Here is a 115,343-nt window from a genome sequence, read left to right on the forward strand (position 1 = left end):
GCCGTTGGCTGCGGCGGCACCGGCATGTTGAACTTTTCCCACGCGGTCCACAGCGTCGCCAGGCCCGGCACCAGCAGGATAAGCGCCAGCGCCATGCCGACCCGCGAGCGGGCACGCAGCGACCATCCCATGGCGAGCAGTATGAGGAGATTGACCGAGGCATCTTCCAGAAAATCGACGCTGTCGGCGAACAGCGACACCGAGCCGATCGCCAGCGCGACGGCGAATTCAATGCCGAAATAACCCAGGTTCAGCAGTGCGACGACAAGCACCACCCGGCGAAGGCCGTCCGACGTGATGGCTTGCTGCATGGTCTGCCCTAACACGATGCTTCTTACTGGCTGCCCTGCCCTCGACGGTTTCGATGTCGCGTTGTCGGGGCTTGCAAAAGCGGCGCTTTGAGGCCAGCCTAGGCCGAACATGGCGCGCCTGTCACCAAAACACCTCCTGGTCATGCTTCTCGCGGTCGTCGTGACCGCCGGGTTCAGCCTGTCCGCCGCTCAAGCTGCCGTCATGTCGGCCAGGATGGCAGTCGACGGCCGCATGACCATGGCCGCAGATACCGGCACCACCGACGCCGACATGGCCAAGATGGCCGATGCCAGGGACGGTGACTGCAACGCTTGCCTCAAGGGCTCGGCCGGCAATGACAAACCGATGCAATGTGCGCCGACCTGTGTCGCACCGGTTCTGGCGGTACTGCCGGAAGCTTTCCCCGTGACGGGACTGCCGCAGCCCGAGCTGCCGTCGGCGCTTCCCGCCCCGTTCCTGCACGGGCGAAGTCTGCTGCCCGAGCCATTCCCTCCAAGACCCAGCGCTCTCGTCTGACGCCGTTTCTGCCGTTCCACGGCTGATTAGCGGCGTTTGATCGCCCGGTTGCGCGCACTGCGCAGCGGGCGCGGTAGCAATTCAATCGACGTCGCGACGTTCGCCGTCGGTTGCCGCAGGGGTCACAAGAGTGAATTCCGTTTCAAATCCGTTCATAACGCGCCGCAAATTCCTGCTTGCGGCAGCGAGCATTGCCGCCGCAGTGCCGATCCGCCCTGCGCTGGCGATGGCCACCGGCGAATACCGGATCAGGGTGGCGCCGGGCCAGGCCCGGTTCGCCGGCCCCGATGGTCCGCGCACTCCGGTATGGGCCTATGATGGCACGGTCCCCGGCCCGACACTGCGCTTACGCCAGGGGCAGCCCGCTCGGATCATCGTCGAGAACGGACTGGACGAAGACACCACGGTTCACTGGCATGGCATCCGGCTGCCGAACGCCATGGATGGCGTGCCCGGCCTGACGCAGAAGCCGATCAGGCCAGGTGAAAATTTCATCTATGAATTCACCCCGCCCGATGCCGGCACCTTCTGGTATCACCCGCACGCCAACAGCCTGGTCCAGCTCGGCCGTGGCCTTGCCGGCGCACTGGTCGTCGAGGAGGTCGAGCCGGTCGCCGTCGACCGTGACATTCTGTGGCTGCTGCAGGACTGGCGGCTTGCGGCCGATGGGCAGATCGCCGGCGGCTTCGGCAGTGCCATGGATGCATCGATGTCGGGCCGCGTCGGCAATGTCGTCACCGTCAACGGCACGGGGCCAGGCGATCGGAGCGTGAAGGCCGGCGAGCGCGTCAGGCTGCGGCTCGCCAATGCCTCGCTTGCCCGCATGATGGCGCTGCGCTTCGAAGGCCACCGTCCGGTCGTCGTCGCCATCGACGGCCAGCCCTGCGATCCGCATGAACCGGAGGGCGGTCGCCTGGTGCTGGCGCCCGCCATGCGCATCGACATCGTGCTCGACATGCAGGGTCACCCCGGCAGCCGCCACGCGGTGATCGACGATTTCTACGACGGCCTCGCCTATACGCTGACCACGCTGGCCTATGACGCAGCGCCGTCGCTGAGAACCCATCCGCTCGACACGCCTGTCGGCGTGCCGCGCAACCCCTTGCCCCAGCCCGACCTCGCTGGCGCCGAGCGCCAGGAGATCGTCCTGCAGGGCGGCATGATGGGCGGCGGCAAGCTCAAGGGCGTCGGCGGCATGATGGGCATGGGGATGACGGGCATGAACGGCGGTGCGGCCTGGGCGATCAACGGCATGTCGATGACCGGCGACGGCCATGCCGGCATGGCGCCGCAGTTCACGCTGAAACGCGGTGTGACCTGCCATCTCACCATGCGCAACGAAACCGCCTGGTGGCACCCGATGCATGTCCACGGCTTCAGCCTGTCGGTCATCTCGCGCAACGGCTCGCCGGTGCCGCACCGGCAATGGCAGGACACGGTGCTGCTCGCCCCCAAGGATACGATCGAATGCGCCTTCGTCGCCGACAATCCGGGCGACTGGATGCTGCACTGCCATGTCGCCGATCACCAGATGGCCGGCCTGATGACGGCGTTCCGCGTGACCTGAACTTTTATCCAACCAAGGAGAACTGCAATGAAACTGACCTACCGCCTCGCCGCCCTGTCCCTGCTGATCGCAACGCCGCTGCCCGCCTTCGCCGCAACGATCAACGCCGTCATGTACAAGAACCCGCAATGCAGCTGCTGCGAGTCCTACGCCAACTATCTCGAGCACAACGGCTTCAAGGTCGACATCAAGCCGGTCAACAATCTCTCCCAGATCAGCAGCGATGCCGGCGTGCCGGCCGACCTCGAAGGCTGCCACACGCTGATGGTCGACGGCTATATCGTCGACGGCCTGGTGCCGGTCGAGATCGTCAAGAAGCTTTTGACCGAGCGCCCTGCCATCACCGGCATAACGCTCGCCGGCATGCCGGCCGGCGCCCCAGGCATGGGTGGCGAGAAGCAAGGCCCCTTCGTCGTCTACGCCTTCACCAAGGACGGCAAGGCGCCCACCGTCTACGCGACCGAGTGAGGACATTGTGAGCAAACTAGCCATGGTCCTGGTTGGCATGCTGCTGGCGTTTTCGTGGCCGGTATCAGCCGCTGAGCCGCCGCAGAACTTTGCCGTTCACGAGGCGCCCGTCCCCGTGCCGGAAATCAGCTTCGAGGATGGCAATGGCAAGCCGAAAATGCTTGCGGATTTCCACGGCAAGGTCGTGCTGCTTAACGTCTGGGCGACATGGTGCGCGCCCTGCCGCAAGGAGATGCCGACGCTCGATCGCCTACAGGCCAAACTCGGCGGTCCGGATTTCGAGGTCGTCGCGCTGTCCATGGACCGCGCCGGTCCTGAGATTGTGAAGAAGTTCTTCGCCGACATCGGCATCAAGCACCTCGCCCTCAACATCGACGTCTCGGGCAGGGCCATGTTCGCCATCGGAACCGTCGGCCTTCCGGCAACCCTGCTGGTCGACCGCGACGGCAAGGAAATCGGCCGGCTGATTGGGCCGGCCGAATGGGACGCCCCCGACATGGTCGACTTCATCCGCAGCCGCATCGCCGCCAAGTGAGAAAGGGACAGATATGTTCGGGCTAAAGGCTCGCTGCGTTGCATCGGCTTTGAACGAATGGAGGTGCTTGCTGCTAAGCGTAATTGCCATTGCGGCGCTGACCGCGGGCTTTTCGTATCAGGCGCAAGCCCACTCGCTCGACGAAATCGACGCCACGCTTGAGGCCGACGAGAAATATTTCCAGCCGATCGACAAGCCGGCGCCTGATTTCACGCTGCGCACCGCCGACGGGCGTGTCGTGCGGACGGCCGATCTGCGCGGCAAGGTGGTCGTCCTCCACTTCATCTACACGTCGTGCCCGGATGTGTGCCCCCTTCATGCCGAGAAGATCGCCGAGATCCAGAAAATGGTGAGCGGCACGCCGATGAAGGACCGGGTCAGCTTTGTGACCATCACCACCGACCCGACCAGGGACACGCCGGACGTGCTCAGCAAATACGGGCCGGCGCACGGGCTCGATCCCGTCAATTGGCTGTTCCTGACCACGATGGAGGATCAGCCGGAGGATGCGACCCGCAGACTGGCGGAGGCCTTCGGCCACAAGTTCACGCTGACGGATGATGGTTATCAGATGCACGGCACCATCACCCATGTGATCGACAAGGAGGGCCGCTGGCGGGCGAATTTCCATGGCCTGGATTTCGCGTCGGTCAATCTCGTCACATTCGTCAATGCGCTTACCAACAATGTCGAGCGCCCGCACCATGAGCAGGAAACGGGATGGTGGGCGAAAATCAAGGGCATGTTCTGAGGCATCATTTGCACGTGCCGGCGGTCCGGCGAAACAGAGGGAAGGAGAACCCTGTGACCCACAAGTCCAATCCATTGAGCGGAGCCGTCGGCAAAATGGCCCGTGCCGTCATGCTGGCCGGCGCGACGATCTGGCTCGCGCTCGGTCTCCACAATCAGGCGATCGCCGCGGGCGAGATGTCCCAGGACCAGTTCGACCAGCGCATTCACGACTACATTCTTGCGCATCCCGAGGTGCTCGTGCAGTCGCTGCAGAGCCTCGACGCCCGCCAGCGCGAGGCTGCCGCAAAAGAGGCGAAAGCCGCTTTGACGGACAAGGCGGACGAGATTTTCCGGGACCCGGCGAGCCCGGTCGGCGGCAACGCCGAAGGCGACGTCACCGTGGTCGAGTTCTTCGACTACAACTGCCCCTATTGCCGGCAGGTTGCGCCGATCATGGCGCAAGCAATGGCCGACGATCCGCAGCTCAAGATCGTCTACAAGGAATTCCCGATCCTCAGCACGGATTCCGTATTTGCTTCCAAGGCGGCTCTCGCCGCAGTGCGCCAGGGCAAATACATGGCATTCCACAAGGCCTTGTATGCGGTGCAGACGCGGGTGACCGAAGCGGTCGTGCTGAAGGTGGCTGCCGACGTCGGTCTCGATGTGGCTAAACTGAAGACCGACATGCAGCAGCCCGATATCCAGGCGTCGATCGACCGGAATACGCAACTGGCCCAGGCGCTGAAGATCAGCGGAACGCCAAGCTTCGTCGTTGGCGAGCAGATTTTCCCCGGCGCGACCGACCTCGCAACGATGAAGAAACTGATCGAGCAGGCGAGGACCAGCAAATGAGCCGAATATTTTGCCCAAACCGACGGACGGTTGTTCTGGGGAGCGCCTTTGGCGCCGCTGCGGTCGTGAGCCTGCTCAAGGGGCCGGATTTGGCGATCGCCGCTGAGGATCCCGATCTGGTACGCCGTTTCAGATATCTCAGCCAGAACGGCAACAGCACGTGTTCGACCAAGTTCACGGAATCGATCGCGACCATGCCGGCAACGTCGCGGATCACGGGCTCGTGCTGCAGCCCGATGGAGACGAAGCGCTATGCCGAGCAGGTGAGCGGCCTGGCCAGGTACCGCGAGATTGCGATGATCCCAAGCGATCCGTACGATATTCCGGCCGGCATCGCACAGAAGATGATGCCCTACTACGATGTGAAACTCTCCGGCGAAGAGCAGCAGGCCTACGACTATGCGATGGCCAATTCCAGCGAGAAAGGTCCATGCTGCTGCCAATGCTGGCGCTGGAAAGTGTATGGCGGGCTGGCGAAGTTCCTGATCCGCGAGCACGGTTTCACCGGCAAGCAGGTCGTCGACGTCTGGGATCTCTCAGACGGCTGCGGCGGAGGAGAGTAGAGCCGGGCGACAACTCGGCTGCGGTTCAACAAGCGCTCTCAACCTGTTCTACCTTCTTGAAAGGAGCGCTTGACCTTCCGGTGGCTGGAACCGTCAGGCTCATTGCTAACTTCCGGAGGTCGTTCTCCGGAGGTCGTCCAATGGCGGACCGAACCATGAATGTCGAAAGGCAGCTACTGGCCCTGTTAGAGAGGCATATCGGCAAGGCAGATCAGATGTCGCGGAACACTTGCTGCGGGCGCTGGAGGCGCTGGATTAAAGCCCTGCCCTTTCGGAGTTACCGCGCGGCCAGCATGTTCTGGCCGAAGCCTATTATGAACTCGTTCGTCGATAGCATTGAACGTGCCTTGATTGACCGGCAAGCCACCGCCTTCGTGGGCTGATCGAGTTCGCCTTGACGGGCGTACATGGCGAACTAGTTCCCCTCGCAATCGCCGGTGGCAGCGGCGGCGGGAGGGATGATTGTGATGATGATGGACGGTTCAATGTGGATGATGGGCGGCATGGCGCTCATTTGGGTCCTGGTGCTTGTCACCCTCGTGCTCGCGATCGCGGCGCTGGTCAAATATTTGCGAACCTGACGGCATAGGCAGTCGGGGTCAAAAGAGCAAAAAGGGCGGAAAGTTGTAGTCGTCATCGGAAGCAGCAGCGTCATCGGGTCGGCGTCGGAACTGGTCCGGCCCCTCGGCTCTTAACGTCTGTCGCCTTCGGCCCTCTCAGGAGTGGCAAATCGCCGGCTATGAGGTCTGGATGGCGAAGCGCAAAGACACGGTTATTGTTACCGGCAGCACCGGCTTCATCGGCTCGGCTCTGGTCAACAGCTTCGCCGACCGGTTTGCTCTCGTCGGCCTCGACCGGGCGGCGACGCGTCAGCCGCCGCCGGCCGCGGAGTGCGTCTGCATCGACCTGACATCGGAGGACGCCGTGGCAGCCGGCTTGGCGCGCGTGCGGACGGCCTATGGCGCCCGCCTCGCCTCGGTGATCCATCTTGCGGCCTATTTCGATCTCACAGGCGAACGGAACCCGCTCTACGAAAAGATTACGGTTGGCGGCACCGAGAAGCTCCTGCGCGCTCTGAAACAATTTGAGGTCGAGCAGTTTGTCTTCATGAGTTCGATGCTGGCGCACAAGGGTGGCCGACCGGGCGACATCATCGATGAGGATTGGCCGCTCGAATCGAACCTACCCTACCGCACCTCGAAGATCGAGACCGAGCGCCTGATCCATGAGCAGCACGGGCCTATCCCTGTCGTCTATGCCAGGCCGGCCGGCGTCTATGATGATCTCGGCCGTAACGCATTCCTCGCCAATCAGATTGCGCGTATCTACGAAGAGGATCCGACCGGGCATGTATATCCGGGTGACCTGCGCACCGGGCAGTCGTTCCTGCATCTGGAAGACCTCACCGAGGCGGTGGCGCGCCTTATAGATCGGCGCAAGAAACTTCCCACGGAGCTGGCGCTGCTTCTCGGCGAGCCTGAGGTCATGGGCTACGGCGAACTTCAAGCCGAGATTGGTCGGTTGATCCGCGGCGAGAACTGGGAGACACGGGAGGTGCCGAAGGCGCTCGCCAAGGCGGGTGCCTGGGTCCAACAGGACGTGCTGGGCGAAGAATCATTCGTTCGTCCCTGGATGGTCGATATCGCCGACGACCACTACGCGATCGATATCAGCCGTGCCCGCAATGTCCTCGGCTGGCAGCCCCGGCATTCCCTGCGCGAGACGTTGCCGCGGATCGTCGACGCGCTCAAGGCAGATCCCGCCGGCTGGTATCGGGCCAACAAGCTCAACGCGGCCAAGGTGGCCGGCAGCGGAACAAAAGCGCGAGAGAAAGACAAGGCGTTCGAGGCCAAACACGACAAGATGAAACCCGGACACATGGCCGAGATGGCGGGGATGGGCCAGCAGATGCTGTGGGCTCATTTCCTGGTCATCACGCTTGGCGTGTGGCTCCTCACCAGCCCGCTTCAGTTCGCGCTGTTCGATCCGGCGGCGGCCGGCACTGTGCGTGACGTCACGCAAGAGCGTGGACTGTGGGAACCGGTGCTGCGCAACGCGCTCACCGGCTGGAGCGACATTGTCTCGGGCTTGCTGCTGATGCTGTTTGGCGGGCTCGCACTGTCGCCGCGTTTTTCCTGGGCGCAATGGGGCACGACGATCGCCGGCCTGTGGCTGCTGTTCGCGCCGCTGTTCTTCTGGACGCCGAGCGCCGCCGCCACCATGAACGACACGATCGTCGGCGCGCTGGCCATCGCTTTCTCGGTGCTCGTCCCGATGATGCCGGGCATGAGCCACGAAGGGATGATGGACGAGAGCACCGTTCCGCCTGGCTGGACCTACTCGCCGTCATCCTGGCTGCAGCGCCTGCCGATCATCGCGCTCGGTTTCTTCGGTTTCCTCATCGCCCGCTATCTCACTGCCTACCAGCTCGGCCATGTGGGTGCTGTCTGGGAGCCATTCTTCCTCGGCGGAGACGGCAGGAACGGCACGGAATTCATCATCACATCCGACGTTTCTCGAGCCTGGCCAGTCGCTGATGCCGGGCTTGGCGCCGTGGCCTATATGATCGAAACCCTGATGGGCGCGATGGGCACGGCGACCCGCTGGCGCACCATGCCCTGGATGGTGACCTTCTTCTTCATCCTGGTGGTGCCGCTCGGCGGCGTCTCGATCTTCTTCATCATCATCCAGCCGATCATGACCGGCACCTATTGCACACTGTGCTTCATCGCGGCGGCGGCCATGCTGGTCATGATCCCGCTGACGCTGGACGAGGTGGTCGCCATGGGCCAGTACATGCTGCGCAGCGTGCGGACAGACCGTCCGTTCTGGCGCACCTTTTTCCAAGGCGGGCCGGAGCCGAACGGCGAGGCGGACAAGAACGATCCCGGCTTTTCCGCCGCGCTTGCCGCACAGTCCGCCGCAGCCATTCGCGGTGTCACGTTTCCATGGACGCTGGTCGCATGCTGTTTCGTCGGCGGTTGGCTGATGGTCTCGCGGCTGGTCTTCGGCACGGCCGGCGCCATTGCAAACAGCGATCACCTCTCGGGCGCCATGATCATCACGATCGCGGTCTGCGCCATGGCCGAGGTGGCACGGCCATTGCGTTTCCTCAACCTGCCGTTCGGGTTATGGCTGATCGCAGCGCCCTGGCTGCTCGACGGCGCGACCAGAGGTTCGACATTGAACAATGCCGTCGCAGGGCTAGTTGTGATCGGCCTCAGCCTGCCTCGGGGGCGCCGAAGCAAGGAGCACTACGGCTCATGGGACCGCTATGTCGCCTAGACGAAGCCTGGAACCGGCTTGGTCTTGCCGCTCAGTTGCGCGCCCAGCGTCAGGGCCTGCGGGAAATTCTGGACGATCGCCGCCATCAAGGTGGCGCTGCCGGGGCGAAGGGCAATTCCGGCAACGGCCGCGGCGGCGTAGACCCGTGTCGAAAACAGTCTTTTCCAGGCCGCCTCGTAGCGTCTGGCGGCAGCCTCGCGCCCTGGTCGGCCACTTGGCGCGTATGCGAGTTCGCAAGCCAGCAGCCAGCCGGACTGAAGCGCCATCGAGATGCCCTCGGCGATGACAGGATGAGACTCTCCGGCTGCATTGCCGACGCGAAAGATGTCCCCTTCGTAGCACGAGCGAATTCCCGGCCGGATCGGACCTGCGGCAAGCCACGGACCGTCGAGGAGAGCCGGTTCCAGGGCGTCCCGCACGCCCCGGCATGAATTCAGGAGATGCCGGGAGACCGCATCGGCGGCCGACACGTGGCTCCGTTGTTTGGGGCCATATTGTTTACGCAGCCGCGCGAGCATATCGCGCCGGATGCAGCACGAGATCGACAACCGGCCATGATCCGCCGAAACCATGCCGCCGTAGCCGCCGGGAAAGGCCAGCAGAGGCATCAAATCCGGCGCCAGCGACGACCCGGTGAAATGCGCCTTGAAGCCGAGCAGGTCCGACGGCCGATTGGCCTTTGCGAGCTGGCTGGGCAATGGTCCCGGTTCCCACGAGCCGTGTGCGGCGACAATCACCGGCGCTCGCAATATCGCCGCTTCATCCCCGGCCTGAATTCGCACCCTTTGCATCTCACCGTCCGGCTCGATGGCGACGGCGCGGCAGGGTTGAAAGATTTCGACACCCGCCGATCGCGCCGCTTGCAAAAGCAGAGAGTCGAGAATGTCCCGGCCGAGCGCCCGGCCGAAGCTGTCTTTCCCACGAGGCCCAGCTCCTGCACGTGGCATTGCCGCCTCGACGCAGGTCTCGCCGGAAAACAGGCCGACGCGGCGGATATCGGGGCCCGCCTTGGCACGCCAGGCATCGCCGATCTCCAGCCGGTCGAGAAGCGCAAGATTGCTTGCCGAGATGTATTCGCCGCAGACCTTGCGGCGCGGAAATGCGGTCTTTTCCACAATTGCCACGGCCCATCCGCGCCGGGCCAGCGTGAGCGCGACGGAGGTGCCCGCCGGGCCGGCACCAATGACGATCGCGTCATGGGTCGACAATCGCGTCATGGCTCGACTCTGGCACTGGCGCCGACGAAGATGTGGGAGAACAGGCCGGCGCGCCGCTCCTCGACCGGTTTGCCGTTGGCCGCAAGCCAGAGACGGGAAAGCTCGCTGCCGCGAAAGCCGGCACGCACGCTTTGCGCCGCGTCGTTTCGTGTGACGTCGTTGGCGCCGATTGCCGGCAGAAGACGGGTCGCGGCCAGCGGCAGTTTCGCCCGCAGCGGCTCTGTCGCGATGAGCAACGGGGCTTTCGGCCTGATCAGCGAAAACAGACGCACGAGCTGCGCATCGTCGAGGTGATGCAGGAACAGATTGACGGTGACGGCGTCGAACGGCGCACCCTCGATCTTTCCTGCCCAGTCGAAGACATCGGCGGTGACGCCTTCGGCCTTCCATCCCAGCCTGTCAAAATCACCGCGCAATTGCGCGGTGACGAGGTCGACGCGGTCGAGCATTACCAGTTCGACCCCGGGCCAATGCCTGGCCATGCGCCGCGCCACCGCCAGCATGAAGGAGCCATCGCCGGCGCCGATCTCCAGAATGCGGCGTGGCGGTTTTGGCACAAACCTCCTGAGCAACGACGTCATGATCGGCACCTGAAACATCAGCATATTGATGCGCCGAAGGTCGCGGCGCGCGGCCAGCGCTCGCGAATCGTCGGCCGCAAGTCCGTCGAGGATTTCCGGCGCAAGCTGCCGGTGCTCCAGGCCGCTCATGACACCGTTCGAAAGAGCATTGTTTCGGCCGTCAGCCCGGGTCCGAACGACATGCCGCAACCGAGCAGGCCGGGTCGCGCCTTCAGCATCTCCTTCATCACGAACATGACGGTCGCCGACGACATGTTGCCGTACTGGCGCAACACCGCGCGCGATGGTTCCAGCGCGGTGGGCTCCAGTTCCAGGGCCCTTTCGACGGCGTCGAGCACCGAACGCCCACCCGGATGCACGGCCCAAAGGTCGATGTCCTTCGCCGATCGGCCGCCGAGGATGGCGGCCTGGCTGTTCCGCAACGCCTCATGAATCGCTGCCGGCACCTGGCCGGAAAGAACCATTTCGAAGCCGTGGTCGCGAATATTCCAGCGCATCAGATCCCGCCGCTCCCTCGCCACCAGACAGTGAAAGCTATCGAGCTCGATGCCGGCCGGCTCGGCGGTGACGAGCGTGGCCGCGCAGCCGTCGCCCCAGAGGCAGAACGACAGCAGTTTTTCCAGTTCGGTGGTTTCGCGCAGATGCATCGTGCAGAGCTCGATATTGACCAGCAGGACCTTGGCCTGCTGGTCGGAGCGGACGATGTGGCGGGCCAGCTTGAGGCCGTTGATCGCCGCGTAGCACCCCATGAACCCGATCATCGTGCGTTCGACACTATCGGGCAGCCCGCAACGCGCGATCAGCTCCAGATCGATGCCCGGCGCCGAAAAGCCGGTGCAGGTGGTGACGATCAAATGGGTGATGCGGGAAGCGTCATCGCCAAGCTGCAATCCGTCGATGCCCTTTTGTGCCAGAACAGGTGCAGCATCGTCGAACATCGCCATTCTCATGGCCGTTCCGGGAAACGCGCCCCGGATGAAGGTCCCGGCCAGGTCGGCAGTTGGTCCTTCTGGGTCGGACGCCGGCGCAAAGCAGGAATAGCGGTGCTCGATGCCGGCAAGATCGGCCATGCGTTCGAAAATCCTCCGGCGATCGGCCGCGAGCATGGAGGCCGCGAAACGCAGGTAGAATTGATGAACCTCGTACTCCGGCACCGCTGTCGCGATCCGGTTGATATAGGCCTTGACGGGCATATTCTGTCTCCTCGGCGTCTGCACGGTGTTGCGTCGAGCCAGCGCCGGAGGGTCTTTGCTCATCGGCACCCGGTGTCGAACACCGGGTTTTGAGCACTGTTCGGTAAAAACGTTTCCGAGGACCGATTTCTTCCCGAAGGTTCAGTGTGTGCTGGCAGGCAAACGGTTGGAGCGGGCGGGCGGTTGCGTCCAAAATCGCCACATCATGTTGACCTTCCATCTACTGGAAGGTCTATTTCCTCCAATAAAGGAGATTTCCGCCATGAACATCGGCGTCGCATCCGAAAAATCCGGCCTGCCGGCCAAGACGATCCGTTACTACGAGGATATCGGGCTCTTGCACCCGGCCCGGACGGACAATGGCTATCGCGATTACTCGACGGCCGATATTCACCGGCTGCGCTTCCTGCAGCGCTCGCGAAGCCTGGGGTTTTCGGTCGACGAATGCCGCCAGCTGCTGTCGTTGTACCAGGACAGGGAACGTGACAGCGCCGACGTGAAGGCGATCGCGAAAGCCAAGCTGGTCGAGATCGACAGGAAGATCGCCGAACTGGTCGGATTGCGCGGCTTGCTTCACCAATTGGTCAGTCACTGCCACGGCGACGAGCGGCCGGATTGCCCGATCATCGACGAGCTGGCAGGACAAGGCGTCGCCCAGTGAGGTGGATTGAAAATCGGAGCGGCTGACGTGCAAACTTCGCTGTCATGCCGGCTTGTGCTGCCGCACGACCTTCCATTCATGCCAGATCAGCACCATGACGACAGCATCGAATACGGTCAGGACAAGCAGGCCGAACGAATGGGTGTAGGAGTAGCGGTAGACTTGGTAGATCATAAATGCGCCCAGCGCCGCAAGCGATGCCGGATACGACCACAGCTTGCCTCTCAAAAGCCCGACAACGAGCAGCAGTTTTATCAGGCCGTGGCTAAGCAGGTAGAAGGCATAAAACTCCTTGCTGGCGACGGAAAAGTGGCTTGCCATCTGCGACAGATAGCCAGCTATGAAATCGTTCGGATCTTCGATCAATTCCTCTTGGGTGAATGTATTGACCCAGGAGGCAATGGCGTCGGTGGTGACGACATAAAGCAGTATCCCGCCGACGCATTCGATCAGAGCATGCAAACCCTTGAGCCAGACGCTGAGTTCGAAAATCTGATGGATGCGGCGTTCATCGATGGGCTTCAAAATCCACCTCACGTTCAATCACGGAAACCGAAGACAAATGGATGCAGCTTTAACCCACTGGATCAACACCGCGGCCGGCATTAATCCCTCTCTTGATAGAGTAATGATCGCCCTATCACAAATCGGCGTTCCGCTGATGGTGCTGGCTGTCGCTCTGCAATGGTGGGCCAAAGTCGACCGTTTTCATGTGCGTCATGCGGCCTTGTCCGCGGGCCTGGCTTTCCTGCTTGGCCTTGCGATCAATCAGTTCATTTTGCTGTTCGTCCACCGGCTGCGGCCCTACGATGCCGGCGTGACGCATCTGCTGATTGCGCCCAGCGCCGACTGGTCGTTTCCCTCCGACCACGCGACAGCGAGCTTTGCGGTTGTTGCGGCTTTTGCAATGCAAGGTCTGCCGCGCCGGACGCTGGCCCTCTCCATCATGGCATTGCTGATCTGCTGGTCGAGAATTTATATCGGCACCCACTATCTCACCGACGTGATAGGGGGTGCCATCACTGGCGTCTTAGGTGCCGTTGTGGTCCGATTGGCCTATCGCGAGAACTCCCGACTGGACAGTCTGGTCACAAGAATTCTCTAGCTCCTCATGTGCCAACGATGAGACGAGCAGCTATCATAGCGGTCCTGTCGCTTGCCTGCGCCTCTGTCGTGCTCGCCGCCGCCCATTCGGGTCGTGATGCGGTCATCCAGGCTCGCCAGGCCTCGATGAAGGAAATGGCCGCGGCGGCAAAGGCGATCGCCGGGATGTTCGACGGCAAGCAGGCGTACGACGCCGCAGCCTTCAAGGCGGCGGCCGAGACCATCCGCGCCCGCACCGGCCCTGCCCTGATTGCCGAATTCCCCAGCGCGACATTGGGCGCGCCTTCAGGCGCCAGGCCGGATATCGACCCCGCCCGCGCGGAGTTCGATGAGCTGGCTCGCCACATCGGGACGCTGGCCAGCGCCTTGGCCTCCGACGCCGAGCGGGCGCCGCCGCGCATCACCGACGACATGAGAATGGGTTCCGGCCTGGCGATGGGCGGTGGCAGCCTGCTTGGCAAGCGACCATCCCTCGCGGAAGCCGATCCCACTAAATTGCCGGCGGAGCACCTCCTGCATCTCATCTTGCAGGATTGCTCGAGCTGCCATTCGAAGTTCAGGCAAAAGGTCGAGTGATAGCGTCAGCTTCGCTGCAGCTGACCCGCCACGAAATTGCGCCAGCCGCCGAAATGCGAAATCTCCTTTGCATCGGTGAGGCCGGCACTTTCGACGAGGAAGCCTTTCGGCGAAGTTCCGTCATCGAGCAGAAGCGTGCCGATGCCGAGCGGCGGCGGGATCGCGGCAACAAAACGGCCGAAGGCTTGTGGCGAGAGCCGCCAGACTTCAACCTCGATCGCTGCGCCCTTGCCGTTGCAGATCCGTTCGAGCCCCGGTCGCGGCACCGACTGGCCGGCGAGCGCATAAAGCCGATAGAGCGGCGCCGTTCTTGCAGCCCGGGCGAACATTGCGCCGAGCTGCTGCAGCTGGCCGTTCAGCGCCATCCCCGACAGATGCGCGCCGACCACCGCCAGCTCGATCGTGCCCTCGTCCACGTCGACGCGAACATCGCCACGCGGCAGCGGCCAGCCTGTAGCGCCCAGCGCAAGGCCGCTTGCCGCATGGACATCGCGCGCAAGCGACGCCGGCAGATGGTCCTTGCCCGCCGCGGCAAGCAAGGTGACGCTCATCGGCAGACCGTCGCTGCGGGTTCCGCTCGGCACGGCAATGCCGCACATGTCGAGCAGATTGACGAAGTTGGTGTAGGTGCCGAGCCGGCTGTTGGTGACGATCGGATCGGCCAGCACCGCTTCGACTGTGTAGTGCGTCGGCGCGGTCGGCACGCAGAATAGGTCGACCGAGGCGATGACCGGCGCAAGCCTGGCCTTATAGCCTTGCAGGGCATAGAGCCCGTTGAAAGCGTCCGCGGCGGAAAGTTTTCGCGCACCGCCGATGATCTGCCGCGTCACCGGATGCATGGCGGCCTCGTTGGCATCCATGAAGTCCCTGATCGCGGCGTAACGCTCGGCTACCCAGGCGCCTTCGTAAAGCAGGTTGGCGGTGGCGTAGAAATCGGCGAACGGGATTTCCACCAGCTGGCAGCCCAGCGTCTCCAGCGAGGCAAGGGCGGCCTCGAAACCCGCCTGCATCGCCTCGTCGCCGAAGAAGGTCCAGTCGGTCCTGGCCGGCACGCCGACAGTCAGCACCGGCGGGCGCGCGGCAAGGCCCTGGACGCCGGGGTCACGCGAATAGGGGTTGGCGTCGTCCTTTGCCGCCGCCGCCTCGAACACGCGGTAGGCGTCATCGACGGTGAGCGCGAAGACCGAGATGCAGTCGAGCGTGCGGCAGGCCGGCACGACGCCGGCGGCTGATAGCGCGCCGACGCTCGGCTTCAGCCCGACGATGTTGTTGAGGCCAGCGGGTATGCGCCCCGAACCGGCGGTGTCGGTGCCGAGCGCGAAGGAGACGATGCCGCGCGCCGTCGCCACGGCCGAGCCGCACGAGGAACCGCCCGGCACCAGTTTCGGGTCGATCGCATTCCTCGGGATTGGATAGGGCGTGCGAACGCCGACCAGGCCGGTGGCGAACTGGTCGAGATTGGTCTTGCCGACAACCAGCGCGCCGGCGGCCTTGAGCCGCGCGACGACGGTGGCGTCTTTCGCCGGCAAGTAGGCATATTCCGCACAAGCCGCCGTGGTCGGCATGCCGGCGACGTCGATGTTGTCCTTGACCGCGAATGGCACGCCCCACAGCGGCTTTGCCGCGGGATCGAACGGGCCGAGCTTTTCCGCCTCGGCAAGCAACGCCGCCCTGCTCGCCAGATGGATGAAGATGCCGGGGTCATCGGCCGCCGCGAGCCGCGCATGGACCATATCGATCACCTCGCCAATGCCGACGCCGGCCTGATAGGCGGCGTGCAAGCTCGCTATATCGAAGCGGATGTCGCTCATTTGGCCTCGTCCAGAATGACTACCGGCAGGTTCCACTGGATGAGCACCACGCAGCCATCCTTCGTCCACACCGAATGCTCGGTTCCAACCGGGTTCAGGATCACGCTGCCCGCGGCATGATCGCCGTTCTCGTCGCTCTGCGTGCCTTCCAGCACGATGATCGTCTCCAGCCCGGCATGGCGATGACGCGGCACGCTGGCGCCAGCCCGGTAATTCAGGATGGCGACCGACGGTTCCGTCGGTCCGCCCTTGAGCAGCCAATGCGCCGTAATGCCATCGCGGAAAGGCTCGAACGGCAGATCGCGCCAGCCACCATTGAGGAGGCCGGCAAAGGCAAGGTTAGGCATTGGCAATCCCCTCGAGCACCTGGTCTGTCGTCGCCGTCCAGCCGACGATCGCGCCCTGTGCCCTGATCATCGCCAGGGCGGCCGCCTTGAACTCGGCAAAATAGCTCTCGGTAGCATCCTCGGCCAGCAGGCATTCATAGCCGCGGTCGTTGGCCTCGCGCATCGTCGTCTGCACGCAGACCTCCGTCGTCACTCCGGCAAAGACCAGTTGCTGTGCGCCGAGCCGCTTCAGGTCATCGCCGAAGCTGGTGGCATAGAACGCGCCCTTGCCCGGCTTTTCGATGACGATCTCGCCAGGCAGTGGCGCAAGTTCATCGAGGATCGCCGTTCCCGGCTCGCCGACGATCAGCACGCGACCCATCGGCCCGACATCGCCGATCCGGATCGACGGATTGCCGCGATTGCGCTTGGCCGGCGGCAGATCCGAAAGGTCTGCCTTGTGGCACTCCATCGTGTGGATCACCGGCAGGCCGGCGGTGCGAAACCCCTCGATCAGCCTCTTCACCGTCGGCACGATCGCCGTGACTCGGCTGACGTCATTGCCGAGGCTGGCGCCGAAGCCGCCGGGTTCGGCGAAGTCGCGCTGCATGTCGATGACGACCAGCGCCATCGCCTCAGGCTTGAAGGCGAACGGAAACGGCAGCGCCTCGATCTCCGCCATCAGTGATGTCCCGCCATGTGCTCGCCGATCGTCTGCACGCTCGCCTGCGCGATCGGCGTCTCGTAGACCAGCGCGCCGTCCGACATGACGAAGATGCGGTCCGAGAGCTCGAGCAGCTCATCAAGGTCCTCCGACATAAGGAGCACCGCGGCGCCGGCATTGCGCGCCTTCATGATGCGGGCGCGTATTTCGGCGACGGCGGAGAAGTCGAGACCGAAGCAGGGGTTCGACACGATGAGCAAATCGACCTCGCCGGTCAGTTCCCGCGCCAGCACCGCGCGCTGCACATTGCCGCCCGAGAGCGACGAAATCGGCGAAGCGAGCGAGGCCGTCTTGACCTTGAACTGTTCGACCAGACGGGCCGCGTAGTCCCTGATCGCGCTCATCCTGATCCAGCTGACCGGCTTGCCGGCCTCGTTGAGGTCGAAGGTCCGGAAGGCCATGTTTTCCGCCACCGTCATCTTCGGCGCGCAGGCATTGCGCAACGGCTCCTCCGGAATGAAGCGGACATTGAGCGTGCGCGCCTCGCTGCGGCTGGCACCATAGGGCGAGCCTTTCACCAGAATGTCGCCGCAATTGCGCGCCCGCTGTCCGGCAAGGACTTCGAGAAACTCCTTCTGGCCGTTGCCGGAGATGCCGGCAACGCCGACGATCTCGCCGGACTTCACATCGAACTCGCCGATGTCGATGGTTTTCAAGCCGGTGCGGTCGGGCGCCTTTAGCGACTTTACCGTCAGCACCTGTCTGGCGCCGGCCGGCACCGGGGCGCGGCTGTCGAGTGCGGCGATCGGTTGGTCGCCGATCATCATCGCCGCCATCTGCTTGTGGGAAAGTTCGGAGACCTTTCCGGTTCCGGTCAGCCTGCCCTTGCGCAGCACGGTGATATCGTCGGCAAAGGCCGTCACCTCGTGGAATTTATGCGAGATCATCAGCACGGTGAGGTCGCCGGTCCTGGTCATGTCGCGCACCAGGCCAAGCACTTCGTGTGCCTCGCCGGGAGTGAGCACCGAAGTCGGCTCGTCGAGCACCAGGAAACTGCGGCCGAGATAGAGCTGCTTGATGATTTCGAGCTTCTGCTTCTCGCCGGCCGCAAGTTCCGCCACCTTGACGTCGAGCGGCAGCTTGAACGGCATACGCTGCATGAATTGCGCAAGTGCGGCGCGCTCCTTGCGCCAGTCGATGACGCCGGGCACCTTCTCGCGCGAAATGACCAGGTTCTCCGCGCCGGTCAGCGACGGGACGAGCGTGAAATGCTGGTAGACCATGCCGAGCCCCAATGCCGAGGCATCCTTCGGACTGGCGATCGCGACCTCGCGGCTATCAACCAGCATGTCGCCGGCGGTCGGATGGTAAAAACCCATCATGCATTTGACCAGCGTCGATTTGCCGGCGCCGTTTTCGCCGAGCAGCGCATGGAACGATCCCGCCGGCACCTTGATCGAGACGTCGTCCAGCGCGGTGAAGGCGCCGAAGCGCATGGTCATGCCGATGGTCTCGACGCCGACGGCTTTCTTACCGATGCTTCCGCTCAAGATCGTGTCCTCACGGCAGCTGCGCGACGAAGGATGCCGAGTTCGACACCACGCCGAACACCCCGCCCTGCATCTTGATCATCTTGATCGCCGCGAGATGGTTGCCGTAGTCGGTTGCGCCGCAGCAATCCTCCAGCATCACGCATTCGAAGCCGCGATCGTTGGCCTCGCGCATCGTCGTGTGGACGCAGACATCGGTGGTGATGCCGGTCAGCACGATGTTTTCGATGCCGCGCTGGCGCAGGATCAGCTCGAGGTCGGTGGCGCAGAACGAGCCCTTGCCCGGCTTGTCGATGATCGGCTCGCCAGCCGCCGGATAGAGGTCGGGGATGATGTCCCAGCCGGGTTCGCCGCGCACCAGGATGCGCCCGCAAGGCCCGGGGTCGCCGATGCCGGCATTGATGCGGCGCGAGCGCCAGCGCTTGTTGGCCGGCAGGTCGGCGAGATCGGGCCGATGGCCCTCGCGCGTGTGGATGATGGTGTAACCCTTGGCCCGCATGGCTGAGAGCACCGACTTGATCGGCTCGATCGGCGCCCGCACCAGCGAAAGATCGTAGCCCATATGATCGACATAGCCGCCCGGCCCGCAGAAATCGGTCTGCATGTCGATGATGATCAATGCCGTATTGTCCGGCCGCAGCTCGCCATTATAGGGCCATGGATAGGGGTCGGCATCGATGTAGCGCTGGGTGATCTCGGCTCTGGCGTTCATCGAAAAAACTCCAGTCATTTGGTGATCGACAACTCGCCCGGCGCGCCGGCAAGCGAGCGGTTCGGCGACGAGGTGGCGATCATGATGATGAGCGTGAGGATGTAAGGTGCGGCGTAGAAGAGATAGTAGCCCTGCGTCACCCCGACCGACTGCAACGCCGGGCCCAGCGCGCCGGCGCCGCCGAACAATAGTGCCGCGGCAAAGCAGCCGAGCGGATTCCAGCGCGCGAAGATAACCAGCGCCACCGCCATCAGGCCCTGCCCCGACGAGATGCGTTCGGTCCAGCTGCCGGGGTAATAAAGCGACAGATAGGCGCCGCCGATGCCGGCGAGCGCACCGCCGACACCTGTCGCAAGCAGGCGCACGGTGTTGGGATTGAGGCCCATGGCCCGCGCCGCATCGGAGCTGTCGCCGACGACGCGCACGATCAGGCCGGCGCGCGTATTGCGGAAGGCCCACCACAGGAACAGCGCAAGTGCGGCCCCGATCAGGAACAGCACATTGACGTTGAGCGCCGCCTGCACCTGCGGGATATCCGACCAGCCACCGAAGGCGATGGCCGGCAGGTCTGGTGCCGAGGGCTGGATGAACGGCTTGCCGAAGAAGAAGGCGAGACCGGAGCCGAACAGCATCAGCGCGATGCCGATGGCGATGTCGTTAACCCCACGGAATTTGCAGATCCAGCCATGGAACAGGCCGAAGCAAAGACCGGCACCTGCGGCAGCCAGCAGGCCGAGCCATGGCGAGCCGGTCATCACTGCGACCGCATAGGCGGTCATTGCGCCGAAGACCAGCGTGCCTTCGAGGCCGAGATTGATGCGGCCTGAGCGCTCCGTAATGGCTTCGCCGAGCGAGACGAAGATGAACGGCGTCGAAACGCGGATGGCGCCGCCGAGGATGGCGAGCGGCACGCCCCACAGGCCGATCTCGGTCGCGTCCATCAGGAGCCCCTCTTCCACAGATCGGGATTGAAGACCTTGAAGCGGCCGTAAAAGGTTTCGCTGAACAGGATGACGACGAAGAGCATGCCTTGCAGCACCAGCACGGTGGCGTCGGGCAGGTCCATGCGGCGCTGGATCAGCCCGCCGGAAGCGCCAATACCGCCGAGCAGGAAAGCGACCGGGATGATGGCGAGCGGATTGTGGCGGGCGAGGAAGGCAACGAGGATGCCGGTATAGCCGTAGCCGGCGGCGAGCGAGGCGTTGGCGCTGCCTTGCACGGCGCCGACCTCCAGCATGCCGGCTAGCCCGGCAAAGCCGCCGGCGAGCCCGGTGAAGCCGACGATCAGCGGTCCGACGGCAAGTCCTTGTACCTGGGCTGCCCTGACATTGCCGCCGGCGATGCGAGCGGCAAACCCCCAGCGCGTCTTTTCGATCAGCAGCCAGGACAGGACGCAGGCGAGAATGCCGACGACCAGGCCCCAGTGCACGTCCATGCCTGGAATGTTGCCGATGCGGTAGGCATCCGCCAGCGGCTCGGTCGAGGGTTTGTTGAGCGAGGCCGGATCGCGCAGCGGCCCTTCGACCAGATGGTTCATCAGCGCGATGGCGATATAGGCCAACAGCAGGCTGGAGATGGTTTCGTTGACGGCGCGGTAGTGGCGGAGTGCGCCGACGGCACCTATCCAGGTGCCGCCGGCGACCGCGCCCGCCACTCCCATCAGCAGGATGACCACAAAAGACGGCGCGCCATTCGCCGCGACGCCGATGGCGGCGGCGGCGACGCCGCCCAGCACGATCGCGCCTTCGCCGCCGATGACGACAAGGCCGAGCCGGGCCGGCAGCGCCACGCAGAGCGCTGCCAATAAAAGCGGTGCTGCGCGCGACAGCGAGTTCTGGATCGAGAACCACGAACCGAAGCCGCCGCGCCACATCGTCTCGTAGAGTTGCACCGGCGATTTGCCGACCAGCGCGATGAACAGGCTGAACAGCGCCATGCCGACGATCAGCGCCGCGAGCGGTATGACGAAGGCTTCCGCCCGCCGCGCCGCCCATTCGAGCGCCGCCGGATAATTCCTGGCGCCAAACAGCGCCGGTGCGCCCGCAGTGCCGACCGTGTCTGCCATGGCCCGTCTCCGCTCCGGTTCAGGCGGTCGAACCGACGACGCCCTCGACCAGGTAATCCATGCTTTCGAGCTCGAGCGCGGTCTCGGCGAAGGCCTGGCCTTCGGTCGCCACGACAACGCCCTTGTTGCTCTTCAGCGGACCCTTGATGACGGAAAACCCGCCTTTCATCATTTCGGCCAGCGTGCCGTCGAACTGCTTGCGGGCGGCATCGCCGACGGCGGGGCCGAGCGGGCTCATCTTGACGAAGCCGTCGGCCAGGCCGCCGCGCGTGAAATTGGGCAGTGGTGTGCCGGCCACCAGATCGTCGACGAACATCTTGTAGACCTTGGCCCAGTTCCATTCCGCGCCGGTCAGGTATTTTTCCGGCGCCAGCGGGCTCTGGTTGGCATGATAGCCGCAGACGAAGGCGCCACGCCCGGCCGCCGTCTCGACCACCACCTTGGGGCTGTCGACATGGCAGGTGATGACGTCGGCACCCTGGTCGACCAGCGCATTGGTGGCCTCGGCCTCCTTGACCGCTAGCGACCACTCGCCGGTGAAAATCACCTGGCAGGTGATGGTCGGGTCGACCGAGCGCGCGCCGAGCAGGAAGGAATTGATGTTGAGCAGCACCTGCGGGATCGGCTTTGCCGCGACGAAGCCGAGCTTCTTGGTTTTGCTGGTGTGACCGGCGACGACGCCGTTCAGATACTGGCCCATGCCGATATAGCCGAAATAGGAACCGGCATTCATTGGATGCTTGTCCTTGTTCCACATGCCGCCGCAATGGCGGAACTGCACGTCGGGGAATTTCGCGCACATGGCGAGCATGTGCGGATCGAAATAGCCGAACGAGGTCGGGAAGATCAGCGACGCGCCGTCGAGGTTGATCATCGATTCCATCGTCTTCTGCACGTCGACCGTCTCCGGCACGTTCTCCTCCTCGACGACGGAAATGCCTTCGATCCCCTTCAGCGTGGCGGCGCCTTCGGCATGCGCCTGGTTGTAGCCGTAATCGTCCTTTGGCCCGACATAGATGAAGCCGACGGTGGCCGTCGCGGCGAAGGCCCTGCTGATCGGAAACGATGCGGACGCAAGGCCGAGCGCCGCTCCGGCGGCGGAGGTCTTGAGCAGGTCGCGGCGGCTAAGCATGAATCTCTCGAACATTGAATGCTCCCTCTGTGGGGCCTTTGGGGCCGGTTAACACCTCAATGAAAGAAGTGTATGCAATCAGCATGCCAGTTTCAGAAATGAGATTTATTCAGCAATATCAATGAGGGTGCCGATGTGGCCTGCACAAAGCCGGAGCAATTGCATACACTTTTTGCCTCCAAAATCGCCAATTTGACATGACGGCTAAAACATAGGCATACAGAGATGCGGAGGAATCGAAGCCGGTGAGTGGCTTACGGCTCTAGCGAAAAGACTGGACGGAGGAGACGTGTCGGGAAAGCGCAATTTGATCAGGTCGGGCACGACCGTCGATCAGATGGTGAGGGCGATCAGCGACCGGATCGTCACCGGTTTCCTGCGCCCGGGCGAAAAGCTCGACGAAGCCTCGCTCGCCGCCCGCTTCGACGTCTCACGCACGCCGATCAGGGAAGCGCTCAGCCGGCTCAGCGCCATGGGGCTGGTCGAAAGGCGGCCGAACCGCGGCGCCACCGTCGCCGTGGTGACGCAGGAGCACCTCGCCTCGATGTTCGAAAGCATGGCCGAGCTTGAAGCGATCTGCGCGCGGTTCTCGGCCGAGCGCATGACCGCTGGCGAGCGCCGCACGCTGGAGGCCGAGCATCAGGCCTCGGCGCGCTTGGTGCAGCTCGGTGCTGAAGAAGAGTATGAGCTTTTCAACACCGAATTCCACACCCGGCTCTATCGCGGCGCCCACAGCAAGCACATTTATGAACTGACCGTCATGACCCGCGGCCGCCTGGCGCCGTTCCGGCGCGCGCAATTCATGCTGCCCGGCCGGCTGGCCCAGTCATGGCAGGAGCATGACGCCATCGTCACCGCAATCATGCGCGGCGACAGTGCGGCGGCCGGAACAGCCGCCAAGGATCATGTCTCGATCGTCAGCGAGGCGAGCGCCGTCTTTGCCATCGGCGATCGCCCCAAAGGCAGGACCGAGCCGTTCCCGACATCGGCTTCCTAACCGTCAATCGACCAGCACGGCGACCACGGCAGCGCAGTCGCCGGCCTTGACCAGCCCCGGAAAATGCCGCGCCGCCAACAGACCGGACATTTTGGCCCGGATCTCCTGCGGAGCGCCGCCGGTGCGGCCTATGGAATGGATACGTGCCAGCACCTGGTTCTCTGCCACCGGCTCGCCGAGATCGATCATGGTTTCGATCATCCCGTCGTCCTCGGCGAACGAGAAGCAATCGCCGGACGGCATGTCGAGCCAGCGGGTTGGCTGCATCTCGACCGCGCCGGCGACGATGCCGGCATGGCGCAGCACATTGAGCACGCCGCGACGTGCGATCCGCACCGTTTCCGCGCGCGAAGTCCCGCCGCCGCCAAGCTCTGTGGTGATGAACAGCTTGCCCATCTCTTCGGCGGCAGTGTCGAACATGCCGACCGCGTCGATCTCCAGCATTTTCATCGACCATGGTGCGGAGAAGGCTTCAACCGCAGCGAAACCCTTCGCTTCCAGCACCTTGTCGGGCCGGATGTGGGCGGCGCAGAACGGCACGAAGTCGAGCGTCTTGCCGCCGGAGTGGAAGTCGAGCGCGATGTCTGTACGGGGCAGAAGCTCGCGCTGGAAATAATCAGCGATCTTCTCGGTCACCGTGCCGTCGGGCCGGCCGGGAAAGCTGCGGTTGAGATTGCCCTTGTCGATCGGCGAGGTGCGCGTGCCGGCGCGGAACGCCGGATAGTTCATCGCCGGCACGATGATGATCGTGCCGCTGACTTGCTTCGGGTCGAGCGTACGGGCGAGGTCATAGAGCGCCAGCGGCCCCTCGTACTCGTCGCCATGATTGCCGCCGGTGAGCAATGCGCTCGGCCCCTTGCCGTTGCGGATGACGCAGATCGGGATCATCACCGACCCCCAGGCGGAATCGTCGCGGCTGTAAGGCAGGCGCAGGAAACCGTGCTGCACGCCGTCGCGCTCGAAATCGACGGTCGGCGTGATCGGTGACGGGCGAAGGCTGGACATCGGACTCAATTCTTCACCACCAGTTTGCGCGGCACATTCGCCAGGCACTCGACGCCCGTCTCGGTGATCAGGATGGATTCGGTGATTTCCAGCCCCATCGTCTCAAGCCACAAGCCGGTCATGAAATGGAAGGTCATACCGGGCTTCAACTCGGTGCGGTCGCCTGGACGCAGGCTCATCGTGCGCTCGCCCCAGTCAGGCGGATAGGAAAGCCCGATCGGGTACCCGGTGCGGTTGTCCTTGACGATGCCGTACCGCTTCAGCACCGCGAAGAAGGCGTTGGCGATGTCCTCGCATGTGTTGCCGGGCTTGGCGGCGGCAAGTCCCGCCTCCATGCCTTCCAGCGTCGCCTTTTCTGCATCGAGGAATTCCGGCGTCGGTTTACCAAGGAACACGGTCCGCGACAGCGGGCAGTGATAGCGGTTGTAGCAGCCGGCGATCTCGAAGAAGGTGCCCTCGCCGGATTTCATCGGCCGGTCGTCCCAGGTCAGATGCGGCGCCGATGCGTCGGCGCCTGACGGCAGCAGCGGCACGATCGCCGGATAGTCGCCGCCGATGCCGTCGACGCCGCGCGTGCCGGCATCGTAGATCTCGGCGACCAGGTCGCATTTGCGCATGCCGACCTCGATCTTATCGACGATGCGCTGGTGCATCGCTTCGACGATGCGGGCGGCCTTGCGCATGTAGTCGATTTCGGTCGGGCTCTTCACCGCGCGCTGCCAGTTGACGAGTGCCGTGGCGTCGACGAAGCGGGCATTGGGTAAGTGCTTCTGCAGCGCTGCGAAGGCAGCGGCCGAGAACCAGTAATTGTCCATCTCGACGCCGATGCTGAGCTTGCCCCAGCCGCGATCGGAGAGCACGCTGGACAGAAAATCCATCGGATGGCGCTCGGTCGACTGCACATAGTGGTCGGCATAGCCGATGATGTTGTCGTGCGCGAGATAGGCGGTGCGCTTGGCGCCGTTGGCGTCCTGGCCGCGCCCGTACCACACCGGCTCGCCCGACGGCGGCACGATGACAGCCTGGTGCACGTAGAACGACCAGCCGTCGTAGCCGGTCAGCCAGGCCATGTTGGACGGATCGCTGACGATCAATAGATCGACGCCCTTGGCCTCCATGACCTTCCGCGTTTTGGCGAGGCGCTCCGCATATTCGCCGCGCGAGAATTTCAAATTGGGCTGCATTGTTCTTGGTCCTCGTTTGTTGGGCCTTGCGGCCAGCATCAGCTTTCGAAAATCGTACCGGTCTTGGCTGCACGCGCACGGTCGCGGGCGAGCGTGGCGATCGCCGTGTCCTGCACGCCGGTGCCGGTCAGGTCGGCAATGGTGATGTCGCTGTCCGAGCGCCGGCCATGCCTTTCGCCGGCGATGATGTGGCCAAGCTCGGTGATTTCGGCATCGGACGCCATCACGCCCGCCGCGATAGCATGGTGCAGTTCGCCCAGCCGGCGCGTCTGTTTGGCGCTATCGGCGACGTAGAGATCGGCCATGCGCAGGATCGCCGGCGCGATCTCGTTCTTGTGCTCGGCATCCGAGCCCATGGCAGTGATATGCTGGCCGGCGGAGACGAAGCCGGCCTTGATCAGCGGCTCGGTCGACGGCGTCGTGGTGACGATGATGTCGGCATCGGCCGCAGCCTTTGCCGCGTCGGGCTCGGCGTGAACGGCGATGCCCAGTCTTTCGGACAATGCGTCGGCCGCGGCCTCGGCCTTGGCGGCATCCCTTGCCCAGATGCGAGCCTCGGTGATTGGCCGCACCAGCATCAGCGCCTCGAGCTGCAGTCCGGCCTGAACACCGGCGCCGAAGATCGCGGCAACGGAGGAGTCCGGCCGCGACAGATGTTTGGCGGCGACCGCACCGGCGGCGGCCGTGCGGATGTCGGTGAGATAGCCATTGTCGAGCAGCAGCGCTTCGACCAATCCGGTTTTCGCCGACAGCAGCACCATCATGCCGTTGACGCTGGGCAAGCCGAGCTTGGGATTATCGAAAAAGCCGGGGCTGATCTTGATCGCAAAACCGTCGATACCCGGTACATAGGCGGTCTTGACGTCGACCTCGCCGCGATGCTCTGGAATGTCCAGCCGCAGGATCGGCGGCATCGCCACCGGCAAGGTAGCGAGCGCCCGGAACGCGTTCTCGACGCAGGCGATGGCATCAAGATCGAGCTTCACGATCTCGCGCAATTCAGCTTCGGTGAGGATCGTCATCCGGCTCATGCTGCGCTCTCCGCAATTGCTTCGCCGCAGATGATCTTGCGGTGCAGTGTCATATCGATGTTGCGGCCGGACAGCACGAGCACCGTCGGGCCGCTCGCCCTGACCTTGCCGGCAAGCACGGCTGCGATGCCGACCGCGCCGGCGCCTTCGACGATCTCGCGCTCCTGTTCATAGGCATGGCGGATGCCGGTGGCGATCTCGCCCTCGCTGAGCAGGATCACATCGTCGAGCAGGTCGCGGCACATGGAAAAGGTCAGCCGGTTGTCGAGGCCTATGCCGCCGCCGAGGGAATCGGCCAGTGTCGGCAGTTCCTCGACCAAAACCGGATGTCCGGCGTCGAGGCTCGCCTTCATCGCCGCACCGCGCGCCATTGAAACGCCCATCACCTTCGTCGCCGGGCTGACGCCCTTCACGGCAGCAGCTACGCCAGCCGCCAGCCCACCGCCGGAAAGCGGCACCAGCACCAAGGCGGCGTCCGGAACCTGTTCGATGATCTCCAGCCCGAGCGTGCCTTGCCCGGCGACAATGGCAGGATGGTCGAAGGGCGGCAGCATGATCAGCCCCTCTTCCGCGACCAGCCGTTCGACCTCCCGCTGCGCATCGTCCTGGCTGTTGCCGACGATGCGGATCTCGGCGCCGAGCCGACGGATCTCGTCCAGCTTGTTCTGCGGCACCAGCCGCGACATGCAGATCGTCGCGTCGATACCTTGCAGTCGAGCGGCATAAGCCAGCGCCCGGCCGTGGTTGCCGGTCGAGGCAGCGACGACGCCGCGCGCCTTCTCCTCTTCTGTCAGCGAAGCGATAGCGTTCGAGGCACCGCGCAGCTTGAAGGCGCCGGTGGTCTGCCGGTGTTCGAGCTTGAGATAAACAGGAGCGTCCAAGTGCTGGGAAAGACTCCGGGAAGTGACGGTCGGCGTACGCTCGACCTTGTCTGCGATGCGCTCGCGCGCGGCGTGGATATCGGAGAGGCTTATCCTGGACGTGGTCATGGCTTATCAATCAGTTCAGCGGCAGCGTCATCAGACGGCCGAATTCAGGGCGCGGCTCGTCGTCGTCGCAAAGCCGCAGGCAATTCCAGGCTGTCGCCTGGTTGCTGGTGACGACAGGACGGCCGATGGCTTCTTCCATGCCGACAACTGCCGCCGCGGACCGCAGTGCCGTGCAGGAGACAAACAGCGCGTCCGAGTGTTCGGCCGTCGCCTCGCGAGCCAGATCGACCAAGGATTTCGGCGCAATCCGCGCCATCTCGCGATCATCCTCGAAGCCGAGGCAAGTGAAGCTGACGATTTCGAAACCATGCTCGGTGAAATAGGCCGCCATCGGCCGGCTGGTCTCGACCGTATAGGGAGTGAGGATGCTGATCGTCCTGGCGCCCAGCGCCTTCAGGCCGCGCACCCCGGCCATCGGCGGCGTGACCACCGGCACGCCGGGCTTGGCGGCCTGCACCGCCGCCTCGATTTCGGCATCGCCGATCACGACGGAAGCCGAGGTGCAGGAATAGCAGATCGCATCGAGCGGCTCGTCGGGCAGGATCAGGGCCGCGCCCGCCGTCAGTGACTGCTGCATCTTGCGCAAATTGTCCGGCGTCGTCGGGTTGGCGTAGGGGATGCGCGCGACATAGACCCCGATGCGGTCGCTTGCCACCATGCGGTGAAAATCCGGTTCGCTCGTATGGTCGGTGGCAAGGATGATCAGGCCGACCCGCTTTTCCAGCGGACGCGCATCGAGCGCCGGCCGGGCCGGGCGCAGGCGGATTTCGGGTGCAGCGCTCATCGTTCGATCCGCCCATAACGGTGTTCCAGCCAGCGCAGCAGCACCACCGAGAACAGGCTGATGGCGAGGAAGAAGGCGCCGACCAAGGTGATCGGTTCGATATACCGATAATAGGTATTGGCGACGCTCTTGGCCTGGTTCATCAGTTCGAGCACGGTGATCGCCGACAGCAGCGGCGTCTCTTTGAACATGGCGATGAAATAATTGGCAAGCGCCGGGATCATCGGCGGGATCGCCTGCGGAATGATGATGTGCGTCCAGGTCTGGGTGGCGTTCAGATTGCAGGCCTTGGCCGCTTCCCACTGGCCGCGCGGAACATTATCGATGCCGGCGCGGTAGACCTCGGCCGTGTAAGTGCCGTAATGCAGCCCGAGACCGATGACGCCCGCGACAAGCGGCGGCAACAGGATGCCAAAATCCGGCAGCACGTAGAAGATGAAATAGAGCTGCACCAACAGCGGCGTGCCACGGATGAACTCGGCAAGGAAACCGACGGTGCGCGACAGAGCCCTGTTCGGCGACCGGCGCGCCAATGCGATGCCCAACCCAACGATGGCCGCCAGCACCGAGCCAAGCAGCGTCGCCAGGATGGTGATCTTCACCCCCTCGATCAGCGTCGGCAGGATCTGCCGGACAAAATCCCAATCCCATTCCATTATCAGGCCCGGTCCATCATACGCGCACCCCGTCGAGGCCACGAGCCATGCGGCGTTCCAGCGACCGCACGCCCCATGAGATGAGCAGCGCCAGGACGAAATAGATGACGAGGATGGTGCTGAACGGCACCAGAGTATTGCCGGTCTGCGAGCGCACCACCTGCGCCTGGAAGGTCAGGTCGGCGAGCGAGATTAGCGAAACGACGGCGGTGGCCTTGAGCAATTCAATGGCGTTGTTGCCGAAGGTTGGCAGCATCACCAGAAGCGCCTGCGGCAAGATGATATGGTGCATGGCTTGCCAGCGGCCGAGATTGAGGGCGGTGCAGGCCTCATATTGTTCGCGGCCGATAGACTTGATGGCGCCACGCACCACTTCCGCCGCATAGGCGCCGACATTGAGGCCCAGCGCCAGCACCCCGGCCTGCAGCGGCGTCAACGAAATGCCGGCAAAAGGCAGCACGAAATAAGCCCAGAACAGCTGCACGAAAATCGAGGTGCCGCGGAAGAACTCGATATAGGCGGTGGCCAGCGCGCGTAGCACGAAAAACCGCGACAGCCGCCCCAGCCCGGCAAGAAAGGCCATGACCAAGGCCAGCACCGACCCCATCAGCGTCAGCTCGATGGTGACAAGCGCTCCTTGCAATATCAGGCCGAAATAGCCGGACCATTGGGTCATTGGGTCGAAAGTTTCCGCGTTGAATGTCTAGCGACACGTTGGTTCCAGCGTCCTTCTCCCCGTTCACGGGGAGAAGATGCCGGCAGGCAGATGAGGGACAGCGCGAACCAACCGGAGTATGGCGCCGCCCCTCATCCGGCCCTTCGGGCCACCTTCTCCCCGTGAACGGGGAGAAGGAAGAACGCACCTACTTCGCCGAGCAGAGCTTGTCGCGGCTCGTCGACATTGCCGCCGCCGCCGAGAAGCCGTAAGGCTCGATGATCTTGGCGAACTCGCCGGACTTCTTCAGTTTCGCCAGCTCGACATCATAGGCGTCGCGCAGCGCTTCGTCGCCCTTCTTGAAGGCCGCGCCGTCGCAATAGACCGGCGCACCGACCACCGGCGCGATGACTTCGAGGTTCGGATCATTGGCTTTCTTGACCAGGTCGTTGATCGACAGCACGGGCAGCGAATAAGCATCGATGCGGCCGTCCTGCAGCATCTTCAGGCCGCTCTGGCCGTCCGGCACGACGATGACGCGCTCGCGCGGCACACCTGCGGTGAGCGCAAGCTTCTCTTCGGTGCCGCCACCCGGCGCGCCGATCGTGGCGCTCGCGTCCTTCGCGACGTCCTCGTAGCTCTTGAAGCCCTTCGGGTTGCCCTTCTTCACCAGCATCGCCTCGGCGTCGCACAGCACCGGTTCCGAATAGGCGACCGCAGCACAACGTTCCGGCTTCATGAACAGGCCGGCAGTGACGACGTCGAAACGGCCGGCCTGCAGGCCGGGAATCATGGCGCCATATTCCGAGATCGAGGCGACGATATCGTTGACGCCAAGGCGCTTGAAGATTTCACGGGCAACGTCAGGCGCCGCACCCGAAACCTTGCCGTCGGCAGCGACCGCCGTATAGGGCGGCTCGTTGGCGATGGCGACGCGGGCAAAGCCTTGCGCCTTGAGCTCTTCGAGCTTGCTGTCGTCGGCCGAGCCGGCCGTCGAGGCGGCCAGCACCGCAGTCAGCGCAATACCGGCGACGCCGGCCAAAATGGCAAATTTCTTCATTGTTCCCAACTCCTTGTTTGTCTGTCTTCTTGGCTTGCTTGAGGCGTCGCCGCCTCGCATGGCAGTCAGACCCGATGTCCGGCCGCAATGATCTTCTTCAGGAAACCTTGCGTACGCTCCTGTTTGGGATGGCGGAAAATCTCGTCGGGCTTGCCCTCCTCGACTATTCTGCCGCGATCGAAGAACAGCACCCGGTCGGCGAAGTCATGGGCGAAACCCATCTCGTGGGTGACCAGCAGCATGGTCATGTCGGTCTCGGCGGCGAGCTTGCGCATGACGTTGAGCACCTCGTCGACGAGCTCAGGGTCGAGCGCCGAGGTGACCTCGTCGAACAGCATGATTTTCGGCGACAGCGCCAGCGCCCGCGCAATCGCGACGCGCTGCTTCTGGCCGCCTGAAAGCTGCGCCGGCATCGCTTTGGCCTTGTCGACCATGCCGACCATGTCGAGCAGTTCCATCGCCCGCTTTTCGGCGGCGGCCCGCGGCACGCCTTTGGTCAGCATCGGTGCCAGCGTCACATTGTCGATGACGCATTTGTGCGGAAACAGATTGAACAGTTGGAAGACCATGCCGATCTTCTGGCGCATTTTTGCCAAATGCCGTTCATCGGCCGTCAGCAGCCGGCCGTTACGCTCCATGTGGTACAACTGTTCGCCGTCGACTTGGATGTGGCCGCTGTCGATACGCTCTAGCGTCATCAGGATGCGCAGGATCGTCGTCTTGCCCGAACCCGATGGACCGATCAGTGCCAGCTTCTCGCCGGGCATGACTTGCATCGAGAGGCCGTCCAGCACCTTGAAGGTGCCGAAGCTTTTTGAAATGCCGTCGATCTTGATGATGGGAGCCGACAATGAATTTCCCGTGCTGGAGAAGCTTGCCTTTAACGATGCGGATCGCGGCAAATCATGTCAATCAAGAAAATAATATCATGACAATATTTCGGATTCCGCACAATTTCGCGCCATTCGCCGTCTAGATCGCAAGCAGGAGATGCTCGGGATCGCCGAGCAGAAGCTTGGTGACAACGCCGAGACCGGCACGCAGTTCCCCCTCCGTGGTCGAGCCCAGCGAAATCCGTACGGCTGGATGCCAAGGCATCTGCGAAATGCGAAACGACGTGCCGGGCGCGATCGCCACGCCCTGCAGGCGGGCCTGGGAAACAAAGCTTTCCTCACCGCGGTCATCGGGCAGTTGCAGCCAGACATGCAGCCCGTCGCGATGAGCCCGATAGTCCACTCCGGCAAGCACCTCGGCGGCTATGTCCAGACGCCGCCGCAAAGCCAGGCGCTGCCATCGCACGAGTTCCATCGCGGTGCCGTCGGTCACCCATTTGGTGGCGATCTCGGCCACCAACGGCGTCGCCATCCAGTTCGAGACGAGATGGCGATTGGCGACCGCGGCGACATAACGATCGGGCGCCGCGAGATAGCCGATGCGCAGGCCCGGCACCACGATCTTGGTGAAGGAGGTGACGTAGAGCGTGCGCTCGGGGGCAAACGCCGCGACGGGCGGCGGCCGGTCCTCGACCAGCGGGCCGAGCACGTCGTTCTCGATGATGGCGATGTCGTGCCTGCGCGCCACCGTCGCGATCTGCTCGCGCCGGGCGGCATCCATTAGCGTTGCCGTCGGGTTAATCACCGAGGGCTGCACGAACACGGCGCGGATGTCGGACAGCCGGCAGGCCTCGTCGAGCGCTTCCGGGATCAGCCCATTGTCGTCGATGGGCAGACCCTCGAGATTGAAGCCGAGATAGCGCGCCAGCGGGATCAGCGTGTGATGGCCGATCGCCTCGGTGGCGACGGTCGAACCGGGCGGCGCCACGCTCATCAGCGCTACCGTCATACCGGCGGTGGCGCCGTTGGTCAGGCTGATGTTCTGCGGCGACGCGTCGAGGCCGCAGAGGCGTAGCCACTCGACACCTACCGCGCGGTGGCGCGGGAACACCATGTTCGGCCTGAACGACAGCGCCGAGCTCGACGGCAGGTTTTCGGCGAGCCAGCCCAGCGCCTGCCTCAGCCGCTCCAGATGCATCGGTTCGCAGACCGGCTTCAGGATGGAGAGATCGATGACCTCGCCCAGCCGCTCCGGCAGATAGGGCGGCTCCGGCTCGCGGCGCTGTGTCTGCACGAAGCTGCCGCGGCCGACCTCGCCGGAAACCAGCCCGCGGCGGATCAATTCCTCGTAGGCGCGGCTGACCGTCTGCACGGAAAGTTTCAGATCGTCGGCCAGTTGCCGGTGCGTCGGCAAGCGCGCGCCATTGGCCAGGCGCCCGTCATGGATGGCGCGCGCGAACTGGTCGGCGAGCGATTGATAGGCCGGCCGCCGGATAAGAGCGGGATCTGGTCGCCAAAATGTCATGACTTATTAGAGATCGAAATCAGTGCAATTGACAATCGAAATAATGCGCCGTCATGGTGTCCGGCACTAGAAGTGGACGATCATGGCTGCAGCGAAACTCGATCCGATCGATCTCAAAATCCTCGACGCCATTCAGCGCGACGGGCGCATCACCAAGCTGGCGCTGGCCGAGAAAGTCGGCCTGTCGCCGACGCCGTGCTGGATGCGGCTGCGCAAGCTGGAAAAGGCCGGCATCGTCTCGGGCTACCATGCCAGGATCGCCATGCGCGCCATCGCGCCGGTCGCCACCGTGCTGATGGAGGTGACGCTTGCCAACCACCGCCAGGCCGATTTCGACCGTTTCGAGCGTGTCATCCGCAACATTCCCGAGATCATCGCCTGCTGGTCTGTCGGCGGCGGCGTCGATTACCTGCTGAAAGTCATGGCGCGCGACATCGACGCCTATCAGCGGCTGGTCGACAATCTGCTCGAGCGCGAGATCGGCATCGACCGCTATTTCACCTATATCGTCACCAAGACGGTGAAGGAGGAGAGTGTGCTGCCGGTGGCGGACCTGTTGCCGGCATCTTCCTGATACCGGAGAGATCGTCTGGCTGGGCAGGGCAATAGAGACAATCTCTCTACGTGCAGGCACGCAAACAGCCTCTCTGTTTGCGCGGCAGAGATAGTCTTGCGGCATCACCCGAACCGGGAGCCCGATGATGTCCGCACATTTTGCCCGCTCGCACCGCCATGAAGCGCTTGATCGCCTTGCCGACCGGCGGCTGCTGCGCGAACTCGCCTATGTCGCTGGCCACTGGACGGCGAGCGAGACCGCGGAGAGTTTCGAGGTGACCGATCCGGCTACCGGATCCACCGTCGCTTTCGTTGCCGCGCTCGATGCCCGGCAGACCACATTGGCGATCGATGCGGCATCGCGCGCCTTTCCTGCCTGGCGCGCATTGCTGCCGCAGGAACGGTCGAAAATCTTGCGAAAATGGTTCGATCTGATCGTCGCCGCCAAAAATGACCTGGCCCTGCTGATGACGCTAGAACAAGGCAAGCCGCTGAAGGAATCGCGCGGCGAGATCGACTACGCCGCCTCTTTTGTCGAGTGGTATGCCGAGGAGGCCAAACGTCTCAACGCCGAAAGCGTCACCAGCCATCTGCCAAATGCCGAGATGGTGGTGCGACGCGAACCGCTTGGTGTCGTCGGCGTCGTCACCCCGTGGAATTTTCCCGCGGCCATGCTGACCCGCAAGGCGGCGGCCGCCCTCGCCGCCGGCTGCACCATCGTCGCGCATCCTTCCTCGGAAACGCCGCTGTCGGCACTGGCGCTAGCCGAACTTGGCGAACGTGCCGGCCTGCCGGCTGGCGTCTTCAACGTTCTCACCGGTAAGGCTTCGACCATCGTTGGGCGGATGTGCGAAGATCCGCGCGTGCGGGCAATGAGCTTCACCGGCTCGACTGAGATCGGCAGGTTGATCGCCGCGCAAAGTGCGCCGACGATGAAGCGTCTGGTGATGGAGCTTGGCGGTCATGCGCCTCTGATCGTCTTCGCCGACGCCGATCTCGACAAGGCTGTGACCATCGCCGTCGACGCTAAATTCGCCACCTCCGGCCAAGACTGCCTCGCCGCCAACCGCATCTATGTCCAGCGTCCGATATACGATCGGTTCTGCGCTGCTTTCGCTAAACGCGTCGAGGCATTGCGGGCCGGCAATGGCCTCGCTGACGACACCGAAATCGGACCCTTGATGCACGAACGCGCCGTCAAGAAGGTCGAGGAGCAGGTGGCCGATGCGCTCGCCAAAGGCGCGCGTTGCCTGACCGGCGGCAAGCGCCATCCTGCCGGGCCGCTGTTCTACCAGCCGACCCTGCTCGCCGACGTTGGAGACGACGCTTTGATCATGCGCGAGGAGACCTTCGGTCCGGTTGCGGCCGTGACGCCCTTCGACAGCGAAGAGGAAGTCGTCGCCCGCGCCAATGCCACCGAATACGGCCTCGTCGCCTATGTCGTCACCGAAAACGGCGGTAGGCAATTGCGCATGGGCCGCGCGCTCGACTATGGCATGGTCGCCATCAACCGCGTCAAGATCACCGGCGCGCCGGTCCCCTTCGGCGGCGTCAAACAGTCCGGCATTGGCCGCGAGGGCTCGCGCCACGGGCTCGAAGCCTTTACCGATCTTAAATACCTCTGTCTGGACGTGGCGTAAGCCGCGCCCGACCCTTTTCCTCAGGAGTAAAAAGATGCTCGACCAGTCCAACGAACTCGCCGCCTGGGATCGCGATCATTTCTTCCATCCCTCGACCCATATGGGCACGCACGCACGCGGTGAATCTCCGACGCGGGTGATCGCCGGTGGCGAAGGCGTCACCATCTGGGACAATAACGGTCGCAAGAGCATCGATGCCTTCGCCGGGCTCTACTGCGTCAATGTCGGCTATGGCCGCCAGAAGATAGCCGACGCCATCGCCGCGCAGGCCAAGAACCTCGCCTATTACCACGCCTATGTCGGGCACGGCACCGAGGCATCGATCACCCTTTCCAAGATGATCATCGACCGCGCGCCGCAAGGCATGTCGAGGGTCTATTTCGGCCTCTCCGGTTCCGATGCCAACGAAACCAACATTAAGCTGATCTGGTACTACAACAACGTGCTCGGCCGGCCGGAGAAGAAGAAGATCATCTCGCGCTGGCGCGGCTATCACGGCTCCGGCATCATGACCGGATCGCTGACCGGCCTCGACCTGTTCCACAACGCCTTCGACCTGCCGCGTGCGCCGGTCCTGCACACAGAGGCGCCCTATTACTTCCGCCGCGCCGACCGCTCGCTGAGCGAGGAGCAGTTCTCGCAACATTGCGCCGACAAGCTCGAAGAGATGATCCTCGCCGAAGGCCCGGAAACGGTTGCCGCCTTTATCGGCGAGCCGATCCTCGGCACCGGCGGCATCGTGCCGCCGCCGGCGGGCTACTGGGTAAAGATCCAGGCGGTGCTGAAGAAGTACGACGTGCTGCTGGTTGCTGACGAGGTCGTCACCGGCTTTGGCCGGCTGGGCACCATGTTCGGCTCCGACCATTACGGCATCAAGCCCGACCTGATCACGATCGCCAAGGGCCTGACCTCGGCCTATGCGCCGCTGTCGGGCGTCATCGTCTCAGACAAGGTCTGGCAGGTGCTGGTGCAGGGTTCAGACAAGCTCGGCTCGCTCGGTCATGGCTGGACCTATTCGGCGCATCCGATCTGCGTGGCCGCCGGCGTCGCCAACCTGGAACTGATCGACGAGATGGACCTGGTGCGGAACGCCGGCGAGACCGGCGCCTATCTCCGCGCCGAGCTGACGAAAGCCGTCGGTGGCCACAAAAATGTCGGCGAGGTACGCGGCGACGGCATGCTGGCGGCAATCGAGTTCGTCGCCGACCGGGACGACCGCGTGTTCTTCGACGCCTCGCAAAAAATCGGGCCGCAGGTCGCGACCACCCTTGCGGAAAGCGGCGTCATCGGCCGCGCCATGCCGCAGGGCGACATTCTCGGTTTCGCGCCGCCGCTCTGCCTCACCCGCGAAGAGGCCGACATCATCGTGTCGAAGACGGCCGATGCGGTGAAAAGCGTGTTTGCCAACATCTGAAGAACCGACATGAATGCCATGACCAAGACCCTCCCCGCCACCATGGCCGCCGTGCAGCTGATCGGTCACGGCGGACCGGAAAAGCTCGTCTACCGCACCGATGTGAAAGTGCCCTCGCCCGCCCGGGGCGAGGTGCTGGTCAAGGTCACCGCTTGCGGCATGAACAACACCGACGTCTGGGTGCGCCAGGGCGCCTATGGAACGGAGGAGGATGCCGCCGCTGTGTCGACCTGGCGTCGTCAGGGCAATACGCTGAGCTTCCCGCGCATCCAGGGCACCGACACGGTCGGCAACATCGTTGCCGTCGGCGACGGCGTGTCGCCGGCCCGCATCGGCGAGCGGGTGATGGTCGATTTCTCCATCTACAATCGCGACGACGATTCACTCGCCGACATCGACTATATGGGCCACGGTCGAGACGGCGGCTATGCCGAATACCAGGCGGTGCCTGCAGAGAATGCCCATGTCGTCGATACCGATCTGAGCGACGTCGAGCTTGCCACTTTCTGCTGCGCCTATCTCACCGGCGAGCAGATGCTGGAACGCGCCGCATTGAAGGCCGGCGAGCGTGTGCTGGTCACCGGCGCCTCGGGCGGCGTCGGCTCGGGCATCGTGCAGCTGGCGCGGGCGCGCGGCGCCATTCCCTATGCGGTTGCCGGCAAGGGCAAGGAACAGGCCGTGCGTGACATCGGCGCCGAGGCGGTGATCACCCGTGGCGTTGCCGATCTGCCGGCCGCCGTCAGCGCGGCGACCGGGGGCCAGCCGATCGACGTGGTGGCCGATCTGGTCGGCGGCGCGATCTTCAACGACCTCCTGCGCATCTTGAGGCCGGAAGGCCGCTATACCACGGCTGGTGCAATTGCCGGCCCGGTCGTGCAGCTGGATCTGCGCACCATGTATCTGAAACAGCTGCAACTGCATGGCTCGAGCCAGGGCACACGGGCGGATTTCCGCCGCATCGTGCGCTACATCGAGGAGAAGAAGATCCGGCCGCTGGTCGGCGGCGTCTACAAGCTGTCCGATTTCCATCGCGCCCAGGCGGATTTCATCGCCAAGGATTTCGTTGGCAAGCTGGTCGTCGTGCCGGATGCGATCGCCAAAATAGCGCGTCGACCAAAAACGCCTATGACAGGCTCGGGCCGTTCGCGGACGCGGTGAGGTCGAGCGCCACATCCAAGCAGCGTTTTCGTGATGGCTTTGTTTATCTGAATGAGCAAAACCCATTCTGATTTGGCTGCACGCCGGCAACAAGGATTCCTGACCCTCTCCTGCGGCGTTATAAGGTTTTCGCGATTTTCTTATAACTCCCGCTTGCGTCCCTTGAGGTCATGCCGCTATAAGAGAACCGCATTTTTCTTATAACCGGAGCCGCCTGACATGAAGACGGTCGACCTCGTTTACCGCACGATGTATGCGGAACTCGTCCAGCGATCCTTGGACGCAGCCTTCGAAACGGATTTCCCTACGACGGGCAATCTCGTCAAGGTGCCCGTCAAGGGCAAGGTATACTGGTATTTCGAGGAAACGCAGCCGACGAAGACGCGACGGTATGTCGGGCCTGACAGCGATCCCGAGATTGCAAAACGCGTCGAATCCTTCCGTCAGATCAAGGACGACCTCCGCGCCCGCAGGAAGCTGGTATCCACGCTCGTGCGCGAGGCAGGGCTGACAGAACCCGAAAGGTTCACCGGGGATGTCGTCGAGGCGCTGGGGAAGGCTGGCATCTTCCGCTTGCGCGGCGTCCTGGTCGGCACAGTCGCCTTTCAGTCCTACGCGGGCTATCTGGGCGTGAAGCTGCCCGGTGCAGCGTTGCAGACGGGCGATGCAGACTTCGCCCTATTCCATTCCGTGTCGGCCGCGGTCGAGGACAGCCTGCCGCCCATCCTCGAAATCTTGAGGGAGATCGACCCAACCTTCAGGGAAATCCCTTACAGATCAGATCCCGGACACGCGACGCAATTCGAGAACGCAGTCCGATACAAGGTCGAGTTCCTTACACCGAACACGGGCAGCGATGACTACGCCGATCATGCAACCTCGATGCCGTCTTTGGGCGGTGCATCCGCGCAGCCTCTTCGGTTTCTCGATTTCCTGATCCACGAACCAATCAGAACTGTGCTGCTGCATCGATCGGGAGTGCCTGTCGTGGTACCGTCGCCCGGACGATATGCGGTTCACAAGCTGATCGTTGCCTCGCGCCGACAGAACAACGCAAACGGCGTGGGCAAGCGGGAAAAGGATGTCCACCAGGCAGCACTTCTGGTCGAGGCACTGGAAGCTACCCGTCGCCAGGACGATCTCGCCATCGCGTTTTCGGAAGCGTGGGACAGGGGAAAACATTGGCGTGAAGCGATACAAAAAGGACTTGGCTTGATTCCCCAGAAACAGCGTGGCGACGTCGAGGCGACGATCGTCAACGCACTTTCAGGAATCGGCGAGGAACTGGAAGGATTCAGCGGCTCATCTGCGAAAACAAAGCACGGAGACTAAACGGCAGCAACGGGTGTGGAGGGTAACCTTCTGCCAGCCGTCGCCGAGGCGTTTTTGTTTTCAGGTTTCAAAATCGACTTTGCCTATTCAGCTCTGCGATCGGACCTGCTTGACGGCAGCCTCGAGCGACCGTTCAAACGCGTCGATCACCTGGTCGACCTGCGGCTCGGTGATGATCAGCGGCGGGCAGAAGGCCAGCGCGTCGCCCATATTGCGCGAGATGACGCCGTTCTGCTGCATGAAGCCGTTGACGAGCCCGCCCAGTTCACCGGTCTTCCCCCACGGCGTCTTGTTTGCCTTGTCGCCGACCAGCTCGACCGCCGCGACCAGGCCGATGCCGCGCACCTCGCCGACAAGCGGGTGCGAAGCGAGCGTGCGCAGCCGCTTCTGCAAATGCGCGCCGACCGCACGCGCATTGCCGACAAGGTCGCGCTCCTCGATCAGCTTCAGGTTCTCGAGCGCGACCGCTGCCGCAACAGGATGGCCGCCGCCGGTGAAACCGTGGCCGAAGGTGCCGATACGGTTGCTCTCGTCGGCGATCGGCTCGAATACCTTGTCATTGATCAGCAGGGCTGAGATCGGCAGGTAGGACGAAGAGATCTGTTTCGACAACACCATGATGTCGGGCCTGATGCCGAAGGTCTGCGAGCCGAACATCTCACCTGTTCGGCCAAAGCCGCAGATCACCTCGTCGGCGATGAGCAGGATGTCGTATCTCGATAGCACCGCCTGTATCTTCTCCCAGTAGCCGGCCGGCGGAACGATGACGCCGCCGGCGCCCATGATCGGTTCGCCGAAAAAGGCGGCGATGGTTTCCGGTCCTTCGGCGAGGATCAGCTTTTCCAGCTCGTCGGCGAGCCGCGTCGAAAACAGCTCTTCGCTTTCACCCGGCAGCGCCTCGCGCCAATGGTGCGGCGTCGAGGTGTGCAGCACATTGGCGATCGGCAGATCGAACGAAGTGTGGTTGTTGGGCAGTCCGGTCAGGCTTGCCGAGGCGATGGTGACGCCGTGATAGCCCTTCTTGCGGCTGATGATCTTCTTGCGCGCCGGCTGGCCGAGCGCATTCGACCGGTACCAGATCATCTTCATGGCCGTATCGTTGGCCTCGGAGCCGGAATTGGTGAAATACGCCTTGCTCATCGGCACCGGCGCCATCTGCACCAGTCTCTCGGCGAGATCGATCAGCGGCGAATGCGATTTGGAGCCGAAATCGTGATAGTAAGGCAGCTTCGACATTTGCCGTACTGCCGCATCGACCAGCCGCTTCTCCGAAAAACCGACCGCGACGCTCCAGAGCCCCGCCATCGCCTCGATATAGCGGTTGCCGGCAAGGTCCTCGACATAGATGCCGTCGCCCTTCTCGATGACGAGCGGCCCCGACTCCTGATGCTTGCGCGCATTCGTATAGCCATGCATGTGAAAGCTTATGTCGCGGGCTTCGGGTGAATTCGGTCTTGCGTCCATGACGGCTCCTGTGCTGCACGCGGAACAGTCCTGCCGCCGGTCCGGCTCAGCAGGTCCCCGTGCGTTATGCCGTTTGATGCATCTTTCTCGAACGGTATAGTGTCAAGCGCTTTCGACAGGGCCAGCGGATGGATGGACGCATGCAGAACTTCGGCTTGACCTGACCGTGGACCATGTCGACTGCATTGTCGCCGGCGCCGGCGTTGTTGGCCTGGCGATCGCGCGAGAGATGGCGCAGCGCGGCATCGATACGCTGGTCCTGGAAGCCGAGAGCGCTATCGGCACCGGAACAAGTTCGCGCAATTCCGAGGTCATCCATGCCGGCCTCCACTATCCGGTTGGATCGCTGAAAGCCCGGTTCTGCGTGGCCGGCCGGGAAAGACTCTATCGCTATTGCGAGGAGCGGGCGATCCCGCACGCGCGCTGCGGGAAGCTCATCGTTGCCACAAATGCCGAACAGGAGCCGGTGCTCGCCTCAATCCGGGCCAATGCACGCGCTTGCGGCGCCGGCGACCTGGTGCCGTTGCGCGAAGCCGAGGCGCATGCGCTGGAGCCCAGCCTTAAGTGCACGGCGGCGCTGCTGTCGCCCGCCACCGGCATCATCGACAGCCATGCCCTGATGCTCGCCCTGTTGGGCGACGCCGAGGAGCACGGGGCGGCACTTAGTCTCAACACGCGCATCGCCTCCGGCCGCATCGAAGCAGGCCGCGTCGTGCTCGAGACGGTGGACGCTGCCGGCGGCGAGCGCTTCGAGATCGCCACTCCGCGTTTCGTCAATGCCGCCGGGCTTGGCGCCGCAGCACTTGCCGGTTCGCTTGAAGGGCTCAATCAGCAATTCGTGCCAAAGCTCCATTATGCCAAGGGCAATTATTTTTCGGTGGCCGGCCGGGCGCCGTTCTCGCGATTGGTCTATCCGGTGCCCGAACCCGGCGGGCTCGGTGTTCATCTGACGCTCGACCTCAATGGCGTCGCCCGCTTCGGGCCGGACGTCGAATGGACCGATCAACTCGACTACCGCGTCGACCCGGCTCGTGGCGAGCGCTTCTACAGCGAGATCCGCAAATACTGGCCGGACCTGGCCGATGGCAGCCTGCAACCCGCTTACAGCGGCATCCGGCCAAAACTGTCCGGTCCCGGTGAGGCCAATGCCGACTTCGTCGTCCAGGACGTGGCGGTGCACGGCGTGGATAGCCTGGTCAACCTGTTCGGCATCGAAAGCCCCGGCCTGACCTCCTGCCTGACGATTGCCGACCATGTCGCGCAGTGCCTCGCGCCGAAGTTGTAGCGTGCGGCGCCCCGCGCCGCGATCTGCACTGTATCAAGGCGCATTGCGTGAACTTTCAGACGCAAGTCCCCTATGAGGCACATCGCGCACTTGCAGCCCGCTCCGCGCTCTGATTCCCTGCATTCTGGGGCTGTCCTGATTCGCACTGCCCGGTTCAGAGTTTTCGCAGTGCGCCCGGGACAAGCTTCCAGCGACCACTCGGCGTATCCAGGGAGAACGGCAATGAACACCGCGACGAGGCCGGTAATCTCGGAGATGAGGCCCAAGATCACCGTCGTCGGGGTCGGCGGCGGCGGCGGCAACGCCGTCAACAACATGATCGCCGAAGGCCTGCAGGGCGCGGAATTCATCGTCGCCAACACCGATGCCCAGGCCCTTGCCATGTCGAAGGCAACGAGGCTGATCCAGTTGGGCGCTCATATCACCGAAGGTCTCGGCGCCGGGTCCCTGCCCGAGGTCGGCCGTGCTGCGGCCGTGGAATCCATCGACGAGATCATGGATCACCTTGCTGGAACGCACATGTGCTTCGTGACCGCCGGCATGGGAGGCGGAACCGGCACTGGTGCCGCGCCTGTGATAGCGCAGGCAGCGCGGGCAGCCGGAATACTGACCGTTGCCGTCGTCACCAAGCCATTCGTCTTCGAAGGCAGGCGCCGCATGTACGCTGCCGATGAGGGCATCGAGCGCCTGCGCGAAAGCGCCGATACCGTCATCGTCATTCCCAACCAGAACCTGTTCAGGATCGCCGACGCCAGAACCACGTTCGCCGACGCCTTCGCCATGGCCGACCGGGTCCTCTATGCGGGTGTCGGCTGCATCACCGATCTGATCGTCAAGGAAGGCCTGATCAATCTCGACTTCGCCGATGTGAAGTCGGTGATGCGCGACATGGGCCGCGCCATGATGGGAACCGGCGAAGCCGCCGGAGAAGGCCGCGCCAAGAAGGCAGCGGAAGCGGCAATCGCCAACCCGCTGCTCGACGAAGCTTCGATGATGGGCGCCAAGGGCGTCCTTGTCTCGATATCGGGCGGCTTGGACATGACGCTGTTCGAGGTCGACGAAGCCGCTACCCGCATCCGCGAGGAGGTCGACAACGATGCCGACATCATCGTCGGCGCCATCTTCGACAAGGCACTCGCCGGAAAATTCAGGGTGTCGGTCGTGGCGACCGGCTTGCGGCGTGGCTTGGAGATTCCACTGCTTGCCGAACCGGAAGTTCGCATGAACTGAACGCGTATCGCTGCAACTCGCTCAGCCGACTGCCAGCCTCGCGTCACCAGGGCCGCGCGCCGTCGATGACTTCCATGGCGCGTGCAGCAAAACGGCCGGCCAGCGGTGCCACATCCGCCGCATCGGCCGCAACCGCGCTGCCGGCCAGCACGCGGTCGGCGATGCCGACGAAGATCACGGCAAAGCGGAACATGGCAAACACCAGATGGAACCGCTGCAGCGGCGCCGTCGGCACGGCGTGGGCGAAGTAATGATCGAGGAATTCGCGCTGTGTCGGAATCCCGAGGGCTGCCTGATCAAGGCCGAGGATGCCGCCATATTCGTCCGATGAGGAATGCCAGGGCATCGAGCAGAAGCCGACATCGGCAGGCGGATGACCAAGCGTCGACAATTCCCAGTCGAGAATGCCGATCACCTCGGGCCGCTCGGGATGGAAGATGAGATTGCCGAGACGGAAATCGCCATGCGCGATCGAGACGCGGCCGTCATCTGGCGGAAGATGTCGCGGCAGCCATTCGGCGACGGCTTCGAGCGCGGCAATGCGCTCGCTCGGCGATTCCCGCAACTGTCTGGTCCAGCGCGCGATCTGTCGCTCAAAATAGTTCCCGGGACGGCCATAGTCGCCGAGCCCGACCTCTTCCGGCCGGACTGCGTGCAGCTTTGCCAGCGCCTCGGCCATGCCGAAATAGATGCCGCGCCGCTCGTCCGGCGCCAGTCCCGGCAACGCGCCATCGTGGAACACCCGGCCGTCGAGCCGCTGCATCAGATAGAACGGCGTGCCGAGCGGCTCGTCGCCGTCGTGATAGAGCACCGGCCGCGGCACCGGCACCTTTGTCGATGCTAGCGCCTTGATCACCCGGTACTCGCGATCGACTGCATGAGCGCTGCGCAGGATCGGTCCCGGGGGTTTCTTGCGCAGAACCATGCGGCGGCCGCCATAGTCGACGAAATAGGTCGGGTTGGATTGGCCGCCGACGATCCGCTCAAGCGACATTTGGCCATCGCCAAATGCGCTCTCAGAAAATCCTCCAGGCGTACCGGATCGAAATCCATCCTCATTGCCGGCTCAGCGGTTCCCGCCGCGACCTGTTTCGTCTTGTCTGCCGGCTTCGACATGCCAGCGCCAGAAGCCCGCACCTTCCTTGTTGAGAAAGCGGTTGAGCACCATCTTGTGGACCTCGTCGGCGCCGTCGACCAGGCGAGCCTGGCGGGCGTAGCGGTAGATCCATTCGAGTACAGTGTCTTTCGAATAGCCGCGGGCGCCGTTGATCTGGATCGCCACGTCGGCGGCGTCATGCAGCACGTTGGCGACCTGGATCTTGGCCATGGAGACCTCCTTGCGGGCAAAGCCGCCGCGATCGAGCTCCCAGGCCGCCTTCATCACCAGCAGCCGCCCGATCTCGATGCGCATGGCAAGGTCGCCGAGCATCAGCTGGATACTCTCGCGGTCGGCCAAAAGCTGCCCGAAACCGCTACGCTCGGCGGCATAGGCGCGCGCGATCTCGATGCAGCGCTTGGCAAGCCCGAGCCAACGCATGCAATGGGTGAGCCGCGCCGGACCGAGCCGGACCTGGGTAACCATGAGGCCGCTGCCTTCGCCGGCAAGCACATCCTCGACCGGGACTTCAAGACCGTCGAATTCCAGCTCGCAATGGCCGCCATGTTCTTCCGGTCCCATGATCTCGATGCGCCGCAGGATCCGCCAGCCCGGCTGGTCCTTGTGGAACAGCAAGGCCGAAAGGCCGTGACGCGGATCGTCCGAAGTGCGCGCTATGAGAATGAAGTGGCTCGCCTCTTGCGCGCCGGTGATGAACCATTTGCGGCCTTTGACGACGTATCTGTCGCCGCGCCGTTCGGCTCTGGTCATGATCATTGAGGGGTCGGAGCCGCCGCCCGGGTGCGGTTCCGTCATTGCAAAGGCCGAGCGCACCTTGCCCTCGACGATCGGTTTCAGCCATCTTTGCTTCTGCTCCGGCGTTCCCAGTCGCTCCAACACCATCATGTTGCCGTCGTCGGGGGCCGCAGAATTGAACACGACCGGACCGAAGATCGAGCGGTTCATCTCTTCATAGCAGACGGCCATATCCACCTTGGAAAGGCCGGCCCCGTCGGTCTCGGGTTTGAGCTGCAGGCACCACAGGCCGGCTGCTTTCGCCTTGCCCCGCAACGTTTCGAGCAGCGGCAGCGCGACATTGCCATGGCCATCGTAGGAAGCCTTGTCTGCCTCGAGCGACAGTATCTCGCGCTCGACGAAATCGGCAATCCGGGTACGAAGGGCCTCGGTATGGACGGGAATGTCGAAATTCATGGCGCTCACAAGGATGAAACGAGATGCCGCCATCGGCTCCGATGGTCGCGCCGGTAGTGTAACTGCCGTCGTTGAATGGGAGCAACAGCAGTTCGCCGGCCGTTCCTTGCGCACGTCAAAGCGCCGGTTCGATATGGATCAATGCCGGCGTGCTGCCGATGCCGGTCGAATTCCAGGATCAAAGAGTACTCAGGTTTCGTATTGCTAACGTCCGCTACAATGCTCAGATCAATTCGAGGACAGCGCAGCCATAGCCGTCCAGCGTCAACACTCCGGGGACAGGTCCTTCGCTATCGAGCAGGTTGCTGCCGAAGGGAACGCCGGTTACCGTAACGGGCGTGACTTTGACGTTTTGCACGAACAACAGCCGGCGTTCGTGATTCTCGCGCATTGTGACCTCGACGCCGTCCGGCAGATCCGGAACCAGAGGCTCCACATTCGCATCCACGAAAGTGCGCGTAGCGAGTTGAGCTGTCAGCTCCGGGGTCAGATAAGTGCCGACATAGAGCACACGGCCCTTGCCGACGGCGCGGGAGGTAATTGCAGGCGTTCCTGCCGCGTAGCGGTTCGACCAAACCCCTACAATTTCGACTTCCGGTTCGACTGCGAGGTTCTCATAGAAATAACCGGCATCGAACTCGTGGTTTCCGACGGTGAAACGACGGATACGGCGGCTGGATTCGGCCGGTCTGTCGGGAGGAATGATGAGCCCGCCGGAGCGCGACATGGTATTGAACAGGCCATTGGCCCCAGGTGCCGCCAGCCGCCCGAAATCCTCGACGCGAACGCCGGTCAGCTTCGACAGCGACTGGCCCGGCGCTGTCTCGCGGATGACGTGGTTGTTTTCGTCGCGGGTTCCCGTGCGCGCGCCGATGATGACGGTACCGCCATTTTCGGCAAAGACTTGCAGCCGCTCGGTCCAGCTGTCCTTCCAGATCACCCAATGCGGCACGTAGAATACCTTGAGCTTCGACAGATCGTCTTCCGGGTGGATGAAGCCGCAGGCGATGCCGCGGTCATAGCAATACTGATGCAGCAAGATTGCATCATCCTGCGGACTTGGCAGGCCGATGGGGAAGGTCTTGTGGGCTTCCTGATTGTCGAAGTCCGAGCCGGCGATGCCGACATCCATCCGCACATGGGTGCCCAGGATCTTGTCTTTAAGCGCCGTCATCTCGGTGGCGAACTGCCTGGCTTCGTCATAGCGGCGGCGAGCGACATCATCGTGATCGATGATGCCCATCCAGTATATCTCGGCGCCGAAATGTGCGGGACGCCAGCGGAAGAACATGATCCCATCGGCGCCACGCGCAACCGACGACATCGCCATGCGTCGCATTTCGCCCGGCTCCGGCGTCAGCGTGCAGAAGCCCGGCTGGGCGCCAAAACCCGACTGTTGTTCCGGCACTATGTAGTTGCCGGAAAATCCCCTGCAGATGTCGAGATGCAGCGCCTGGATCTTGGCGTGGTTGCCTAGGCGAAAGAACTCGTCATAGAGGAACGGATAGATGTCGTAGCCGACGAAGTCGAGATCGGTAGAGAATTGGCCGCGAAAGTCGATGTCACGCAATCCGCCGAGATTGTGGAAAATGAACCAACTGGCATTCGCTTTTCTCAGGATCTCGACCTGGTCGTGCTGGAACCGTGCTGTCGAAAAGGCGAGAAAACGGTGGTAGTCCTGGAGGTGACCGGGACCGGGAAAGGACGGTGAGAATTCCAGCGGGAAGACAATTTCGCTGAAATCGCCGTAAGCCGTCGCCCAGAAATCGCCACCCCAGGCGAAGTTCAGCCTGTCTATCGTCTTGTAGGTTTCCTGGAGATAAGCCTGGAATTCCTTCAATGCCGACGGCGAATAGGATTCCGGCATGCTGGTGTTGAGTTCGTTGTCGGTCTGCCAGCCAATGACATTTGCGTTGTCGCGGTAGTGGTCCACCATCGCGTTGGTGATCTTGCGGCTATAGTCGCGAAACACCGGGCTGCTGGTGTCGGCATACTGGCGTGAGCCGTGGCTCATCGACCGGCCATTTCCATCACGCCGCAGGATTTCCGGATGTTTTGCCGTCAGCCAGCGCGGCGGAGTGGCGGTCGGCGTGCACAAGATCGTGTTGACGCCGTGACGCGCCAGGCCCTCGATTGCCCGGTCGAACAGGCTGAAATCGAAGATGCCTTCACGCGGTTCGAAAATGTGCCAGGCGAATTCGCCGAGGCGGGCGACGTTGAAGCCGGCCTCGGCCATGCGCCGGGCGTCGTTGTCCCAGTAACTCTCGTCCACATGTTCGGGGTAGTGCGGCGCGCCGACCAGAAAGCGGTCGGTCTGGATCGTGCGCCAGACCGACAGGGCGCGGCCTTTTGAAGTCTTGTTCACGAAGGATACTCCTGCAGATCAGTCGGTGATGGTGGATTTGCGGGCACTGATTGTCCGCTCATCGACAGAGGAAAAGAGATAGACGTCACGCGGCTCGACCTTGAAGCCGACGGTCGCGTCGGCAGCGACGGCACTCGCATGGCCGATCTGGACGGTGACGTTGCCGCTGCCGCTTTCAGAACTGACGCATTGCAGCGGGCCCGCGTCGGCATAGAGGATGGTCTCGCGGCCGAGATGCTCGACCAGCCGCACCCGTCCTGCAAAACTCGCTGTCCCTTCCGCGGCCAAGCTGATGCTCTCCGGCCGAATCCCCATCGTCACCCTATCGCCGACCTGTACGGATGCCGCTTCCGTCAGTTCGACAGTCAAAGGAGAAAGACCGGCGGTCGACAGCGTGGCGGCGCCGCCGGAGACAGCGGCGACGGTCACTTCGAAGAAATTCATCCGGGGTGCGCCGAGGAAGCCCGCGACGAAGAGATTGGCCGGATTGCGGTAGAGTTCGAGCGGAGCGCCCACCTGCTCGACCGAGCCGCGATTGAGCACGACGATACGGCTCGCCATTGTCATCGCCTCGGTCTGGTCGTGCGTGACATAGACCATGGTGGCGCCGAGCCTGGCGTGCAGATCGGAAAGCTCGACGCGCATCTGCGTGCGCAGCGCTGCGTCAAGGTTGGATAGCGGTTCGTCGAACAGGAACACGTCGGGCGAGCGGGTTATGGCACGGCCGATCGCCACACGCTGACGCTGGCCACCGGAAAGCTGTTTCGGCCGCTTGTCGAGCTGGTCAGTAATGCGAAGGATCTTGGCGGCTCGCAGCACGGCGGCATCGATCTCGGCCTTGGGGCGATGCGCCATGCGCAGGCCGAAACCCATGTTCTCGGCGACAGTCATATGCGGGTAAAGCGCATAGGACTGGAAGACCATGGCAATGCCGCGCTCACCCGGCTCGGTGGTGGTGACATCACGGCCGTTGATCAGAATCTTACCGGTCGAGACGATTTCAAGCCCGGCGATGATCTTCAACAGCGTTGACTTGCCACAGCCGGACGGCCCGACGGTGACAATGAACTCGCCCTGTTCGACGCTGAGATCGATGCCGCGCAGCGCGTGGTAGCTGCCATAATTCTTTTGTATCTGCCGGAGTTCAAGACTGGTCATGGAGCCCTGCTTGCGAAATCAGTTTCGGATCGGGTGGGCGACGCCTTGAAGCCATGGTCGCTCATCCCTTGACCGCTCCCATGGTGAGGCCGGTGATGAAGTGCTTCTGCATTAGGAAGAACATGGCAACCGGCGGCAAAGCCACGACGATGGTGCCGGCCGAGATCAGGTTCCAGGCCGAGACCCATTCGCCGCGCAGGTTGGCGAGGCCGGCGGTTACCGGTTTGACGGTATCGCTGATGGTGAGGACGACCGCCCAGAAATAATCGTTCCAGATAAAGGTGAAGAGCAGGATGGCCAGCGCCGCGAGAGCCGGCCGCACCAATGGGACCACGACATGTACCAATGTCTGAAACGGCGTCGCGCCCTCGGCCCTGGCGGCCTGAAACAGTTCTCCCGGCAAGGCGGCGATGAAGTTGCGCATGAACAGTGTCGCAAACCCGGTCTGGAAGGCGATGTGGAAGATGATCAGGGCGGCCATCGTGTCGTAGAGGTTGAGCCGCACCATGAGATCGCGCACCGGGATCATCATGATCTGGTGCGGCAGGAAGTTTCCGCCGACGAACAGGGCGAAGACGAGCATGTTGCCGCGAAAACGGTAACGGGCGAGCACGAACCCGGCGAGCGTGCTCAAGATGAGAACGCCGATCACCGAGGGGATGGTGATCGTCAGGCTGTTGAGGAAGTAGCGGGCCATCGGCGTCTGGGTGAAGACCGCCGTGTAGTTGTCGACCAGGCCGAATTGGGTCGGCCAGCCCCACAGATTGCCGCCCATGACATCCTGCGTAGAGCGGAACGAGGTAAGGATGATGGCAAAGAGCGGCGCCAGCCAGACAATCAGGATGCCGACCACCAGCACGACATAGAGGCCACGCTGCCAAATAGCAGTCTCGGGAATCGGGCGGGGAAACATCAGCCGCCTCTTTCATCGGCGCGGATCATCCGCGTCAGGTACCAGGCGATGAAGACCGCCATGATCACGAACAGCACCGAGGCAATGGCCGCGCCATAGCCGAAGCGGTAGGAAAATATGGACTGCTCGAACATCTGATAGGCAAGCACCTCGGACGAACCGAAGGGGCCGCCGCTGGTCATCACCGAGACCATGTCGAAGGAACGCAGTGCGCCGACGACGGTGACGGCGATGGCGATAAAGGTGACCTGCGTCAGCTGCGGCAACACGATGTGGCGCAGCATGTTCCAGCCCCTGGCGCCGTCGACCCGCCCGGCGCCGATCAGGTCCTCGCTGAGATTGTTGAGGCCGGCGAGATAGAGCACCATGCAGAAGGCGATCTGCGGCCACAACGCTGCGATCACGACGGCGAAGGTGACGAAGTTTTCATCCGACAGTACTGCCGGGGCGGTCGCGCCGAAGGTGCGGAAGATCAGGGCGAGAAGTCCGAATTCCGGCGTATAGACCCAGGTGAAGACAACGCCGACGGCAACCGAAGCCAGCACCAGCGGAATGAAGAACAGCGATTTGAGCAGGCGCATGCCGCGGATTTTCTGGTTGACGAGCAGCGCGATGGCGAGGCCGAGCGGCGGCGCCAGCATGAACATCACCAACCAGATCAGATTGTTCTTCAGCGAAACATAGAACTGCGGGTCGGCGAACAGTTCGCGGTAGTTGCCGAGGCCGATCCAGACCATCGGGCTGAAGCCGTCCCATTCGTGCAGGCTGATCCATAGGCTCTCGACCGCAGATGCCAGAATGACGACGGAAAACAGCACAGCGGCGGGCAGAATCAGAAGTGTCGGTGTCAGCCACCAGCGATGGCGGCGCCAAAGCTTCGTCATTTTGGGAGACCTCATTCACGGAAAGCATCGGGGAGCAGAGCACGAACCCCGCTCCCCTCCGCTGGGAGGCGCTAGATCTTGAAGATCCGGCGACGAGTTCCCTCGAGACGCTGAAGAATGGCGTCCCGGCGCTCCGGCTTGGCCATGAATTCCTGGAAGCCGACCAGGCCGGCCTGGGCCATGTCGGGATCGGTGTCACGGTCGTAATATTGCGACGTGCCGGCCACCGTCTTGAGGCTTTCCACAGCCGCGTTGACCAGCGGATCCTTGCTGGCCGGAAGGTCGTTGCGCGGCGGAACGTTGCCGCCAGGTTCCAGATAAGGGCCGAAATTTTCCGGCTGGTAGAAGAAGGCGAGGAACTCGCGGGCACCCGCCTTGTTCTTGGCGTTGGCCGGGATGTGGACCGAATTGACCGAGAATTCTTCGTAGCGGTCGAGGGCGCCGTCAATCTTCGGGAAAGGCGCGAATGTCAGCTGCTCGAGATCCTGCTCAGGGAAAGTAGCCTTCACGAAGGCACCGAGGTTCATCATGCCGGCCTTCTTCTGGGCGAGGAAGGCGCCGGCCTCCTGCCAGCCGAACGAGGTTTGATCCGGGGTGAAGAAACCCTGCTTGATAAGCTCTTCCCAGTGGTCGAAAACAGGCGTCAGCGCCGGGTCGGTGTAAGCCATCTTGCCGTTCATCAAGGCAAAGTGCTTGTCCAGACCATTGATCCGCAAGTTCATCTGGTCGAACCATCCGGCCGCTGGCCAGAGTTCCTTGGTGCCGATGCTGACGGGGATTAGGCCTGCGGTCTTGGACTTCTGGCCGTAAGCCAGGAATTCGTCCCAGGTCGCCGGTACCGTAAGTCCGTGCTCGGCAAAGACGTCCTTGCGATAGAACATGCCCCACATCGTGCCGCCAGTCGGCAGGCCATACTGCTTGCCGTCGACAGTGACGGCACCGGTCATGGCACCCAGCACGTCCTTGTACTTTTCCTTCTCGAACAGATCCGAAATGTCGTCGAACAGGCCGCGGGTGACGAAGGCGCGCATGCGGTTTCCGGAGAACCAGAAGCAGACATCCGGCGCCCCGGCGACAAGGTAGTTGCGGATCGCGGTCTTGTGGGCCTCGTGATCCATATTGTTGATCACAACCTTGGTGCCGGACTGCTTCTCGAAGTCGGCCGCAATGCGCCGCAAGATCCGCAGGGCATCGGCATTGTTTTCGTCTGAAATGATGGTGACTTCGCTCGACTGGCTGAGTGCCGGCATCGGGAAGCCCGCGAGGGCTCCAGCGGAAATGCCCCCAGCTCCCTTCAGGAAATTGCGCCGCGTCGACGGCTTTTCAATCCACTTGAACGTCATTGTTACTCCTCCCGTGTTGTCAATTTCTCTACTGGCACACCGGCCGGCGCGGTTGTTCTTCTCACCGGCACCGCTCACCTCCCGGGCAAGGGAATATGCTTGCCCGCTCCTTCAGAGCGCGGTGATATTGCTAACCGGATTAATTTCGCTGACCCCAGGTTCGGGTGTTGAACAGTCGGGCAAACTTATGCATACGTTTTCTCGAGAGGCAATAATTAATTTACAAAATTAAGAAAGCGGATCCGTGAAGCTCAAGGGTGACCCGAGCACGACTCGGGCGATGAACCGCAGACTGATCCTCAATCTCTTGCGGCAGGAAGGAGCGCGCAGCCGGGCCGACATAGCGTCAGTTACCGGCCTTAGTCCGGCAGCGGTCACCTTCGTCGTGGCCGACCTCATCGAGGATGGCCTGCTGATCGAAGGCAAGACAGTCGTGGGCTCGGCTGGGCGCCGCCCTATCCCGGTGGATATCAACTATGCCAACGGCCTTGCCATAGGTTTCAAGCTGATGGTCGGATCGGTCGAATGCGTGGTCACCGATCTTGCGACCAATCCGCTGGGCTCTCTGCGCGTCAAGCTCTCGGACAGCGATCCCGACCATATCATAGCGACCTTGGCCAAGGCGGTGCCGGAGCTGATTTCGATTGTCGATCGGCCCGCTGCCAAGCTTGCCGGGATCGGCATTTCAATGCCTGGCGTCATAGACAACCAGAAGGCTGTGTGTATCCGCAGCAATCGCTACAACTGGGACAACGTTCCCCTTGGCCCGATGCTGGCCGAACTGGTAGACGTCCCCGTGTGGCTTGAGGACGACACCAATGCCTATGCCATTGCCCAGCAACTCTTCGGCCTCGGACGCCAGCACCGCAATATGGCCGTGCTGGCGATCGGCGTCGGAATCGGCTGCGCGCTCGTCTTCGATGGCAAACTCTATCGCGGCGCGAACGGTGCCGCCGGCAAGTTCGGCCACAGCTCTTATGAGGAGAACGGCCGCCTTTGCGAGTGCGGAAAACGCGGCTGCTTGATGGCCTATTACGCCGAGCCGGCGATCCTGCGCACCTGGCGCGAAGCCACCGGGCACAACGAAACGGATAGCAAAGTCAGCCTTATGGCAGCCTTGGCAGACCGCGAACCGCGAGCCGTCGCCATTCTCGAAGAAGCCGGACATGGCATCGGCCGGCATCTCGCCAATCTTGTCAACATCACCGACCCGGAGGTCATTGTCGTCGGCGGTGAAGCCGTGTCGTTTGGCGATGCGCTGTTTGGCCCAATGCGGCTGACGCTTGGGAAAAATACCTTTCGCGCGGCACCACCAATGCTGCTGGACTGGGAGGACAATTCCTGGGCAAGGGGAGCGGCTGCTCTCGTAACGCAGAAACTCTTTGATTTCGAAACATCTGCCGGCAACGCCGCTCCGCTTTCAAAGCCGGCCCTATGGTCGGCATAGGTGAGTGAAACAGACAGCCCTGCGCCTCAGGCCGCCCGAACGCTGCGCGCTCCACGCGCCCAGGCCGGCAGCCAATCGCCATGCGCAACCAGCAAATCATCGACCAGCGACCATATCTGGTCGAGGTCGAGCTCGGCCGCCGTGTGCGGGTCCATCATCGCCGCGTGATAGATGTGCTCGCGGTTCTCGGTCATCAGCGCTTGGACCGTCAGCTCCTGGACGTTGATATTGGTGCGGATCAGCGCGGTGAGCTGCACCGGCAGGTCGCCAATGAACGTGGGTTGAATGCCGGAGGCGTCGACGAGGCATGGCACCTCGGCCGCGCAATTATACGGCAATGTCGTGATGCAGCCATTGTTGCGGACGTTGCCGTAGATCACCGACGGCTCGCCGGTCCAGACCGAGTTCATGATCGAGGACGCATATTCCTTCGACTGCTCCACTTCGATCTTGTCAGCCGAGCGATAGGCTTCCGCTTGCCCCTTCCAGCGTTCGATCTGCTCGATGCAGCGCTTCGGGTATTCGTCGAGCGGGATACCGAATTTCTCGATCAGATCCTCGCGCCCGTCCTTGATGAAATGGGGCGTGTATTCCGCGAAATGTTCGGAGCTCTCGGTGACGAAGTAACCGAGGCGCTTCAGCATCTCGTAGCGCACCTTGTTCGGGCAGCGCGGATTCCATCCAGGCTTCGGCGCCCGCCCTTCGCTGTAGGCGCGCAGCAGATCCGGATAGAGATTGCGGTAGGAGCCGTCCGGCTGGCGATGCTCGAACTTCAGGTAGAAGGCCATGTGATTGATGCCGGCCGAGCGGTAGCGAATCTCCTCGCAGGGAATGTCGAGATCATGCGCCAGCTCCATTGCCGTGCCTTGCACCGAATGGCAGAGGCCGACCTGCTTGATGTCGGGGTATTTCTCCGCGATCGCCCAGGTGTTGATCGCCATCGGGTTGACATATTGCAGCATGATCGCCTGCGGGCAGACCGCGAGCATGTCCTCGCAGATCTTCCAGAGATGCGGCACGGTTCTCAACCCTCGCATGATACCGCCGACACCGAGCGTATCGGCGATGGTCTGGCGCAGCCCGTATTTCTTCGGAATTTCGAAATCGGTCACCGTGCAGGGCTCGTAGCCGCCGATCTGGAAGGCGACGACGACGAAATCGGCGCCCGCCAGCGCCTTGCGCTGGTCCGAATAGGTTTCGGCTTTGGCCTTTACGCCAAGCGTCGAGATCAGCTTGCCGACGACGATTGCGCTTTCCTCGAGCCGTTGCGGATTGATGTCCATCAGCGCGATCGTCGCGCCGGATAAAGCCGGACGCTGCAATATGTCGCCGACGATGTTCCTCATGAACACCGTCGAGCCAGCTCCGATGAAAGCGACCTTGGGATTTCTTGCCACAACAACCTCCGGCATAAGCAATTAGGCTACCTCGAAAGCGGCTTTGACCAGCCGTTCGGTGTAAGCGGTCTTGGGATGGGACAGGACTTCGTCGACCGGCCCCTCTTCGACGATCTTGCCGTGCTGCATGACGATGACGCGGTGGCACAGCGCCCGCACGACCTTGAGGTCGTGCGAGATGAAGATGTAGCTCAGGCCCCGTTCGCGCTGCAGCTTGCGCAGCAATTCGATGATCTGCGCCTGGACCGAGAGATCCAGCGCCGATGTTGGCTCGTCGAGTACGATGAATTCCGGTTCGAGCGCGACGGCGCGGGCAATCGCAATACGCTGGCGCTGGCCGCCGGAAAACTCGTGCGGGAAGCGCGAGAGGATATCGCCGGGCATGCCGGCGCTGATCAGCGCCTCGCGCACCCGCTCGATCCGATCGTTCCTGGTGGCGCCCATGCGGTTGACGACCAGCCCTTCCTCGATGATCTGGCCGATCGTCATGCGCGGGTTGAGCGACGAGAACGGATCCTGGAAGACGACCTGCATGCGCGACCGCAACGGCCGCATCTGCGCGCGCGAACAGCCATGGATCGGCTGGCCATCGAAATAGATCTCGCCGCTGTCCGTGGTGTTGAGCCTGAGCAACGCCTCGCCGAAGGTGGTCTTGCCCGATCCGGATTCGCCAACGAGACCCAGCGTCTCGTGCCGCCGAAGGGTCAGGCTGAGGCTGTCGACGGCGACGAGTTCGCGCAGGTCCGGCCTCATGAACGTGCCATGCCGCAGCATGAAGGAGACGCGCACATTCCTAGCTTCAAGAATAACGTCGGCGCCTTCCGGCAACGGATTTGCCTGGCCGCGCGGCTCGGAGGCAAGCAGGTGACAGGTGTAGGGATGCTGCGGATTGGCGAACAGCTTCTCCGTCACATTGTGCTCGCGCATCTCCCCATGCTGCATGACGTAGACATAGTCGGAGAACTGCCGCACCACGGTCAGGTCGTGCGTGATCAGGATCACCGCCATGCGCAGTTTCTTCTGCAGGTTTCGGATGAGATTGAGGATCTGCGCCTGAACCGTGACGTCGAGCGCCGTCGTCGGCTCATCGGCGATCAGCACATCGGGATCGTTGGCCAGCGCCATGGCGATCATTACACGCTGGCGCTGACCGCCGGAAAGCTGGTGCGGGTATTGTTTCAGCCGCGCTTGGGGTTCAGGGATTTGCACCTGCTGCAGCAGCTCGAGCGCCCTTGCTTCGGCCTGCCTGCGGCTCATCTTGCGATGCACCCGTATCGCCTCGACGATCTGGCTGCCGATCGTGTAGATCGGGTTGAGCGAACTCATCGGCTCCTGAAAGATCATCGAGATGCGGTCGCCGCGCAGTTTGCGCCGCGCACGCTCGGAAAATTTCAGGATGTTCGCCCCGTTGTATTCGACAGTCGATTTCGGCGACACGACTGCGCGCTTCGACAACAGTCCCATGACGGTGCGCGCCGTCACCGACTTGCCCGATCCCGACTCGCCGACAATGGCGATCGTCTCGCCGCGATAGAGCTGGAACGAGATGTCCTTGACGGCTACGATCATGCCGTGTTCGACCTTGAAATCGACGGCGATGTTGCGGGCATCAATGACCGGGTTTTCCGAACGGCCGTCATGGTCGAGCCGGACAGGCGGTGCGAAGGATTTGACGAGCGCGTGTTGCATCATGTCATGCTCAATAAGGATCGACCGCATCGCGCAGTCCATCCCCAAGCGCGTTGAACGCGAAGACGGTGACAAGCACGAAGCCGACCGGCGAAAGGATCCAGGGATAAGTGCCGATGACCGAATAGGTCGCGGTGTCTTGCAGCATCAGGCCCCAGGAGATCAGCGGCGGCTTCACCGCGAAGCCGAGAAAACCGAGGAAGGATTCGAGCAGGACCACGCTGGGGATTGCCAACGTGACCGCAACGATCACGTGGCTCATCACGTTCGGAAAAATGTGTTGCATGATGATGCGGCCATCTGTGGCGCCGACCGCCATCGCCGCACGAACGTAGTCGATCCGCGCCAGTGCCAGGGTCTTGCCGCGCACTTCGCGCGACATCTGCGCCCAGCCGAGTGCCGACATGACAACAATCACGAAGGCCAGGAAAACATTCGTCGGCGCCGTCACCGGAACCAGCGAGGTCAGCGCCAGATAAAGCGGCAATTGCGGAAACGCGAGCACCAGTTCGACGAAGCGCTGGACCCAGACGTCGAATGTGCCGCCGAAATAGCCCGACACCATGCCGACCGTCGTGCCGATCACGGTGACGATGAAGACCACGGTCAATGCGATCATCAACGAGATGCGCGAACCATAGATCGCACGAGCCAGCACATCGCGACCGAATTTGTCGGTGCCAAGGAAGTGCACCGGCTGGCCGTCGGTCGAGCCGAAGAAGTGCCGGTTCGCGGGAAGCAGGCCGAGCAGTTTGTACTCCGCTCCCTTGACGAAGAAGCCGAGCAGCCGCGGATGGTCGTAGTCCGGCCCGACGACGGGTTGGAAGGTGACCGGGTCGAGGTCTTCCGAATCCGCCAGGGCATAGACGCGTGGCTGGAAGACGAAGTTGCCGTCCTTGTCATGGAAGCTCATCATCTGCGGCGGGGCGAAGCCGACATCGGTCACCTTGGGATCCATCGGTGCGAAGAAGTCGGCAAACACCGCCAGCAGCACCAGAAACGCGACCAGGATGAGCCCGGCCATGCCGGTCCAGGACCGTTTCAGGCGGCGCCAGACGAGTGCGATGTAACTCTCATTGCCGCGCGGCTTGATCTTGGCCGGTTCCTCGGCAATTGGCGGCAGCGAGGGCTCGAAAGCAAGCATCTCAGGACCCTGCATATTGGCGCACGCGCGGATCGAGCATGACGAGCAGCATGTCGGCGATGATGTTGCCGACGATCAGCGTCGCCGACAGCACCATCATGAATGTCGCCGTGACATAGACGTCGCCCACCGCCATCGAGCCAACGATCGCCGGGCCGACGGTCGGCAGGGCAAAGATGATCGCGGTCTCGATCTCGCCGGTCAGCATATAGGGCAGCACCACGCCCTGATACATGACCAGCGGATGCAGCGCATTGGGCACCGCATGGCGCATCACGACCGCACCGCCGCTAAGGCCCTTGGCGCGAGCGGTTTCGACATATTGCGCATTCAGCGTGTCGAGCAGATTGCCGCGCATCACCCGCATGTTGTAGGCGAGCCCGCCGAAGGTGGCGATGGCGACAACCGGCCAGACATGCCGGACGAGATCGACGAACTTCGCCCAGGACCACGGCGCCCCGCCAAATTGCGGCGAGAAGAAGCTGCCGATCTCGGAGACGTTGAATTGGAAGACCAGCAAATAAACGATGATCAGCGCCATCAGGAAGCGCGGCACCGTCATGCCGAGGAAGGAAATCGCTGACAGCGTACTGTCGATCCAGCTGTACTGCCTGGTCGCCGCCCAGATGCCGAAGGTGATACCGAGGACCGATGCCAGCAGATGGCACACCAGCGCCAGGAGCAGCGTGCGCGGCAGGCGCTCGCCCACCACATCGGCCACCGGCTTATTGTAATAGAGGCTGTAGCCGAAATCGCCGCGGGTGATGATGCCGCCGATCCAGTTGAGATACTGGACGGGCAGCGGCTTATCGAGACCGTGTTCTATCCGATAGGCCTTGGCCTGCGCGTCGGCCTCGGCGAATGAGGCCCCGCCCTGATTGATCAACTGCGAGCGGATGTAGTCGGCATAGTCGCCCGGCGGCGCCTGGATGATGGCGAAGGTGACCAGGCTCAGAATGGCGAGGACCGGGATCGCCGACGCTATGCGCGTGAGCAGGAATCGCAACATCGGTCGGTCCGCTTCCTTGTCTAGCCGGTCGCTCTCTTTGAGCGTACGGAGGTTTGCTTTGTCCGGCCGCGCCAACTGGCGCGGCCGGAGTTCTCAGTCAGGGGAGGTAAACCTAGTTCATCGGGCCCTTGTCTCCGGGCTTGCCGGGAAGCTCTTCGGGGAACAGCTCGTATTTGGCCTGCTTGTCGGCAGCGACAAAGACCCGCTCGCGGACAATCGAATCCTCGGCCCAGTTGAACATGAAGATCGGCGTGCCCTGCGGGATGTTGGAGAAGCGTTTGTTGATGATCAGCGCGCCGGGATATTCCGTCAGGCCGACATTGTAGACGTGCTCGGTCGAGATCTTCTGGAACTCTCTCATCAGGCTGGCGCGCTCGTCATTGTCCGCGGACGAGACAAATTTGTTGACGATGTCGACGAGGTCCTTCTCGAAAGGCATCATATCGACCTCGCCGTTTTCCGGCGCACGATGGTCCCAACTGGTTCGTGGACCGACCGGGGCCAGTTGATCGGTATTCTGGACGACGGAAGTCAGCTCCTGATCGTTGCGCCGTACCAGCCAGTCGAAGCGGCCGGAGTATTGCGAGGCATCGCGCTGGGTGCCGTTGAGTCCGTTGAGCACGATCCGAAGCCCTAGCTTTTCCATCTGGGCGACTACACCTTCGGCAAGGCTCTTGTCGGTAGTGTAGTCGTTGTTGACGAGCATCACGATCTCGACATTCTTGCCGCCGGCGGTACCTGCAGGAAAATTGACGAAGCCGTCGCCGTCCGTGTCTTTCAGGCCTGCCTTGGCGAGTTCCGCCTTGGCGCCTTCGAGATCGAAGGGGTAGTAGACCGTCGACTTCCGGTCGTAGAAGCTCGTGCCCGAGGATAAGCCGCCCGGATAGATGGCAGTGAACGGACCCTTGACCAGCGAGTCGCCGAGCGCCTTGCGGTTCAGCGCCATGGTGACGCCCTTGCGGAAATCCTCGTTGCGGTTCAGCTCGCGTATCGCCTGCCCGCGCTCGTCGGGGTTGCCCCAGCCATTGGCTGAGAAATTCATGCGCAGATTATAGCCGATCAGCCGCGCGCCGAACGCAAGCCGTGCCGGTGCGTCCTTTTGCGCCGCGCGCTTCAGCGAGGCAACGAAGTTCTCCGGCTGCTCCAGATTGGAGAAGTCGCCGGCTCCCGCGACGGCCTGAACGTCGCGGTCGGCCCAGGTCGACAATTTGTAGTGCAGTTCATTGAGATACGGCAGTTGGTTGCCCTTCTCGTCGACCTTCCAATAGTACGGATTGCGACGCATGACGATGATGTCGTCGGGGCGGTATGCCACCGGCACCCAGGCACCCATCACCGGCATGTTCATATATTCCGGCGGGAACGCGTTCTTGAACTGCTCGTAGGTGTTCTTCGAATATTTCGGATGCTGCGGCTTGAGGATATGCGACGGGCCCGGACAGAAGGTGCCGTAAGCCATGGCGTAAAGGTATTGTTTCGGAAAGGCGTCCTTGAACGTCCACTCGACGGTGTAGTCGTCGATTTTCTTCAACGTCGTGCCGACGCCGAAGGTCTCCTGCGTCGCGCCGTTCAGCGGCGACACATTGGGGTCGATCACCTCGTCGTCCCAATAGAACATCACATCGTCGGCGTTGAATGGAACGCCGTCCGACCATTTCGCGCCCTCGACCAGACGCATCGTCAGCGTGTGGCCGTCCTTGGACCAGTCCCAACTCCTGGCGAGGTTCGGCAGCGGCTCCGTGTCCTTGGCCTCGACCTGGAAAAGCGGCGCGGTGCGCGTCAGGCATTCGGAAAGGCCGATGTCGATGCCGCCCCAGCCTTGCGTCTGGCCGGCGCCATAATTCCAGCCTTCCGGCCGGCCGCCGATGACATGGCGCATCGTATCGCCGTAAACGCCGATGCCATCCGGCATGTTGCCGGTCTTGAAGACCAGCGGCTCCTTAGGCAAACGGTCCTTGACCGGCGGCAGCTTGCCCGCCTTGACGTATTTCTCGGTGACCCAATCCGGTTCGTGATATTCCGGCAGTGCCTTGAATTCCAGGATGGAGTCGCGCGCGACGTATTTGATCTTTCCCTCGGCGGGGAATTGCGCGGGCACCGGCGGCACGGTCGGCTCGGATGCATACGCGTTCAGCGCCGAGGCCGAGACGCTAAGCGCCAGCCCGGCGAGAATGCCAATGTTTCGAAAATTCCTCATCGTCTCTCCTCCCTGTTTGTTCAGGAGCGCGTTGACGCGCTCCATTTCTCCTCGAACGAATGTACAGACGGGTGCGGAAAATTCTCCCGAAAGCTCGCCGCGATCCACCCGGTGAAATTCACACGGCCTGCTTGAGAGCCGTTTTTTCCGCACGCAATTCCTCGATCGAACGGACGTCGCGCCTTGCCGCACCGGCCCATTCGCGGGTCTTGATCCTGGATTTCGAAAGCCGTTCCTTCGCGGCCGGCACCGCATCGGCATATTGCGGCAGCCAGCGAGCCTGGGCGACGACCATTTCGTCCACCATTTGCCAAACCTCTTCCGGCGTCGAAACCGCGCCGACCAGCGGGTCGTGCAGGACCGCGAGCTTCAGCAGGTCGATATCGCCGGAGATCGCCGCATGAACCGACATGCGCTGGACGTTGATGGAGGAAATGCAAGTGGCGGCGCAGGCCTCCGGCAGCGTGATGCCGGAGGCCATGTTGATACCGAAGCGGTCGACGAAGCCGGGCGACTCGACGATCGCGTCCTGCGGCAGGTTGGTGATGATGCCGTTGTTCTTGACGTTGAAATGGCCGCGATAAACGCGGTTCGTCTCCAGCGCCTCGAGAATGTGGCTGGCATGCTCGTTGGAGCGCTTGGCGGGGTCTATCGGCCTGGCGGCGGATTCCAGAAATTGCGGGAACTCCGTTTCGAACCAGTTGCGTGTTTCGGTCGAATAACGAAGGTAGCCGCCGGTCTCGCCGTGGATCCAGTCGGACATGTCGATCCAGCGGGTGATTTCGTCCGGCCGCTTGCGATACCAGGGCAGGTATTCGGAAAGATGGCCGTTGCTTTCGGTCGAATAGACGCCGAAGCGCTTCAGGACATCGATGCGCAGCTTTTCCTGCTGCGAATAGACCGGATGCGCCTCGAAGGCGGCAACCAGCTCGTCCTTACCGATCTTGCGGCCGTTGAGACGCAGGTCGATGAACCAGGTCTGGTGATTGATGCCGGAGCAGACGTAGTCGAGCTCGGTGCGCGACTTGGCGCCGAGCACTTCGGCGATCTGGTCGGCGCCATGCTGGACGCCGTGGCAGAGGCCGACGGTATCGACCCTGCCATATTCGATCGCCGCCCAGGTGTTCATAGCCATCGGATTGGCGTAGTTCAGGAATTTCGCCCCAGGCTCGGCGACTTCGAGGATATCCTTGCAGAAATCGAGGATTACCGGAATGTTGCGCTGGCCATAGAGGATGCCGCCGGCGCAGATCGTGTCGCCGACGCACTGGTCGATGCCATACTTCAAGGGAATGCGGATATCGTCCGCATAGGCTTCGAGACCGCCGACGCGAACGCAGCTGATAATGTAGCGGGCGCCCTCGAGGGCAGCACGGCGGTCTGTCGTTGCCGTAACCTTGGTCGGCAGCCTGTTGAATTCGACGACCCTGTCGAGGATCGACTTGATCATCTGGAGGTTGCGCTCGCTGAGATCGGTCAATGCGAATTCGACATCCCTGAATTCAGGAACGCACAAAATGTCGGTGAAGAGCTTCTTGGTGAACCCGACGCTTCCCGCACCGATGATAGCGATCTTGAAACTCATCAGCCTCACCTCGACCTGATCGAATGCTAGGGCAAAGGCGGAGAAAAGAGGCCTGGCCCGCCTGCCACGCTATGCAGGCTGGAATCCGGCACTTCCTCCCATCCGCTCTTTGACCGCGGTTTCTTTTGCTTTTCTCGAGGGATTATGCGCCTTATTCGGCACGCGACCAGAGAAGGATTATGCTTTTAGGGGTAATTTTGTGCTGCGGAACTTGATCGACATCGGGCCGGCGGGCAGGACGGTATCGCTGCCGCGCGGGCGCCAGCGCCTACACACCATGCCGACAAGCACCGGCTATGAAGTGCGCGAGAACGAGGTCTACGACTGGGATGGGCGCAAGCGCGGCCTGACGCCGTTTACCGTGCTCCAGCATACGATCAGCGGCACCGGCCGATTGCGCTACGAGAACCGGAACTACCGCCTGCAAAAGGGCGACACTTTGCTGGTTCTCGTGCCGCACAACCACCGTTACTGGCTGGCCAAGGGCGAACGCTGGGAGTTCTTCTGGATATCGATGAACGGCGAGGAGGCACTGCGCATCCACAAGTCGATCCTTGCCGCCGTCGGTCCGGTGCTGCGGCTGCAGCCCTCGACGATCGATCATCTGGCTGATTGCAGTGTGCGCCTGATCACGGGCGCGGTCTCGCCGGGAGCCGCCTCGGCCGTCGCCTATGAAGCAGCCATGGCGCTCTACGACGATGTCTTCGGCTCGCATGCCGTCACCGACGACAAGAGCGCCATGCAGCCGGTCATCGATCACATCAGGGCCAATCTCGACAGGCCGCTCCGCGTTGCCGATCTCGCTGAGATCAGCGGCCTGAGCCGCGCGCATTTCTCGCGCTGCTTCGCCGAGAGCGAGGGACTTCCGCCCGCCGAATTTGTGCTGCAGCAGCGACTGCAGCGCGCGGCGAAGTTGCTGACGAAGGCCGATTTCCTGCCGGTCAAGGAAGTCGCCATCATGTGCGGCTTTGAGGATGCCAATTACTTTTCGAAGGTCTTCCGCCGCCTCTACGGCATCAACCCGACGCAATTCCGCACCAACGGAATGTATGCCAGCCTGGGAACCGCCCGATAGATTGGCACCGCGCGTGGCGTCGGAAGCGGGAACGCTTTTGCTTCCCCTTGGTTTAGGACAAGAGAGCCTGCTCGCCGCTGCGGCAACCCGCTCTTGGCGGAGATCAGGTCACAGTTGTCAGGGGAGTGATCGATGAACAATCCCGATCCGAATAACCCGAATCCACTGCCGGACAATCCCAATCCGGAGCCGGCCCGGCCGCCTGCCCCGCCGGAGACTCCGCCGGGAGAACCTCCAGGCGTACCCCCGCCCTCGCCGGATCCAATTCCGACGCCGGACCAGGAGCCGATCGGAGTTCCTCCCGGCACGCCTTCCGAAATTCCTTCGGAACCGACCTTTCCCGGGCCGACCGCCTGTAGGGCGGTCGGGTGGAGGATGGCAAGGGTGATTTCGGCGAAGCGCTCGAAACGGGTCTTGCCATGGAACGTTTTGCGCTGGCGCTCATTCACCCTTCCATCATGGAAACCCGCGGCGGGCCCTGCAACCAACGGAGGTTAAAATGAAAGTTAGCAACTGCATGACAAAGGACGTCGAGATCGCCAGTCCGCAGCAAACCCTGCGCGATGCGGCAGAAATGATGGGTCGCCTCGACGCCGGCGCAATGCCGGTGGGCGAGAACGATCGGCTTGTCGGCATGGTAACCGATCGCGACATCGCAATCCGCGGCGTCGCCCAAGGCAAGACACCTGACGCCAAGGTACGGGAAGTGATGAGCACCGAGGTCAGGTATTGCTTCGAAGACGAAGACGCGGAGGATGTTCTGCGTAACATGGCTGACCTGAAAGTGCGCCGCTTGCCGGTGCTAAACCGCGACAAGCGCCTGGTCGGCATCGTTTCGCTGGGCGACCTCGCCACCAACAGCGAGACGGCGACAGCAGGTGAAGCGCTGAGCGGCATCTCGCAACCCGGCGGCGAGCATTCGCAAACGATACACTGACGGCGCACCACCGGCCGGCCTTTGCTACGACCGAACCGCCGGCTGGATAGACGCCGGCCTGCCGGCGAAACTGTTCAGAGCGAACTGGACTGCAAACCGACGAGGAGCAAGCCATGATTACGATGAAGGCCGTCCGTATCCACGATTTTGGTGGACCGGAGGTTCTTTCGCTGGACGCGGTTCCGTTGCCTCAGCCGCATGACGACGAGGTCACGCTCAAGGTCTACGCGGCAAGCGTCAATCCCGTCGACTACAAGGTTCGCGAGGGCTCTTCGGGCGCGGATCTGCCCGTCACGCTCGGCCGCGACGTATCCGGCGTGGTGGAACTGTGCGGCACGCGGGCCCATATGCTGAAGAAGGGCGATCCGCTATATGCCATGCTCGGCAACGACCGCGGCGGCAACGCCGAATATGTCGTCGTCAAGGCAACGGAGGCGGCGGCGAAGCCGCAACGCTTAAGCCACGCCGAAGCCGCCGCCGTGCCACTTGCGGGCCTTACCGCGTGGCAAGGCCTTTTCGATCACGGCGGCCTCAAATCCGGGCAGCGGGTCCTTATCCATGGCGGCGCCGGCGGCGTCGGTCATCTGGCGGTGCAGTTCGCAAAGGCCGCGGGCGCGTTTGTCGCGACGACCGTGTCCGCGCAGGATTTCGATTTCGTCCGCGCGCTTGGCGCCGACCAGGCGGTCGATTACAAGAACCAGCGCTTCGAGGAGCTTGTCGAGGACGTCGACCTCGTCTTCGACCTGGTAGCGGGTGAAACACAGGACCGCTCGTGGGACGTGCTCAAGCCCGGCGGGACGCTCGTCTCAACGCTTTCCGAGCCGTCGGCGGAGAAGGCCCGCCTGCATCGGGCTCGCGGCGTTTCCTATTTGACCAAGCCGAACGCGGCGCAGCTTGCCGAGATCAGCCGCCTCATCGACGCCGGGAAGGTCAGGCCATTCGTACAGGCAATCTATCCTCTTGAGGAAGTCGCCAGGGCCGAGGAACAGCTCGAGAAGCAGCACACGCGCGGCAAGATTGTGCTTCAGGTAGCTGCCTGAGCACTCGCCGAACAACAGGCCGCAGGCCAGTTTGCGGAGTGCTCGGACACAGGCCGTTTTCTGCTGTCCAGAAGCCCGGCGGCCGAGAGTTTGACACAGGACGGCCCGCCGGGCCTGGCCGGCTTAGGCAGGTGCCGGCTGAAGCAGCATGCGCCGGGTTTGCCGGGATGCGCAAATCAAACAAGTCAAGGAGATGCAACGGATTGTGAGGCACGTCGCGACGACACCTTCGCACCGCCGCCGTCAGTTAACTGCATGCGAAGGACACAGCGTTTACCGACAGGCGAGCCAGGTTCCTACCGGCCGCAAGCCGCAAAAACCGCTTCAAACTGTCGGAAACCGGCGATAGGTTCGAACCATGTCTCAACCCGCCAATCCGATCTCCATTGCCCGTCGCGATCAGATGTTTCCAGTGCTGGCTGAGGCGGACCTGGACCGCATGGGCCGTTTCGGCGAAGCCGTGTCCTATGCTGCAGGCGAACAGATCGTCAAAGCCGGCGAGCTGGCGCCCGGTCTGATCGTGGTCCTGTCCGGCAAGGTGGATATCATCCAGGGCGGCAGCTTCGGCCGGCGCGAAACAATCGTCACGCACGGTGCAGGCAATTTCGTCGGCGAGTTGGCGCAGCTTTCAGCCCGACCCTCACTGGTGGATGTGGAGGCGGTCGAGCCGGTCGAGGCGCTCGTCATCCCCTCGCAAAGGCTGAGGGACCTGATGGTGCAGGAAGCAAACCTCGGCGAGCGCATCATGCGGGCGCTGATCCTGCGCCGTGTCGGCCTGCTCGAGAGCGGCACAGCCGGCCCGATCATTGTCGGACCGGTCAACAGCGGCGACGTTTTGAGGCTGCAAGGTTTTCTGGCTCGCAGCGGTCAGCCGCATCGCGTTCTCGATTCGGCTGCCGATCCCTGCGCCAGGACCCTGATCGAACGCTTCCATGTCGATATCCACCATTTGCCGATCGTGCTCTGTCCGAACGGCAAGCTGCTGCTCAATCCCGGAGAGAACGAGCTTGCCCGCTGCATCGGCCTGGTGAGGCCGATCGACGCCGGCAAGCTGTACGACGTGGCCATTGTCGGCGCCGGACCGGCCGGCCTCGCGGCGGCCGTCTACGCGGCTTCCGAAGGGTTGTCGACGATCGTGCTCGATTGCCGTGCCTTCGGCGGACAGGCGGGTGCCTCCTCGCGCATCGAGAACTACCTCGGTTTTCCGACCGGCATTTCGGGAATGGCGCTGATGGCGCGCGCTTACAACCAGGCGCAGAAATTCGGCGTCAGATGGTGATACCGGACGAGGCGAAGCTGCTGGGCAGCGCAAGCGACACGTCCGGTGCCCACTACACGCTCGCCGTCGGCGGCGGGGAGACCGTGCGGGCACGGTCGGTGGTGATCGCCAGCGGAGCGCGCTATCGCCGCCTCGACATGGCAAACCTGGCGCAATTCGAGGGAACCTCCGTGCATTACTGGGCTTCGCCGATCGAAGCGCGGCTTTGCGCCGGGCAAGAGGTAGCCCTGGTCGGCGCCGGCAATTCGGCTGGTCAGGCTGCCGTCTACCTGGCGGCGCATGTGAAGAAGGTATGGCTGCTGGCGCGCGGCAGCAGCCTCGATGCGAGCATGTCGCGCTATCTGGTGGAGCGCGTCAGGGCACAGCCGAACATCGAAGTGCTGGCTGAGACGCAGATTGCGGCACTGGAAGGCGACGACGGCAATCTTGGCAAAGTGCGCTGGCGCAGCCGCGACACCGAGACAGCACGTCCGATCCGCCACCTCTTCCTGTTCATCGGCGCCGATCCGAACACCGACTGGCTGGCGCAATGCGGCGTGGCGTTGGACGCGAAGGGCTTCGTTCGCACCGGGCCTGACATTGGCCAGGACCGTGGTGCGCTGGAGACGAACCGCGGCGGGGTGTTCGCCATCGGCGACGTGCGCTCCGGCTCGATCAAGCGCGTCGCCGCTGCCGTCGGCGAAGGCGCCCAGGTGGTTGCAGCGCTGCATGCATATCTCGCGCGAAACGGCAGTCTCGCCGTGGCGCCACAACTGGTCAGGAGCGTATGATGGCAGACGAATGCAAGCACGCCGGGGACATTCGCGACGTGACACCGAGCGCGCTCGGCTGCGAGGAATGCCTGAAGAGCGGTTCGCAGTGGGTGCATCTGCGGCTCTGCCGCACATGCGGCCATGTCGGCTGCTGCGACGACTCGCCCAACCGTCATGCCACCAAGCATTTTCGGGCAACCGGCCATCCTGTCATCGAAGGCTACGATCCGCCGGAAGGTTGGGGATGGTGCTACATCGACGAAATCTTCCTCGACCTCGGCGACCGAACCACGCCGCAAAACGGTCCGATACCGCGCTTCATTTGAGCTTTTTGCGAGCGGGCCGCTAGAGCAATTCCAGGAAAAGTGTGAACGGTTTTCGTCCGGAATTGCGTCAAAACAAAAGATGGAGCTGTTCTGCGATTCCGTGAAACGATGAACCGTTCTAAAGCATGTCGCGCAAAAGTGTGCAGCGGTTTTGCGATAACGACATGTATAAAAGCAAGAATCTAAAGCGCGCCGCATGACGCCGATCGAACACGACGCGCTTTAATCCAAGGCTGCTTCGGCTTGAGTGGGCGTATCGCGTCCCTCTGGTGGTGCCGATGACCGCTCGCGCATATGCCTGACGGTCTGAAGAACACGATCGGCAAGAAATGCAAGCGCGCCCTGTGCCGTGCGCGTCCCGATGACGGATTCCAGCGTAACCGCCTGCGTTGAGAATTTGTGTTTGAACGACTCTGCGCCACAGAGGAAATCGACCATGCTCAAGCCGTGATCGATCGACCACTGCACGTAATCCATCAACAGGATCACGCCCGGCGACGCCCGGCCGAAATCCGGATCGAACGTCGTCACGAAGGCCATCATCACGTCGTGCTGGACGAAGTTGATCGACACCGCGACCATCACGCCATTGCATTCGAGGACGAAGATATGCAGCACGCCGGCGCGCGCCAACGCATCGACGAGCGCGGCGAGTACCGGCACGCCCTCTTCGAACAGGTCTGACTCACGCATGCGCTCGGTCAGCCATTTCCGCTTCAAGGCCGCGAGGCGCTCCAGTACCGGTTGCAGCGGCTCGTCGGGGGCAAGCAGGCGAAATCTCACCTCTCCGGTTTCTTCCAGCGCTTTGATGCCGCGCCGATAGTTCTGGCGCGTCTTTTTCGACTGGTCCGCGAACCATGCCGCTCCGCTTTCCCATTGTCCGGCAACGCGATAGCTGACTTCCGTTCGGTGAAACGGACGAAGCCTGATGCCGCCGGAAGCTCCCGGCGTGAAAATTTTGCGGGCCGCCGCATCCGGTGAGAGACGATTGATCAAGGCAAGGTCGAAGCCGCCGGCATCGCAGAGTTGGGTCCATAGCTCCTGCAGCGCCGATAACGAGCATTCCGGAGCAACGAGAATATCCCCATAGTCGGTATAGCTGCCGGCCGCCCATTCGAGAAACCGCAGCCCCCTGCGCCTGCCGATCGCCAGCGGAACGACAGCAACGAGTCTCTCGCCCTTCCAGACCAGGCCGATCCGCAACGCGCGCTGGTCACGGCGTTGTACGGTACTCCACCATGCCGAAATCCAGGCATGGCTTTGAAAGATCAGCCCGTCGGTACGATGCCAAAGCTCCATCCAAGCGGCTTCGACCGCAGCCAGGCGATCCGCCGAACGGACGATTTCCAGGCGCTCCGCGCCTAGGACGTCGATGGAAACAGCGGTGTTCATGAAGGAGAACTGTCCTGTGGCTGCGCGACCACATTGGGCCGTCTGTGAAACAGTCGCATGACATGCCTTGCCATCTTCTTGAGCGGCAGGATGTAGAGCCCAAAGATCGACTGGTAATCGCGCACATCGCGATCGACCAGGCCAAATTTCAGGTCTTCATCCGGCTCCGGGACAAATTGCGTTCCGAACAGACGATCCCAGAACGAAAAAAGCAGGCCGAAATTCTTATCGTAGTGACGCGGGTCGATGCTGTGATGCACCTGGTGCCAGTGCGGACACAGGATGATGTTGTTCAACGGGCCGAACGATATCTTGAGATGCGTATGGCGAACAAAGTCCATCATCAGGATGTTGCGGATGACGTAGACGTTGATGCCGAAGATAGCGACCTCTACCGGATCGAGTGCGATCAGGCTCCAGACACCGAAGCAGATGCCCGGGATGACGCCATCCCACATACGGTTCATCAGATCGTCCAGCGGATGAACCCGGTCCTTGGTGATCCCCACCATCACTTCGGCCGAATGATGTACCTTGTGCAATTCCCACAGGAACGGGAAACGGTGCTGGGCGACGTGGTAGAGGTAGTATGAAATATCATAGGCGACCAGCATGGTTGCGGTGAAGATGACGATCGTCACCGGTCCCGCCGGGCCGCCGAGAAGCGGCGCGTGGATGTTAAGGAGCCAGCCAATTGCCTCACGTGTGCCATAGCCCACCGCGACGACGAAGGTGACGCCGGCAGGAATAAGCAGGAAAGGCATCATCGCCCGTTTCGTGATCCAGAACAGGGCGTCGGCTCGCGCCGACGGGTGCAGGATGACTTCCTGTGGGAAGGCGAAGTCGAAAAAGTCCCTGAGGGACTTATGTTCGGCAGTTCGCCAGTAGGCGATCACCGCGCTGCCCAGTGCGGTGAGGAGAAGCAGGCCGAGCGTGGTCAGATTGACGTTCGAAAGCTTTTCCACAATCGCTCTGGCAAATTCGGAAAACATTGATGCAGCGGCTCCTGGTCGTAAGTCGTAAGAAGGCGATCTGGCGAATAGCAAAGCACAAAATTCCCGCCAAACTCGCTACGCCGCCTGCAACCAGTGGCTGTTGTGGGCGCAGCGGGCAAAGCAGGCTGGATGGTGCGAGACTAGCAGATCAACGGTAACGAAACCGCTAAATGTCCAAACGTAATTAATGTCGAATACGGCTGGAACTCGCCCGGCAACTCTACGTTGGCACCGGTTTTTGCTGTTGCGGCGGGTGAATTGGGGCAAGATGGATATCGATCCCGGCTTCGCCCACTTCACCGTGCCAGGCGAGGCGTTCGGCTTGCTGCCTAGTGCCAAAACGCAGTGAAACCCAACCGCCTTGGCCCGGCATGTCACCGCCCGCGCCGATATCGAGCGCAGCATCAGGAAAGCGGATGGCCAACAGTACCTCGTCGCCGCGCAATACCGTGACCGTATCTTCGTGCCGGTCGGCATGGAGGCCGGCGGCCAGTTGGAAGACGATCTCGGACTGGCGCCTACCGCCGAGCAGTTGGTCGGTGATGAGGATGCCATCGGCCTGGCGCGCCAAAGTGCGCTGATGCACGACGCCGAAGCGGCTTCTATAGCCGTCATGCCGGGCGCTCAGCCTCCAGTGCGGTCCCGGCTCGCTCTCCACCAGCGCTGCGACTGCCTTGTGCGACCAGTTGAAATTTCCAGCGATGGTGCTTTGGCTCTCGCCCTCGATGTTCAGCGTGTTGTGCGCCGGTGTGGAGCGGAACCAGTCGCGCCATGCGCCTCCCGAACCGTAGAGCCAGGTGCCGGGATCGACCAGCACCGGCTCATCGTCGATGCACAGGGTGAGCGACAGCGCGTCGGCATGGCCGTGCGCCGCTATCGAGAGATAGCCGAGCGGTCCATGGTCGAACGTCAGTTCGACATTGCGGCCATTCATTGCTCCGCGCCAGACGGAGAGCCCGCCTTGCGTGAATGTCTGCAAGCCATGCACCGCGGGCGCCGGGCCTGACGGCGCACCAAAGAAAAGCGAACGAAAATCGTCAGGCTCCGGCGCGTTGCCCGGCGTCCCCAGTAAGCCGTGGATGGCGGCCGCGACGGATCGGATATAGTTCGGCTCGTCGCCCAGCTTCAGCACATGGCCCTCATCGTCGTCGCCGAAGCGGGCGGCTTTCTGTGGCAGCCAGCCGACGAAATTGGCGAAGGCGCCCAGGCGCGCTTCGACGGCCGAGGGAAACGGCGTTCCCGCCTGGCGTGCCGCGGCGGCGCACAGCAAGATGAGTTCGGCGCTGAAGGCTGCATAGGTCGGCGTTTGCTCGGCACCGGCGCCGTCGGCAAGAATCTGCTTGTGCGTCTCATTTAAGAGGGCGCTGCGGGCAATTTCGGATTCGGCCCCGAGCGCCAGGCCAACCAGATATTCGCCAGCCAACTCTGCGACGAGATGGTTGTTGGCGGAGGAATATCGCGACGGAAACCGCGGCAGCCAAAAGGCGCTTGCCGCGAGTATCTCACCAGCTTTCCGCAGCGTCGCCGGGTCAAGCCGGTCACCGATAAGGTCCAGGGTGACGATCAGGCTGATGGCTCGCAGCGCTACTTCGATGCCGGAAGCCCAGCCAATGCCTCGGAACGGCGGATTGGCGGAATGCCAACTGCCGATTGCCGCCTCAATGGCACTCCGGGATCGATTGTCCTCGCTGAGGAGCAGGTGTGCAGCCAGTACTGGCAATTGCTGCAGCCGGTTGACCTCCCAGACATATTTTATATCGCCAAGGTCGCCGCCATCGCGAAAATCGATATCGAAAGTATGAGCCTCGGCGCCAGGCCAAAGCCTGCCGGTTACCGGATCAAGACGCCAAAGCTCAGCAGGAAACAAAAGATCGGGCTCACGCTTTGGCCATGTCCGCCCGAGTGCCGAAAACCGGCCATGAAGCATCTCTTGCGCGGCCGCCGCTATGGCCTGCCGTTGAGCGTCGGTCGCTGCCAGCGCAGCATGGCGAAATCCGGGCAGCACTGGGTGCAACTGCGGCGATGGATAGCGCTCCCACCCATCATCGCGGCGGCGCGACACGATCCTTCGACGTTGCTCGCCCAGCCGGTGCAACACCTCGGCCGGTCCCATGCTGCGCAATCGGTTGATGTACCAGCCGATTCTCATGCACGCCCCGTCAACGTTTCGGTCCTTGTATACCATGCCGTCGAAAAGCTGCGGGCCGGCAATCTTCTTTCCCGTTCGTTGCGGTTAATATCTCCCGCGAGCATGCGGAGGGAGCGATGCGAAAAGCGGTGTATGTTGTTGCCTGGGTGCTCGCCTTGCTTGTGGCGGCCGAGGCAGAGCCCATCCCTCTCAAGCGCGGCGTTGGCGTGCATCAGTGGCTCAACTGGTCGCCGGTGGAGAAAGACGGAACCTACGTTTGGCCGCCCTATCGCAGCGAAAAGGAGTGGCTTGCGGAACGCAGGCCGCTCACTGACCGGCCGGCCGGGGAGGTGTTTGCCCACATCCGATCGATGGGCTTCGACTTCGTCCGGCTGAGCGTCGATCCCGGCCCGCTGCTTGCCAACGGGGACGCCAAGCGGCAGCAGGCGCTGGACATACTTGCCGCCGCCGTCGAGCGGATCACGTCGACCGGCCTCAAGGTGGTTTTCGACCTGCATGGCGTCACTCAGATTCCCGACTACAGCATGGAGATGATCTATGGCGGCGCCGACAGCGAGGGCGTTGCCCGCTATCGTCAAATGGTTGTGGCGGTCGCCGCCATGCTGGTCAAGATCGGCACCGACAAAGTCGCCCTCGAACCTTACAACGAGCCCGCATACTACCCTTGCGATGCGAGCGGCAGCGATCACTGGCAGCGGATCATGGCAGGGACCGTCCACGACATTCGAGCGGTCAGCAGCGAACTTACCATCGTTGCAACCGGCGCCTGCGGCGGCAGCATTGCCGGATTGGTCAACCTCAGCCCCAGCTTTGATGACCCAAACCTCTATTACAGCTTCCATATGTATGAGCCTCACAGCTTCACCCACCAGCGGCCCGATGACACGATCAGCTTTGCTTCGGGACTTCCCTGGCCGGCCGACAGCAGTACACCCGAAGTGGTGACCGAAACCCTTAGAGCGCGGATGGAAGCTGCCGGCTTGAGCAGGGTCGAGCAGGTCATGAACATGGCCACCGCGCGACAAGCAATCGCGAACTATTTCGAGCAGAACTGGGGCCAGAGCCAACTGGAGGCGAGCTTTCGCCAGGCTGTCGACTGGGCTGAAGGCCACGGCATTCCCAGCCGGCGGCTCTTCATGGGCGAATTCGGCGCTATCCTCATGTCCGTGGACGGCCGCATGGGCGCCTTTGAGGCCGACCGTTCGCGCTATCTCAAGGCAGTGCGCCGAGAGGCCGAACGCTTCGCGATCCCATGGTCTGTCTGGGAGTTCTCCAATCCCTATGGGATGAGCCTCATCCCGCCCGATGGTCCCCCGGTTCCCGACCCGGAGATGCTGCAGGCATTGGGCCTGCCATAGGTGCCGTCACTCGCCCTCACCAGCGAACAACCGGTGGCAAACCCCTGACCGCCAGGCTCGATCGAGGAACGGCCCGCGGCAGCTTTCTCCCGGTTGGGTTGTATTGGCACGAAGTGTTTAACACATTTGTTGTACTGAAGTGAGGAATGCGCGCGCCTAGGGGGAACAATGTGTGGAATTGCCGGATGGATCGGTCGAAGGGCTAAAAATCCACAAGAGCGGGCCGCCAGAATGTCAAGCGCATTGCGGCATCGCGGTCCCGATGCCGAAGGCACCGAGATATTGGACCTGAATACCGGCGAGGAACAATTGGCATTGGTCCATCGCCGCCTGGCGATCATTGACTTGGCGCCTGAGTCAAATCAGCCAATGCAGATTGAGGACGGCCGTCTCAAAATAATTTTCAACGGAGAGATATATAACTACATCGAGTTGCGCCAGGAACTGATCGGCCTTGGCCATCATTTTCGAACGCGCTCCGACACCGAGGTGCTGCTCCGAGCCTACGATCAGTGGCGCTTGTCCATGTTCGACCGGCTGAGCGGCATGTTCGCCTTTGCACTCTGGGATGCTCAGAGGCAGGAATTGATCCTCGGCCGGGATCCCTTCGGGGAAAAGCCGCTTTACCTCATGCAAAGCGAAAGATTGCTGCTGTTTGCCTCGGAGATCAACGCATTGTTGTCGGCGCTGCAAGATGCGCAGCAACTCGATCTGGATGCGGTGGACGAGTATCTGAACTGGCGTTATGTGCCGGGACCACGCACGCTTTTTAAACAGATCCGCAAGCTCAATCCCGGAAGCTATGCTGTCTGGTCGCAAGGGGTGGTCAAGGAAACGCGCTACTATACGCCTCCGGATCAGGTGGCCCTGACCGAGCGGATCGACGGAAAAACCGCCAAGAAACGATTTCTGGAACTGCTCGACCATTCCGTCGAGATCAGGATGCGCAGCGATGCACCTTTTGGGGCCTTTCTCTCCGGAGGACTCGACTCCTCGGCTATCGTCGCCCTGATGGCCAGGCACAGCGCTACGCCCATTCGCACGTTTTCCGTCGGGTTCGACGACGCGGCCTATAGCGAACTTGCATTCGCCCGGCGCGTTGCCGATCATTTCAAGACCGATCATTGCGAACTTGTCATCCAGCCAGGCGATCTGATGGATCACCTGCCGGCGATGGTTCGCCAACGTGGTGCACCTGTTTCGCAAAGCAGCGATATTCCAATTTACCTGATGTCGGAGCGCGCCGCCCAGGACGTCAAGATGGTGCTCACCGGAGAAGGAGCCGACGAGATTCTCGGCGGCTATCCCAAGCATCGCGCGGAATCACTGGCCGGGATCTACCAGTCGCTTGTTCCAGCCTCGCTGCACGATAACGTCCTTTCCCCTTTGATACGCGCCATGCCGGGCGCGTCGGCCAAGGTCGATACGTTTGCCCGCACCGCGGGCGAAAGGCACTTTGCCGCCCGGATGGTCTCCTGGTTTGGAGCCGTTTCGGCGCAGCAGCGCGCTTGCCTGATCGGCGCGTCCGCAAATCGCCGTTATGAGCGCAACGACTTTCCGTTCTCGTCAAGCGCTGCGGCTTCCCATCTTCGCCGCGTGCTGTTTTTCGATCAGACATCGTGGCTGCCTGACAATCTCCTGGAACGAGGCGACCACATGATGATGGCCGGTTCAATCGAAGGAAGAATGCCGTTCCTCGATCGAGACCTGGTTTCATTCGTCAGCAAATTGCCCGATCGCTACAGGCTGGGTTGGTTGCACAGCAAGCAGATCCTGCGGGACAGCATGGCCAATATCCTCCCGGAAGAAATTCTCAGCCGCCGCAAGGTCGGGTTCAAGGTACCGGTCGCCGAATGGTTTCGCGGATCGATGAGGAACTACGTGCATGACCATCTTTGCTCGCCCCACTCCGTCATCCGCAGCTATCTGAGTCCGAAACAGCTAGATCAAATCGTCTCGGAACACACCACGCGTGCTGCAGACCACGAAAAGCTGATATGGGCGCTGTTGAATTTGGAGATATTCCACCGCGAATTCAGGCTTGAAGCGCCGCCTTCATCATCGGCGTCAGCGCTTGACCGGTTGACGGCTTGACGCCGCCGACCGCCAGACATCGCAGATTGCGCCGACAAACGGGGCGAGCTCAAGCCGTTCCCGATGCACCGCCATTGCACCGGCACCAAGCCTTGCCCGCAGTGCCGGGTTCTCCGCGAGGCGGCTCAGCGCCTCGGTCAACGCTGTAACATCGCCTGGCGGCACCAGCAGCCCGGATTGCCCGTCGGTGATTATGTCTTCGACGGCGCCAACCGGGGTCGCCACCACCGCCAAACCGGCTGCCATGCCTTCGATCACCGACATCGGCAGATTTTCGGCGAAGGATGGAAGAACCAGAATATCGGCCGAAGAAATCAGCGATGCGACATCGTCCGGTCCCACCCAACCCGGAAAGGCGATCCGGTCTGCAATCCGCAGCGCGGCTGACTTTGCCCGTGCCGCCTCGACTTCGCCATCGCCGGCAATCGTGGCGCGCCAATTCTTGACAGGGCTCATGCGGTGCAGTGCCTCGAGCAATTGCGGTACGCCCTTGCGGTCGCCGATGCGGCCCAGGAACAGGATATGCACATGGTCGCCGCCGCCGACATGCGCCAGCGACGGGACTTCGGTCGCATTGGGCACGATCACGATATTGCCGGCTGCGCCCGGCGCCCGGCTGGCGACGAAATCGCGCCAAAGCCTGCCCAAAACGATCACCCGATCGGCATGCTCGAACAGAGCTTTGATACGGCGGCTTATGAAACCGCGGTCGGCTTTCCAGAATGTCTGATACTGCGCCCCGTGCAAATGCAGGACATAGGGTATCGACAGGAGCCGTGCGCAGGCGGCGATCACCATCTTGCGGTAGGTGCTGCCGGAAACTGAGATGTTGATATGAATGACATCGGCGCGTCCAGCCAGACGCGCTTTAAGCATCCGTAAGCAAAAACCGAGCATATAGAAGATCGAAAGTCCGACATGCCCCGGGCCACGACTGGCAAGGAAGCACACATCGATGTCGGCGATTTCTTGCCGTTCGAACTCCTGCTTCAGCGCCCCCATGATGCGGTCGATGCCGCCCTGCCCCGAAACGCCCGAGGGCGTCGCGACCAGGACATGTATTTTTCGATCGGATATGAGGCGCTGCAACATGATGGTACTCTAAATAACACAGACCGGGTAACTGCAAAGCAAACGTTCCCGATAAGGTTTACGGCAAATCTTTTAGTTCAAACTGAATCTGTTCACCCTTCGGCGTCATCGGGCTGGATTTTCCGCCAGTCGGCGGCTAGTCGAAGGTGAGTTTTCCAGGGACACGCCCTTGCTGCTCCGTTCCACGCTCATTTATGCTCCGGCGATCCTGCTGACGCGAATTTCGGCGCTGCTCCTGCTGGTCGTCGTGACGCGTTTGATCGACCAGACCGAGTATGGCCTGCTCACCCTGGTGGTGACCGTCGGCGAAATGACCGACATTGCCGTCACCAACTGGCTGCGCATCGCCTTACTCAGGCTTGGCGGCAAGGGCGAAGTCAGCCGCGGCAGCCTGATGCTGGCCGGGCAGGTGTTGCTTGCCACCACGGCACTGGCGCTGGTCATATCGATAGGCGCGTCGGCGGTGATCGTGCCTGAACGCTGGGTCGAGTTCGCGATCGCAGTCTGCGGCTATCTGGTCGCCGGGTCCATCAGCCGCTTCGCGTTGACGGTGCTGCAGATGCAGCAGCGCCATTCGGTCTATTCGATGCTCGAAGCCCTGCGTGCCCTGCTGCAACTCGCGCTGCCGATCGGCGCCATCCTTATCTTCCAGGATAGCTTTCTGACGGTATCGCTCGGCTCGAGTTTCGGCGCCTTGATTGCCGGCATCGTGGCGGGCATCATGGCATCGCGACGGCTCGTTGCCGGTCCGCCGCGCTTCACCCACAGGGACTTCTTTGCGCTCGGTGTGCCGCTGATCATCATGGCGCTGGTTGGCTTCGGGCTCAACAGCGCGGAGCGTCTGTTCCTCAAGTTCTATTACGATGCCAGCGCCGTGGCGATCTTCGCGGCAGCCTATGCGCTGGCCCGCCAGCCGATCGATATGGTCGCCAACGCCATCAACATGGGCGCCTTTCCCGAGGTGGTTAGCCGGTTCGACGAGGATGGGCCCGCGGCATCGGGTCGGTTGCTGTCGCAGTTAATGGCCTTGATGATGCGGCTTTGCCTGCCGATTGCAGCGATGCTGGTCGCGCTCAGCAGCGATATCACCGAGCTCATGCTGCCCTCGCAATATCACGGCCGCTTCGGCCTGCTGTTTCCGATCATTGCCTTCAGCGTGCTGTGCGCCAACCTCACCAGCTTCGTCTATGGCGTCGTGGTGCACGCGCACAAGCGGCCGTGGCTGCTGATCATCGCCAATCTCTTCGGCTCGGTGGCAACAATCGCATTGTCCCTGCTGTTGATCCCCCCGATGGCGGAGATCGGCGCCGCTTTGGCGCTGGCGGGCGGCTCGGTGGTGGGCTCCATAACCTGCATTATCATCAGCGAGCGACTCACACCGGTGCCGGTGCCATGGCGCGACATCGGTGTCTCGGTGGTCATCTCGCTCAGCACGGGGGTGGCCGCCAAGCTTGCCAGCATGGTTGCCGGCGACGTGCCGGCGATCTTCTCGCTTGTCGCCGGCGGCACTGCCGGTGCTGCGGTTTTCTTCGGGCTGACCTCGTTGTTCCACCCTGTGGCAGCGACGCAATTCGTCGCGCAGCTGCGGGCGCGGTTGCGGATCGCATAATTTCGCAAGCGGTCTGTAAGCGGGTATTTCCGAAGCTTGCAGCACTTGCTGCACCTTGCGGAGACGGGTTCGTTGCATGTCGGACATTCGGTCTTCGGGTGTTCGGGTCATGAGAGCAAGGCGCCATAGTGGTCTGCCTGTAGCGCCCGGCGGAAAGATGCCGACGAATCCGCAGGGTCGCAGTCAGGCGAGAAGCGGACGATTGAAAAGCTGCAATCATCCGCATCTATTTAAACCCGGCTTTTTGTCCAAATCTGAGAGGGCAGTGTGATTTCCCGATCCAAGAAGGTTGAACAATTTCGCGCTCTTCATAAATCCGGCTGCTTCCTGATGCCAAACCCCTGGGACGTAGCCGGCGCGCGGATGATGGCTAGTCTGGGTTTTAGGGCGCTGGCGACCACATCTTCGGGCTACGCCTTTTCGAAGGGGAAGAAGGACGGGGCAAAGGAAGTCGGCCGCGACGAAAGCTTGGCATACGCTGCCGAGATCGCAGCCTCGACGATCATGCCAGTCACTGCCGATCTGGAAGATTGTTACGAAGACACACCAGAAGGCGTGGCTGAAACCGTCCGGCTTGCCGCCGAAGCGGGATTGGCTGGACTTTCGATCGAAGATCGACAACCAAATCCCGGCCAGCCAATACGCGATTTTGATACGGCGGTGGCACGTGTAGCAGCGGCGGTTGAAGCTGCTCGAAAACACGACATCGTACTCACCGCCCGCGCCGATGGGATGGGTAAAGGCGTATATGGTCTCGACGAGGCAATTCGCCGCCTGAAGGCCTTCGAAGCTCTTGGCGCTGAGGTGCTGTATGCGCCGGGCGTCCCGGACCTGGCGTCTCTCGAGCAGATTTGCAGCTCTGTCAGTGCACCAGTGAACCATGTCCTTGGCCAAGGTGTTTCCGACCTCACATTCGATCAGATTGCCGAGGCCGGTGTACGGCGGATAAGCGTGGGCGGCTCACTTGCGCGCGCCGCTGGCGGAGCACTAGTGAAAATATGTCAGGAGATCGCAACCGGGAAATATACGGCGTTGGAAAGCGCTCCGGCCTGGAACACCCTTCGCGATCCTAAGCCTATGGTCTAAGTTCGAAAGGGGGCGAAGCCTGCGTTCCGGACATTAGGCGCCGCCCCTGGAACGCCGTAGGCGAATCTATAAACCGGCGTTTCGGCGCCAGCGACGCTCCCAGAACTCTCGGCACAGCAGCCCTGCATAGGCAGTGTTGGTATCGTAGTAGCGGCGCCACAAGCGTCGCGGCTCCTGGACGACGCGGAACAGCCACTCCAGGCCGGCCGCTTGTATCAGCTTCGGCGCACGGGCAACCTTGCCCCCATAGACGTCGAAACTGCCGCCCACTCCCATCACGAAGCTTGAGGCGAGTTCATCGCGGTAGCGTTTGAGAAAGCGTTCCTTGCGCGGTGTCGGCATGGCCACCAGCAGGCAGTCGGCGCCCGAGGCGTTGATCGCCGCGACGATCCCGGCCTCGTCCTCCGGCTTGAAATAGCCGTTGCGCATTCCCGCTATGACGAGGCTCGGATGGTCCTTGGCAAGTCTCACTACAACCGCGTCGAGAACGTGCTGTTCGGCCCCCAGCAGATACGGCCTGAATCCACGCTTCGCGCAGAGGCTCAGCAGATTGATCATGATGTCGACGCCCGCCACCCGCTCGGGCAGCGCGACGCCGCACAGACGTGCACCCCAAAGCACGCCGATGCCGTCGACATTGACCACGTCCGCCCCGGCCACGTCCTCGCGCAGCTCGGCATTCTGGCGCATGGTCACCAGCTTGGCGACGTTCACGACCACATGATGCAGCGGCCGCCCCAGGGTCATCGCCTCGTCGGCGATGGCCAGTGTCTCGGCCATGGTCAGCGCATGGATCGGTGCGCCAAGGAACTCCCGGCGCCGTGATGCCAACAGGGAATGCTGCGCCCATGCCGGGGCGTGCGCGTTCATGCGGCCTGCTCCCTTGCAAGCGTCACTTGTGCGACCTCTGGTTTCTTGCCTTCGATGCGGGCGTCGGGCTTGCGTGCCTTGCGCCACGTCCACAGACCCCTCGTATCGACGAGCTTCTTGTCCTTGAGCGCTTCGGGGTCGACCAGATTGAACTGCCGATGGTCGACCAGGAGGACGACGATATCGGACTTGTCGATGGCCGAAAGTGCGTCGGTGAACACGATGCCCCTGCCCTCGAGCTCATGCGGCAGCGCATTTGTGTTGGGTTCAGCCGCAATGATCTTCACATTGGGGATATCGGACAGAAGTTTCACCACCTCGACGGCCGGGCTCTCGCGCAAATCGTCGATGTTGGCTTTGAAGCTGAGGCCAAGACAGGCGATCGTCTGTTTGCGGGAGGGGTCGAGCAAGGCCTCGATATCCCTGACCACCGACATCGGCCGTTCGGAATTGATCCGGCGTGCCGAAGCCATCAGCCGCGTGCTGTTGGGTGCGGCGTCGATGATAAAATATGGATCGACCGCAATGCAGTGACCGCCAACGCCCGGGCTCGGCTGGAGGATGTTCACGCGAGGGTGTCGATTGGCGAGATCGATCACTTCCCATACATTGAGCGACAGATCCTGGCACACTGCAGCAAGCTCGTTGGCGAAGGCGATGTTGACGTCGCGGAACGCGTTCTCGGTCAGTTTCACCAGCTCAGCACTTTCGGCCGTCGTCATGAACAGGTCGCCGGTGACGAAGGTTGAATAGAGTGCCGCCGTCCGTTCCGACGATTTGCGGGACAGCCCGCCGATCGAGCGATCGTTGTTGATCAGCTCGGTCAGCACCTTTCCCGGCAGCACACGCTCGGGCGAATAGGCGACCAGCACATCGGCGTCTTCGCCATGCTGGACAGGAAATTTGAGATCAGGCCGCAGCTCGGCAAGCAGCCCGGTCATGATACGCGTTGTTCCCACCGGCGATGTCGATTCCAACACCACAAGGTCTCCCCGCTTCAGCACCGGGGCGATGCTTCGTGCCGCCGCGAGCACGTAGGTCACGTCCGGCTTATGGTCGTGGGTCATCGGGGTCGGCACGGCGATGATATAGGCGTCCGCCGGCTGCGGCGTGCTGTAGGCCATGAGCTTGCCGTTCGCGACGACCTTCTGAATCAGGCCGTCAAGGTCCGGCTCGACGATGTGGATTTCGCCGCGGTTGACCTTCTCGACCACCGCTCCGTTGACGTCGACGCCAATGACGTTGAGCCCGCGGCTGGCGAAAATGGCGCAGGTCGGCAGGCCGATATAGCCCATGCCGATTACGGAAACGGTTCTTATTTCAGCCATGATGCAGCAGTTCCTCAACAATCCGGTTACTGGCCCGGCCATCGCCATATGGGTTGTGTCGTTCCGCCATGCCGAGATAGGCAGCCCGATCGTCGAGCAGGCGATTGGCGTTGAACAGGATTTTCTCGACATCGGTCCCGACAAGACGGGCGGTGCCGGCCACGATCCCCTCGGGTCGCTCGGTATTTTCGCGCATCACCAGCACCGGCTTGCCGAGCGAAGGCGCTTCTTCCTGCACGCCGCCGCTATCGGTAAGCACCAGATAGCTCTGCTTCTGCAGGTACAGGAACGGCAAATAGTCCTGCGGCTCGACCAGATGAATGTTCGGCACGCCTTCCAGCTCTGCGCTGACCACCGAGCGCACATTGGGGTTTGGATGGACAGGGTAGACAATCTGCACGTCTCCGCGCGCCGCCAATCCCTTCAACGCCGTACAGATGCGCTGGATGCCGCCGTCGAAATTCTCGCGGCGATGACCGGTGACGAGGATCATTTTCTTGGAAGGGTCAAGGAAAGGGAAGCGGGCAGCGAGCTTCGCGTTCATCAGCCTGTCGGCATCGATCGCGCTTGAAAAATGCAACAGCGTGTCGATCACCGTGTTGCCGGTCACGAAGATCGTGCTTTCGGCCTTTCCTTCGGCGATGAGGTTGTCGCGCGCCTGAACGGTCGGCGCAAAATGCCAGGTGGCGATGTCGCCGGCAATCTTGCGGTTCAGTTCTTCAGGAAACGGCGAGTTGATGTTGTGGCTGCGCAATCCTGCTTCGACATGAGCGACCGGGATGCGCTTGTAGAAGGCAGCCAGGGCCGCGGCCATCGCCGTGGTGGTGTCGCCCTGCACCATGACGATATCGGGCTTCGCCTTGTCCAGCACCTCGGCCATGCCCAGGAGCACGCGCGAGGTCACATCGAACAGCGACTGGCCGGGCTGCATGATGTTGAGATCGTGATGCACAGGCAGGCCGGTCAGCTCGACAACCTGGTCGACCATTTCACGATGCTGAGCGGTTATGCATATTTCGGTGATGAAGCCTGGATGAGCAAGGGCGGCACGCGCCACTGGAAAGCATTTGAGTGCCTCCGGCCTCGTGCCGAACACGATCAGCAGTTTCTGCCCGGACGGCAGTTTTGGACGTGAAAGGACGTTCATTGCTGATCCTGGTCGCCTGCAGCCTTCGGGACATGCCGACTATTGCCCGCAAGAGCCATAATAGCGCCGGGAAGCGCCTTCGTGATCTCAATTCTTAATATATGATTAACAACCAAGGCCGCGTTCTCCCGGCTTAACTCTTGTGAAAGGTTGGGCTGACAAGTAGTCTACGGTAGTAGTCTTGAAAAAGAATATATTGGATTGACTAATATTTTAATCATCGGCCACGCCGACGCATCCCGGCGCTGGGAAAATGAGCTTCTGGCGCGGTTGAGTGCGGCTGGACATGCGGTTTCGAGTAGCCGCGCGCCGACGCCTGAACCCAATGCGCGCGGAATGGATAATGTGCTGGCGCTCGAGGGCCGGCGCTTCGGCCCCTCACTGGCAAGCCGTTCCGAGCCGTTGCGATCCGGCGATACCGGCCCAGTCGATCTTATAGTCGATCTTACCGCTACCGCCGCACGACGGGGCACGCCTGTCCTGACGCTCGAATTTTGCGGCCACAGCAGCTTTGCCGCGGGCATGACCGAGATGCTGGCGAGCAGGCGGTTGCCTGAACTCACCGCGCGCCTCGACGGCGTTGCCGTCGCCAGGGCGCGGCCGATGATCAGCGACCGGTTGTGGCTGTCCCGGATCAGCAACGACCTGCTCGCCGGCGCCATCTCCCTGATTGCCCAATGTGTCGCCCGCTTTTTCGCGGGCAAACTTGCGCCGATTATTGAGAGCCCGGCGCCGCCCCTGCAGAAAGGCGGATTTATCAGGCACTATCTGCCCTTTTTCAGCAGGGGGTTGGTCGACCGCGCCGTGCAAAAACTGCGACGTGGTCGGCGCCCCTTCTATTGGCAGGTTGCTTACCGGCTGATCGACGGTCCAGGCGTCGCCGAAACCGGACAGCTGGATGGCAAGCCGTTCACCGTGCTTGCCGATGACGGGCAGCGATTCTACGCCGATCCGTTCGTCCTCGAGCGCGACGGCCGTCATTTTCTGTTTGTCGAGGAGTTTCCCTACTCCACCGGCCGCGGGGTGATTTCTGTCGCTGAACTTGGCACCGACGGCACTTTCGGCGTGCCGAAAGTGGTGCTGGAGGAAGCGCATCACCTGTCATATCCGCAGGTGTTTGCTCACTCCGGCGAGATTTTCATGATCCCTGAAAGCGCTACGGCGCGAGAACTGGTGCTCTACCGTGCCGAGCAGTTTCCGGATCGCTGGGTACGCGATACTGTGCTGATGACGGACAGGGATTTCAACGACGCCACGCTGCTCGAATCCGACGGTCGCTTCTGGCTGTTGGGGACTGAGCGGTTCGGTCACGGCAGCGCGTCCGACACGATGGCCGTCTATTCCGCCCCGGCGCTGCGTGGGCCGTGGGCTGCGCACGCGCTCAATCCCGTCGCAGTCGACCACTCCGCCACTCGGCCGGGCGGCGCCTTTATCCGCCAGGGCGACGCTTTGCTGCTGCCGGTGCAAAACGGGTCTAGAGCATATGGCGGCGGCCTGGGATTGATGCGGCTGGATCGGCTTGATGATTTCGACGTCCGTTTTGAACTGCCCCGCTCAATCGATCCCGGGCCGGCATGGGCTCGGTCCGGCATTCACACGCTCAATCGCGCGGGCGGTGTCGAGGTCGTGGACAGCGCCGGCTGACCGGATCCGAGGTCCGTGCTTAACGAGATCCAGCCGGGTTTGGGCTGGATGCAGCAGCCGAAGGCATGCTCTCGAGCGAGCCTCCATGGGGCTGCTTCCTGTAGGCAAGCAGCAACACCACGATGATCGTCATGTCCGGCGTTTTTGACGAAAGCGCGTTGTTTGACAGCGCGGCAAGCAAGAACGTTATGGTGCCGATCCATGCCGGCAGCGGCGCCCCGCGCAGCAGCCGGAAGACGAACCAGAATATCAGCGCTGTAAACAGCAGGGCTATGGGCAGGCCGAAGAGCAAGATAATTACCACCGGCGCGCTTTCGATGTAGGGCAGATGCAGCTTCTGCCGGACGATCGCCAGCAGGTCGTCAACGTTCATGCCGAACAGGATGTCGTTCCAGCTGACCAGTCCGAACACCTGATAAATGGTCACCCGGGCCATGAAGTTTTCGTCGAAGATGGTGTTGCTGAACCGATTCAGCAGACCGCCCGCAAACAGTACCGCTACGAGCACCGCGCCACCCGTCACGGTGAACATCAGCACGACAAATTTGGCCTGCCGCTCATATTTGAGCGACAGGCCCGGCCAAGGCACGAACAGCAGCAGAATGAGGATTTCGCCGGTGGCGAGCATCAGCGCGGCGCGAGCGCCCGATGCAGCGCAACCGATGAACAACAGGAAGATCGCCATCACCCGCGCCCATATGCGCCAGTGCGTCAGCGGCACGAATCCGATGGTTGTGGCGCAGAGCGCGCCCAGTGCCAGCGGATGGGCCGACAGGCCAGTTGGCCTGAATTGCAGTTCGTTCAACCCATAGGGCAACAGCCGATGTTGAGTCACCGCCTCGATGGTGCCGATGACAGCGCTCAGGATCGCCATTCCAAGCACGACGTCCCCCAGCGCCCGCCGCACCTCTGCATTCAATGCCAGCATCAACAGGCCTGTGGCGCCGGCCACCAGATAGGTATCGATGATGAACCCGGAGGAGCCCGCACGGCCGGTAACGAACAGATAGGGCACCAGCGCGAACATCAGCACCGAATAGCGGATCAACGCCTTGAATATTCCAATTTCGTCGCCGTGCAGCAGAAACGGCCGGCTGAAAAGAACGATAGGAAGCAGCAGGATGATCGCATAGGTGCCGAAATGCAGCTTCTCGTAGAACGAGCCTCCCTGGGCCGTATAGTCGACGACCATGTTCATCACCTGCGGTGATACCGTAAAGCGAAGCAGGAGCGCGAACGCTGCGCATAGGAAAAACAGCAGCGACAGCGCGTTCTGACGGCGCGCTCGGCTGGACGATAATCGTTCCGAAGCGGCAGCGGGATAGCTCATGGCCCATCCAAATGGCGATATTCGAACGGCATTCTGGGCAACGAAATCCCTTCAACGTCCGCCAAGCGGACCGTGTGAACGGCAAAATGGGCCAACTTGGAAAATAAGATGTTAACGATGTTTCTGTAGAGCAGGCCAAGCGTAATGATTTAACAAGGGTTGTCACCATGTCTGCCGGTTCCGGCACACCCCCTATCTCCGCAACGGCTTCCAATAACAGTGCATTCGAGCGCATCGCCAATGCACGGCGCAGGGCATTGCTGCAACAGCATGGCCCAGTCGCGGCGCTAAGCTCCGCGCCGGTGACGCCGCAACCTCCAGAGCCTGTCGCGACTGTGACCCTGGACAAGATCGGCGATTTCCTCGAGCTCGATTTTCGACGCCTGTTCGTGTGGCTGCGGGCCGGCCTCGCCCTGGCCTTCATGCTGGCGGTAATCGGGGGCATTGTCGGTGGCGCGTATGCATTGCTGAGCAAGCAGCGTTACACCGTCACGACCGAGGTTCTCATCAACCCATCCAATTTGCAGGTTGTGGAAAACGACCTCTACTCGCAACCGGGCCAGGTCGATAGCCAACTGCTCAGCACGCGCAGCAAGCAGCGCATCCTGACCTCGGGCAACGTGCTTTCCCGTGTGGTGGACGAACTGAATCTGACTCACGATCCGGAGTTTTTCGATCCGGACCGGAGCACATCCTCATCTGGCGCTGTGGCGAAGCCCGACCCGAGGCTCATCGCCTTGAAGAACCTGGCGGACCGGGTAGACGCCATCGCGGACCCGACCTCGTTTGTCACAACCCTCTCGGTATCTGCGGAAACCACCGCCAAGGCGATCCTGATCTCGCAGGCCATAGTCAAAAACTTCCAGGAAGAACTGGCCAAGGCCGAAGCTGCCGGCGCCAGCCGTGCCGCGGCTGCCCTTGACAGCCGGCTTGGCCAACTCAAGAGCGACGTGCAGGCAGCCGAAGAGAAGGTCGAGAGCTACAGGCGCAGGCACAACCTGTCGTCCAGCAATGGCCAGCTCGTCAGTTCGCAGACGCTGACGCAGCTCAACGGCGAAATCGTCGATGCGCAATCGCGCGTGATCGCCGCGCAGGCAAGTTACGACGCCCTGGTTGCCTCCGGTATCAATGGAGCCAATCCCGACCCCACGGTTTCGGAAGCGCTCGCAGCGCTGCGCGACAGGTCAAACAGCCTGCGGCAGCAGATCGATTCACAGTCGATGACATTCGGTCCTCGCCACCCGACGATTGTCAGGCTCCGGACAGAACTCGAGACCGTCAACTCGCAACTCCGGGCCGAGTTCTCCCGCACCATCGGCACGGCAAAGGCCAGCCTGGACAAGGCCAGGGCCTCGTTGGCTTCTCTCAACGCCAGGATGAACGATCTGAAGAGCAATGTTTTCACCGACAGCGAGTCCGAAGTCGCCCTGCGTGAACTTGAACGCGATGCCGCCTCGAAGAGAGCCGTCTATGAGAGCTTCCTGTCACGTGCGCGCCAAATCAGCGAGCGCGAGCAGATCGACACCACAAACGTACAGGTGATTTCGACCGCGGTGCCCCCGCCAGCGCGCTCATGGCCCCCGCGCACTGTCCTGGTGGCAGGCGCAGGAGCGTTCGCAGGCTTTGCCCTGGGCATGCTGCTGGCCATCGGGATGGGCATCATCCGGGACATGCGCCGGCCGCCGAACCGATCAGGCCTTGCCGCCGGCCGAGCCTGAAGCAAGGCATGGTGAAGCGCATCGTTTTCCACATCGCCAGCCTGAGGGGCGGCGGCGCCGAGCGTGTCTTCGTCCTGATGGCAAATGAACTGGCGTCGCGTGGCCACGAGGTCACGCTTTTTACCTGGAACGCGCAAGGCCCTAACGCCGCGCTGCGTTCCGCTGCCGTGCATCTGGTCGACTTCGGCCTTCTCTTGCGCGGCGAGGGTTACGCCAAGTCGGCGACGCTGAAAGGCATAGTGCGAAGCGCAAATTTGTTCCGCCGCCTTGATCCTGATGCGGTCTATAGCGCCCCGGAATTCGCCAATCTGGTGATGGCGCTGTCACTCATGTTGGCCAGAAGCCGGGCAAAATTCTTTCCAAGTTTCCATGCCGCCGCCTCGCTGCCTGCCAGCGGCCTCGGCGCGAGGCTGGCGATCTGGCTTTCCGCGCTGGTTGCAGCGCGTGCAACCAAAGCCATCGCCGTTTCAGCGGGTGTCGGCCGTGACATCATCGCCCGCGGCTTTCCCGAATCCAAGGTCGTCGTCATTAACAACCCGCTGCCGCCGGCTGAAGCACCGCAGGGGAATTCTTATGCCTGGCAGGCAGCATTGGCGGCGATGGGCGATGTGCCGGTCATTGCCACCGCCGGGCGCCTGGTACCGGTCAAGGACCACCGGACTTTGCTGCGGGCCTTCGCTGCCTTGCGCGCCGGCCGCCCCGCCCGGCTTGTTATCTTCGGCGAAGGTCCGCTGGCTGCCGAATTGCACGCCTATGCCGAAGAGACCGGCATAGACGGGGACGTGCTCTTTGCCGGCTATGTCAACGATCCCGCGGCTTGCTATGCCGCGGCTGATCTGTTCGTTCTGTCATCGACCAGCGAGGGCTTCGGCAATGTGCTGGTCGAGGCCATGGCCGCCGGTGTCCCGGTAATCTCCACCGATGCTCCGCATGGCCCGCGCGAAATACTCGGTGACGGCCGCTTCGGCACCTTGGTGCCGGTCGGTGACGCCGCGGCCCTGGCGAAGGCGATGGCCGAGATGCTGGACCACCCCACCCCTGCTGCCGTGCTGAAAAACAGGGCGGCGGATTTCACAGTCGACAAGATTGGCGATCAATACGAAGCGTTGCTCTAGTCATTACGCACTGCCAGTAGATCGCGGTGGGATGCGGTCGACGTGGTCGGGCTTTGATTGCGATAATCTCTTTACGGGCTGGGGCGCAACGAATTTATCGTGAGACATTCCCTCGTTCCTTGAGTTGTTGGGCGAGGAAATCCTTGACCGAATCGAGAACCGCATCCCGTTCATGAGATACGCCTGGCAGCAAATCGAAGCGCACGCGCGCCCCCGCCTCCTCGAACGATCGACACAATGCCATGAGGCGTTCCGGCCGTGTCCGCCCCGCATCGTTGGCGCCCGGCATCCAATGGGTGCTGCCTTGGACATGAGTGATTTCCCAAGTCTCCAGGTCAGCGTCGCCGACGATCATCTGGAAAGGCACTTTTGCCAGCGCTGCGGCATCGAAGGTGATGCCGAACTTCTCCGGCAGATCGCGAATGCCCACCCACCAGTCACGCGTCGGATCGAGCAAGGTCACCGAGCCTGGCGCGCCGATTGAGGCCGCCCAGAGCCTGTCGGGATGCAGAATAGCAAAACGATGCGTGAAATGCCCGCCGCCGGAAAATCCGAACATGGCAAAGCGGCTCCAATCCTGACTGTATTTGGCGCTGACCTCCTCAACCATGGCGAGCAGCACCTGATCGTAGCGTATGTTGCCCTCGAGCAAATATTTGTATCCGCTGCGGGCATCATCCCCGAGAACGCCGATTGGAAACAGCGGACACAAAACGGCGCAGCCGTTCCAGCGTCCGAACTCGGAAAACGCATCGCGGAATCCAAGAAAAGAGGTGCGGCCGGTGCCATGGACAGCGACCATCAGATCGACTTTGGCCCCTTCCCCAACCGCGGGAGGCACATACAGGCAATAGTGAAAGCGCGGGTCTGATTTGGAAGCAAAGATGGCGGTCGCGCCAAGGTCATAGGTAGCGCGACCGCGATCCGCGACAGGCCCCCTGGCAACGCTTGTCAAATCGATAACTCCTTAATAGGCCCGGCATTCCGGCAACAATATACCGGTCGGCCGACCGCGTGAACTGGAGGCGCCTCCAGGCAGCCGCGAGGAGGACCTCGTCGTGCATCGGAAGCAGGGCGCCGGCGGGGCGATCAGGGGCAAAAAGAATGCCTCCGCCAACGCCTCGGGAAGCCGCCATTAACTTTTCGTTAACCATGCCGGGCTAGCCTTAACCAATCAGTAAGGACTCGCCTCTGTGACCTGCGTCGCTCCCATCCAAAACAAGTCCATACGCTTTCGAGCGCGCTCGTTTGTAGCCTTCACCCTCACCCCTGAGGCCCCGCTAGGGGAATGGCTGCAAAGCCTCGATCACTGGACCGAAAACTCTCCCGGCTTCTTTGCCGGCCGCCCGGTCGTGCTCGATCTGAATATACTCAAGCCCGAGGTGGGCGAGATGCGGGATCTGGTCTCACAGCTCGCGGAGCGCGGGATTCGCATTTACGCGATCGAGGCCGATGGCAATGTTGCTCTCGGTGCCGATCTGCCGCCGCTCCTCGTTGGCGCCAAGGAGGCCACCGCCGACGCGCTTTACGTGCAGCCGGACCCGAAGGCCGCAGCTGAGGCCAAGACGGAAGAGCCGCAGGCGCCGAACTCATTGATGATCAAGGCACCGATCCGCTCCGGCCAGTCGATCTTTCATCCCGATGGCGATGTGGTCATTGTCGGCTCCGTCAGTTCCGGTTCCGAGATCATCGCCGGAGGATCGATCCACGTCTACGGCACGCTGCGTGGACGTGCGTTCGCCGGCGCCACGGGAAATTCCGCGGCTCGCATCTTTTGCCGGAAAAACGAAGCCGAACTTCTGGCGGTGGACGGCTGGTACCGCACTGCCGAGGAGATGGACGCCTCCTCGCGAGGAAGGCCGGTACAGGCCTTTCTCGAGGACGGCGCACTTTGCGTCGCACCGCTCAACTAACAACATTGGAGGCACAAATATGGGCAAGGTAGTGGTTGTCACATCCGGCAAAGGGGGTGTCGGCAAGACGACCTCGACGGCCGCTCTCGGCGCCGCGGTCGCGAAAACCGGCAAGCGGGTGGCTCTCGTCGATTTCGACGTCGGCCTGCGCAACCTCGATCTGATCATGGGTGCCGAGCGGCGCGTTGTTTTCGATATCGTCAACGTCATTCAGGGAACCGCCAAGCTTTCGCAGGCGCTGATCCGTGACAAGCGACTCGAAACGCTGTTCCTGCTGCCGGCCTCGCAAACGCGCGACAAGGATGCTCTCACCGAGGAAGGCGTCGCCGACGTCATCGACAAGCTGCGCTCCGTTTTCGACTACGTCTTCTGCGACAGCCCGGCCGGCATAGAGCGGGGCGCGCAACTTGCCATGCGCTTTGCCGACGAGGCGGTAATCGTCACCAACCCGGAAGTGAGCTCGGTCCGCGATTCCGATCGCATCATCGGCCTGCTCGACTCCAGAACGATGAAAGCCGAGCAAGGTGAATCGATTGTCAAACACGTCCTCGTCACGCGCTACGATGCTGCGCGCGCTGCCCGCGGCGAGATGCTGAGCATCGATGACGTGCTCGAGATCCTGTCGACGCCCTTGCTGGGAATAATTCCCGAGAGCCAGGACGTGCTGCGCGCATCCAATGTGGGCGCGCCGGTTACGCTCAGCGAAAACACTAACCCCGCCGCACGCGCCTATATCGACGCGGCAAGAAGACTCGAGGGCGAGGACCTGCCGGTCATTCTGCCTTTCGAACGGAGGGGCCTCCTCGACCGGCTGTTGGGAAGGAGGGCAGCATGAACCTGCTCGATATCTTCAAGCGCCGCGGCAGCGCGCCGGTGGCGCGCGAGCGCTTGCAACTGCTGTTGGCCTACGAGCGTCGAAGCCGCAACCAGCCCGATCTCGTCTCGGTGTTGCGCGAGGAGATCATGGCGGTGATCGCCCGGCATGTTCAGGTCGACCAGGATTTCCTGCAGGTGAGCATGGATCACGGCGAAACGACGTCGAGATTGGAGATCGACATCCAGATCCCCAACAAGGTCGCAATGCCCATGGCCGCGGCGTTCTAACGGAATCCTCCGGCCAGGGCTTGCGTCGGCTGCTGCCGAGGTTGCGGCGCCGTGGTTGGCGTGTTTGACCCGGTCGCCACCGGCAAGTTCTCGCAATTCGAGGACAATAACCACTCCCTCACCAAAACCCCGCGGCCGTTTCCAGCCGCGGGGGCCTTGGGAGGGCCTTTCGAAACCCGTGATCAAATGTTGGCGAGCAATTCGTTGACGCGGCTTTCCATGTCGGCAAGCGCGGTATCGACGTCCTTCTGGCCACTGATTGCTGCACTCATCTCTTCGCCGATAATGTCCTGGATCGCAAACTGACGCTGTACGGCGGACGGCAGCGGCTTGCCGAGATCAGCGACCGCAGAGATCGTGTTGCGATGCGGCAGTGCCTTGAAAGCGTCCGAGGTGATGACGGCCTTGTAGGCCGGCAAGTGGCCGGTGCGCGACCATTCGAAGTCGTTGTCGGCGAAGAACTTCAGGAATTTACCGATAGCCGCGATCTGTTCAGGCGTGCGGTCTTTCTGCGAAACGGCCCAGGTGTGGCCGTCGGCATATTGCGCATGGGCGCCGCCAAACAGCTGCGGATACGGATAGACCGCATAGCCGCCCTTGTTGAGCGCCGTACCCTTGGTCTCGGACTGGGCGTTGTAATCGCCGACCACCCAGGTGCCGTTAAGGTGGACGCCACCCTCGCCGGCAAGGAAGGCGTTGATCGAGCCGCCATAATCGAGATCCTTGGTGGTGTAGCCCTTCTCGAAGATCGCCTTGTACATCTCGACGACCTTCTTGGCTTCCGGCGTATTCAACTTCACGTGCTTCGGATCGGCAAAGAAATCGGAATCCTGCTGGAAAAGATAGGTGTAGAGGTTGCGTGTGTAGAGTGCAGTCTCATTGGTCAGGTTCTGGACGAAATAAGGCTTGCCCGTCTTCTGCTTGAACTGTTCGGCCTGGGCGAGCAGTTCCTCGGGCGACTTTGGAAAAATCGGCGTGCCGTCGGCATTGACGAGGCCGGCTCGTTTGAAAAGATCCATGTTGACGTGATAGAGCATCGTCCAGCTGTCGATCGGCAGGCCATAGACCTTGCCGTCTTTGGTGGCGCCATTGCGTGCCGCGTCGGTGAAGGCGTCGGGTGTCACGCCGACCGACTTCAAGAGATCGTCGAGCGGCATCAACAGGCCCTTCGACTGATAATCCGACAGTACGGATTCATGGATCGTGACGATGTCCGGAGCGTCGCCTGAAGCGAACTGCGCGGTCAGCTGATCATAGCCGGGCCATTCCACGGTGGTGACGTTGACATGGACATCGGGATTGTCGGCGTTGAACTTGTTGATTAGCGAGGTGATGATGCCACATTCGCCAACGGCCTTGGTGGCATCGGTGTTGGTGCCGAAATCGGCATCGCAGGCGCCGAAAAAGCGCTGCACGCTCAGCTCCGTGGCCGCGAAGCTTGGACTTGCGAGCATCATTGCGCCCGCAGAGACTGCGGCAAACAGTATTTTCTTCAGTTTCATATCAGTTCCTCCTACTGAGTTTCCGCCGCTCCACCCTGGATTGGCTTTCGTGCTTCAATTGCTGCGCATTCCCCCGGCCGTCAGGCAATCTTCGTTATCTCACCGCAGCGCCGGAGACCGCCGTGACGATGTATTTCTGGAAGAACAGGTAGACGATCAGGATCGGTGCACCGGCGAACACCGCCTGCGCCATCAGGAAGCCGATGCCTTCGGACTGGGCGAAGTTGGTCTGGGTCGAGGCCATGCCGACCGTCAGCGTGAACATGTCCTTCCTCGTCGCCGAAATCAGCGGCCAGAAGTAGTCGTTCCAGGCCCCGAGAAAGGTGAAGATGCCGAGCGTCGCCTGCGCAGGCAGCGTGAGCGGCAGAAGCACCTTCCAGAAAATTCTGAGCCGGCTGGCGTTATCGAGCATGGCGGCTTCGTCCAGCTCCTTCGGGATGGCCTTGAAATACTGGGTCATCAGGAAGACACCGAACGGAGCCGAAAGGCCCGGCAGAATGAGCCCTTGATAGGTGTTGTGGAACTTCAGCATGCTGAAGATCTGGTGACGGGCGACAAGCACGGCCTGTTCCGGGACCGCCAGACCGAACAGCACGATCACGAACAGCACGTCTCGGCCGGGGAAATTCAGCCGTGCAAAACCGTAGCCGGCGAGCGACGACAGGATCAACGTGCCGAGCGTCAATCCGCCCGAGACGATGATGCTGTTGCGCACCCAGATGAACACGGACGAGGTGCCGACGGTGTTGATGTAGTTCTTCAGCGTATAGGGTGCGTGAAACACCGAGTTCGGATCGGCCATCAGCTCCGTATTGTCCTTGAGTGACAGGCCGATGACCCACAGAACCGGCGCGATCATGACGATCGAAAGCAGGATGACCAGGGCCAATAACAAATGGTCGCCAAATGCCCGGCCCTTGATGGAGGCTGCTGGGGCGCTCATGCCTGGTCTCCCCTGCTGCGTGTCACCAGGTACTGGGCCATGGCCGCGACCAGGATGAGGATGAACAGGATTTCCGATGCAGCGGCGCCCAGGCCGAGATCCCAGCGACGGAATGCGGTATCGTAGATATAGAGCACGATCGGCTTGGTCAGATTGTTCGGACCGCCGCGCGTCATTAGCCAGGCCTGGCCGAAGAGCTGGAATTGCAGCACGATCTGGATGATGATCACCAGGATGAAGGTCCGCTTGATCGACGGCAGCGTGATCGACCGTAGCGTCTGCCAGCGATTGGCATTGTCCAGCGCTGCCGCCTCGTAAATGTCCTGCGGGATCTGCTGGAGTGCTGAGAGAAAGAGCATCATCGGCAGGCCGATGCACCACCAGATGGTGGCAATGGCGATGCCGACCATCGCCAGGCTGGGATCGGAAATGAAGGCCGGAGCCGTTGCGCCGAACCATCCGTAGATCGTCGACAACAGGCCGACATTCGGAATGAAGACGATGCGCCAGATCAGCGTGACGATGGTGACCGATAGCACCGACGAGGAAAAGAACAGCGTCCGCAAAACCGCGGCAGCGCGCGTGCGGCGGTTGAGGCAAAGCGCCAGGAAAAGGCCGATCAGCGCCAGCGTCGGCACCGTCAGAAGCACGAAATAGAAGGTGTTCCAGATCGATTGCAGGAAGACCTTGTCGTGATACAGCCTGGAGTAATTGCCGAGACCGACAAAATTTCCGGACGAGAACGTGTCGGCCTTGTGGAAACTCAGCCACATCCCCCAGAGCAGCGGGAAGAGCAGCAACGTGGTGAAGAAGAACAAGAATGGCGCAACGAAAATGACGTTTCGCCATTGCGGCGCATAGATGTCGGCGGTAGGGGCTCTGACGCCGCCAGCAAGCGTCGCGGTCGGGGACATCGCCAGCCGGTCAGCCATCTCAGGCCCCCCTCGCATGCCAGGCGCGGCCGGTTTCGTTGAACAGATGCGATTTCTGGCCGTCAAAGGCGAGCCCGATTCTGTCGCCGACGGCGACGCGGCTGTTGCCGGCATCCGAGCCGACGATCTGCTGGCCATCGCCCAGCCGCGCGTAGATCAGGGTGCGTTCGCCGAGCCGCTCGAGCACATCGACCACGCCGCCGGCATTGCCCTGTCCGGCGGCAACGATGCGCACGTCTTCAGAACGGATGCCGAAAGTGTACTTGCCATCGGTCAGTTGGCTGGAGGCGATCTCGGTCTGCACCGAGACGCCGTCCGCAAACCTGGCCGTGGCGTTCTCGCCGGATCTGTCAAGCGTCGCATCGACGAAGTTCATCGCCGGCGCGCCGACGAAACCCGCGACGAATTTGGTCGCCGGGCGCTCGTAGATCTCCATCGGGGTACCGATCTGGTCGATCTTGCGATTGTTCATGACGACGATGCGGTCGGCCAGCGTCATTGCCTCGACCTGGTCATGGGTGACGAAGATCATCGTCGATTGCAGCCGCTGGTGAAGCTGGGCAAGCTCGATGCGGGTGCGGGTGCGCAACGCCGCATCGAGATTGGAGAGCGGCTCGTCGAACAGAAAGGCCTTCGGCTCCTTGACGATCGCACGGCCGATGGCGACGCGCTGGCGCTGGCCGCCGGAGAGCTGGCCCGGCTTGCGATCGAGCAGATGCGGCATTTCGAGGATGCGGGCGGCTTCGTTGATGCGCGCCTCGATGACCTTGCCTGGAACGCCGATATTCGCAAGGCCGAAGGCCATGTTGTCGCGCACCGTCATATGCGGATAAAGCGCATAGGACTGGAACACCATGGCAATGCCGCGCTTGCCCGGTGGCAGATGATCGATGCGCTCGTTGTTGATCGCAATCTCGCCGCTATCGACAGCTTCGAGCCCGGCAATCATCCGAAGAAGCGTCGATTTTCCGCAGCCGGACGGGCCCAGGAACACGATGAATTCGCGTGCCCTTATGGAGAGCGACAGATGATCCAGCACCGTCATGGCACCGAACTGCTTGCTTACGTTCCTGATCTCGATATCGGCCGTCACGTCGACGCTCCTCCTCAGCGTTTGCGCTTTCTCGATGATCCGCCTGAACTCAGAGCCTCAGGCGTATGACCTGGTAGGAATAGGCCGGCAGTGACAGGCTCAGCTTGCCGCCGGCGAGCGAGGCGCCCTCACCCTTCCTGGGGCCGACATTGCCAGGGTTTTCGGCCGAATTGACGGCTTTCAGATCGGCGTGTGCCATCACCTGGTGATTGACGATCTCCGCCGCGCCGAAGCCGGTGAGGTCGACCACTGTTTCGATTGCCTCGCTCGAATGGCGGTTGACGGCGAAGAAGGTGACGTGGCCGGTTTGCCTGTCGTGCACGCCGGCAACATCGACATAGGCGACGTCGCCCGCAACGCTGGATTTGTAGGTCGGGCTTTCCACCTTGAGATCCAGCGCATTGCCGCGACCATAGTTAGAAGCAAACAGATAGGGATAAAAAATCGTCTGCCGCCATGCCGGGCCATTCGGAACGGTCATGATCGGCGCGATGACATTGACCAGTTGTGCCAGGCAGGCGATCTTGACGACATCGGAACGGCGGATGAAGGTGTTGAGGATCAGGCCGACCTGCAGCACATCCTCGAAATTATAGATGTCTTCGAGCAACGGCGGGGCGAACGGCCAGCCGTTGCTGCCGCCGAGTATCTTCCTGTCCTGCTCCTTGGAATGGTACCAGACGTTCCATTCGTCGAACGAGATGTAGACCTGCTTGTTGGAGCGCTTCTTGGCCTTGATATACTCGATGACGCCGGCGACCGAGACAATGTAGTCGTCGAGCTTTTCGCTCATGGCGAGATAGTTCGGAGCGTCGTTGGCTTCGTTGTCGAAATACATGTGCAGCGAGATGTAGTCGACCTCGTTGTAGGTATGGTCGAGAACCGTCGCTTCCCATTCAGGGTAGGTCGGCATCTTGGCATTCGAAGAGCCGCAGACCACCAGCTCGAGTGACTTGGAGAAGGCGCGCATGGCCTTGGCCGTCTCATGCGCCAGCCGGCCATACTCGTCCGCGGTCTTGTGGCCGATCTGCCAGGGGCCATCCATTTCATTGCCGAGGCACCAGAGCTTGACGTCGAACGGCTCCTTGCGGCCGTTGGCGATGCGCCTGTCGCTCCATTTGCTGCCGCCGGGATGGTTGGCGTACTCCAGCAGATTGCGGGCTTCGTCGAGGCCGCGCGAGCCGAGATTGACGGCAAGCATCATCTCGGTGTTGGCGGAGGTGCACCAATCGGCAAATTCATGCAGGCCGACTTCGTTGCTTTCCGATGTGTGCCAGGCGAGGTCGAGGCGCACTGGGCGCTGTTCCTTGGGGCCAATGCCGTCTTCCCAATTGTAGGCCGAGACGAAATTGCCGCCGGGGTAGCGGACGATCGGAACATTGAGTTCCCTGACGAGGTCGATGACGTCCTGACGCATGCCGTTGGCATCCGCTGTCGGATGGCCGGGCTCATAGATGCCGGTGTAAACTGCCCGCCCCAGATGCTCGATGAAGGATCCGTAGAGCCTCGGATCGATTTCCGAGACGACATAATGCGGATGAGCCGTAACGGCTGCCTTCATGCATTCCTCCCATCGATATCACAAACGATGATTTAAATCATCTTGCCCGATATCAAAGAGGAATTGGCAGCCCTTCGTCAAGCCAAAATACCCAAATGTAGGACAATTAGACGAACACTTTGGCACAGCAGAAAGCCAGATAGTTGAAATTGCTGCATTATCTTCAGAACCCGGTTTCATGATATCAACCAGTTTTGATCCTGAGCAGGATGTCCTGATCGTAATTTCCAAAGCCCTTGCCGAAAATATTGATCCCGCCGGGGCGCTTGGCGTCGTCCTTGACGCCGATACGGACGCGGATTGAATGATGGCTCTTCAGATCGAGTGCGGCGAGGCCGGTTTCGGAAATCCTGAGGCCGTCGACATAGGTGCCGTCATTGGCAATTCGCCAGTTCTTCAGCTTACCGTATTGCGAGCCCTTGAGCTTCCACCAGGAGGGCGTGAAGACGCCGCGCTTGTCGCCGAAATCCCCCGGCGACGTCCAGGTGCCGACATCGACGCCATTGATCGTCAGCGTGATGTCCGAGGGCCAATCGGCGCTGGTGCCCGGCACTTCCGAAGACAGCTCTATCGCAACTTCGAGTCCGGTGATCTCGGCATTGGCGAGCTTGGCATTGTTGGGGAACTGGTATTCGACAAAACCGCGCGTGAACCATAGCAGACCGGCTTTCATGCGGTCCGGATCGAGGAAAGTGTTCGGCACATCGAGCAGACCGATGATGCCGTCCGGCGAACAAAGGCCGCAGGGCGCGGTAACATCGAAGCCGGTATAAAGCCCGATCGGCATCGACACTTCGATCGCGTCGTTCTTGACCGCACGATATTCGCTCTTGAACACGACGAGCACTTCTTCCGCCGTCGGATAACAGATTTTCTGACTGCCTTTCTTCGCTTTCAGGTTCTCGGTGCGGATCAGCCCCGCATCCTCCAGCACCTGGATGTTGGTCGAGACGGTCGACTGCGGAAGCGACAGCACGGCGGCGATTTCGTTGACATTCATCGGCCCCTTCTCATGCAGCAGTTTCAGCATCGAGATCCGCGCCGAGGAGGCAAGCCCCTTGAGCACGGCAATGCCTTCCTCAGGTTCAATCACCAGAAAATTGCGACTCATGAAATTGCCCGGCCCATGTAAAATCTATATCCGAAATTACCCTGTATATCGGGATATCTGATTTAATCAATGTGCAGGCGGAACGCCGGGCAATTTGTTGAATCCGGCAGGGCGAGGGTCGCGCGGTGGCCCTGCACAGAATTTGTGCAGGAGCCATATGCAGAGTGGACACCTGAACGCCGATCGCCCAATCTAGTCCGGAGCCGAGCCCAGTGATGGCGGCTTTCACATAAAGTGGTTGGACGGGTCGTGACCAAAGGGTGGAAATTATACGATCAGCGACTGGCCTGGGTCCTCGTCGCGCCTGTGCTTTTACTGCTTACCCTGCTTCTGCTGCTGCCGATCGCGATGATGACGGTCTACACGTTTTTCACCTTCGTCACCGCGGGGGTGGAGTCGGCGGTGCTGACCTTCGACAACTGGAAGGAATTCCTCATCGACAGCTACTATCACGGTTTTCTTTGGAAGACCGTTCGCGTCGGCGCCATCACCGCTGTGATCTGCGCGATCCTTGGCTATTTCCCCGCCTATTTCATCTGGGCCACGACCTTCAGGCACAAATGGCTGTTGTTGCTGCTGCTCATCGTGCCGTTCTGGATCAGCTTCACCATCCGGACATTCTCGTGGATCCATATTCTCGGCGAACAGGGGCTGATCAACGTCGTGCTCATCAGGCTGGGGGTTATCAACGAGCCGTTGCCGATGCTCTACACCGAGGGCGCCGTCATCATGGGGCTGCTGCATGTTCTGCTGCCCTATATGATCCTGAACGTCTATGTCAGCCTGGAAAGCATCGACCGCACGCTGATCGCCGCCGCCCGCTCGATGGGCTGTACCAGCGCGCAGGCGTTTCGCGAAGTGACCCTGCCGCTATCGATGCCGGGGCTGGGCGCCGGGCTGCTGCTCTGCTTCGTGCTGGCGGCCGGCTCCTATGTGACGCCGCAGCTGCTCGGCGGCAGCCGCGATGCGCTGTTCGGCAACTTGATCTACGACACCATCATGGGGCAGCTCAATTGGCCGATGGGCGCCACGCTTTCCATCGTCCTGTTCGTTCTGCTCGGCGCGGCCGCGGCCGCCTACAGCCGCTATATGGGCCTATCGCAGATCATGAAGGGCCTCAGTGCATGAGAGCGGATCATCCCGATCGCGAAGGCAGATGGGCGTGGCGGCTGACCGGCGCGATCACGGTGTGCGTCTACGTCTTCATGTTTGCGCCGATCCTCGCCACGGTCGTGCTTTCCTTCAACGCCTCGATGTTCGGCGGCTTTCCCCTCACCGGCTTCAGCCTGCGATGGTATGAGAAGCTGCTCAGCAACGAGCCGGTTCTCGACGCCTTCCGGACATCGATGTGGATTGCCCTGGTGACGGCAACGGTGACGACGCTGCTCGGCATCATGGCGGCATTGGCGCTGGTGCGCTTCGAGTTCCGTGGCAAGCAGGCGATCAACACGCTTGTCATTCTTCCCGCGCTGGTCCCCGAAACGATACTCGGCGTCGGCCTGCTGGTCATGATCAAAGCCGTCGACCAGCCGCGCAGCATGACGCTGCTGGTGCTCGGCCACATTCTGCTCACGCTCCCCTACGTGGTGCTGATCGTCCAGGCGCGCATGGTCGGCATAAAACGTTCCTATGAGGAGGCGGCGCTGTCGCTCGGGGCGCCGCGTGTGTCGACATTCCGCGAAATCACGCTGCCGCTGCTCATTCCCGCAGTGCTTGCCAGTGTTCTGCTCGCTTTCACCATTTCGTTCGACAACACCTCGGCCAGCCTGTTCTGGCGGCCGGCGGGCGTCGAGACCATGCCGACGCAAATCCTTTCGATGCTGAAGATCTCGATCAGCCCTGAGGTGAACGCGCTCGGAACCGTCATGATCCTTTTGACGGTCGGCATTCCCTTGGCTGGCGGGCTCATCCTGCAAAGCCTCACCTGGTTCAAGGCAGGCAAGTGAAGATGAAAATGGGAGAATGGAAATGAAACTGACAACCACCAAACGACTGGAACGGCTCGACGAACGCTATGCCAATGGCGACATCAGCCGGCGATCGTTCCTGACGCTGACGGCCGCCGCTGCCGCCGCCACCGGCCTTTCCATGCCCTGGATGGGACGGGCGCTGGCCGCGGTTTCGGAAGTGCGCTTCGACGGATGGGGCGGCGTGGTGCAGGAGGCGATCGATAAGTATGCGTTCCAGCCTTACACCGCCAAGTCCAAGGTCAAGGTCGTCCAGGGCACCTTTGGCGACGAGAACGAGATCATCACCAAGATCAAGACGTCGAAACCAGGCGACTTCCAGATCGTCCATTCTTCCGGCGTCAACTACTACATCAAATACGTCAATGGCGGTTTCAATTCGGAGATCAACGAGGCGAACATTCCGAACATGGCGAATGTGCTGACCGCCATGATCGAGCCGTTCCGCAAGATCACGCCGAAGCTGTCGGCAGTGCCATATGATTACGGCACCACCGGCATCGCCTACAACAACAAGGTCATCTCGCCGGAGGAAGCCAAGGAAAAGGGCGCCAACCTGCTTACCGACACGAAATATGCCGGCAAGATCGGCGGCTACGCCGATATGACGACGCGCGTCTGGTATGCGGCGCTGCAGACGAAACAGGACCCCAACAACATCCAGGACATGGACGTCGTCTGGGCCAAGGTTCGCGAGACCCGCGACCTGGCCAAGAAATTCTGGAGTTCCGGCGCGGAACTGATGGACCTCCTGTCGCGCAACGAGATCGTCGTCACCGACGCCTGGTCAGGACGTGTCGCCGCCCTGCAGCAGCAGGGCCAGCCGATCGGCTATCTCGACCCTGCCGGCTCATACGCGTGGATGGAGGACATGCTAGTGCTCAAGGGTTCGCCGATGGCCGAATGCGAGGAGCTGATCAATTTCATGCTGGATCCGGCCACGTCGATCGCCGTCGCCGAGGGCCAGAACTATCCGCCATCGCTTGACCCCACCAAGGTGAAGCTGACCGACAAGATCGCGGCGCTTCCGGCCTTCGACCCGACTGGATCGATGAAATCGCTGACCTTCGCCGATCCGCTCTACTGGGCGAAGAACGAAGACGCCTGGACCAAGCAATGGGACAGGGTGTCGAAAGGTGCATGACGACAACAGCCACGACCAGCAGCCCCGGCCGGCTTCGGCCGGGGCTGATGGCGACCCGCTCGCTCAGAGCGAGCGGCAGCCGATAGGAAAGCCTGCGGTCGAGTTTCGCGACATCGATATTTTCTACGGCAAGTTCGCCGCTGTGCGCGATTTTTCACTGGCGATCCGCAAAGGTAGTTTCGTCACCTTGCTGGGGCCGTCCGGGTGCGGCAAGACGACGATCCTGCGCTCGATCGCGGGCCTGGTCGACATCTCCGGTGGCCAGATCTCGATCGGCGGAAAGCGGGTCGACGACATCCCGATCTACAAACGCAACATTGGTCTGGTGTTCCAGAACTACGCGCTCTTTCCGCACAAGAACGTCTTCGACAACGTCGCATTCGGCCTGAAATACCGAAACGTGCCTAAACCGGAAATCGTGCGCCGGGTCAAGAAGGCGCTGGATATGGTGCGGCTGCCCGGCAGTGAGACAAAGCTGCCGTCGCAGCTCTCGGGCGGCCAGCAGCAACGCATCGCACTGGCCCGCGCCATCGTCTTCGAGCCGGAAGTGCTGCTGCTGGACGAGCCCTTGTCGGCGCTCGACGCCAATATGCGCGAGGACATGCGCGTCGAGATCAAGAAAATCCAGAGGGAGACGGGCATCACCGCTATCTTCGTGACGCACGACCAGGAAGAAGCCTTGTCGATGTCCGACCATATCGTCGTGATGAACGCCGGCCTGATCGAGCAGATCGGCTCCCCCGCGCAGGTCTATGACCAGCCGGCCACCGCATTCGTCGCCAATTTCCTTGGCAAGGCCAACATGCTGCCCGGCAGCGTGACAGTGATGGACGGCAAGATGGCGACGATCGCGCTGGCCAGCGGCCATGTCGTAAAGGCGGCCGCGCCGAAGGCGCTCGCGACCGGCAGCGTGGTCACCGTCGTCGTTCGCCCGCAGAAGCTTACCGTCGGTACCGCCGGTGCTGCCAACAGGCTGGCGGGACGGATCGTCTCGACCTCCTATCTCGGCGGCAATGCGGTCTACGAGATCGACATCGGCGCCGGCACGCTGGTGCGCGCCAACACGGTGATCGACGGCCAGCCGCTGCGTGAAGGCGAAGCGGTCGATGTCTGCTTCGACCCGCTGGGCTGCGTGCTTCTCGACGCGCAAGGCTTACGCATCGCCTAGCGAGGCGGAACTGAGCCGTTCAGTCTTTCGCGTCACCCTTTAGCCCGAGAAACCGCGCATAGACCTCACCGACAATACCGCGCCGGAAAACCAGCACGCAGACCATGAAGGTCAGGCCGGTGGCGATGGTCACCGGAAAGTTCGAGGTGGCGAGCGTGTTTTCCAGGCCGACGACCAGTCTGGCGCCGATGATCGGCCCGGCCATGGTGCCGATGCCGCCGAGGAGCGTCATCAGGATCACCTCGCCCGACATCTGCCAGGTGACGTCGGTGACCGTGGCAAATTGAAAAACGATCGCCTTGAGCGCGCCGGCCAGCCCGGCCAATGTTGCCGACATGACGAAAGCCGCCAGCTTGTAGTTGGCGACGGAATAGCCCAGCGAAATGGCCCGGCTCTCGTTTTCCCGGATGGAACGCAGGATCATGCCGAAAGGCGAGTTGATGATGCGCCAGATGGCGAACACGCCGATCAGGAAGACTGCCAGTACGAAATAATAGATGTTGATCGAGACGTTCAGGTCGAGCATTCCAAGCAGCCTGCCGCGCGGCACGCCCTGGATGCCGTCCTCACCTCCGGTGAACGGCGCCTGCACGCAAAAGAAGAAGAATCTGCGACAGCGCCAGCGTGATCATGGCGAAATAGATGCCTTGCCGGCGGATGGCAAAGAAGCCCATCACAAGGCCGAGCAGCGCAGCTCCCAGGACACCGAGCAGGATGCCCGCTTCCGGCGGCCAGCCCCAGACCTTGACCGCGTATGCGGTGAAATAGGCCGCCCCGCCGAAGAATGTCGCATGGCCGAAGGACAACAGCCCGGTGTAGCCGAGCAGAAGGTTGAACGCGCAGGCAAACAGCGCAAAGCACAGCATCTTCATCAGGAAGATCGGATAGACGAAGAAAGGCGCCACCAGCAGCGCCAGGATGCCGAGCCCGACCAGCGCCCATTCAAGCCGTGCCGAATTCTTGGCACGCGTCTCGCGGAGTGTCAGTTCGGCCATCTCAGGCATCCCTTCCGAACAGGCCGGCTGGCCGGACCAGAAGCACGATTGCCATGATGACGAAGACCACCAGATTGGAGGCTTCGGGATAGAAGACCTTGGTCAGGCCTTCGGCGAGGCCAAGCATGTAACCGGTGACGATCGCCCCGAGGATCGATCCCATGCCGCCGACCACGACGACGGCGAAGACGACGATGATGAGGTCAGATCCCATCAGCGGGCTCACCTGATAGATCGGCGCGGCGAGAACCCCCGCAAGCCCGGCAAGAGCGGCGCCGAGGCCGTAGGTAAGGGTCAGCAGCAACGGCACGTTGACGCCGAAAGCCTGCACCAGGCCGGGGTTCTCCGTCGCCGCGCGCAGATAGGAGCCCAGCCTGGTCTTCTCGATCAGCGCCCAGGTGCCGAAACAGACGATCATCGAGGCGACCACCACCCAGCCGCGGTAATTAGGCAGGAACATGAAGCCGAGATTGGTTCCCCCGGAGAGCAGCGGCGGCACGGAATAAGGACTTCCCGATACGCCATAGTAGTAACGGAACACCCCTTCGAGCACGAGCGCGAGGCCAAAGGTGAAAAGCAGCCCGTAGAGCGGGTCGATGTCGTAAAGCCTCGACAGCGCCAGGCGCTCGACCACGACGCCGAAGCCGCCGACGATCAGCGGCGACAGGATCAGAGCCGGCCAGTAGCCGATGCCAAACCGGGTGAGAAGCAGGTACCCGACGAAGGCGCCGAGCATATAGAGCGCGCCGTGGGCAAAATTGATGACGCGCAACAGGCCGAATATGACAGCCAGGCCCAGGCTCAACATTGCGTAGAACGAGCCGTTGATGAGGCCGACCAGCAATTGGCCGAGGAATGCCTGAACGGGTATTCCGAAGATCATCGCAACATAGCGTCGGATCGTGCGGCGTCCAGATCGGCCTCTATCCTCGCCGAAAGGACGATTACGGCTGAACGGTCCTGATCCGATATCGCTGAACGAGAATTCCCGTCGTCAACCGCCGGCTGGATGATGGCAAGCAACCAGGCGGCCCTCGCCAATGCTTTGGAGAAGCGGACGCTCGCTGCGGCAGATCGGGGTGGCAGCTGGGCAACGGGTGTGGAACCGGCACCCTGAGGGTGGGCTCATCGGGCTGGGCAGGTCACCCTTGAGCACCAGCCGGCCGCGCCGCGCCCGGTCGATGCTGGGTATCGGCACGGCGGAACGCAGCGCCGCGGTGTAATGATGTCTGGGCGCCGCAAAGACCTCGTCGGTCGGCCCGCTCTCCACGATCGATCCCAGATACATCACCGCCACACGGCTCGAGATCTGACGCACCACGGAAAGGTCGTGAGCGATGAACACATAAGTCAGGTTGTACTCCTCGCGTAGGTCGGCGAGCAGATTGACGATCTGCGCCTGGATCGACACGTCGAGCGCCGAGACCGGCTCGTCGGCCACGATCAGCCGTGGCCGCAGCGCCAGCGCGCGGGCGATGCCGATACGCTGGCGCTGGCCGCCGGAGAATTCGTGCGGGTAGCGCGATGCGTGCTGGGGCGACAAGTCGACCCGGCGCAGGAGCTCGGCCACGCGGTCCGCCATTTCCGATGCCGAGAGGCGTTCATGGATGCGGAACGGATCGGCCAGCAGATCGCCGACCCGCCGGCGCGGATTGAGCGAAGCGCTGGGATCCTGAAAGACCATCTGCATCTGCCGCCGCAACGGACGAAGCTGGCGCTGGGAGACGTCGCTGATGTCGCGGCCCTCGAATTCCAGCGACCCCGAGCTGATTTCGGTCAGACGCACCAGACACCGGCCAAGCGTGGATTTGCCGCAACCGGACTCGCCGACGATGCCGAGGGTCTCCCCGGGCCAGATGTCGAGCGACACCGTATCAACCGCATGCACGGTCCGGCGCTGCGCCGGGAAGATCGAGCGGCCGACGCTATAGCGCTTCGACAGGTCGCCGGCACGAAGCAGCGGACGTTCGCGTGGCATGGCATTCATCGTTGCATCTCCACCACGCCGCCAGGCCTCTGGGCAGCGAATTGTGTGCGCGTAGGCTCCGGCAACAGGCACGCGGCGCGATGGCTCTCGCCTTGCATGATCGGCAGTTGAACCAGACAGGCGTCGTGGCGAAAAGCGCAGCGGGGGCTGAAGGCGCAGCCTTTCGGTAGGTTGGAGAGCGACGGCGGAATTCCCGGAATGGCAGCGAGCCGGGCTGGACGTGGTCCCTCTATCGGCGGGATCGAGCCGAACAAGCCCCATGTGTAGGGATGCAGCGGCGCCCGGAACACGCTGCTCTTGCCGCCCTCCTCGACAAAGCGTCCGCCATACATCACCAGTACCCGGTCCGCGACTTCGGCGACGACGCCAAGATCGTGCGTGACCAGGATCACAGCGGAACCGAACTGGTCGCGCAATCGTCCGATCAGTTCGAGGATCTGCGCCTGCACGGTAACATCGAGGGCTGTAGTCGGTTCATCCGCGACGAGCAGCGCCGGGTTGCACGAGAGCGCCATGGCAATCACCGCGCGCTGGCGCATACCGCCGGAAAGCTGGTGCGGGTAGCTGTCGATGACCCGATCCGGATTTGCGATGCCGACCGCATCCAGCAATTGCACGGCCCTCGCCCGTGCCGCTTTCGCCGACACTTTTTCATGCGCGCGGACCTGCTCGCCGATCTGGTTGCCGATCGTATGCACCGGGGTGAGCGCAGACATCGGATCCTGGAAGATCATCGCGATCTGGCGGCCGCGAATGGCATCGAGCGCACGCCGCTTGAGCCCGATCAGCTCCTGTCCCATGAAACGGATGGAACCGGAGACGATAGCGTTGGGGCTGTCGATCAACCCCATAATGGCGAGCAAGGTCTGGCTTTTGCCCGAACCGGATTCGCCGACCACACCGACGATCTCGCGCTGCTCGACGGAGAACGAAACACCTCCCACCGCGCGCACCAGGCCCTCGTCGCTGCGGAAGGAGACGGTGAGGTCCTTGACCACCAGAAGAGGAGCATCAGCCGACATCGCGAGCCCTCGGGTCGATGAAGACGAAGATCACGTCGACGACGAAGTTTGCCATCACCACGAAGAAGGCGGCGTAGATCACCGTGGCAAGGATCATCGGCAGATCGAGCGTCTGCAGCGCCTCGTAGGTCAGTTTTCCGACGCCCTGCAGTCCGAAGACCACTTCGGTCAGCAGCGCGCCGCCACCGACCAGGGCACCGAAGTCGAGGCCGAACATGGTAACAAATGCGACCAGCGAGGTCCTGAGGCCATGATGCAGCACCACCCGCCGCTCGCCGATCCCCTTGGCTCGGGCGGTGCGGATGAAATCCTCCTGCATCATCTCGATCAGGCTGGCCCGCAGCACCCGGCCGTAGAGGCCGACATAAAGGGTTGCCAGCGTGAACCACGGAATGACGAGCGCCTTGAACCAGCCCCAGGGATTCTCGGTCAGGGGGATGTAGCCGAGCGGAGGAACCCAGGAAAACAGCCAGCTGTCGTGCCAGCGGCTTTGCGTCAGCAGGTTGGCGACCTCGCCCAGCCAGAAGACCGGGATCGACACGCCTACCAGGCTCAGGATCATCAGCGCGCGATCAATGAATGTACCGCGCGTTGCGCCTGCGATCACACCGACGATCAATCCGCCGAGCACCCACAGCACTGCCGCGCCGCCGACCAGCGACAGCGTCACGGGAATGGCGCTTATCACGGTCGGAATGACGCGCTGCCCGCGATTGACGAAGGAGGTGAGATCGCGGCTGACGAAAAGCCGGTTCATCATCAGCCCATATTGCACCGGCAATGGCCGGTCGAGACCGAAATCGTGGCGCACCTGGATCAGCGTCTCTTGCGAAGCATTGCGGCCAGCAATGCGCGCCGATGGATCAGCGCCAGGCGTCGCAAAGAAGATCAGGAAAGCGACGACGCTGATACCGAACATAACCAGCACCATCTGGCCAAGCCGGAAGCCGAGCGCGGCAACCACTAGACGCCCCTCGGCGAGGATTTCGGATCGAGCGCGTCGCGCACGCCGTCGCCCAGAATGTTTAGGGCCAGCACCGTGATCACAATGGCTAGCCCCGGCGCCAGTGCCACGACCGGCCGCGAATAGAGCAGGCCCTGGCCGTCCTGGATGATCGTGCCCCAGCTGGCATCCGGCGGCTGCACGCCGATCGACAGGAACGACAGCGAGGATTCCGTCATCATGTTGAGCGCCAGGATCAACGGCACGAAAACGATGATGCGGGTCACCACATTGGGCATGACGTCGCGCAAAAGGATGCGCCAGGGCGATGCGCCAAGGCCGATCGCAGCGGTGACGAATTCGGCATGCATTAAGGTCAGGACATGGCCGCGGATCGGCCGCGCCACATAGGGCACATAGACGATGCCGATGATGAAGACCGGTAGCCACAGGCTGCCGGAGCGGATTTCGAACGGACCGATCTGGATACTCTGCGCAATCAGCACGATCGACAACGAAATCGCCAACAGGAAAATCGGAAAAGCCCAGAGCACGTCGAGAATGCGCGACAGGCCGATGTCGACGATGCCGCCGAAGAAGCCGGAAACGACCCCCAGGAATGTCGCGAGGACAAGGCACAGCACGGCTGCAGCACCCGAGATCAACAGCGAATCCCGTCCGCCGTAAAGCAGCCGCGCCGCGACGTCACGGCCCTGGTTGTCGGCACCGAGCATATAGGGGCCGATGCGCCAGGTCGGCCCGACCGGCGTCATGCCGAGGCCAAGGCCTTCGGTGGAGGGCTGCAGCACCGGCTGGGTCACCCCATCGACGACGATCTCGCCATTGAGATTGGTCACAAATGGATCGGTGCCGGAGACGTATCGCGCATAAAGCGGCGCCGCGAGCGAGGCGATCACGATGACGACGAGCACGGCGAAGGCAGATATTGCCGAACGATCGCCTTTCAGCTTGCGCCAAGCGGTGCGCCACGGGCCATCGGTGGCCCGGCGAACCGGGATGGCAGGCTGGTCCGCAATGACATTGACCATGAACAGGATTGCCTGGGAAAAATCGCGGCCTGGAAGATGCGCTGATCCGCCGGAAAAGGAAATGCGACGGAGAGCCAGCGGCACTCCGTCGCATTGGCTCCGGTCGGCTATTCCACCCAGGACTGGCTGACAATCCAGTAGAATTGCGGGCTGAAGGTGAAGTTCTTCAGCCTAGAAGAGATCACATCGACGCGCTTTGGCGTGAACAGGACAGCGACCGGAGCCTTGTCCGTCACAGCCTTGTCGATGGCGGTCCAGAGTGTCGCGCCCTTGGCCGGATCGGCGATGGTGGCTGCCTCTGCCTCGTCCATCGATGCGTCGATCGACTTGTCGCAGAGCCCCGAAATATTGACCGAGGCGTCGGAGCCCGGCGTAAACGAGGCACAGCTGAACAAGACCTGCAGGAAATTCGATGGCGCCGGGTAATCCTGGAACCATTGCGAGATCGAAATCTGCACCTTGTTATTGGTGTTCTGGATGTAGGTGAACTGTATGTTCTGCGAGATCGGCTTGACCGACGTCTTGTAGCCAAGCTGGTTGAGCACATCCTGCAGGTAGACGCCGATCGCCTTGGAGACCGTGGTGTCCTCGGTGATGATCGTCACCTCCTGACCTGCGGTTCCCGATTCAGCGACCAATTGCTTGGCCTTGTCCATATCCGGTGCTGACCACTTCTCGCCCGGATTGGCGGTGAACGGGCAATAGGCCGCAAATGACGGGAAGCCCGGCGGCAGGATCTGGCAGGCCGGCTGCGCCAGATTGCTGCCGCCGAACAGCTTGACGATCGCGGCGCGGTCGATCGCGAAGTTCACTGCCTGGCGAACGCGGAAGTCGTTGAACGGCGCCAGATTGGTGTTCATCGGCGCATACCACATTGCCGTCAGCGGGTGAACCGTGACCTGCGCGGCATATTTGGTGCCGAGTTCGGCGAGACGGTCGGACGGCGGTGGGTCGAACATCCAGTCCGCCTGGCCATTCTCGACCGCCGTCACCGCCGCCTCGTCGGTAAGGCCGAATTCGTAGTCGATCTCGTCCGGATATCCGGCCGGCTGCGCTTCCTTGCTCCATTCCTTGAAATGAGGGTTGCGCACAATCTTCATCAGCTTGTTGGGGTCGTAGCTGGCGATCATGTACGGTCCGGTACCCGGGATCGGATCGGTGCCGGCGTCCTTCAGCGGCGCGCTCGCCGGCAGGATCGACGCGTGTGGAACGGCCAGCTTCTGCAGGAACTCGGCATCCGGCTGGACCAGGTTGAAGGTAATGCTTCCGGCCGCATCGTCGACCGACAGGCCACCTTCGAGGGTGCATGCAGCGGGGGCCTTCAAGCACGCATCCGGCGCCGACGATGCCTTTGTAGAAGGTCCCGGCCGTCGGCCCGCTGATCTTGAAGATGCGTTGGAACGAAGCCACCACGTCCTTCGTGGTGACATCCGAGCCATCCGCGAATTTGATGCCCTTGCGCAGCTTGAAGACGTAGGTCTTGCCGCCGTTCTCGACCTGCGGGAGGCTTTCCGCCAGGTCCGCGACGACTTCGAAGCCGGTCTTGTCCCCGGCCTTCTTGTAGGTCACCAGGCCATCGTAGAGGACATAATTGATCTGAAAATACTGCAGCGTGTAGTTGATGTGCGGATCGGCGGTGCCTGCCGCGGCATTGGCCAGCAGTCGGAGTGTGCCGCCTGGCTTGCCCTCGGTGGCCAAGGCACTGCTTGCCGGCGACATCATGGTCACGCCGAGCAGAGCCAGGCAGGGTATCAACGCTGCAAATGCTTTTTGGGGTCGCATATTTGTTCCCTCATGGAGGCGTGTCGGCTTTTGCCGCGCTGAACCCGGTCGATTGACCATTGCGCGGCTGAAACAGTCTGGGTTTGCGAACGGTGTCCGCTACTTGGCCCAATCGCAAAAGACTACGGCGAGCGAAGCCGGACGGGATAGCTATTAAGATAGATAGGTCGGACAGGCTTATCCGCGCCTATTTGTTGAGCAGCCGGCCGACATGGCTATTTGACAAGCAATCATCAGCGGGTAAGCTTGCCCGATGCAAAGCCTTCCAGGCGATCTAGAGAGCCGGTTCCAAACCGGAATGAGCATCGACGCTGCCATGGCGGTGGCAACGGAGGTGCTGGAGCCCATCGGTTTCACCGCATTCATCTACGACTATACGCCCGTGGCGGTCAGTCACAAGGGCGAGCTTATCACGCCCTCGTTGATGGCTCTGCGCAACGTGCCGCGCGACATGCAGGATCTCTGGTGCAAGGGCGGATATTATCAGCTTGACCCGGTGCAGGAGGCCGCGCTCACCGTATCGAGACCGTTTCTCTGGTCGCACAGCGGCGTTCAGAGCACCGTCATGCAGCGCGTGCTCCAGTCCAAGCACGATCCTGTGGTCAGCTATTTGCTTGACACCAGGATGACCTGCGGCGTCACCGTACCCATTCGCCTTGCCGGCGGCGATCTCGCCACCTTCACCGCGATCCGTGCCGATCCGGAGGCCGGGTTCGAGCTCGAAGCCAGACCCTTGATCGCCGAGATCGGAGATCTGGGTCATCTGCTGCATGACTCCGCCTACGCCGGTTTCGACGCCGGAATCCGCACCTGCCAACATGTCCATCTGACGTCGCGCGAACGTCAGTGCCTGCGCCTGGCCGCTGCCGGACTGACGGCCAAGCAGGTCGCGCGTGAGATTGGCCGCGCGGGCCCTACCGCAACGCTGCACCTCAACGCGGCGACGCGAAAGCTTGGCGCGCGCAACCGCTTCCATGCCATCGCGCTCGCCGCCCATTACCGGCTGCTCGAACCGGAGCATTGAGGCTCGCGACCTGCGGGCGATCGGCCTTGCCTCGGGCCAACCCATAACCGGCGAACCTATAAATAGTGCTAGCTGTAAATGCGCTGGGCCGCTTAGTACCGTCGGCCGCAAACAAGGCTTGGGAGGGGTGCACCAAAGTGGCTCCTGCCGCGCCATGATGCGGAGCTTGGACTGTGACGGCACATGCGATCACCGAAGGATTTAGCGACTACAAGGGCTATCGCACCTGGTACCGTGTGACCGGGGACATCGGGTCGGGCAAGGTGCCCCTGGTCGTCGCTCATGGTGGACCGGGCTGCACCCACGACTATGTGGACTCATTCAAGGAGCTTGCCGGAACCGGGCGAGCCGTCATCCACTACGATCAGATCGGCAACGGCAAATCGACCCATCTGCCGGACAAGGGCGGCGACTTCTGGACCGTCGATTTCTTCCTGGGCGAACTCGATGCGTTGCTCGCCCATCTCAGCATTGCCGGCCATTATGCCCTGCTCGGCCAGTCCTGGGGCGGCATACTCTCGGCCGAGCACGCCGTGCGCCGCCCTGAGGGGCTCAAGGCATTGATCCTGGCCAATTCGCTGGCCTCGATGGCGCTGTGGGTGGAAGGAGCCCGGCAATTGCGCGCCGAGTTGCCAGCCGATGTGCAAAGTGCGCTCGACCGGCACGAAGCGGCGGGAACCACCGATCACCCCGAATATGTTGCGGCGACGAAGGCTTTCTACGACCGTCATGTCTGTCGCGTCGTTCCGATGCCGCCAGAGGTCGCCCGGACACTTGCGGCAATCGAGGAAGATCCGACCGTCTATCACACCATGAACGGTCCCAATGAGTTCCACGTCATCGGCACGATGCGGAACTGGACCATCGTCGACCGCCTGCATCGGATCGAGGCGCCGACCCTGGTTTTCCGCGGCTTCTACGACGAAGCGACCGAGGCCTGCGTCCAGCCCTTTCTGGATCTTATTCCGTACGTTGAAGGCCTGGTCTTCCCAAATTCCAGCCACATGCCGCATGTGGAGGAAAAGCACGACTGCCTCAGCGCCGTCGGGCGCTTCCTGGCCAAATACGATTGACGTTCCAGCACCAGGCCTTCTGTTCCAACGGATCGTCGACACGACGCAGTCGTCGTGAGGCAGGTTCAGAAAACCTCGAACCGTCCCATTTCTCCGCCGACGCATATTGTTATGCCTCGGTGATGGCGACGCCACGCTATGTGGATGTCCCGCAAAGGCCTGCAGGGTCGTCCGATGAGGCCAAATCACTGGCAGAATGCCAGATCACGGACAGCATACACGGACAGCATAAAGGAGCCCATTCGAGCGCCTTTTCCATTGCCCGCGGAGGCGGAGGCCTAAACGTTACGGCGCAGATTGGCATGTCGCCGGCATGGCCGCAATCAGCCTGCCTTCCCCTGAACTGGCATCCCGTCGCTGAAAAACCTGACGGATACGGAGGACCAAGTTGCCGGTGGGTACGGAAAGTATCGGACCCAAGTTTCGCCAAGCAGTTGCAACCGAATTCATTAGCCGGCGTTAAAGTGCGGGTGATCTAGCGGGGCATGGGGAGGCTTTCATGCAGACGTATCTCGTCGAGCGTATGGACGGCGACGATGTTATCTCGGTGCGCGTTGTCAACGCGCCGAGTCCGTTCAGAGCCGCAGCTATGATGACGGGCGGGCGTATTACCTTCCGAACGTGGGAAAAGGATTGGATCCGCGTGACCGACGAAAATCGGGGACAGATCTATGCCTATTGTTTCGTCCCCGGCAGCTATTCCGACACCGAAGCATCGCCGGTATCGTCCGGAAGAACCACCGAATAGGCAATATGCCTGAATAGCGGCAATTCCATCTTCGACCCCACCTTGGTCTTCGAGCCCGCCTTGGCATGTGTCCGTGTCATGCGCACCACAACAGCCAGCGAGCCCGGCATGATTGGCTCGGCCGGCGGCTTGCGAAACAGGCGAAGCGACTAACCATGCGTCCTTGAGGGAAGATCAGGGCATCATCAGAATGATCGATGAAAAGATTGGGGCGGGGGGCGATAAGTGACCCTAATCTTAGCGTAGGCAACTCATGTCTTCGGCATATTTGGGATCAGAAGTCGCGGATCAGGATCTAGCGGTGGATTGTCAGACAACGACCTCCGATAATTGGTCAAGTGTCCCACAATACGCACTGGATCAGGGTGGTCCCGTACTGCGCCCATTTCAAAGATTGGGCGTCGATTTTACCAACATTGCGGCCTTCGATCACCTGAGAAATATCGTCCGCCAGTACCCCGACAAGCTTGCAATCAGCGACGGCGCCAATCGTCTAACCTATTCCCAGCTCCTCCGGTCAGTCGAGACGCTGTCCCACCAGATCGCGGCGGCCGTCCCAGACGGACAGGCGATAGGGATTCTTCAGGCCAACTCGGCCTGGTATCCCATTGCCATGCTGGCAAGCATGACGGCTGGGCGGCCTTCGGTGCCACTCAACGCGCGAGATCCTAGCTCGCGTATCCTTGAAATCGTGGCCGGGGCGCGGCTCTCAGCTGTCCTGGGCGAGGGCAATGTCCGACCCGATGGTTTGCCTCACCTGGTCAGTTGGATCGATGTGTCGACCAGTGCGGCCTCGCAGGCTGGGCAAGTGCCTCGTTCTTATTCCGTCTCGGTCGATGCGCCCGCCATCGTGCTTTATACGTCAGGGAGTACGGGCCGGCCCAAAGGCATCGTTAACAGCCAGCGCAGCTTGCTGTGCCGGGTCCAGCAATATGTCGATGCGTGCCACATCAACTCGGATGATGTTTTCCTGCCATTGACCGGACCCGCCACAATCGCCGGGTGCCGGGAGATTCTTGCTGCTCTTCTCACCGGCGCCACCTTGCATCTGGTCGAAGTCGAAGCGGTCGGCTTGCGCGCCGTTCAACGCCTGGTGCGATCCGAAGACGTGACAATCACCTATCTGGTGCCGGCACTGCTTCGCGCGCTTATGGCAGACGGACCTGCAGAAGCGTTCCATTCACTCAGAGTCGCCCGGATCGGTGGCGAGAAGGTGCCCTGGACCGACATCGCCCTGCTGCGCAAGGCCGTCTCCGATACGTGCCTTATCCAGATCGGTTACTCGTCA

Annotated in this window: 100 protein-coding genes and 4 pseudogenes (2 of these 104 running past the window's edge); 44 read left to right on the top strand and 60 right to left on the bottom strand. The window is 62.1% G+C overall.

All coding sequences use genetic code 11. The features are described 5' to 3' along the window. A protein-coding gene (locus NKI29_RS18055; protein WP_352569092.1) for a cation efflux transmembrane domain-containing protein crosses the window boundary here: on the bottom strand, window positions 1–311 show its 5' portion. Its footprint begins 286 nt before the window's first position; the window shows 311 of its 597 coding nt (coding positions 1–311); its start codon is at window positions 309–311; the stop codon falls past the left edge of the window. Window positions 312–420: 109 nt separating this feature from the next. Here NKI29_RS18055 and NKI29_RS18060 point away from each other — a divergent pair, with 109 nt between their 5' ends. From NKI29_RS18060 to NKI29_RS18100, 9 genes are all read left to right on the top strand, one after another. Continuing rightward, window positions 421–828 (top strand): hypothetical protein, encoded by a 408-nt coding sequence (locus NKI29_RS18060; RefSeq protein WP_352796848.1) that lies wholly within the window; start codon window positions 421–423, stop codon window positions 826–828. A 130-nt stretch (window positions 829–958) separates the two neighbouring features. Beyond that, window positions 959–2,395, top strand: a complete 1,437-nt coding sequence (locus NKI29_RS18065; protein ID WP_352796850.1) for a multicopper oxidase family protein — start codon at window positions 959–961, stop codon at window positions 2,393–2,395. A gap of 27 nt (window positions 2,396–2,422) precedes the next feature. Further along, a complete protein-coding gene (locus NKI29_RS18070; protein ID WP_352452325.1) occupies window positions 2,423–2,863 on the top strand; it encodes a DUF411 domain-containing protein in 441 nt (146 codons plus the stop codon). A 22-nt stretch (window positions 2,864–2,885) separates the two neighbouring features. Further along, complete coding sequence (locus tag NKI29_RS18075; RefSeq protein WP_352587241.1) at window positions 2,886–3,398, top strand: TlpA family protein disulfide reductase; 513 nt, start codon at window positions 2,886–2,888, stop codon at window positions 3,396–3,398. Window positions 3,399–3,465: 67 nt separating this feature from the next. Next, window positions 3,466–4,149, top strand: coding sequence for an SCO family protein (locus tag NKI29_RS18080; protein ID WP_352796853.1), 684 nt, complete (start codon window positions 3,466–3,468; stop codon window positions 4,147–4,149). 53 nt (window positions 4,150–4,202) lie between these two features. Further along, a complete protein-coding gene (locus NKI29_RS18085; protein ID WP_352755620.1) occupies window positions 4,203–4,982 on the top strand; it encodes a DsbA family protein in 780 nt (259 codons plus the stop codon). Next, on the top strand, window positions 4,979–5,545 hold the full coding sequence (locus NKI29_RS18090; protein ID WP_352755621.1) for a hypothetical protein: 567 nt from the start codon (window positions 4,979–4,981) through the stop codon (window positions 5,543–5,545). The genes NKI29_RS18085 and NKI29_RS18090 overlap by 4 nt, the downstream gene beginning before the upstream one ends. Window positions 5,546–5,685: 140 nt before the next feature. Beyond that, a complete protein-coding gene (locus NKI29_RS18095) occupies window positions 5,686–5,928 on the top strand; it encodes a hypothetical protein (protein ID WP_352796855.1) in 243 nt (80 codons plus the stop codon). Between the two features lie 367 nt (window positions 5,929–6,295). Beyond that, window positions 6,296–8,830: an NAD-dependent epimerase/dehydratase family protein gene (locus NKI29_RS18100; protein WP_352796858.1), complete on the top strand. Its 2,535-nt coding sequence runs from the start codon at window positions 6,296–6,298 to the stop codon at window positions 8,828–8,830. Here the strand turns inward: NKI29_RS18100 and NKI29_RS18105 are convergent. Genes NKI29_RS18105 through NKI29_RS18115 form a run of 3 tightly spaced genes read right to left on the bottom strand, consistent with a single transcriptional unit; the run spans window position 8,827 to window position 11,821 of the window. Beyond that, on the bottom strand, window positions 8,827–10,047 hold the full coding sequence (locus NKI29_RS18105) for an NAD(P)/FAD-dependent oxidoreductase (protein WP_352755625.1): 1,221 nt from the start codon (window positions 10,045–10,047) through the stop codon (window positions 8,827–8,829). The genes NKI29_RS18100 and NKI29_RS18105 overlap by 4 nt on opposite strands. Then, window positions 10,044–10,757 carry a methyltransferase domain-containing protein gene (locus tag NKI29_RS18110; RefSeq protein ID WP_352796860.1) on the bottom strand — a complete coding sequence of 238 codons (714 nt, stop codon included), beginning with the start codon at window positions 10,755–10,757 and terminating at the stop codon, window positions 10,044–10,046. The genes NKI29_RS18105 and NKI29_RS18110 overlap by 4 nt, the downstream gene beginning before the upstream one ends. After that, window positions 10,754–11,821: a type III polyketide synthase gene (locus NKI29_RS18115; RefSeq protein ID WP_352796863.1), complete on the bottom strand. Its 1,068-nt coding sequence runs from the start codon at window positions 11,819–11,821 to the stop codon at window positions 10,754–10,756. Before NKI29_RS18115 ends, NKI29_RS18110 begins: the two co-directional genes overlap by 4 nt. Before the next feature lie 262 nt (window positions 11,822–12,083). Between NKI29_RS18115 and cueR the strand changes: the two genes are divergently transcribed. Next, window positions 12,084–12,482 (top strand): Cu(I)-responsive transcriptional regulator, encoded by a 399-nt coding sequence (cueR, locus tag NKI29_RS18120; RefSeq protein WP_352755632.1) that lies wholly within the window; start codon window positions 12,084–12,086, stop codon window positions 12,480–12,482. Window positions 12,483–12,524: 42 nt separating this feature from the next. On the opposite strand, the gene NKI29_RS18125 is transcribed toward cueR, so the two are convergent. After that, on the bottom strand, window positions 12,525–13,007 hold the full coding sequence (locus tag NKI29_RS18125) for a DUF2127 domain-containing protein (protein WP_352755634.1): 483 nt from the start codon (window positions 13,005–13,007) through the stop codon (window positions 12,525–12,527). Between NKI29_RS18125 and NKI29_RS18130 the strand changes: the two genes are divergently transcribed. Together NKI29_RS18130 and NKI29_RS18135 are read left to right on the top strand one after the other, a co-directional pair. Next, window positions 12,997–13,587 (top strand): phosphatase PAP2 family protein, encoded by a 591-nt coding sequence (locus tag NKI29_RS18130; RefSeq protein WP_352755637.1) that lies wholly within the window; start codon window positions 12,997–12,999, stop codon window positions 13,585–13,587. The genes NKI29_RS18125 and NKI29_RS18130 overlap by 11 nt on opposite strands. 17 nt (window positions 13,588–13,604) lie before the next feature. Then, a complete protein-coding gene (locus NKI29_RS18135; RefSeq protein ID WP_352569080.1) occupies window positions 13,605–14,162 on the top strand; it encodes a cytochrome c in 558 nt (185 codons plus the stop codon). Between the two features lie 5 nt (window positions 14,163–14,167). Here NKI29_RS18135 and atzF read toward each other — a convergent pair whose 3' ends face one another. Genes atzF through NKI29_RS18175 form a run of 8 tightly spaced genes read right to left on the bottom strand, consistent with a single transcriptional unit; the run spans window position 14,168 to window position 22,437 of the window. Further along, window positions 14,168–15,973 (bottom strand): allophanate hydrolase, encoded by a 1,806-nt coding sequence (gene atzF / locus NKI29_RS18140; protein WP_352569079.1) that lies wholly within the window; start codon window positions 15,971–15,973, stop codon window positions 14,168–14,170. Further along, window positions 15,970–16,320: a cupin domain-containing protein gene (locus tag NKI29_RS18145; protein WP_352569078.1), complete on the bottom strand. Its 351-nt coding sequence runs from the start codon at window positions 16,318–16,320 to the stop codon at window positions 15,970–15,972. The genes atzF and NKI29_RS18145 overlap by 4 nt, the downstream gene beginning before the upstream one ends. Beyond that, window positions 16,313–16,981, bottom strand: coding sequence for a cysteine hydrolase family protein (locus tag NKI29_RS18150; protein ID WP_352569077.1), 669 nt, complete (start codon window positions 16,979–16,981; stop codon window positions 16,313–16,315). Before NKI29_RS18150 ends, NKI29_RS18145 begins: the two co-directional genes overlap by 8 nt. Then, on the bottom strand, window positions 16,981–18,513 hold the full coding sequence (locus NKI29_RS18155; RefSeq protein WP_352569076.1) for an ABC transporter ATP-binding protein: 1,533 nt from the start codon (window positions 18,511–18,513) through the stop codon (window positions 16,981–16,983). Before NKI29_RS18155 ends, NKI29_RS18150 begins: the two co-directional genes overlap by 1 nt. Before the next feature lie 10 nt (window positions 18,514–18,523). Further along, entirely contained in the window at window positions 18,524–19,225 is a 702-nt protein-coding gene (gene biuH, locus NKI29_RS18160; protein ID WP_352569075.1) for a biuret amidohydrolase, read from the bottom strand. 14 nt (window positions 19,226–19,239) lie between these two features. Further along, entirely contained in the window at window positions 19,240–20,166 is a 927-nt protein-coding gene (locus NKI29_RS18165) for an ABC transporter permease (RefSeq protein ID WP_352569074.1), read from the bottom strand. Then, window positions 20,166–21,290, bottom strand: a complete 1,125-nt coding sequence (locus NKI29_RS18170; RefSeq protein WP_352796865.1) for an ABC transporter permease — start codon at window positions 21,288–21,290, stop codon at window positions 20,166–20,168. Before NKI29_RS18170 ends, NKI29_RS18165 begins: the two co-directional genes overlap by 1 nt. A 19-nt stretch (window positions 21,291–21,309) precedes the next feature. Further along, on the bottom strand, window positions 21,310–22,437 hold the full coding sequence (locus NKI29_RS18175) for a BMP family ABC transporter substrate-binding protein (protein ID WP_352796868.1): 1,128 nt from the start codon (window positions 22,435–22,437) through the stop codon (window positions 21,310–21,312). A 322-nt stretch (window positions 22,438–22,759) separates the two neighbouring features. On the opposite strand from NKI29_RS18175, the gene NKI29_RS18180 reads away from it, so the two are divergent. Beyond that, window positions 22,760–23,419: a GntR family transcriptional regulator gene (locus tag NKI29_RS18180; RefSeq protein WP_352455454.1), complete on the top strand. Its 660-nt coding sequence runs from the start codon at window positions 22,760–22,762 to the stop codon at window positions 23,417–23,419. Between the two features lie 3 nt (window positions 23,420–23,422). On the opposite strand, the gene doeB is transcribed toward NKI29_RS18180, so the two are convergent. From doeB to ehuR, 10 genes are all read right to left on the bottom strand, one after another. Further along, window positions 23,423–24,424: a N(2)-acetyl-L-2,4-diaminobutanoate deacetylase DoeB gene (gene doeB / locus NKI29_RS18185; protein ID WP_023677207.1), complete on the bottom strand. Its 1,002-nt coding sequence runs from the start codon at window positions 24,422–24,424 to the stop codon at window positions 23,423–23,425. A gap of 5 nt (window positions 24,425–24,429) precedes the next feature. Then, window positions 24,430–25,608 (bottom strand): ectoine hydrolase DoeA, encoded by a 1,179-nt coding sequence (gene doeA / locus NKI29_RS18190; protein ID WP_023677206.1) that lies wholly within the window; start codon window positions 25,606–25,608, stop codon window positions 24,430–24,432. A 38-nt stretch (window positions 25,609–25,646) separates the two neighbouring features. After that, complete coding sequence (locus NKI29_RS18195; protein ID WP_023677205.1) at window positions 25,647–26,639, bottom strand: cyclodeaminase; 993 nt, start codon at window positions 26,637–26,639, stop codon at window positions 25,647–25,649. Beyond that, window positions 26,636–27,628 (bottom strand): hydroxyectoine utilization dehydratase EutB, encoded by a 993-nt coding sequence (gene eutB, locus NKI29_RS18200; RefSeq protein ID WP_023677204.1) that lies wholly within the window; start codon window positions 27,626–27,628, stop codon window positions 26,636–26,638. The genes NKI29_RS18195 and eutB overlap by 4 nt, the downstream gene beginning before the upstream one ends. 10 nt (window positions 27,629–27,638) lie before the next feature. Further along, entirely contained in the window at window positions 27,639–28,412 is a 774-nt protein-coding gene (gene eutA / locus NKI29_RS18205; RefSeq protein ID WP_023677203.1) for an ectoine utilization protein EutA, read from the bottom strand. Further along, the gene (gene ehuD, locus NKI29_RS18210; protein WP_023677202.1) at window positions 28,409–29,068 is read right to left on the bottom strand and encodes an ectoine/hydroxyectoine ABC transporter permease subunit EhuD; all 660 of its coding nucleotides are present in this window, start codon (window positions 29,066–29,068) and stop codon (window positions 28,409–28,411) included. Before ehuD ends, eutA begins: the two co-directional genes overlap by 4 nt. A 16-nt stretch (window positions 29,069–29,084) precedes the next feature. After that, the gene (ehuC, locus tag NKI29_RS18215; RefSeq protein ID WP_023677201.1) at window positions 29,085–29,744 is read right to left on the bottom strand and encodes an ectoine/hydroxyectoine ABC transporter permease subunit EhuC; all 660 of its coding nucleotides are present in this window, start codon (window positions 29,742–29,744) and stop codon (window positions 29,085–29,087) included. A 187-nt stretch (window positions 29,745–29,931) separates the two neighbouring features. After that, window positions 29,932–30,783: an ectoine/hydroxyectoine ABC transporter substrate-binding protein EhuB gene (ehuB, locus tag NKI29_RS18220; RefSeq protein WP_023677200.1), complete on the bottom strand. Its 852-nt coding sequence runs from the start codon at window positions 30,781–30,783 to the stop codon at window positions 29,932–29,934. A 65-nt stretch (window positions 30,784–30,848) separates the two neighbouring features. Then, window positions 30,849–31,634 carry an ectoine/hydroxyectoine ABC transporter ATP-binding protein EhuA gene (gene ehuA, locus NKI29_RS18225; protein ID WP_023677199.1) on the bottom strand — a complete coding sequence of 262 codons (786 nt, stop codon included), beginning with the start codon at window positions 31,632–31,634 and terminating at the stop codon, window positions 30,849–30,851. A gap of 121 nt (window positions 31,635–31,755) precedes the next feature. Next, a complete protein-coding gene (ehuR, locus tag NKI29_RS18230) occupies window positions 31,756–33,141 on the bottom strand; it encodes a MocR-like ectoine utilization transcription factor EhuR (RefSeq protein ID WP_352796870.1) in 1,386 nt (461 codons plus the stop codon). Between the two features lie 82 nt (window positions 33,142–33,223). On the opposite strand from ehuR, the gene NKI29_RS18235 reads away from it, so the two are divergent. The 5 genes from NKI29_RS18235 (at window position 33,224) to NKI29_RS18255 (ending at window position 39,240) form a co-directional block, all read left to right on the top strand. Continuing rightward, on the top strand, window positions 33,224–33,715 hold the full coding sequence (locus NKI29_RS18235) for an Lrp/AsnC family transcriptional regulator (RefSeq protein ID WP_352635936.1): 492 nt from the start codon (window positions 33,224–33,226) through the stop codon (window positions 33,713–33,715). A gap of 127 nt (window positions 33,716–33,842) precedes the next feature. Beyond that, window positions 33,843–35,336, top strand: coding sequence for an NAD-dependent succinate-semialdehyde dehydrogenase (locus tag NKI29_RS18240; RefSeq protein ID WP_352796927.1), 1,494 nt, complete (start codon window positions 33,843–33,845; stop codon window positions 35,334–35,336). 34 nt (window positions 35,337–35,370) lie between these two features. After that, window positions 35,371–36,750: an aspartate aminotransferase family protein gene (locus tag NKI29_RS18245; protein WP_352576443.1), complete on the top strand. Its 1,380-nt coding sequence runs from the start codon at window positions 35,371–35,373 to the stop codon at window positions 36,748–36,750. A gap of 9 nt (window positions 36,751–36,759) precedes the next feature. Then, window positions 36,760–37,908: an alcohol dehydrogenase family protein gene (locus NKI29_RS18250; RefSeq protein ID WP_352796872.1), complete on the top strand. Its 1,149-nt coding sequence runs from the start codon at window positions 36,760–36,762 to the stop codon at window positions 37,906–37,908. A 219-nt stretch (window positions 37,909–38,127) separates the two neighbouring features. Then, window positions 38,128–39,240: a nucleotidyltransferase family protein gene (locus NKI29_RS18255; protein ID WP_352569059.1), complete on the top strand. Its 1,113-nt coding sequence runs from the start codon at window positions 38,128–38,130 to the stop codon at window positions 39,238–39,240. A gap of 87 nt (window positions 39,241–39,327) precedes the next feature. Here NKI29_RS18255 and NKI29_RS18260 read toward each other — a convergent pair whose 3' ends face one another. Further along, window positions 39,328–40,704, bottom strand: a complete 1,377-nt coding sequence (locus tag NKI29_RS18260; RefSeq protein ID WP_352455373.1) for an aspartate aminotransferase family protein — start codon at window positions 40,702–40,704, stop codon at window positions 39,328–39,330. A 166-nt stretch (window positions 40,705–40,870) separates the two neighbouring features. On the opposite strand from NKI29_RS18260, the gene NKI29_RS18265 reads away from it, so the two are divergent. Next, the gene (locus NKI29_RS18265) at window positions 40,871–41,989 is read left to right on the top strand and encodes an NAD(P)/FAD-dependent oxidoreductase (protein ID WP_352699427.1); all 1,119 of its coding nucleotides are present in this window, start codon (window positions 40,871–40,873) and stop codon (window positions 41,987–41,989) included. A gap of 222 nt (window positions 41,990–42,211) precedes the next feature. Next, window positions 42,212–43,219, top strand: a complete 1,008-nt coding sequence (ftsZ, locus tag NKI29_RS18270; protein ID WP_352796875.1) for a cell division protein FtsZ — start codon at window positions 42,212–42,214, stop codon at window positions 43,217–43,219. Window positions 43,220–43,262: 43 nt separating this feature from the next. On the opposite strand, the gene NKI29_RS18275 is transcribed toward ftsZ, so the two are convergent. From NKI29_RS18275 to NKI29_RS18305, 7 genes are all read right to left on the bottom strand, one after another. Beyond that, window positions 43,263–44,213, bottom strand: a complete 951-nt coding sequence (locus tag NKI29_RS18275; protein WP_352796877.1) for a phosphotransferase family protein — start codon at window positions 44,211–44,213, stop codon at window positions 43,263–43,265. A gap of 72 nt (window positions 44,214–44,285) precedes the next feature. Then, on the bottom strand, window positions 44,286–45,527 hold the full coding sequence (locus tag NKI29_RS18280; protein ID WP_352755662.1) for an acyl-CoA dehydrogenase family protein: 1,242 nt from the start codon (window positions 45,525–45,527) through the stop codon (window positions 44,286–44,288). A gap of 223 nt (window positions 45,528–45,750) precedes the next feature. Further along, on the bottom strand, window positions 45,751–47,892 hold the full coding sequence (locus NKI29_RS18285) for a beta-galactosidase (RefSeq protein ID WP_352796879.1): 2,142 nt from the start codon (window positions 47,890–47,892) through the stop codon (window positions 45,751–45,753). An 18-nt stretch (window positions 47,893–47,910) separates the two neighbouring features. Continuing rightward, on the bottom strand, window positions 47,911–49,050 hold the full coding sequence (locus NKI29_RS18290) for an ABC transporter ATP-binding protein (protein WP_352755655.1): 1,140 nt from the start codon (window positions 49,048–49,050) through the stop codon (window positions 47,911–47,913). 61 nt (window positions 49,051–49,111) lie between these two features. Beyond that, the gene (locus NKI29_RS18295; protein WP_352541684.1) at window positions 49,112–49,963 is read right to left on the bottom strand and encodes a carbohydrate ABC transporter permease; all 852 of its coding nucleotides are present in this window, start codon (window positions 49,961–49,963) and stop codon (window positions 49,112–49,114) included. Further along, window positions 49,963–50,847: a carbohydrate ABC transporter permease gene (locus NKI29_RS18300; RefSeq protein WP_023677182.1), complete on the bottom strand. Its 885-nt coding sequence runs from the start codon at window positions 50,845–50,847 to the stop codon at window positions 49,963–49,965. Before NKI29_RS18300 ends, NKI29_RS18295 begins: the two co-directional genes overlap by 1 nt. A 71-nt stretch (window positions 50,848–50,918) precedes the next feature. Beyond that, window positions 50,919–52,190, bottom strand: a complete 1,272-nt coding sequence (locus NKI29_RS18305) for an ABC transporter substrate-binding protein (RefSeq protein ID WP_352796881.1) — start codon at window positions 52,188–52,190, stop codon at window positions 50,919–50,921. Window positions 52,191–52,434: 244 nt separating this feature from the next. Here NKI29_RS18305 and NKI29_RS18310 point away from each other — a divergent pair, with 244 nt between their 5' ends. After that, window positions 52,435–53,637 carry an ROK family transcriptional regulator gene (locus NKI29_RS18310; protein ID WP_352569054.1) on the top strand — a complete coding sequence of 401 codons (1,203 nt, stop codon included), beginning with the start codon at window positions 52,435–52,437 and terminating at the stop codon, window positions 53,635–53,637. 26 nt (window positions 53,638–53,663) lie between these two features. Here the strand turns inward: NKI29_RS18310 and NKI29_RS18315 are convergent, their stop codons facing one another. From NKI29_RS18315 to NKI29_RS18340, 6 genes are all read right to left on the bottom strand, one after another. Beyond that, the gene (locus NKI29_RS18315; RefSeq protein ID WP_352796883.1) at window positions 53,664–55,034 is read right to left on the bottom strand and encodes an alpha-glucosidase/alpha-galactosidase; all 1,371 of its coding nucleotides are present in this window, start codon (window positions 55,032–55,034) and stop codon (window positions 53,664–53,666) included. A 21-nt stretch (window positions 55,035–55,055) separates the two neighbouring features. Continuing rightward, window positions 55,056–56,723 carry an ABC transporter ATP-binding protein gene (locus tag NKI29_RS18320; protein WP_352569193.1) on the bottom strand — a complete coding sequence of 556 codons (1,668 nt, stop codon included), beginning with the start codon at window positions 56,721–56,723 and terminating at the stop codon, window positions 55,056–55,058. A 10-nt stretch (window positions 56,724–56,733) separates the two neighbouring features. Beyond that, window positions 56,734–57,867: an ABC transporter permease gene (locus NKI29_RS18325; protein ID WP_352576427.1), complete on the bottom strand. Its 1,134-nt coding sequence runs from the start codon at window positions 57,865–57,867 to the stop codon at window positions 56,734–56,736. A gap of 1 nt (window position 57,868) precedes the next feature. After that, window positions 57,869–58,876 (bottom strand): ABC transporter permease, encoded by a 1,008-nt coding sequence (locus NKI29_RS18330; RefSeq protein WP_031211897.1) that lies wholly within the window; start codon window positions 58,874–58,876, stop codon window positions 57,869–57,871. Window positions 58,877–58,988: 112 nt separating this feature from the next. Next, window positions 58,989–61,073: an ABC transporter substrate-binding protein gene (locus NKI29_RS18335; RefSeq protein ID WP_352587338.1), complete on the bottom strand. Its 2,085-nt coding sequence runs from the start codon at window positions 61,071–61,073 to the stop codon at window positions 58,989–58,991. Window positions 61,074–61,191: 118 nt separating this feature from the next. After that, window positions 61,192–62,658 (bottom strand): alpha-glucosidase/alpha-galactosidase, encoded by a 1,467-nt coding sequence (locus NKI29_RS18340; protein WP_352449637.1) that lies wholly within the window; start codon window positions 62,656–62,658, stop codon window positions 61,192–61,194. A 71-nt stretch (window positions 62,659–62,729) separates the two neighbouring features. Here NKI29_RS18340 and NKI29_RS18345 point away from each other — a divergent pair. From NKI29_RS18345 to NKI29_RS18365, 5 genes and pseudogenes are all read left to right on the top strand, one after another. After that, window positions 62,730–63,733 (top strand): annotated as a pseudogene (locus tag NKI29_RS18345) (AraC family ligand binding domain-containing protein). 499 nt (window positions 63,734–64,232) lie between these two features. Continuing rightward, window positions 64,233–64,670 (top strand): CBS domain-containing protein, encoded by a 438-nt coding sequence (locus tag NKI29_RS18350; RefSeq protein WP_031211895.1) that lies wholly within the window; start codon window positions 64,233–64,235, stop codon window positions 64,668–64,670. 113 nt (window positions 64,671–64,783) lie between these two features. Further along, entirely contained in the window at window positions 64,784–65,710 is a 927-nt protein-coding gene (locus NKI29_RS18355; RefSeq protein ID WP_352635917.1) for an NADP-dependent oxidoreductase, read from the top strand. Window positions 65,711–66,068: 358 nt separating this feature from the next. Then, a pseudogene (locus NKI29_RS18360) lies at window positions 66,069–67,759 on the top strand (FAD-dependent oxidoreductase). Further along, complete coding sequence (locus tag NKI29_RS18365) at window positions 67,756–68,067, top strand: UBP-type zinc finger domain-containing protein (protein ID WP_352796886.1); 312 nt, start codon at window positions 67,756–67,758, stop codon at window positions 68,065–68,067. The pseudogene NKI29_RS18360 and the gene NKI29_RS18365 overlap by 4 nt, the downstream one beginning before the upstream one ends. Before the next feature lie 222 nt (window positions 68,068–68,289). Here NKI29_RS18365 and NKI29_RS18370 read toward each other — a convergent pair whose 3' ends face one another. The 3 genes from NKI29_RS18370 to NKI29_RS18380 form a co-directional block, all read right to left on the bottom strand. Continuing rightward, entirely contained in the window at window positions 68,290–69,270 is a 981-nt protein-coding gene (locus NKI29_RS18370; RefSeq protein ID WP_352796888.1) for a GNAT family N-acetyltransferase, read from the bottom strand. 185 nt (window positions 69,271–69,455) lie between these two features. Further along, the gene (locus tag NKI29_RS18375) at window positions 69,456–70,451 is read right to left on the bottom strand and encodes a sterol desaturase family protein (RefSeq protein ID WP_352569046.1); all 996 of its coding nucleotides are present in this window, start codon (window positions 70,449–70,451) and stop codon (window positions 69,456–69,458) included. 223 nt (window positions 70,452–70,674) lie between these two features. Further along, window positions 70,675–72,603 carry a heparinase II/III family protein gene (locus tag NKI29_RS18380; RefSeq protein WP_352796891.1) on the bottom strand — a complete coding sequence of 643 codons (1,929 nt, stop codon included), beginning with the start codon at window positions 72,601–72,603 and terminating at the stop codon, window positions 70,675–70,677. A gap of 116 nt (window positions 72,604–72,719) precedes the next feature. Between NKI29_RS18380 and NKI29_RS18385 the strand changes: the two genes are divergently transcribed. Further along, window positions 72,720–73,961: a glycoside hydrolase family 5 protein gene (locus tag NKI29_RS18385; RefSeq protein WP_352796894.1), complete on the top strand. Its 1,242-nt coding sequence runs from the start codon at window positions 72,720–72,722 to the stop codon at window positions 73,959–73,961. 168 nt (window positions 73,962–74,129) lie between these two features. After that, complete coding sequence (asnB, locus tag NKI29_RS18390) at window positions 74,130–76,055, top strand: asparagine synthase (glutamine-hydrolyzing) (RefSeq protein WP_352796896.1); 1,926 nt, start codon at window positions 74,130–74,132, stop codon at window positions 76,053–76,055. Here the strand turns inward: asnB and NKI29_RS18395 are convergent. Beyond that, a complete protein-coding gene (locus NKI29_RS18395; RefSeq protein WP_352647588.1) occupies window positions 76,029–77,147 on the bottom strand; it encodes a glycosyltransferase family 4 protein in 1,119 nt (372 codons plus the stop codon). The genes asnB and NKI29_RS18395 overlap by 27 nt on opposite strands. Window positions 77,148–77,316: 169 nt before the next feature. Here NKI29_RS18395 and NKI29_RS18400 point away from each other — a divergent pair, with 169 nt between their 5' ends. Next, window positions 77,317–78,756, top strand: coding sequence for a lipopolysaccharide biosynthesis protein (locus tag NKI29_RS18400; RefSeq protein WP_352746142.1), 1,440 nt, complete (start codon window positions 77,317–77,319; stop codon window positions 78,754–78,756). Between the two features lie 267 nt (window positions 78,757–79,023). Continuing rightward, complete coding sequence (locus tag NKI29_RS18405) at window positions 79,024–79,842, top strand: isocitrate lyase/PEP mutase family protein (RefSeq protein ID WP_352796899.1); 819 nt, start codon at window positions 79,024–79,026, stop codon at window positions 79,840–79,842. Window positions 79,843–79,908: 66 nt separating this feature from the next. On the opposite strand, the gene NKI29_RS18410 is transcribed toward NKI29_RS18405, so the two are convergent. From NKI29_RS18410 to wecB, 3 genes are read right to left on the bottom strand one after another with little or no spacing between them, the layout of a single operon-like run. Beyond that, a complete protein-coding gene (locus NKI29_RS18410) occupies window positions 79,909–80,712 on the bottom strand; it encodes a WecB/TagA/CpsF family glycosyltransferase (protein WP_031211886.1) in 804 nt (267 codons plus the stop codon). Next, the gene (gene wecC, locus NKI29_RS18415; RefSeq protein WP_352679244.1) at window positions 80,709–82,040 is read right to left on the bottom strand and encodes a UDP-N-acetyl-D-mannosamine dehydrogenase; all 1,332 of its coding nucleotides are present in this window, start codon (window positions 82,038–82,040) and stop codon (window positions 80,709–80,711) included. Before wecC ends, NKI29_RS18410 begins: the two co-directional genes overlap by 4 nt. After that, on the bottom strand, window positions 82,033–83,187 hold the full coding sequence (wecB, locus tag NKI29_RS18420; protein WP_352679247.1) for a non-hydrolyzing UDP-N-acetylglucosamine 2-epimerase: 1,155 nt from the start codon (window positions 83,185–83,187) through the stop codon (window positions 82,033–82,035). The genes wecC and wecB overlap by 8 nt, the downstream gene beginning before the upstream one ends. Before the next feature lie 522 nt (window positions 83,188–83,709). Between wecB and NKI29_RS18425 the strand changes: the two genes are divergently transcribed. Beyond that, entirely contained in the window at window positions 83,710–84,831 is a 1,122-nt protein-coding gene (locus NKI29_RS18425) for a glucosamine inositolphosphorylceramide transferase family protein (RefSeq protein ID WP_352796901.1), read from the top strand. Between the two features lie 19 nt (window positions 84,832–84,850). On the opposite strand, the gene NKI29_RS18430 is transcribed toward NKI29_RS18425, so the two are convergent. Beyond that, a complete protein-coding gene (locus tag NKI29_RS18430) occupies window positions 84,851–86,161 on the bottom strand; it encodes a VpsF family polysaccharide biosynthesis protein (RefSeq protein ID WP_352455347.1) in 1,311 nt (436 codons plus the stop codon). Window positions 86,162–86,328: 167 nt separating this feature from the next. Here NKI29_RS18430 and NKI29_RS18435 point away from each other — a divergent pair, with 167 nt between their 5' ends. Both NKI29_RS18435 and NKI29_RS18440 read left to right on the top strand, forming a co-directional pair. Continuing rightward, window positions 86,329–87,879: a GumC family protein gene (locus NKI29_RS18435; RefSeq protein ID WP_352796904.1), complete on the top strand. Its 1,551-nt coding sequence runs from the start codon at window positions 86,329–86,331 to the stop codon at window positions 87,877–87,879. 8 nt (window positions 87,880–87,887) lie between these two features. Continuing rightward, window positions 87,888–88,994 (top strand): glycosyltransferase, encoded by a 1,107-nt coding sequence (locus NKI29_RS18440; RefSeq protein ID WP_352569036.1) that lies wholly within the window; start codon window positions 87,888–87,890, stop codon window positions 88,992–88,994. A gap of 94 nt (window positions 88,995–89,088) precedes the next feature. Here the strand turns inward: NKI29_RS18440 and NKI29_RS18445 are convergent, their stop codons facing one another. Then, window positions 89,089–89,949, bottom strand: coding sequence for an alpha/beta hydrolase (locus tag NKI29_RS18445; RefSeq protein WP_352569035.1), 861 nt, complete (start codon window positions 89,947–89,949; stop codon window positions 89,089–89,091). Between the two features lie 238 nt (window positions 89,950–90,187). On the opposite strand from NKI29_RS18445, the gene minC reads away from it, so the two are divergent. The 3 genes from minC to minE are packed head-to-tail and all read left to right on the top strand — an operon-like array spanning window position 90,188 to window position 92,011. Then, window positions 90,188–90,907: a septum site-determining protein MinC gene (gene minC, locus NKI29_RS18450; RefSeq protein ID WP_352569034.1), complete on the top strand. Its 720-nt coding sequence runs from the start codon at window positions 90,188–90,190 to the stop codon at window positions 90,905–90,907. 19 nt (window positions 90,908–90,926) lie between these two features. Next, the gene (gene minD, locus NKI29_RS18455; RefSeq protein ID WP_023677152.1) at window positions 90,927–91,742 is read left to right on the top strand and encodes a septum site-determining protein MinD; all 816 of its coding nucleotides are present in this window, start codon (window positions 90,927–90,929) and stop codon (window positions 91,740–91,742) included. Beyond that, window positions 91,739–92,011: a cell division topological specificity factor MinE gene (gene minE, locus NKI29_RS18460; protein WP_023677151.1), complete on the top strand. Its 273-nt coding sequence runs from the start codon at window positions 91,739–91,741 to the stop codon at window positions 92,009–92,011. Before minD ends, minE begins: the two co-directional genes overlap by 4 nt. Before the next feature lie 182 nt (window positions 92,012–92,193). On the opposite strand, the gene NKI29_RS18465 is transcribed toward minE, so the two are convergent. From NKI29_RS18465 to NKI29_RS18490, 6 genes are all read right to left on the bottom strand, one after another. Further along, window positions 92,194–93,513 (bottom strand): ABC transporter substrate-binding protein, encoded by a 1,320-nt coding sequence (locus NKI29_RS18465; RefSeq protein ID WP_352569033.1) that lies wholly within the window; start codon window positions 93,511–93,513, stop codon window positions 92,194–92,196. A 94-nt stretch (window positions 93,514–93,607) separates the two neighbouring features. Next, window positions 93,608–94,456, bottom strand: coding sequence for a carbohydrate ABC transporter permease (locus tag NKI29_RS18470; RefSeq protein WP_352569032.1), 849 nt, complete (start codon window positions 94,454–94,456; stop codon window positions 93,608–93,610). Then, window positions 94,453–95,370: a carbohydrate ABC transporter permease gene (locus NKI29_RS18475; protein WP_502894499.1), complete on the bottom strand. Its 918-nt coding sequence runs from the start codon at window positions 95,368–95,370 to the stop codon at window positions 94,453–94,455. The genes NKI29_RS18470 and NKI29_RS18475 overlap by 4 nt, the downstream gene beginning before the upstream one ends. Before the next feature lie 19 nt (window positions 95,371–95,389). Beyond that, window positions 95,390–96,481 carry an ABC transporter ATP-binding protein gene (locus NKI29_RS18480; protein ID WP_352569030.1) on the bottom strand — a complete coding sequence of 364 codons (1,092 nt, stop codon included), beginning with the start codon at window positions 96,479–96,481 and terminating at the stop codon, window positions 95,390–95,392. Window positions 96,482–96,530: 49 nt separating this feature from the next. Next, window positions 96,531–98,042, bottom strand: a complete 1,512-nt coding sequence (arfA, locus tag NKI29_RS18485) for an arabinosylfuranosidase ArfA (RefSeq protein ID WP_352569029.1) — start codon at window positions 98,040–98,042, stop codon at window positions 96,531–96,533. 184 nt (window positions 98,043–98,226) lie between these two features. After that, a complete protein-coding gene (locus NKI29_RS18490; RefSeq protein ID WP_352569028.1) occupies window positions 98,227–99,153 on the bottom strand; it encodes an ArsR/SmtB family transcription factor in 927 nt (308 codons plus the stop codon). A 249-nt stretch (window positions 99,154–99,402) separates the two neighbouring features. Here NKI29_RS18490 and NKI29_RS18495 point away from each other — a divergent pair, with 249 nt between their 5' ends. Genes NKI29_RS18495 through NKI29_RS18510 form a run of 4 tightly spaced genes read left to right on the top strand, consistent with a single transcriptional unit; the run spans window position 99,403 to window position 103,432 of the window. Next, window positions 99,403–100,281, top strand: a complete 879-nt coding sequence (locus tag NKI29_RS18495) for an ABC transporter permease (protein ID WP_352796907.1) — start codon at window positions 99,403–99,405, stop codon at window positions 100,279–100,281. Next, on the top strand, window positions 100,278–101,099 hold the full coding sequence (locus NKI29_RS18500) for an ABC transporter permease (protein WP_352796909.1): 822 nt from the start codon (window positions 100,278–100,280) through the stop codon (window positions 101,097–101,099). Before NKI29_RS18495 ends, NKI29_RS18500 begins: the two co-directional genes overlap by 4 nt. Window positions 101,100–101,121: 22 nt before the next feature. Further along, window positions 101,122–102,264, top strand: coding sequence for an extracellular solute-binding protein (locus NKI29_RS18505; RefSeq protein ID WP_352796911.1), 1,143 nt, complete (start codon window positions 101,122–101,124; stop codon window positions 102,262–102,264). After that, window positions 102,257–103,432, top strand: a complete 1,176-nt coding sequence (locus NKI29_RS18510; RefSeq protein WP_352569025.1) for an ABC transporter ATP-binding protein — start codon at window positions 102,257–102,259, stop codon at window positions 103,430–103,432. Before NKI29_RS18505 ends, NKI29_RS18510 begins: the two co-directional genes overlap by 8 nt. Before the next feature lie 19 nt (window positions 103,433–103,451). Here the strand turns inward: NKI29_RS18510 and NKI29_RS18515 are convergent. The 8 genes and pseudogenes from NKI29_RS18515 to NKI29_RS18550 all read right to left on the bottom strand — a co-directional run. Beyond that, window positions 103,452–104,427: pseudogene (locus tag NKI29_RS18515) on the bottom strand (branched-chain amino acid ABC transporter permease). 1 nt (window position 104,428) lies between these two features. After that, window positions 104,429–105,310 (bottom strand): branched-chain amino acid ABC transporter permease, encoded by an 882-nt coding sequence (locus tag NKI29_RS18520; protein ID WP_352569024.1) that lies wholly within the window; start codon window positions 105,308–105,310, stop codon window positions 104,429–104,431. Between the two features lie 111 nt (window positions 105,311–105,421). After that, a complete protein-coding gene (locus NKI29_RS18525) occupies window positions 105,422–106,414 on the bottom strand; it encodes an ABC transporter ATP-binding protein (RefSeq protein ID WP_352569023.1) in 993 nt (330 codons plus the stop codon). Continuing rightward, the gene (locus NKI29_RS18530; RefSeq protein ID WP_352569021.1) at window positions 106,411–107,436 is read right to left on the bottom strand and encodes an ABC transporter ATP-binding protein; all 1,026 of its coding nucleotides are present in this window, start codon (window positions 107,434–107,436) and stop codon (window positions 106,411–106,413) included. The genes NKI29_RS18525 and NKI29_RS18530 overlap by 4 nt, the downstream gene beginning before the upstream one ends. Beyond that, the gene (locus NKI29_RS18535; RefSeq protein ID WP_352756642.1) at window positions 107,426–108,400 is read right to left on the bottom strand and encodes an ABC transporter permease; all 975 of its coding nucleotides are present in this window, start codon (window positions 108,398–108,400) and stop codon (window positions 107,426–107,428) included. The genes NKI29_RS18530 and NKI29_RS18535 overlap by 11 nt, the downstream gene beginning before the upstream one ends. Further along, window positions 108,400–109,428, bottom strand: coding sequence for an ABC transporter permease (locus NKI29_RS18540; protein ID WP_352796913.1), 1,029 nt, complete (start codon window positions 109,426–109,428; stop codon window positions 108,400–108,402). The genes NKI29_RS18535 and NKI29_RS18540 overlap by 1 nt, the downstream gene beginning before the upstream one ends. Before the next feature lie 107 nt (window positions 109,429–109,535). Further along, window positions 109,536–110,753 carry an ABC transporter substrate-binding protein gene (locus NKI29_RS18545; protein WP_352796915.1) on the bottom strand — a complete coding sequence of 406 codons (1,218 nt, stop codon included), beginning with the start codon at window positions 110,751–110,753 and terminating at the stop codon, window positions 109,536–109,538. A gap of 85 nt (window positions 110,754–110,838) precedes the next feature. Continuing rightward, window positions 110,839–111,270: pseudogene (locus tag NKI29_RS18550) on the bottom strand (ABC transporter substrate-binding protein); the annotation flags it as partial. A gap of 238 nt (window positions 111,271–111,508) precedes the next feature. On the opposite strand from NKI29_RS18550, the gene NKI29_RS18555 reads away from it, so the two are divergent. From NKI29_RS18555 to NKI29_RS18570, 4 genes are all read left to right on the top strand, one after another. Further along, window positions 111,509–112,234 (top strand): LuxR family transcriptional regulator, encoded by a 726-nt coding sequence (locus NKI29_RS18555; protein ID WP_352569017.1) that lies wholly within the window; start codon window positions 111,509–111,511, stop codon window positions 112,232–112,234. Window positions 112,235–112,407: 173 nt separating this feature from the next. Further along, complete coding sequence (locus tag NKI29_RS18560) at window positions 112,408–113,307, top strand: proline iminopeptidase-family hydrolase (RefSeq protein WP_352569016.1); 900 nt, start codon at window positions 112,408–112,410, stop codon at window positions 113,305–113,307. A 499-nt stretch (window positions 113,308–113,806) separates the two neighbouring features. Next, entirely contained in the window at window positions 113,807–114,055 is a 249-nt protein-coding gene (locus NKI29_RS18565) for a hypothetical protein (protein WP_156937305.1), read from the top strand. Window positions 114,056–114,308: 253 nt separating this feature from the next. Then, on the top strand, window positions 114,309–115,343 hold the 5' portion of the coding sequence (locus NKI29_RS18570) for an AMP-binding protein (RefSeq protein ID WP_502896711.1). The gene runs 1,704 nt beyond the window's last position; only the first 1,035 of its 2,739 coding nucleotides appear in the window; its start codon is at window positions 114,309–114,311; the stop codon falls past the right edge of the window.

Origin of the sequence: Mesorhizobium sp. M0678 (assembly GCF_040320505.1) — a bacterium.
GTDB lineage: Bacteria > Pseudomonadota > Alphaproteobacteria > Rhizobiales > Rhizobiaceae > Mesorhizobium.

Excerpts from the sequence above, each read along its gene's own strand:
- NKI29_RS18530 (WP_352569021.1), bottom strand. The coding sequence starts at position 107,436 with ATGTCGGCTGATGCTCCTCTTCTGGTGGTCAAGGACCTCACCGTCTCC.
- ehuD (WP_023677202.1), bottom strand. The coding sequence starts at position 29,068 with ATGGAATGGGATTGGGATTTTGTCCGGCAGATCCTGCCGACGCTGATC.
- NKI29_RS18500 (WP_352796909.1), top strand. The coding sequence starts at position 100,278 with ATGAGAGCGGATCATCCCGATCGCGAAGGCAGATGGGCGTGGCGGCTG.
- NKI29_RS18365 (WP_352796886.1), top strand. The coding sequence starts at position 67,756 with ATGATGGCAGACGAATGCAAGCACGCCGGGGACATTCGCGACGTGACA.
- NKI29_RS18380 (WP_352796891.1), bottom strand. The coding sequence starts at position 72,603 with ATGAGAATCGGCTGGTACATCAACCGATTGCGCAGCATGGGACCGGCC.
- NKI29_RS18150 (WP_352569077.1), bottom strand. The coding sequence starts at position 16,981 with ATGGCGGAGATCGAGGCGCTGCCGTTTCCGTTCGCCTTCAAGCCTGAG.
- NKI29_RS18070 (WP_352452325.1), top strand. The coding sequence starts at position 2,423 with ATGAAACTGACCTACCGCCTCGCCGCCCTGTCCCTGCTGATCGCAACG.
- NKI29_RS18350 (WP_031211895.1), top strand. The coding sequence starts at position 64,233 with ATGAAAGTTAGCAACTGCATGACAAAGGACGTCGAGATCGCCAGTCCG.
- eutB (WP_023677204.1), bottom strand. The coding sequence starts at position 27,628 with ATGACCACGTCCAGGATAAGCCTCTCCGATATCCACGCCGCGCGCGAG.
- NKI29_RS18095 (WP_352796855.1), top strand. The coding sequence starts at position 5,686 with ATGGCGGACCGAACCATGAATGTCGAAAGGCAGCTACTGGCCCTGTTA.
- NKI29_RS18255 (WP_352569059.1), top strand. The coding sequence starts at position 38,128 with ATGAAGACGGTCGACCTCGTTTACCGCACGATGTATGCGGAACTCGTC.
- NKI29_RS18435 (WP_352796904.1), top strand. The coding sequence starts at position 86,329 with ATGTCTGCCGGTTCCGGCACACCCCCTATCTCCGCAACGGCTTCCAAT.
- NKI29_RS18195 (WP_023677205.1), bottom strand. The coding sequence starts at position 26,639 with ATGAGCCGGATGACGATCCTCACCGAAGCTGAATTGCGCGAGATCGTG.
- NKI29_RS18425 (WP_352796901.1), top strand. The coding sequence starts at position 83,710 with ATGACCGAGATGCTGGCGAGCAGGCGGTTGCCTGAACTCACCGCGCGC.
- minD (WP_023677152.1), top strand. The coding sequence starts at position 90,927 with ATGGGCAAGGTAGTGGTTGTCACATCCGGCAAAGGGGGTGTCGGCAAG.
- NKI29_RS18520 (WP_352569024.1), bottom strand. The coding sequence starts at position 105,310 with ATGATCTTCGGAATACCCGTTCAGGCATTCCTCGGCCAATTGCTGGTC.
- NKI29_RS18470 (WP_352569032.1), bottom strand. The coding sequence starts at position 94,456 with ATGAGCGCCCCAGCAGCCTCCATCAAGGGCCGGGCATTTGGCGACCAT.
- NKI29_RS18440 (WP_352569036.1), top strand. The coding sequence starts at position 87,888 with ATGGTGAAGCGCATCGTTTTCCACATCGCCAGCCTGAGGGGCGGCGGC.
- NKI29_RS18320 (WP_352569193.1), bottom strand. The coding sequence starts at position 56,723 with ATGCAACACGCGCTCGTCAAATCCTTCGCACCGCCTGTCCGGCTCGAC.
- ftsZ (WP_352796875.1), top strand. The coding sequence starts at position 42,212 with ATGAACACCGCGACGAGGCCGGTAATCTCGGAGATGAGGCCCAAGATC.
- NKI29_RS18245 (WP_352576443.1), top strand. The coding sequence starts at position 35,371 with ATGCTCGACCAGTCCAACGAACTCGCCGCCTGGGATCGCGATCATTTC.
- NKI29_RS18165 (WP_352569074.1), bottom strand. The coding sequence starts at position 20,166 with ATGGACGCGACCGAGATCGGCCTGTGGGGCGTGCCGCTCGCCATCCTC.
- asnB (WP_352796896.1), top strand. The coding sequence starts at position 74,130 with ATGTGTGGAATTGCCGGATGGATCGGTCGAAGGGCTAAAAATCCACAA.
- NKI29_RS18250 (WP_352796872.1), top strand. The coding sequence starts at position 36,760 with ATGAATGCCATGACCAAGACCCTCCCCGCCACCATGGCCGCCGTGCAG.
- NKI29_RS18325 (WP_352576427.1), bottom strand. The coding sequence starts at position 57,867 with ATGCTTGCTTTCGAGCCCTCGCTGCCGCCAATTGCCGAGGAACCGGCC.
- NKI29_RS18410 (WP_031211886.1), bottom strand. The coding sequence starts at position 80,712 with ATGAACGCGCACGCCCCGGCATGGGCGCAGCATTCCCTGTTGGCATCA.
- wecB (WP_352679247.1), bottom strand. The coding sequence starts at position 83,187 with ATGAACGTCCTTTCACGTCCAAAACTGCCGTCCGGGCAGAAACTGCTG.
- NKI29_RS18280 (WP_352755662.1), bottom strand. The coding sequence starts at position 45,527 with ATGAATTTCGACATTCCCGTCCATACCGAGGCCCTTCGTACCCGGATT.
- arfA (WP_352569029.1), bottom strand. The coding sequence starts at position 98,042 with ATGAAGGCAGCCGTTACGGCTCATCCGCATTATGTCGTCTCGGAAATC.
- NKI29_RS18475 (WP_502894499.1), bottom strand. The coding sequence starts at position 95,370 with ATGTCCCCGACCGCGACGCTTGCTGGCGGCGTCAGAGCCCCTACCGCC.
- ehuB (WP_023677200.1), bottom strand. The coding sequence starts at position 30,783 with ATGAAGAAATTTGCCATTTTGGCCGGCGTCGCCGGTATTGCGCTGACT.
- NKI29_RS18135 (WP_352569080.1), top strand. The coding sequence starts at position 13,605 with ATGAGACGAGCAGCTATCATAGCGGTCCTGTCGCTTGCCTGCGCCTCT.
- NKI29_RS18335 (WP_352587338.1), bottom strand. The coding sequence starts at position 61,073 with ATGAGGAATTTTCGAAACATTGGCATTCTCGCCGGGCTGGCGCTTAGC.
- eutA (WP_023677203.1), bottom strand. The coding sequence starts at position 28,412 with ATGAGCGCTGCACCCGAAATCCGCCTGCGCCCGGCCCGGCCGGCGCTC.
- biuH (WP_352569075.1), bottom strand. The coding sequence starts at position 19,225 with ATGAACGCCAGAGCCGAGATCACCCAGCGCTACATCGATGCCGACCCC.
- NKI29_RS18260 (WP_352455373.1), bottom strand. The coding sequence starts at position 40,704 with ATGGACGCAAGACCGAATTCACCCGAAGCCCGCGACATAAGCTTTCAC.
- NKI29_RS18105 (WP_352755625.1), bottom strand. The coding sequence starts at position 10,047 with ATGACGCGATTGTCGACCCATGACGCGATCGTCATTGGTGCCGGCCCG.
- cueR (WP_352755632.1), top strand. The coding sequence starts at position 12,084 with ATGAACATCGGCGTCGCATCCGAAAAATCCGGCCTGCCGGCCAAGACG.
- NKI29_RS18555 (WP_352569017.1), top strand. The coding sequence starts at position 111,509 with ATGAGCATCGACGCTGCCATGGCGGTGGCAACGGAGGTGCTGGAGCCC.
- NKI29_RS18170 (WP_352796865.1), bottom strand. The coding sequence starts at position 21,290 with ATGGCAGACACGGTCGGCACTGCGGGCGCACCGGCGCTGTTTGGCGCC.
- NKI29_RS18275 (WP_352796877.1), bottom strand. The coding sequence starts at position 44,213 with ATGTCGCTTGAGCGGATCGTCGGCGGCCAATCCAACCCGACCTATTTC.
- NKI29_RS18075 (WP_352587241.1), top strand. The coding sequence starts at position 2,886 with ATGGTCCTGGTTGGCATGCTGCTGGCGTTTTCGTGGCCGGTATCAGCC.
- NKI29_RS18395 (WP_352647588.1), bottom strand. The coding sequence starts at position 77,147 with ATGTTGCAGCGCCTCATATCCGATCGAAAAATACATGTCCTGGTCGCG.
- ehuR (WP_352796870.1), bottom strand. The coding sequence starts at position 33,141 with ATGACATTTTGGCGACCAGATCCCGCTCTTATCCGGCGGCCGGCCTAT.
- NKI29_RS18505 (WP_352796911.1), top strand. The coding sequence starts at position 101,122 with ATGAAACTGACAACCACCAAACGACTGGAACGGCTCGACGAACGCTAT.
- NKI29_RS18145 (WP_352569078.1), bottom strand. The coding sequence starts at position 16,320 with ATGCCTAACCTTGCCTTTGCCGGCCTCCTCAATGGTGGCTGGCGCGAT.
- minE (WP_023677151.1), top strand. The coding sequence starts at position 91,739 with ATGAACCTGCTCGATATCTTCAAGCGCCGCGGCAGCGCGCCGGTGGCG.
- NKI29_RS18330 (WP_031211897.1), bottom strand. The coding sequence starts at position 58,876 with ATGTTGCGATTCCTGCTCACGCGCATAGCGTCGGCGATCCCGGTCCTC.
- NKI29_RS18375 (WP_352569046.1), bottom strand. The coding sequence starts at position 70,451 with ATGTTTTCCGAATTTGCCAGAGCGATTGTGGAAAAGCTTTCGAACGTC.
- NKI29_RS18525 (WP_352569023.1), bottom strand. The coding sequence starts at position 106,414 with ATGAATGCCATGCCACGCGAACGTCCGCTGCTTCGTGCCGGCGACCTG.
- wecC (WP_352679244.1), bottom strand. The coding sequence starts at position 82,040 with ATGGCTGAAATAAGAACCGTTTCCGTAATCGGCATGGGCTATATCGGC.
- NKI29_RS18240 (WP_352796927.1), top strand. The coding sequence starts at position 33,843 with ATGTCCGCACATTTTGCCCGCTCGCACCGCCATGAAGCGCTTGATCGC.
- NKI29_RS18340 (WP_352449637.1), bottom strand. The coding sequence starts at position 62,658 with ATGAGTTTCAAGATCGCTATCATCGGTGCGGGAAGCGTCGGGTTCACC.
- NKI29_RS18305 (WP_352796881.1), bottom strand. The coding sequence starts at position 52,190 with ATGACGTTCAAGTGGATTGAAAAGCCGTCGACGCGGCGCAATTTCCTG.
- NKI29_RS18100 (WP_352796858.1), top strand. The coding sequence starts at position 6,296 with ATGGCGAAGCGCAAAGACACGGTTATTGTTACCGGCAGCACCGGCTTC.
- NKI29_RS18175 (WP_352796868.1), bottom strand. The coding sequence starts at position 22,437 with ATGTTCGAGAGATTCATGCTTAGCCGCCGCGACCTGCTCAAGACCTCC.
- doeB (WP_023677207.1), bottom strand. The coding sequence starts at position 24,424 with ATGTCCAGCCTTCGCCCGTCACCGATCACGCCGACCGTCGATTTCGAG.
- NKI29_RS18090 (WP_352755621.1), top strand. The coding sequence starts at position 4,979 with ATGAGCCGAATATTTTGCCCAAACCGACGGACGGTTGTTCTGGGGAGC.
- NKI29_RS18355 (WP_352635917.1), top strand. The coding sequence starts at position 64,784 with ATGATTACGATGAAGGCCGTCCGTATCCACGATTTTGGTGGACCGGAG.
- NKI29_RS18430 (WP_352455347.1), bottom strand. The coding sequence starts at position 86,161 with ATGAGCTATCCCGCTGCCGCTTCGGAACGATTATCGTCCAGCCGAGCG.
- NKI29_RS18110 (WP_352796860.1), bottom strand. The coding sequence starts at position 10,757 with ATGAGCGGCCTGGAGCACCGGCAGCTTGCGCCGGAAATCCTCGACGGA.
- NKI29_RS18235 (WP_352635936.1), top strand. The coding sequence starts at position 33,224 with ATGGCTGCAGCGAAACTCGATCCGATCGATCTCAAAATCCTCGACGCC.
- ehuC (WP_023677201.1), bottom strand. The coding sequence starts at position 29,744 with ATGACCCAATGGTCCGGCTATTTCGGCCTGATATTGCAAGGAGCGCTT.
- NKI29_RS18465 (WP_352569033.1), bottom strand. The coding sequence starts at position 93,513 with ATGAAACTGAAGAAAATACTGTTTGCCGCAGTCTCTGCGGGCGCAATG.
- NKI29_RS18300 (WP_023677182.1), bottom strand. The coding sequence starts at position 50,847 with ATGACGAAGCTTTGGCGCCGCCATCGCTGGTGGCTGACACCGACACTT.
- NKI29_RS18295 (WP_352541684.1), bottom strand. The coding sequence starts at position 49,963 with ATGTTTCCCCGCCCGATTCCCGAGACTGCTATTTGGCAGCGTGGCCTC.
- NKI29_RS18180 (WP_352455454.1), top strand. The coding sequence starts at position 22,760 with ATGGTGAGGGCGATCAGCGACCGGATCGTCACCGGTTTCCTGCGCCCG.
- NKI29_RS18060 (WP_352796848.1), top strand. The coding sequence starts at position 421 with ATGGCGCGCCTGTCACCAAAACACCTCCTGGTCATGCTTCTCGCGGTC.
- NKI29_RS18115 (WP_352796863.1), bottom strand. The coding sequence starts at position 11,821 with ATGCCCGTCAAGGCCTATATCAACCGGATCGCGACAGCGGTGCCGGAG.
- doeA (WP_023677206.1), bottom strand. The coding sequence starts at position 25,608 with ATGCAGCCCAATTTGAAATTCTCGCGCGGCGAATATGCGGAGCGCCTC.
- NKI29_RS18565 (WP_156937305.1), top strand. The coding sequence starts at position 113,807 with ATGCAGACGTATCTCGTCGAGCGTATGGACGGCGACGATGTTATCTCG.
- NKI29_RS18290 (WP_352755655.1), bottom strand. The coding sequence starts at position 49,050 with ATGACCAGTCTTGAACTCCGGCAGATACAAAAGAATTATGGCAGCTAC.
- atzF (WP_352569079.1), bottom strand. The coding sequence starts at position 15,973 with ATGAGCGACATCCGCTTCGATATAGCGAGCTTGCACGCCGCCTATCAG.
- NKI29_RS18490 (WP_352569028.1), bottom strand. The coding sequence starts at position 99,153 with ATGAGTCGCAATTTTCTGGTGATTGAACCTGAGGAAGGCATTGCCGTG.
- NKI29_RS18130 (WP_352755637.1), top strand. The coding sequence starts at position 12,997 with ATGGGCTTCAAAATCCACCTCACGTTCAATCACGGAAACCGAAGACAA.
- NKI29_RS18540 (WP_352796913.1), bottom strand. The coding sequence starts at position 109,428 with ATGGTCAATGTCATTGCGGACCAGCCTGCCATCCCGGTTCGCCGGGCC.
- NKI29_RS18385 (WP_352796894.1), top strand. The coding sequence starts at position 72,720 with ATGCGAAAAGCGGTGTATGTTGTTGCCTGGGTGCTCGCCTTGCTTGTG.